We start from the raw sequence: 114,720 nt of genomic DNA, 5'->3' as shown, positions 1-114,720 counted from the left end.
GCTTCGGAGTGGCCCACTCCCAGCATGGTCAAGACTGCCATACTCTGGTCCTTTTCAGTTTAGAGGCGGCTCACCCCGGTGAGCACCTTGAACAGCGATCCTATTACATGCAAGCCTTGACGATCAAAGACCTATAGTATCATCTCCAGACACCGGCAAGCCGGGGTACAGTCGGCAACTCACACCGCGAAAAGGGCTTATACAACCATGCCAACGCAGACACCGGAAGCGATCCGCGCCATTTTAACCAGTATTCGCACCATTGCCCTTGTGGGCGCCAGCGACAAAACCCACCGCCCCAGTCACGAGGTGATGGCCTTTATGCAGGGCCGGGGTTACCGCGTCATCCCGGTCAACCCGAAGCTGGCTGGCCAGCAGCTCCTCGGGGAAACGGTTTACGCGGATCTCGACGCCTTGCCTGAACCGGTAGACATGGTGGAACTGTTTCTGGCACCGGAACGCACCGGACCGGTGATCAACGCCGCGATAAAGCTCAACATCCCTGTGGTTTGGATGCAGGTTGGCGTGATTAATGAAGAAGGTGCGAAGAAAGCGGAGGCCGCCGGCCTGACTGTGGTGATGGATCGCTGCCCCAAACAGGAAATTCCGCGTCTTGGCGTACCACCGGTAACCGGCGCCTCCCTGTCGTGACCCACGACCTGTTCGAACCCCCAGCCTTCTGCCATACTCGGATTAAACAATCCTGAAACTGGCAACGCCATGTGGTTCAGACGCAAAACCAACAGGGCACAGACGACACCCCGACCGATCGCCAACAAGGTGGCGGCGCCATCGGGGCGGTCAGCTACCTCCCTGCGTCGCGTCAAGCTGCCCGTCGATCTGCTCGAAATCGGCATGAAGGTCGTGAAACTGGACCGACCGTGGACGGAGGTCCCCGTTCTGTTCCAGGGATTTATCCTTACCGATCCAGGCCAGGCCCAGGTTCTGAGGCACTACTGTGAATGGGTTATGGTGGAAGATGAAGAGGTGCGCCTGGCTCCTGTCATCGACAAGCTCGCGCGGCAGCGAAAACGCACGACAGCGCCCATGGCAGAAACCCGTTCGCTGCTGGAAGAAATTCCCAGGGCCAAGGCAACGTGGCACAAAACCCGCACGTTTATCGAGCGGGTAATCCGTGATATTGAACAGGGCAACAACAACCTGCATTTTCAACATGCCCGCCCCATCATTCGACATTGTGTGGACAGCATCAAGGCCAACGCCAGTGCCATGTTCTGGATGAGCCGAATCAAGTCCCGGAACGCCTACACCGCCGAGCATTGTCTGAGGGTGGCCGTCTTCACCGTTGCTTTTGCCCGTTTTCTGGGCATGCCTGATGAGGATCTGGAGATTGCAGGACTGTGTGGCCTGCTCCACGACATCGGCAAACTCAAGGTACCGGCATCAATACTCAACAAACCAGGTGCCCTCAGCCCCAACGAATTCAGTGTTATGCAGAAACACACGACCCTGGGCTATGACCTGCTGAAGCAGGACCCGGATGTGGATACCATCATCAGTGACGTCAGCGTTCACCACCATGAGCGCATTGACGGGCTTGGCTACCCCCATCAACTGGAAGAACCACAGATCAGTCGCTTTGCGCGGCTGGTTTCCATCGTCGACGCATTCGATGCCATTACCAGCGACCGATGTTATCGCGATGGCCTGCCAACCTCCGATGCCATGCGCATCCTGTACAGCAACCGGGGGCAGCAATTCGACACGGAGATGGTCGAGGCCTTTATTCGAATGATCGGTATTTATCCGCCGGGAAGTTTGGTAGAACTGTCGTCGGGGGAAGTCGCGCTGATTGTCGCCACTCATCCCGGCAAGAAACTGAAACCCCGAATCGAGGTACTGCTGGATACTGACAAGAATCCGGTCACGCCCAGGGTTCTGGATCTGTCGCAGCGTCCGGACGACACACAATCTGTTATTTTACGCCCCCTGCCCGACGGTGCTTTCGGCATCTCGTTACAGGGACGCATACAACAATTAGTGGCCGGTGACCGCCCGTAACCCCCATAATTGAGCACAACCTGCCGATAGATACTGTTGTTGGTGCACCAGACCGGAGTGATGTGTGGAAAAACGAGAATCAGAGACAAACAAAGTCGTCAAAGGACTTCTGCACCCTGTTTTTCCAGTACTGATTCTTGTCCTCTTTCTCGGAATCGCTTCCGTTCTGAAATTCGGCATCGACAGGCAGGACCGGCACCAGCTTGAGAACAATCTGGCCAATGAGGCCCAGGCCGTGGCCGTTAACCTGGAGCGGGAATTCCTGGCTCATGTGCAGGCCATTCGCCGCATGGCAAAACGCCTTGAAGCCAACCCGGACATGACGGAAGAGCTTTGGAGCCAGGACGCCAGAAACTACCTGGACGACTTCGGCGTTTACCAGGCCCTTGAGTGGATTGACCCTCAGTTCGTGATTCGCTGGCTGGAGCCCGTATCAGGCAACGAAGAGGTTATTGGTTACAACGTGGCATTTTCCCCGGAGCGCCGCAAAGCGCTGGAGGCCGCGCAAGCCAACGGCACCATCGATGTTTCCGGTGTGGTCGATCTTCGACAGGGCGGCACGGGCCTGGTTATCTATGTGCCGGTCCACTCTGGTGATGAAAACAAAGGGTTCATTGCCGGTGTCTTCCTGATGGAAACCCTGGCCCGCCAGTTACTGACCAGCAGGGTTCTGGACGATTTCCATATCAGTATTTTTGAAGGCGGCGCCCTTGCCTATGAGCTCAACGCCGGCAGGGAATTCGCTACTGACTACTCCCACACTGTCGAGGTCGACCTGCCGACAGTGGACTGGTCGCTGAGCATTACTCCGTCGACCACCTGGGTCAACGACCGGAAAAGCATCTGGCCCTGGGTCACGTTTATCTCCATTCTGTTCATGGGGATTATGATCAGCCTGACCACCCTGCTGGTTCAGATCGTACTCAAACGCAATCGCGCGCTGCTGAAGACCCGCAAAGAGCTGGAACTGGAAATAGACCAGCGCAAGGCAGTGCAGCAGGATCTGGTCCGGCTGGAATCCACTGACGCCCTGACTGGTCTCGCGAACCGCCGGTTCTTCATGGAAGACCTTACCCATACCCTCAGTATCGCCGACCGCCAGATGCGGCAGGTGGCCCTGGTGATGATGGATCTCGACCGCTTCCAGGTACTTAACGACACCCTTGGCCATCAGTTCGGGGACGAGCTGCTGATCAAGGTTTCAGAGCGCCTGAACAGCCTGAGCAACGAGAAGATCCTGGTGGCGTACTCCGGCGGAGATGAGTTCATGATCTGCCAGCAGCATGTCGACAGTCTGGACGACGTCATTTATCTGTTGGGTCAGATCAAGCAATGTTTCGCAGAGCCTTTCGAGGTGCAGAACCAGGCCCACGGCATCACCGCCACCATGGGCATTGCCCTCTACCCGCAGAGCGGCCTGGATACCGACACCCTGCTCCGTAACGCGGATATTGCCCTGTATCGCGCCAAGGACCAGGGACGCAATACCTACCAGTTCTACACCGAGGGCATGCAGGAGCGGGAAGTCATGCGCCTGGAGCTGGACAAGGACCTTAGCCAGGCCCTTGCCAACAACGAATTCGTACTTCACTTCCAGCCGCAGGTCGACCTGGAAAGCGCCGAGATCCATAGCGCGGAGGCGCTGATACGATGGCAACACCCGCAACGGGGATTACTGCCACCCATCGATTTTATTCCGTTGGCGGAAGAAAGTGGCCGCATCACCGAGATCGGGCGCTGGGTTGTGATGGCTGCCTGCGAGCAACTTGCCCGCTGGCGTGGCACCGCTTTCGAACAGCTGCGCATTGCCGTCAACCTCTCGGGGCGTGAGCTGGATGATGAGGGTCTGGTGGACCATATTCAGGAAGCACTGGAAGCCCACAATGTGCCACCGGGACAATTGGAAGTGGAGCTGACCGAGGAAATTTTTATCCAGAACATCGAACACAACCTCAACCAGTTGTCCCGGTTACACAAACTTGGTGTGCACCTTGCCATTGATGACTTCGGGGTTGGCTATTCATCACTGGGCTATTTGCGGGACTTCCCCGTAGATCTGCTTAAGATTGACCGTTCGTTCATTACCGAGGTCACCGAGCGACACGACGATGCAGTGATCACCCGGGCGGTGATCAATCTGGCCCACAATCTCGGTATCCGTGTTGTGGCGGAAGGGGTTGAGACCATGGAGCAGCTGGCGTTCCTCAAGGATCATCATTGCGACCTGGCCCAAGGCTACCTGATCAGCCGGCCCGTTCCCGCGGCCTCTCTGGAAAAAGCCCTGCGCGAAGGTACCATGGTTACCGATATTCCGGCGGATTCCCGCATCTGACCAGCTACCTTTAACCATCGACTTCGGACAATTCCCAGCAAGGTAAGACTCCATGACAAGCCGCTACCTGACGCCTGAACAAGACCGGAAAATCCGCCAGTGGGAACGCTGGAATCGGAATTATTTTGTTTTTGCCTTCGTGGCCCTGACGATCATTCTGGTGTTCAGCAGCCAGTTGGGCCTGTCCAGCGATGAAAGCTGGGGCCCGCTCGGAGTTCTGATCGCGGTGCTGATCACGCCAATTATTGTACTTCAGCTGCGGTTGGCGTGTCCGGCCTGTGGTCGCAAGATTGGCTGGCAGGCAAAGCTGATGGCGCCGGACCAGTGCAAGGCCTGCGGTACGTTCCTTCGCGCCAAGAGCCAGTAATCCTCTCCTCTTAAAAAACCTTTGACCTGTGAGTTACTCACAGGTTTTAGGCTATCCTCAAGTTATTGGAGTTTGCCGTGTCAAGGCAGTAACGACTTCCGAAAACCGCTGTGAATACGTCCCTGTACGCTTGCTCTCCGCCATCCATGGCTACGAGCATTTTCGAAAGTCGTTACTGCCTTGACACTCCGCTTACTTCAGTCGTGGATTTCTTTGACCATTATTCACTTCGGGGTGGGAAACAGGCTATGAAAGTCAAAGACATTGCAGAAGCCGCCGGCGTGAATCCGGATACCGTGCGGTTCTATACCCGGGAAAATCTGTTGAAGCCGACCCGCAATCCGGACAACAACTATCAGCAGTTCAATGCCGAGGATCTTCGGCGGCTGCGGTTTGCCCGCAAGGCCCGTCAGCTGGGCTTTTCGCTGCCGGAGATCCGGCAGATTCTGGAGCAGGCGGATGATCATCATTCGCCCTGTCCGATGGTACGGGATGTCTTTCAGCAGCGGCTGGCGGAGGTGGAACGGGAAATTCGTGAGCTGCAGGAGCTGCGCCAGCGGATGACGGCGGCTATGGCGGCCTGGCAGAACATGCCGGATGGTTCGCCCGATGGACACACCATTTGCCGGTTGATCGAACACTGGGAAGACCCTGCGCCCTCTGCCGGGGCAGCCAACGAGGTTGAGGAGTAACCGCCCATGACAGACGCACCAGTACTACAGACCACACTCAGTATTTCCGGGGCCTCGTGCCAGGGCTGTGTAAAGAAGATCCGAGCTGCTCTGGAACCGCTGACCGGCGATTCAGACCTGGTGGAAGTGGATCTCGAACAGCAGACCGTGGCCCTGCCAGAGGGCGTGGATGCCGCTGAAGCGGCGCGGATTGTGACCGAGACGGGTTATCCGGCGGAGCCATTCGAAGATACTCCGGAGCCCGCCAGTTGCTGTGCCGCCAAAGCTGAACATAGCAAAAACGACGATGATCACTCGGATCATCCCTTCGACGATGCGGCCGAGACGGTCTCTGATAGCGCTCAGGCTGAGCCTTCCGCTGCTGGAAATGGGCAGGTTCATCTGTCGGTAACCGGTGCTACCTGCGCCTCCTGCGTGAATACTATTGAGAAGGCGCTGATGTCGGTGGGTGGTATCAGCCATGCCCATATGAATCTGGCGGACAACACCGCGACGGCCACGGGTGACGCAGACCCCCAGGCGCTGGTGAAGGCCGTGGAAAGCGCCGGCTATGGCGCCCGTGTGATTGAAGATGAGGACGAGGCGGACGATCGGAAGCAGGAAGCAGACCGAAAGCAGTACAAAACCCTGCTGATCAAGATGGCGATCAGCCTGAGTCTGGGCCTGGGCCTGATGGTCTGGGGCATGGGCTTTGGCACCATGATGGTGACCGATGCCAATCAGGGCATCTGGCTCGGGCTGGGGGTGCTGACTCTGGTGGTCATGGCCGCCACCGGCGGGCACTTCTATACCGGGGCCTGGAAGGCGTTTCGGCATCATAACGCCAACATGGATACGCTGATTGCCCTGGGCACCGGCACCGCCTGGCTCTACTCGATTGTGGTAGCCAGTATACCCGGCGCCCTGCCGGAGATGGCGCGGCATGTGTACTTTGAAGCCTCAGCGATGATCATCGGCCTGATCAATCTGGGCCAGGCGCTGGAGTTGAGGGCCAAGGGTAAGACGTCGGAAGCGGTGCGCCGCTTACTGGATCTGCGGGCGAAAACCGCCCGGGTGATTCGTGATGGCGAAGAGCGGGATATTCCCGTCGAGGAGGTCCGCAAGGGCGATCACATCCGGGTCCGGCCCGGGGAGAAACTGCCGGTGGACGGGGTGATTGCCGAAGGCTCGACCCGCATTGATGAGAGCATGCTGACCGGTGAGCCCATGCCGGTAAGCAAATCAGAGGGCGACGAGGTCTCCGCCGGCACACTGAACACCCACGGTTCAATCATTTACGAAGCCACCCGGGTCGGCAGCGAAACCGCGCTGGCCCAGATCATCAAGCTGGTAAAAAAAGCCCAGGGTTCCAAACCCGCCATTGGCCGACTGGCTGACAAGATCTCATCGGTGTTCGTGCCCACGGTCATGCTGATTGCCGTGGTGGCGGCACTGGTCTGGTACAACGTCGGGCCGGAACCTGCGGTGGTCCACATGATGGTAGCGGCTACCACAGTGCTAATTATCGCCTGCCCCTGTGCTCTGGGTCTGGCCACACCCATGTCGGTGATGGTCGGGGTTGGCAAAGCCGCAGAATACGGGGCATTGATCCGTCAGGGTGACGCCCTGCAGACCGCCGGCAAGCTGGATCTGGTGATTCTGGACAAGACCGGCACCATTACCGAAGGTCATCCGGCGGTGACCCGGGTGCATGCCAGCGATGGTGATGAACAGCGCCTGTTGGCTCTGGCGGCCGGGCTGGAACAGCACTCGGAACACCCGCTCGCGGAAGCGATTCTGGCGAAGGCGAAGGAGGAAGGCGTCGAGGCTGAAAAAGTGTCCGGCTTTGAAGCACTGAACGGCAAAGGCGTCAAAGGCGAGTTCAATGGCAACCCCCTGCGCCTGGGCAACCGGCGCTGGCTGGAAAATGAAGGCCTGGCTCTGGATGAGCTGACCGCTGCCGCCGGTTCCATTGCCGAAGAGGCGGGCACCCCGCTGTTCCTGGCATTGGGCGACGAGGTCCTCGGTGTCATTGGTGTTGCCGACGCCATCAAACCGGATTCTCAGGCCGCGATACAGCGCCTGCACGATGCCGGCATCCGGGTGATGATGGTCACCGGCGATGTCGACGCCACCGCCAGAGCCATCGCTAACAAGGCTGGGATCGACGATTACCGGGCGGAGGTATTGCCGGAAGACAAGGCCGAGGTGGTGAGTGAAATGCGGGGCAAGGGCTATACCGTCGCCATGGTCGGCGACGGCATCAACGATGCGCCGGCCCTGGCGGCCGCTGATGTTGGCTTCGCCATTGGTACCGGCACGGACGTGGCCATCGAAAGTGCAGGCATTACGCTGATGCGCGGCTCCCTGCACGGCGTGCCCGATGCCATCGAGATCTCCCGCGCAACAGTGAAAAACATTCACCAGAACCTGTTTGGGGCGTTTGTATACAACACAATGGGTATTCCGGTGGCCGCCGGCCTGCTTTACCCTGTCTGGGGAATACTGATGAGCCCGATCCTCGCCGGCGCCGCCATGTCCCTGTCATCGGTCACTGTGGTCTCCAACGCCAACCGCCTGCGGTTGTTCCGGAGCAGTCACAAAAACATCGACAATCAGCAAGAGGAGCGGAACTGATGGGCACACTTCTGGTCAATTCCGGAGGACTGTTACTGATGGCTGCCATCGTCTGGTGGTTCTGGCTGTCGCCATCATCCACCGGCGCCTCTAACAACGATCACAGCCATCATCACTGAGGAAAAAGACATGACCCTGCGCAAAAAAGCTTTCGGCCTTGCTGCGGCCTTCGGCCTCAGCACCATGATCAGCACCCCGTTGCTGGCAGAAGGCGACGCTGAAAACATCCACGTCTACAAATCCCCTTCCTGCGGCTGCTGCAGCGACTGGGTCGATCACCTGGAAGAAAACGGCTTTGACGTCGACGTTACAGAGACCACCGACCTCAACCAAATCAAAATCGACGCCGGCCTGACCCCGGCGCTGGCCAGTTGCCACACGGCTTTCGTGGGTGACTACGTCATCGAAGGTCATGTGCCCGCCAGCGATATCCAGCGCCTCATCACGGAAGCGCCGCAAGCCACAGGGCTAAGCGTGCCCGGCATGCCCCTTGGCTCACCGGGTATGGAAGTGGGCGACCGGAAAGACCACTACAAGGTCATCCTGTTCAACGAAACCGGTCAGACTCGGGTATTTTCGCAATATAATTAACTGAAACCCCGGGCCGGGACCTATAGGCCCCGGCCCCGTATCAGGATCAGTAGAGGTAAGGAGCCAACGCAAGCTCCAGCCTCGCCTGGGCAGAGTACAGATCAGCGACCGGAATCACTGGCTGCTCCGGTGGGACCGCTGTCGGCCAGGCCTTCTGCAATTCATCCAGGGCTTTGCCTACGTCACGCCAGGCTTCCTTATTCTGTTTCTTCAGAACAGCCTTATGGCGATCCAGATAATCACGGGCTGAAAGCACGAAGCCACGGCCGTCCTGGTATTCGTGAACCGCTACAAACTGCTCACCGTCGAGTGCCTCGTCATACTCCAGCACCGCCTGCTTGGTGAGCGACAACGCAACCTTTGAGACGGTTGCAGCGCTCGGCTCACCACCACCGACTGAGTTCAATGCTTCCTCGGCCGCGACCCAGGCCGCCTGAAACTCCTGGTTGATGTCGCCCCAGTTCTCAACCTGCCCCGCTTTTTCCGCCAGGGTCTGCAGGCGACCGCCCAGCTCTTTCTGGCCGCGGTGTTTCAGTCCCGCTTCGGCCATGGGGTAAACCTCAATCCAGGGATGGGTCAGATGCGGCCGGCCCTCGGCGACCTCGCCTGACTTGATCAACTCCCGCGCCGCCATCAGATGCCCCTGCATCATCTTAAGCATCGCGACATAGGCGCCGTCGGACTCAACCGCTGACACGGAACCACCCGCTTCGCCGCCTTCGCCGCCTTCTCCGCCTTCTCCGCCTTCACCACCTTCGCCGCCAGCAGCGAAGTAACTAAAAGCGGCGCCAGCCTCTCCTCCATGCTGCTCACCGCCTTCGCCGCCATGGTGTTCACCACCTTCACCACCGTGCTGTTCGCCGCCTTCACCACCGTGATTTTCTCCGCCTTCGCCTCCGTGGTGCTCACCGCCCTCTCCACCGTGGCGTTCTCCACCTTCACCACCATGGTGTTCTCCTCCCTCTCCGCCATGGGAGCCGGACGTCATCATGTCGTCGTGATGGCCGCTTTTATGATCATCGGCCACGGCGCCGGAACTGGCCAGCAACGTTGCCATACCGATACCAGTCCACAGCTTCAGTTTCTGATTGTTCATCGAGCTCTCCTTAAACAACAAAAGACCACCGGCTGGAACACATCCATGCCGGGAAGATTGATGGTTATTCCATGGTGATGCATGATGTTCCAATTAAGACTGTAATTGCAAATTAGTCGTATTACCGATTGGAGACACCATGATTCTTTGCATTGGTGAGGTATTGAACCGAAACCAGCTGGAGCGCGTCCGCTCCGCACTGGATAGCGGCCAGTTTGAGGACGGGCGCAGCACTGCAGGCTGGCATGCCCGCCTGGTAAAGAACAATGAACAGATGCAGGTCACTGACAAAGCCGGCCAATCGATTCGCACCGAGGTGGAAAATGCCCTGACCGGGCATCCCGTCTTCCAGATGGCGGTGAGACCCGCGAAGATGACCTCCATCCTGTTCAGTCGCTATCGGGATGGCATGACCTACGGTAACCATGTCGACGATCCGGTGATGGGCCGTGGGCCAGGACGGCTACGGACCGATATCTCCTTTACCCTGTTTCTGGACGATCCCGACAGCTACGATGGCGGCGAACTGGTGACCGACACCACTGCCGGCGAACAGTCCTACAAACTGCCCGCGGGCTCAGTAGTGATTTACCCTTCCTCGACCCTGCATCGGGTTGAGCCGGTAACCCGAGGTCAGCGCCGCGTCGCCATTGGCTGGATTCAGAGCACCATTCGGGATCCTGCCCAGAGGGAAGTGCTGTTTGACCTTGATACCGCCCGGCGCCAGCTTTTCGAGCGCGAGGGCAAGTCCACAGAATTCGACCTGCTCACCAAGTCACTTGCCAACCTTCAGCGATTCTGGGCAGAGATCTAGTATCGGAAGTCTGCTATCTGACGCGTGGACCGAGAACCGTTATACTCCGCCCCATCATTCATTTTTACCAGCCAGGTCCCGTTCATGCTCAATGCCGACGCTCTCAGCCAGTTGCGCCAGCTGAAAACTGACATCGAAGAAAACAAGGTGGTCTTCCCCGGCACCGTCAAAGCCACTAACGGTCGTTTCGGGTTCGTCGCGCTTGACGAGGGCCGGGATGTCTTCCTGCCACCGGAGGAAATGCAGAAGGTGCTGCCCGGTGACCGCGTCAATATCACCGAACAGGAAGGGGACAAGGGCAAACTCCAGGGTGTGGTGGATGAGTTGCTGGAAAGCAACCTGACCACGTTCGTCGGGCGCTATCTGATCAAGGGCAAAGGGCACTTTGTGGTGCCGGAAACCCCGGGCATCAACCGCTGGATTTTCATTCCACCGAAAGAGCGGATGAATGCCGAGCAGGATGACTTCATCTACTGCCGCATCCACAAACACCCGTTCAAGGATGGCAAGGGTCAGGCCAAAATCCTGAAGGTCCTTGGCAAGGCCGGGGAACCGGGCATTGAACGGTCCTTTACCCTGGCCACTTTTGACCTGCTGGACACCTGGCCGGAAGCGGTAAAAAAACAGGCTGACGCCCTGGACGAAGGCACCGTGGAAGCTCAGTCCGGTGATCGTGAGGATCGCACCTCACAGCCGTATGTCACCATTGACAGCCCGGGTACCCAGGATATGGATGACTCGCTGCTGGCCGAGCCCAATGCCACCGGCTGGAAACTGTCCATCGCCATTGCCGATCCCACCGCGGTGATCGAACCGGGCAGTGCTGCCGAAGCCGAAGCGTTCAACCGGGCCACGGCGATCTATTTCCCCGGTGAGCCCCTGCCGATGTTGCCGGACAGCCTCAGCACCCGGCTGTGTTCACTGATGCCCGACGTCAAGCGCCTGGCGCTGGTCTGCGACCTGCAGGTTAACAACGATGGCAGCCTGGGCGACTACAGTTTCCACAAGGCGGTGATCCAGTCCAAGGGCAAGCTCAGCTACGAGCTGGTATCCAACCTGATCGAAGGCCGCGAGGACGACGACATCAAAGCTCTGCCCGACGCGGTTGCCAACAGCCTCGATCAGCTACACCAGACTGCTACCGCCCTGCGCAAATGGCGCGGCGAGCACGCGCTGCTGAGTGCGGACCGCCCCGAATTCCGCCTGCGCCTGGACGAGAACAAACGGGTACGACTGATCGAACCCTCGGTACAGAACGAAGCCCATCGGCTGGTGGAAGAATGCATGGTGGCCGCCAACCGCTGTGCCGCGGATTTCCTCAGCCAGCAGTCCAGGGGCCTGTTTATCCAGCACCCCGGCCTGCGTGGCGACCGAGCAGACAATATCCGGTCCCTGCTCGAAAGCTATGCTCCGGAGCTGGCCAGTGTCGATGCGGCCTCCGCCGAGGGCTTCCGTGATCTGATGAAACGCTCGGAACAACTGGACGCCGAGGTCCCGGTCAAGGCCATCATCTCTCGCCAGCTGGCACGGGCGGAACTGGCGTTCGAAGCAGCGGCTCACCAGGGCATGGGGCTGCCGGCTTACACCACGTTCACCTCACCCCTTCGTAAGTACAGCGACTTCCATGTGCATCGACTGATCAAGTCGATTCTGTGGCAGGAGCCCATGAGTGACCTGACCGAAGAACAATTGGCGGAGCTGCAGGCCACCCAGATCCGGGCACGTCAGGCCGCGAACAGTCTGGAAAGCTGGCTCAAGAGCGATTTCGCCAAGACGCTCGGGGCTGACCCCATGCCCGGCGTCATCAGCCGCACCGTGCCCGCCGGATTCTTTGTCCGCCTGGACGCCAACGGCCTGGAAGGCTTTGTCAGCTGCCGCACGCTTGAAGGCAAGTTCAGCTTTGATCCGGTCACCCTGCGCCTTATCCACAACAAGAACGGCCGCATTTTCCAGCTGGAGCAGCCGGTCACCGTGACTTTCGCGGACGTGGACGAGGAACGAAAGCAGATCAATTTCAGGCTGGTGGACGCCGAAGAAATCATCAAGCCAGACGAACCACAGAAGGGTTGAAAAACCAAAGGCACAGGCGCACCGTATTAACTAGGCAATACCTTAAAAAGGAGGTGCGCCATGCCCATCAGTCCTGACGAGTTCCTCAAGAAATACGGTTTCGACACGGACGAAGAGGAGCGGGACCACAGCTTGCGCCATAACGCTATGGAGCACGCAAAACACCTGAAGCGCCCCCACGCTGGCACGCCCCACGACTGGGAAGAGTGGGAGCGTTACAAACAGGAGCACCCCGACGAGGTCGAAGAAGACGATCAGGACTGATCACTTCGGCCCCACCTATCCCATTTCCTCGCGACAAACATCAGCCACACCCAGATTTTACAAAGCTTGACACTTAAGCACACACTTTTCCCTTTTCGCCAATTCAGAAAACTCCATCAAATTCAGAAAGTAAACCTCCTGCCCTCTAAGGCCAAGCCGGTCATATACCCTATTTAGGGGATTCGGTAACCGCTATTCATACGTATCTGTAATGCCACAAGAGAACCTCGTCATGAAATTTGACGCGCTCGGAATAAACAGCAGCACAGCGGACGGAACGATGACCAAGAAGAATTCACTACTCGGTATTTTCATACTTTCAACCACTCTCACTGGCTGTCTGGCGACTAATCCGGCTTATTTGGGCGGGACCATGGCAACCGTCAGTCAGGCGGAACTGCAGTCGTCACCTCAGTTCACCGATGAGGAACTGCAGCAACGACACAGCGAACTGCGCACCAGCTTTCAGCAGTTCCGGGCGTCTCCGGACAGTTACTTTGATACTACTGGCGCCATTGATTGCGAACTGAGCACCGCCGGGCAATGGATGGTGACACATGGTAAATCCGAGGCCGAAATCAAAGCCATACAGGCCCGCCACGGCGTCCAGTTTGAGATGGAACAAGACACCCGTATTGAGTCTGTAAAACTTCTCGAGGGCGAGTGCGTCAATGGCATGCCTGAGGGACCGTTCGTTGGCGTTGGCAGTTACACCCAGACCGTCACCACCGATGCCAGCAGTTCGACAAGCAAAGCAAAGGTGCGTACTGAAGCCACTGCCAACAGCGGAGAACTTGAGGGTGAAGCGCGTTTCCTGACTCGCCAGAATTCGGCCAATTCCTATAACGGTCAGACGGTGAACATCCAGACCCTGACAGCAACCTCCGGCGTCTTTAAGGAAGGCGTCGAATCCGATACCCACCTTATCCTGACCGCCAACCCGGCAGCCAACACCACGACGACCCTGGTTCGCAGGAACCAGCAAACCGCCATGGGACCGCAAGCCCGGGTCGACAGCTACATGGGCAGCCGGCTCACAAGCTCAACAAGCATGCTAAATGATGTCACTCACGGCTGGATGACCAACTACCTGCTCCCCGAGGGCCAACGCAGAACCTGTTTCCAGTATGGCGAAATGGTGGATGACGGCGCCTGCTCCGGCATGACCATGCCCGCTATCGCCGCTAAACCAATGCCCGATGACCTGCTGACCAAAATGGTGCGCCGCGACAATCAGGGTGAATATATGAGCCCGTACACCTCCGATGGGGTTCTGGCTGAATGGGTGAATATCGGCACCAACGCCAGCATGGGCAGTACCGTTGGCTCCGGTGTTGGTGCGGCTGCCGGCAGCATGGTCGCTAATCAGGTACTGGACTCGGTCCCGTTTGCCGGGCTGATAGGCGGCATGATCGGCTCCCAGATGGGTAAGGACGCCGGTCGCGAAGCTGCCATTTCCGCTTCCGGCGGCTGGGAAACCATCCGCGAGTCTTCTGACATGAGTTTTGACTCCCTGCGGGACATGGCCGTGTACCTGACGCAGAAATACGGTCGGGAGCCGACTTATGGCGACGCCATGCAAGTGACCCTGCAGGTATACCCGGAACTCGAGGGCGCCCTGGCAACTGCCTACTGATTAACACCGGCGGAGCTCCTGCTCCGCCGGTTCCCTGATTCATCTGACCGGAGTTAATTTATGCGATCCATCTCCCCATTTGCCAAGGCAGCGGGCCTGGCATTGTCGGTTTCCCTGACGGCGGGTTGCGCCAGCAATATAGATAACACCCGTGGCGAGGCGACGGTGTATGAAGATGCCTCCACCACCGGCAAGGTCGGCGGCGTTGGTATTGAAAGCCAGGACATTGTCGCCGTTACCGACGAGATGATGCGGGACATGCTGGCCAACCCCATGCTGGCGGGTCGTGATGTCCCGCCGCGCATCATCATCGACAACGAATACCTGCGTAATGAAAGCTCATCGGTGGTCAACACCAACATGCTGACTGACCGCCTGCGAATTGAACTGAACCGCGCCGCCAACGGCCGCATGGTGTTTGTAGGCCGAGAATACGCGGGCATGGTCCAGAAGGAACGTGACCTGAAACGTGACGGCGCCGTCGATGGCGGCACCATTCGCGAAACCGCGGCCCAGGCCGGCGCCGACTACCGTATGGCGGGCCGCATCACCTCCCTGGACGCGGCGGACCGCAGCGATGGCACCCAGTCCCGCTACAGCCAGATCACCTTTGAAATGGTGGACCTGGAGCTGGGCACTATCGTCTGGAGCGGACTCTACGAAATGCGCAAGGCGGCCCGTGACGATGTGGTTTACCGTTAATCACCGCCCGGCTCTGCTGACCAGCGCGGTGCTCGCCGCAACGCTGGCCGGCTGTGCAACCGGGCCCAAAACTTACGACCGCGCCACCCTGTCCGACGGACAGCAACAGGTTGTGGCCAGCAAACCCGCCGTGGTGCAGGAGGATTTTCGCAATCTTTACCAGGAAGGCCGTCGCAACGAGGTTCTTAACCTGATGGAGATTGGCCTCAAAGCTTACCGGGCAGGCTACAGAGACGAGGCAAAAAAAGCGCTGAACCAGGCCAGAGTCGGCATCGAAAGCATCTACGCCGACGATGAAGCCGCCCGCAAGGCTCGCAGCGTCTGGTACGAGGAAGCCGAGAAGGACTTCAAAGGCGAACCCTACGAACGCTCAATGGTGTACCTGTACCTGGGCCTGATCTTTCTGGAAGAGGGCGACTATGGCAACGCGCGGGCCAGCTTTATCAGTGGCCTGTTGCAGGATGCCTTCGCCGAGGAGGAACAGAACAGCGCGGATTTCGCGGCACTGATCTATCTCGCCGGCTGGGCGGCTACCCAGATGGAAAGCAACAAACTCGCTGAACAGCATTTTGAGGAACTGAAGGCCTTCCGGCCTGACGCCCCCATTCCGTCGGAAGAGCACAACGCACTGCTGATCGTCGAAACCGGCAACTCCCCCCGCAAGCTGGGCGATGGCGTTGGCCACTACCAGCTGGTTTACCGCCGGGGCAAAAACTTCCGGGATGTGGGCGCGGAGCTGAAAACAGACAAAGGCTGGGAAACGGTTTACCCCATGGAAGACGTCTTTTTTCAAGCCTCAACCCGGGGCGGTCGCGCCATTGATCGCATTGTTGAAGGCCAGGTCCAGTACAAATCAACCACCCGTGATGTCGGCACCACTCTCAGCTCGGTGAGCCAGAACAACATGCTCGCCGGTGTCAGTGCCGCAACCGGGGGCGTGCTTGGAGCTGGCTTTGCGGCCATCAGCCTGGTCAGCGTTGCCGCCCAGGGTATGTCGGCGTCCGCCAATGTGCGCGCGGACATCCGTTACTGGGAAGCGTTGCCGGACACGCTCCACATCATGCCCATCACGGCCGAACCCGGCGAAAAAGTCACCGTACGTTTTCTGGACAAGAACGGCAATCCGATTCCCGGCATGACTCATACCACTGAATTCAACTTTGACGGCCGCGGCCGCGGACTGGCACTGGCCACGTCCCGCCGCCCCCTAGACTGGAAAGGAGACCTTTGAAATGAGAACACTGATCGCTATGACCGCAGCGGCAGGGCTGTTGGTTGCAGGATGCTCCTCGATACCCAGTGACTCCACCAAACTGACGGAACGTACCGCACCGGTTGAATACAACACAGTGGTCTTTACCGACTACGACCTGAGCCGGACCTGGGGAGGCGGCATTATGGGCAGCGGCAAGACCTATCGCCTGTCCGTTATCAATCACGGACGCCGTCGCACCGAAACCGGAACCACGGAAGTCTACGCGGTGCTGCGTAACCACACCGACCACGACTACCAGATCGAAGCCCGCACCCAGTTTTTCGATCAGGATGGCGTGCCGGTGGACGCCAGACCCACCTGGCAGCGTTCCACCATCCCGGCCAACAGCGTCAGCTCCTACAAAGAACTTTCAACCGGAACACAGCCACTACAGTACCGGGTAGAAGTCAGGGGGCTTGAATGATGAAACGATTTTTTGTCGCCGCCGCCTGTGTAGCCAGCCTGTACCCGCTTTCAGTGCATTCTGCTAACGATCACGCGGCCGCACCCATGAAAGCAGAACCCCAGAAGCCTCTGACGGAAGACGACCTGGTCAACGAGGCTAACGCATCGCAGCGTTCTGAATCGGCCCAGGCCATTCTGGACCGGTTCTCGAAGGGCATGGGGCAAACCGATCCCCGGATCGCGATTTTCTGGAATCGGACGTTCAATGATCAGGTCAGCGACTGGGCCAGCCGTCGCCGAGTGGTGGTTTCCAGCACCGGCAGCCTGCGCGGCGAGGTTCCCGAAGGCGATGTGAATCTGGACGGCGACTCCCGCTCTGCCGTGCAAAGCGAAACCCGCTCGGGCCGAAGCTCTGGCCCGGCGGCACCGGCCTTTGACCTGCAAAGCGGTTTTGTCTCCCAGCTGAACCGCGCCGGGGTCAAAGTTGTCGACCGCGATGCCATCATGCGCATTACCGACAACGCCCTGGAGGATGGCACCTTCGAACGCCTGTCACCGGACCAGGCGCGGCTGGAAATGCGCGCCCTGGACCAGCACGCGGATTACCTGCTGGTACTCAGCGAAGTGGCCTCCGATGACTTCCAGATCCGCGTTCTGAACGTCAAGGACGGCTCGGTCCGCACCATGGTCAGCTCCAACGGCATGCCGCCGGAGACCGAGGAAGACCGCCGCTGGATTGCCACGGATAACGGTTTCGAGAAACGCGAGAAGCGCGTGTCCATGCGGGATGTGGGGCAGGAATTGGCGCTGCAGACTCTGGCGGAATTATAAAATCCAAGTGCTTTCGAGAACAGCTATTATGTTTAACCGCTACATAAAGACCGCGGCATGTTTCTGTCTTACATTTACAATGATTTGGCTCTCTGGCTGCGCCACGCCAAATACAAAACTGCAAAATGCATTTATTGGCGAACAGGATATTGGGTTGGCAAGGCAAGCGCTTGCGGAAGGCGCTGACCCCAACATGGTTTTGTACGACGGCGTTCGTCCTCTACACAAAGCTTTCATCCCAGACAAAAAAGCCTTCATCCGGGGTACTGATAACGACGGCTTTAATAAAGACCTCTTCGAACTTCTCACCTCATACAATGCAAATTTATCCATTAGTCTCGTAGAAAAAGGCGACTTACCCGCGATTTTCTTCGCCAAAACCCTCGAATCCGTGGAGGCCCTCGTCTCCGCCGGCGCCGACGTCAAACAGCGAACCTCCAGTGGTGAGACGGTTCTTCACCATTCGGCATCAATGACGCCCGCTGCCGTGGAACGACTGATGGAATTGGGCGCTGATCCTCACCTTAAAGATAAGCGTGGCGTCTCCGCGATTGACGTCGTCATTTTCGTCCGTGACTCGTCAAAAGAGCGTCTGGGCCATCTCATCGAAAAAAATTCAGTCACCTTCGCGCAAAGCCAACGCAGACGTGCAATTCGTCTGGAGAGGATTCTGGCACTCATGGAATCGCGAGATTTCGACGAGACTCTTATAGCCAGAGAATACCCTCCTATCGATGACAATAGGCTGGAGCTGGCAAGCAAAAATATTATTCCGGACAGTTCAGGGAAGTTTCTGTCCCCCTATACCAGCGACGGAGTCACTGCAGAATGGGTCAATCAGGCAATTAACGCAGGAATAGGGGCCCAGATTGGCTCAACGACTGGTGCAGCTACCGCCGGATCCATCGCAAGAGAACTGGGGGAAAGCTTTGCAGTCGTGGCTGTCGTGAGCATGGCTGGCTCCGCGATTGGCGAGGCTATTGGACGCAGTGCCGCAATAGAAACCTCTGGGGGCTGGGAGCACATCAGAGAAACGTCCGACATGAGCTTTAACTCAATTGAGGATATGCGGCGCTATCTTGAATTGAGGCATGGTAATGACGAGAACTATGAAGATGTTTTTAATGCAACTTCAAAGATATATCCCGAACTCGCTGATTAATTCGTTACTCCGGAACTTCCCTACTTCCTTTCAGGTCAGAGGACAAATTGCTCATGGTACTCTCTTTTAAACATATTGATCAGCGAATCCTGCTGGCACTGCTGGTTGTCTCGGTTTTATTAACTTCCGGGTGTGCCACCCGCACTAACAATAAACTCCACAACGTTCTGATTGATGCGATTGTTTCGGATCCAGATCTCAATGCTGCGGAGCAGGCATTGAAAGAAGGTGCCGATCCTAACTCAACGAATTACAAAGGAGACCGGCCACTTTATGCAGCCTTTGGAAGCTCGGTCCTCTACAACGATTTCAACCAGAAGCTATTTGACTTGTTAGTATCCTATGGCGCCGACGTATCTTTGAGCCTCAAGGAAGGTGAGGACATGCCGGCCTTGTTCGCAGCAACTTCCTACCCGGCAGTCAAAGCCGTCCTTGATGCGGGTGGGGACATCAGCCAAAGAAACGCCAAGGGTGACACAGCACTCCATCATCCCGTTTTCTTTAAATCGCCCGCGGCCATCAGGTTATTAATAAACCGCGGAGCGGATCCAACCTTAATGAATGATAAAGGTCTGTCAGCGATAAAGGCTGTCACTATCAGACGGGATTCTAACAAACAGGCGTTAGCAGCTTCTGAGGGACATTCATTCCAGCAAGTAAACCATTATCGAAATGTTTCGATTCGGATGGAGAAGGTTCTTGCAGCCATGGAACGGCGCGATTTTGATGAGGAGCTCATCGCCAGGCAATATCCCCCAATTGACGACAACCGGTTGGAACAGGCCAGCGAGGCCGTCATCAATAACAATTCAGGGGAATATCTGTCGCCCTACACCAGTGACGGTGTCACCGCCGAGTGGGTTAACCAGGCCATCAACGCAGGGATCGGAGCCCAGGTGGGCACCGTCGCCGGGGCTGCCACGGCCAGTGTTGTTGCAGAACAATTTTCCGATAGTTTCGCGGCTATTGCACTGGTGGGTATGGCAGGCTCTGCAATCGGCGAGGCTATTGGCCGCCGGGCTGCGATAGAAGCTTCTGGCGGCTGGGAGCACATCAGAGCCACATCCGACATGAGCTTCAACTCACTTGCAGACATGGCCCGATACCTCAGGCTGAAGCACGGCAACGACAAGAATTTCAACGAGGTCTTCACCGCGACCAAGCAAGTGTATCCCGACCTCGTTAACTGATTAAACTTTGACGGATTCACCCAGCATCGCAGAAAGGCGCTCATCCTTGGCCCGCCACTGATCCGCCAGCCACTCCTTGACGTTTCTGCGATGCTCCGCATCCGTTGAGTAATCCCGCCCCTTCAGATGCTCCGGGATAGCAACGGTGTGAATCTCCATTTTCACTTCACTCACCCGACCGCAGATAAAATCCCAGAAGGTGGGCGCGCCACCCGGGTAGGCAATGGTGACGTCCACCAGGGTCTGGATAGAGTCACCCATGGCGTCCAGTACAAAGGCGACACCGCCAGCTTTGGGGGTGAGCAAATGAGTGTAGGGTGATTTTTGCTTGTCGTGCTTGGCCGGGGTAAAGCGCGTGCCTTCCACGAAGTTCATCACACTGACCGGAGTGTAGCGGAACTTTTCGCAGGCCCTGCGGGTAGCCTTGAGATCTTCACCACGCTTCTCCGGATGTTTGATCAGGTATTCCCGCGTGTAGCGTTTCATAAACGGGAAATCCAGCCCCCACCACGCCAGGCCGATGACCGGCACCCAGATCAGCTGTTGCTTCAGGAAGAACTTCAGGAACGGTGCCCTACGGTTGAAGACCCGCTGCATGGCGAAGATATCAACCCAGCTCTGATGATTGCTCAGCACCAGGTACCAGCTTTCCCGCTGCAGGTTCTCCGCGCCTTTCACATCCCAACGGGTACCATGGGTGAGTTTCATCCAGCCGGTGTTACAGGCCACCCAGGATTCTGAGATCCAGATGATGGCTCGGGTGCAGAGCACGCGGAAGCCCTGGTGGGGAACGATGAGTTTCAATAGCGCCGGAATGTAGAGCAGCAGGCACCAGAACAGTGTGTTGATTCCCAGCAGGATGGAATTGAGTACACCGATAACGGGAGCGGGCAGGAAGCTGAGCATGGTTGTCCTGTTTTGGTTGTTGTTTCCAAATGGGGAGCAATCATATCAATCAGAGACCGGATTGGGCAGTGGCCCGAAGTGACCGGTGTGCCCCATTTTTGTGACGGTGGTGCCATAGCTCAATTCAGAATGCGGCGGTAGCCTTCACGCAAACGCCAAGCATCAAAGTGAGTTTCGAATCCCACTATGGACATTCCCATGCCAAACCTCTTCAAATCCGCGGCTGACAAAGCGTCGGGACTCACCCGGCAAACGGCTCTTTATGCGGGCAATGCCTTTGACCGGGTATTCCGCGCCGCCAGCCTGGTGCAGGCGGGACAAACGCCGTTTGAAACACTGCACACCGATGGCCTGGTCAGTCTGCGGTATTATCCGCCGCTGGCGGAGGATTTTATCGAGCTGGATGGCGAAACCATCACGGTGGAACGCACCGCACACAAAACACCGATTGTCATAGTGCCGCCGCTGGCGGTGAATATGCTGATCTATGACCTGTTTCCCCAGCGCAGTCTGGTGCGTTTCCTGCGAGCGAAGGGATTTGAGGTGTACCTGATCGACTGGGGTATCCCGACCCGCGAGCACAGTCACTACAATCTGCACACCTACGTGGCGGAGTTGCTGCCAGCGTATCTGAACCGGGTGCGGGAACACAGCGGAGAGCAGGAATTGTCGCTGCATGGCTGGAGCATGGGCGGCATGTTTACGCTGTTCTACTCGGCTCTGAGCAAGGATCAGCACATCCGCAACGCCGTGGTTCTGGGTTTGCCCATCGATAGTCATGCGTCCGGTCTGATGGGTCTGATGTACCAGCGTGTCGCGGATGTGGCGGACTTTGTGCGAAAACGCACCGGTTTTCGCATCCACAATGTCAAACCCCACTGGTTCCACACACCGGGCTGGGCCAATACGATTGGTTTCAAGCTGACCAATCCGATTGGCAGCGTGATGGGTTACTGGGAGTTGATTGTACGACTGGGTGACCGGGAGTTCGTCAGTAACCACGCTACAACGTCGGCGTTTCTGGACCGGATGGTGGCTTACCCCGGCGGCATTATTCAGGACACCGTGGTGCGGATCTGGATCGACAATCAGCTGTCGAAGGGCGAGATTCAGATCGGTGAAGATGTTGCCCGCCTGGAGAATGTGAACGCCAACTTACTGGCCATCGCTGGTCAGGAGGACACTTTGGCCACACCCGGTGCGGCGAAGCGGGTGATGGATCACGTCAGCTCAGCCGACAGAACATTCCGGGTAGTGCCGGGGGGGCATATGGGCATTCTGGCCGGTAGCAAGGCACCTCGGGAAAGCTGGCTGGAATTGGCGGAATGGTTGGCCGAGCGATCTGACTGAGTTTTCATCAACCGGGCTGGCCGGCAGGGTGCTACTATTAAGGAAGGAAAAGCCGAAAGCACCCTGACCGAAAAGGAAGGAATCTATGCCCCCGAAGTCAGAGGAAACAAACACCGACGCTAGCCCTCAGGCCCAACGTAAACAACTCGTTGCCATTGCCCGCGACATTGTCCGTAATGACGGGATGGCCGCACTCAGTCTGGAGACTCTGGCGAAAAAGAGCAATACGCCACGGCCCACCGTCGAATACCTGTTCAAAGACAAACCCGGCCTGATCCGCGCGCTCTTCGAGGCCTGGGTGGAGGAGTGGCAACGACGGCTGATGGCCGCCCTGCCAGAGACACCGCCAGAGGCTATGCTGCGACAGGCCGCCCACATCTACCGTGAACTGGCCTGCTCTGATCGTGCCCTGTTCCTGGCCGCCAGCACCCCTATGGCCATTGAGGCCGACCTGTTCGGGGTCTTGTCCAGGTCGACCGCCTTCGAACTGTTTGCCAACTTCCTCAAGACGGGCATGGCGGAGCGCCGGTTCCGTGTCACCGCCGACCCCGATGCCACTGTCCGGACCCTCTGGGGAGCGGTGCATGGCGCCGTTCTGCTGGAAATTTGCAGCGGATACGACGAGCTGAGGGGCAAACGGATGCTGGATGAGAGTATCAGCCTGATGACGCGGGGGCTGCAGCGCTCAGGATGAAAAACTGCTGCGGGATAACAAAGAAATCAATTCGCCTTGGCGACGGGTATCCGTTTTACGGAAAAGGGCGTTCAAATGTGTTTTTACCGTTTCCCGGGAGCGACTGAGAGTATCTGCTATTTCCACCAGACTGTTACCACAGAGTAACGCTTCAGCAACTCGCAGTTCCGCTTCGGTTAACCCAAACAGAGTCTTAACCAGTTGGGTATTGAGCGCCGGCTGATGGTTCCAGTCATAAATGCTGATGAGCACCCCACCCCGCTCTGCGACACTGTCGTCTGCCCCTTGCAGGGCCGAGATAACCACCGTCAGGTTAATGTTGCGCCGTCGAACGTGGAAAACCCCATCTTCAATATCCCTGCCTTCAAGTGACGCGTTAACCGCCCGGGTCAGGAAACAGGAGAACTGATTGGCACCGGCCGGATCCTGATACGACACCACGCCACTTTTTTCATTGAGTTTAAACCCTACAGATTTTTCCAGTATTTCATCCGCCAGGGCATTCTTGAAGACCACCCGGTAGGTGGTATCAACTACCAGAAGGCCACGATCCACATGATTAAGAGCAAGCTGTTCGGCAGTTGGCTGCACCCCACCCCGTAGCATGCGGGTATACAGATCTACGGATCGAATAACGTGGGGTAAAAACCGGTTGAACAGACTCAACTCTTCCCGTGTAAAAGCCGGCTGGGCAGCAGACCGCTGCATACCAAAGAAGTTCATATAGTGACCGTCGAGAAAAGCGATCGCTCCGGCTGCCTCATCAGCACCGTAGCTTTCCAGCCACTCCTCGACCCGGGTTTCCTTGCGAATTCGTTTTATGTCCGGACCAAGATCCAGGTTACTGGCGACAAACCGCAGCTGCCCCTGTTTGCGCACTTCCAATGCCTTCTGAACCAGCACATCCCGATGAGATACATGCTCAGCGTAGAACTCAAAAGCCTCGTCGGGGATATTGAGAGTCCAGGCCCCCAAAAGAGAGTTTTCAAGGGTATCGTAAATGGAAAAACTCGCACTGTGCCCTTCAAACACCTCCACAAATTTTCGCAAAAAGGGAAAGAACCCCTGCTTATTGGTGATCCCATCATATAGCAGGCTGATCAGTTCATGATGATCCGATTCAAAGAAACACTCGCCCGCGTTTATGTCCAAAGGTCCACCTCTCCCGAATCAACCAAATGTCATCGACTCAGGTAATATAACGGTTATTGAACATACCAATTCCGGGATGGCCTGAACTGACTGGCATATTTAACAATGTTTTTCACTCTCTGGTCCCATATGGTCACTGCCCGGAACACGACCTGCAAGAAACGCAATGCCCCTCTCCCCCATACGGGGGAAGAATTCAGGTATCACTGTTTGCTACTTATCTAGGCTCCTGATCGCTATTCGGTCATTGATCGTAACGAGGAGCTCCCATGCACAATCTAAAAACACTGGCATTAATCGGTGCGCTGACTTCCACTGTGGCTATAACCGGTTGCAGTGGCGGTAGTGGCGGATCATCCGATTCGCAGACAGATGACACATCCGGTACCACGATAAGTGGATCCGCTTCAGCACCTGCAGGTGCGGTCGCTTATCTGGAACCTGCAAGTCCCTTTGACATCGCATTAAGTTTCATCATCTCACCCGTTGCCGCGGCGATTACTGGCCTCGAACCGGTAGGGGGAGCAACCGTTGAGCTGATCCGTGTGGATGATGATGGCAACCAGATCGGTGACGTTCTGGCCGAATCCGTCACCTCAACAACCGGGGACTACGAGTTGATACTGCCCCAGGGCGTCAATCTGGCGGGCAACCTGATTGTACGGATCACCGGAACCAACAACGCCCAAATGCGGGCCCAGGTGGTCGAGCAGGCCGTTGACATCAGCCCGGTATCCGAATTCGTGCTGCGCAAGTTTATTGAGCAAGGCACCGACCTGGACCAGCTTGTTGCCACCGACGTCGTTAAGCTGGGCGGCAAGGTCGAAGAGTTTGATCTCACCGCCGGGGCCAATCTGGACGAAATGCTCGCAGTTCTGGAAGCGGAAGTGGGCGAACTGGTGGAAAGCGAAATTGCGGTTATTTCTGCCGACCCGGGGGATATTTCCACAATTGCAGGAGCCTACGCCAACTCCGCGTTCGGCATCAGCATGGATGACAGCAATAGTAGCGGCTTTGGCACCCTGTTCGGCGAGATATGGGCCGCGCAAATTGAACTCTCCGATGGCGGGGATGGAACCGTCAGTATTACATTGGGAACCGAAGACTTGGCTGACGCGGGGCTGAACGGCTCCACTGTGGATTCCAGCGGTCTCTGGTACTTCGTTGGCAGTGAAACATTGAACGAGACGTTCCCCGCAACTTTTACAAACAGTGGCATCCTGTCTATTGAAGGCGAATTCGAAGAAGAAATTTACGACGACCACCCCGACCTGGGGCAGCGGCGACCGCCCCTGACCTTCAATTTCCAACAAGTCAGCGACAAAGGCCTGTTTTTCCTGCTTTCGCAGGAAGCAGCTGTTGAATATGGCACTGTCGACACGGATGGTGATGGCAATAAGGACGCATTGGACCCCAACGACCCCCGCGGCGATGAAGTCAATCGCGCCCTGGAAGTGCTGGCCCGCAAACCCAGCAACATGACTGCGGCGGACCTCAATGGCAACTTCGGCCGCGTCTATATCAGCAGCAATCTTGAAATGCTTGGCCCGGTCACACTCGCTACCGAAACCAACACCCTGTCGTTCAACGGCGACGGCACGTTTGAATATAACGCAGGCAGCGGCCACGAACTTTTACTGAGCGACACTGGTACCGCATACAGCGCACCGGAAGTCATTGCCGAGTCAAACCTCAGCATCACTGTCAGTTCTGATGGCGACATCACAGCAGCCGGAGGCTCTGCGTCGGACGGTTTCGTGAACGACACCTTCGACTTTATCGCCTTCGCGGAATCTGACGGCCAGAGCGACAATTTTGCCGACTTCGAAAAGACCCTGATGGTCAAGCTACCGACCAATGGCGTGAGCGTCAGCGGAAAGACCTACCGGGTCATGCTGATGTCCATGTACATGGACGGTGCCAGCAATGGCACCAGCGAATTTGAGCTGTTCGCCACCCAGTTCAACAGCTTCATTACCATGGACTCTGAAACCGCGGGCTCGTTTGGCGGCAAGATCTCGGCAGTTGCCAAGCAGGGGCTGGGCGGTAATCTGGAAGGCACCCGTGAGGAGGTGACCGGAGACATCACCGCCGCAATCGCCAACAATGGAGCCGCCACCATCGAACTTAACGACGGTAGCGGAGACGGCGTCAATGTGCTCGAAGGCTTCTTTAACGAAGACGCGAGTCTGGGCGTATTCACCGAGCACTGGCAGCCTAGTGACAGCAGTGATCCGGACGAACTGGGTATCGCCGTTCTTATCGAAGTGACCCGCTAATTTAGTAACCAAGGGATATTCACTGTCCCCTCTCAGCCCTACCGCGAACTGATGTCGCGGTAGGGCAAACTCCCACAATTGCCTCTCAAATTCCATCCATTAGGTAGCATTCATCCACTGGCGTTAGAGATGCTTTAGGGCCTCGCGTAACTCGGAGAGACTGTGTATTACCGCAGACGGTTCTATGCCCCAGTCTTCAAAGACTTTGCTGATATCTCTCTGCACCCAAACCGCTTTTAAACCGGCGGCTCGTGCGCCAATCACGTCCCAGGCATTACTCGATACCAGACACAACGGCTCGTCCCAGGCTCCCGTTGCCCTTCTGGCATAGGCATACACGGCAGGGTCGGGTTTGAAACTCTTGATATCATCAACGGAAACCAGGCCTTCGAACTGGTCCAGCAAATTGTTATAACCCAGCACTTTTTCCAGGGCGGGGTAGCTTCCGTTAGAGAATGCGAACAGCGGATAACGGCCTTTCAGTGCTTTCAGGGCAGGCAACGCATCATCAAACGCCGGCAGGGACAGATACGCGGCCATCAACTCATCCTCACGATCCCCGGCCAGCGGCAGTTGGTGAGTGGCCATGGCATACCGCAGGGCCTGACGAGTACAAACACCGAAGTCCTCATAGACCCGCATCAGGCCTTTGCGAAAGGAGAACTCCAGCTGCTTCTCCCGCCACAGGGCACTAACAGCCTGTGCGCTTTCGCCGGCGTCCTGCGCCAACAGCTCCGCCATGCCCATCGGGTCGACCAGTGTGCCGTATACGTCGAATGCGAGTCTGAGCGTCATGGTGCCTCCTGAAATTATTGAGCGATCACTCACCACACACTAGTTCAGGGATCCTACTTTGTGTATGCGACCAGGGTGTAAGTGGATTACACTGCGATCCATGAACGGCATCGATACATTAAACCTCGACACTCGCTCCCTGAGCACCTTTCTGACGGTGCTTGATGAGGGCAGTGTGTCCCGCGCGGCCATTCGTCTAGGGGTCAGCCAGTCGGCGGTGAGCCACACCCTGGACCGGTTACGCCAGGCACTCGGGGATCCGTTGTTTGTGAAATCCGGGCGCGGCATCACACCCACACAGTATGCACTGCGGGCGGGACCTCATATCCGGCAGATTCTGGATGACCTGCAGTCGCTGTCCAGCGGACCGCCGTTAACGCCCGCGACCGCGGAATTCACCTTCACCATCGCCGCCAACGATTATCAGCGTGATCTCCTGTTACCCGGGTTGGTCAGCACACTGCGGCGGGAGGCGCCAGGCATTCGGCTGCAGGTGATCCCTTCCGGTATTCCCACCGCCGATATGCTCCGCAAGGACGTCTGCGACCTGATCATCTCGCCCCACGCACCAGAGGCGACGGATATCATGCAACGGGGATTGATGGCGGACCGGATGGTGGTGTTCTACGATTCCGTCTATCGCGAGCCGCCCCAAGATATGGCGGAGTACCTCAAGGCCGATCATATCGCGCTACTTTTCGCCACCGGAGAGAAGCCCACCCTTGAAACCTCGCTGAACGCCCGCGGGCTGACCCGACGCAATGTGGTTACGGTGTCCAATTTCTCCGGTTTGCCGGAATTTCTGCGCGGTACCGATATGCTGGCCACCGCCCCGGAGCGCATGAGTAATCACTTACTCAGGGGCTTCGCCTGGGTTCCCCTGCCCTTTGACTTCAAACCTTTCACCCTGCTGATGCTGTGGCACCGCCGCAACCAGAACGACCCCGCCCACCGCTGGCTTCGCAACCAGGTGAATGCCGTGGCGGCGACGATGAACGGTCTTAACGATTAATCAATCGATTTTGTTCATACATCGTATGAAGTGTTGGGTCGTTATTCCCTAACGACTGGGGGCGTAAACTCTGTTGACTCTCAGTGAGCCGCAGGGAGCGGGGTGGGGTAAGGGGTCACAAACAGGAACCGTGGCTTCCTTGAACGTTTGTGACCCCTTACCCCACGCCACCCTCTGTTTGCTCATCCTCCGATTAGACCGGGAAACAGTATGCTTGCGCTTACCAGCGTCTGGACGACCATATTACTTGCCGCCGCCGTGGCCCTGGGGCCTTTGGCCACCGATATGTATCTGCCGGCATTGCCGCAGATTGGCAGCGATTTCAGTACCGGAACCGATCAGGTCCAGTTAACCCTTAGCCTGTACATGCTGGGCTTTGCTCTGGCGCAATTGGTTTGCGGACCGCTGGCCGACCGCTTTGGCCGCAAACCCCTTATGATCGGCGGCTTCTTGCTGTTTGCCCTCGCCAGCATCGGCTGTGCCCTGGCCACCAATATCGAAACCCTGATGCTCTGCCGTTTCCTGCAGGCCCTCGGCGGCTCTGCTGGCCCCGTATTGGGTCGCGCCGCGATCCGTGACATCTACACGCCACGTGAGGCTGCCCGCATCATGGCCATCCTCGCCAGCATCATGGCCCTGGCGCCAGCAATTGCACCAACCATCGGCGGTTTTCTGGTGACCGGCCTGGGTTGGGCCTCTATTTTCATCGTACTGGCCGGCTATGCTCTGATCATGTCCGTGGTGGTGGCCTTCGGTATTCCCGAGCCCATGCGTCCGGAATACCGCCAGCCCCTACAATTGTGCAGCTTGTTGCGGAACTACCGCACCATCGCAACGGACATCAGCTTTCTCGGTTACACCCTGACCAACGCGCTGATCTTCTCCGGCCTGTTCGCTTTCCTGTCCGGATCGTCCTTCGTTCTGATCGATTTCCTCGGCGTTGAACCTGAGCATTTCGGACTTTTCTTCGCCTGCATCGTGGTGGGCTACGTCACCGGCAACCTGACCGCGGTCCGCCTTGGCAGCCGGCTGGTACCGGATCAGATTCTGGTGCGAGGCCTGACCGTGGCTGTGGTTGGTGGCTCAATCATGGCTGGACTGGCCATAGCCGAAATCTACACCGTTTGGGCAGTCATCCTTCCCCAGGCCCTGTTCATGGTCGGTGTCGGCATGGTGCTGCCCCAGACCATGGCCGGCGCCATGGCCAACTTCCCCCACATGGCCGGCTCCGCCTCGGCGCTGTTCGGCTTTAGCCAAATGGCCGTGGCAGCCATTGCCGGCATGCTTGTTGGCCACCTCCACGACGGCACCTCTCTGGTCATGGCAACCATCATCGCCGCCAGCGCCGCAGCTGCCCTGGCCAGTTATCTGGTTCTGGTTCAGCGACACCCGGCGGCGGGATTCGAATCACAACCGGCATCTACCCGATAGGCAAAGGAAAAAAAGAACCGGAGGGCAACTCCATAGTTCTGAATCGGCCAGAGTGGCACTCCCCAAAACTGTGCGGAGCCAGGGATGGCGGAGCCCAAGCGCCACATGGGCGAAGCAAACGTTTATGAAGCGTAGCTTCATGTGCAGCTGAGCGACAGCAATCTGCGATTGCTGGCCGGACCCGCTTGCGGGAGCTTGAGCGTGTTTTGGGGAGTGCCACTCTGGCCGATCGCCCCAAGCTTGAAGCCTGTTATAGACGGTGCCACCCTGACCGCATGCACCAAGGTCGGGGATGCAAAGTCATCCAATCTAAGCTAAACAGAGTAAGCTGTTCTATCAGAATCCAGACAACAGGAGCATCGCAATGAGCAACGTAACCCTCGATGGCAACCCCATAGAAGTCAGCGGAAAATTCCCCACCCCCGGCGACAACGCCGCACCCTTCACATTGACCAACAGCGGCCTGGAAGAAGTCAAACTCGAAAACTGGGCCGGCAAGCGCAAGATCCTCAACATCATCCCCAGCATCGACACCGGTGTCTGTGCCGCCTCCACCCGCAAATTCAACGAAAAAGCCGGCGGGCTGGACAACACCGTCGTACTCGTTATCTCCGCTGACCTTCCCTTCGCAGCGGGACGTTTCTGTGGAGCCGAAGGCATCAAAGACGTGGAAACCCTCTCCACCTTCCGCAACTACAGCTTCCAGCAGGATTACGGCGTTGCCATCCAGAGCGGCCCACTGGCCGGCCTTTGCTCCCGTGCGGTCATCGTGCTGGATGAAAGCAACAAAGTCCTGCACAGCGAGCTGGTCAGCGAAATCAAGAACGAACCGGATTATGACGCGGCCCTGAAGGTACTTTGATCCTGTCCAGTGTCGGGTTACGCTTCGCTAACCCGACCTACCATCACTTCAAAGTCCTGATCCGAGCACCCGTCATTCCGTGAGTACAGCACCCGACAACACCACCCTGGCCCGCCAGCTCTTCTCCATGACCTGGCCCATGCTGTTCGGGGTGCTCTCACTGATGACCTTCCACCTTGCCGACAGTGCCTTTGTGGGTCAGTTGGGACGTGACCCACTGGCCGCCCTTGGCTTTACCGTTCCCATGCAACAGCTGGTCAGCGGCATGTACGTTGGCCTGGGCATTGCCACCACGGCGATCATTTCCCGCACCCTCGGCCAGAACGACGAGCTCAGGGCGCAACGACTGGGTGGGCTGGTGATCACGGTGGGCGCATCCCTGGCCTTGCTGCTGTGTGCTTCCGTCTGGCTGCTACAAACTCACATCCTTACTCTGCTGGGCGCGGAACCGACCCTGCTGCCTGTCATCAGCGAATTCTGGGCGCCCTGGCTGGTATCCGCCTGGACCGGGGCCATGCTCTATTTCGGATACAGCATCTGCCGTTCCCATGGCGACACCAAGTTGCCAGGCTACCTGATGATCGCCACCAGTCTGCTCAACATCGCACTGGACCCTCTGTACATTTTCGTCTTTGGCTGGGGTCTTCCGGGGGCAGCCTGGGCCACCATTACCGCCTTTGGCATAGGCACCCTGGTGATCTACCCGACCCTGTTTCGGCGCCAGTGGATCAGCTTCCAGTTGCGACAACTCAGCCTGGGCAAGGCACTGAAACAGCTCAACGGCATCATGGCACCGGCCATGGTCAGCCAGCTGATGCCACCGGCCTCGGCTATGCTGGCCACAGCCCTGGTGGCGGGATTCGGCTCTGCAGCGGTTGCCGCGTGGGGACTGGGAACCCGACTGGAGTTTTTCTCGATCGTCGTGGTGCTGGCGCTGACCATGTCGATGCCGCCAATGATCGGACGCATGCTGGGGGCAGGTGATATTGACCAGATCCGCAAACTGGTACGGCTGGCAGTACGCTTTGTGGTGGGCTGGCAGCTGGCCATCGGCCTGATCTGGGTATTGGCCTCGGGCCTGGTCGCTCAGCTGTTTACCAGCGACGCCGAAGTGCAGCAGGTACTGGGCAACTATCTGGTGCGGGTGCCGCTCAGTTACAGCGGGTTGGGCGTCTGCATGCTGATGGTGTCGATATGCAATGCTCTTGGGCTGTCACTGAGAGCGCTACTGGTCTCCACGTTGCGACTGTTCGTCTGCTTCCTGCCGTTGCTGTGGATTGGCTCGCAGATCAGCGGCCTTACCGGCCTGATGAGCGGTGCACTGGTGGGGAACCTGATGGCCGGCGCGATGGCCTACACCTTCTACCGCGCCGGCATGACAAGACTGCGGCAATCAGGCGAAGCGTGAGCGGAAGTCTTCCGGCATCGGCACGACAGCCTTGCGCTGATAATTGAAGAACACGAAGCCGTACTTGGCCAGTGCTACCGGTTGGCCGCTCTCGGCTTTGCTGACACGGAACACGAAATCGCCCCCGTACTTGTTGAAGTCCATCAGCCCGACTTCGAACCGCAGCATTTCCGGGAAGAAGGATTCAGACTGGTACATGGTGGCCAGGTCGGTAACGATAATGCCCACACCGTTCTGATCGGCTTCCTGAATGCCGTATTTCACCAGGAACTGGGCCCGAGCTTCCGAGAGCATGGAGATCAGGGCGTCGTTGCCCAAGTGATTGGCTCCGTTGATGTCGGTGATTCTGACGGGCATTCTGGTTTCAAAGCAGAAGACATCATCCGGGAAAGAGAGCTTTATACGGGCCAAGTTCAAGATCCTGCTGGGAGAAAGTTTCGGGGAGACGCCATGATACTTGGTTGCAGCCTCCCTATCACCCCAAGACAGCGAGTCGAACATTGGTTATCTTGGATTTGTTACTGGCGGCCCGCACCAACGCTGGATGAAAGAGGTTGGGAGGCTGCTGTCAAAACTGTGCGGAGCCATGGATGGCGGAGCCCAAGCGCCACATGGATGTGCCGAAGGAGCGTGTTTTGACAGCAGCCTCCCAACCTCTTTCCCGCACCCGGGCCTGACAAACGGAACACAAACGGAAATGCTATGGATATTCGCCCTGCTGCCACACTGGTTCTGACACGCGACACTTCTGAAGGCCTTCAGGTTCTGCTTTTACAGCGCACCTGGGAGGCGGTTTTCATGCCCGGTTACTTTGTGTTCCCCGGCGGCGCTGTGGATGAACAGGAGCCGCTCGGGCGCGAACACGCCCTTGGCCCTGCTGATACCGAGATCAGTCAGACCATGAGCGTCGACGAAGGCGGTGCCGATTATATGCTGGCGGCGGTTCGGGAATGTTTTGAGGAGGCCGGTGTTCTGCTTGCTCTCGATGAGCATGGGCAGCCACTCGGCAACAACCATCCGGCCCATGGCGATCGTGAGGCCGTGTTTCGGGGCGATATGTCGCTGGCGGATCTTTGCCAGAAACACCGTTTATCAATTCCGCTGGATCGACTGGCCTATCTGGGTCATTGGGTTACGCCTCCGGGACCACCGCGGCGGTTTGATACCCGGTTTTTCGTTACCGTGGCGCCGGAAGGGCAGATAGCGAGTCACGATGGGGTAGAGACGATCGATCACCTGTGGATCAGTCCCGCCACGGCTTTGGAGGAACACCGTAACGGTCAGCGTTTACTGGGGCTGCCCACCATTCGGACCCTGCGGGTGTTAAGCAGCTTTAACACCGCCGAGGCGCTGATGCGCTATGCTCATGCCAACCCACCGGAGAGCTACCCTGATCAGCCCTGGCCGGCGCTAAAGAAAAACGAGCCGGTTATGCTGGAGCCGGGCGCTCCGGCCTATGATGAGGCCGCCAAGCTGGATCCGGAGGGTGAAGGCACCACCCGGGCAGAGATTATCCCCGGAGAACCGGTGGAGGTGGCCGCAGGTGTGGTCCGGCTGACTGCACCGAATCCAGGCATGATGACGGGACCGGGCACCAATACCTATATTCTGGGCCATGAACGGTTCACGGTACTGGACCCGGGGCCGGACGATGACGTCCACATTGAGCGTATTCTGGAGTTCACAGGTGGGGAGATCGAGCAAGTGGTGGTCACCCACACCCACCGGGACCATTCACCGGCCACTGCGGCCCTGAAAGCCCGGACCGGTTGCCGGGTTTATGGGCTGACAGCCCCCGCCGGTGTTTCCCAGGATCAGACCTTCGCCCCGGATAGCGAACCGGCACACGGCGATCGGATTCATTGCGAGGCCGGTACCCTGAAGGTGCTTCACACTCCCGGCCACGCCTCGAACCACATATGCTATCTGCTGACCGAGCAGCAACTGCTGTTTTCGGGTGATCACATCATGCAGGGCTCAACGGTGGTGATTAACCCGCCAGATGGCGATATGAAGGCGTATCTGGAGGCATTGTACGATTTGCTGGCCGAGCCCATTCGCTACATTGCGCCGGCGCATGGTTTCCTGATGGGGCACCCGGAGGCGGTGATTGATTACCTGATCACCCATCGGCTGGCGCGGGAACACAAGGTGGCCAAGGCGCTGAAAGGGCTTGCCCCGGTGACGCTCGCCGATCTGACTGCGAAGGCTTACGACGATGTGCCTGCTGCTATTCATGGAGTCGCAGCGCGCTCGGCACTGGCTCATCTATTAAAGCTGGAAGCGGACGGCAGGGCCATCCAGCAAGGCGAATACTGGTCTACAACCGACAGGATATGATCAGAAAGCCCGGATACTCCGGGCTTATCGCCGGGGGCTATTTCTTGGCGATGATGTAAACCGCATGAACAATACCCGGAATGTAGCCCAGAAGGGTCAACAGGATGTTGATCCAGAAGTGCTTGCCAATGCCTACCTGTAAGAAAACGCCCAAAGGCGGTAACAAAATTGCAATCAGAATTCGCAAAAGATCCATACAGTTTACTCCCTTCGCTGCGTATAACTGTCACATATACATGAAACTATAGCTCTAAACCTGCTTTCCAGGTCCGTTTTAAAAATACACAAAGATATTATGAAGGTGGCATTAAACCTTTGTCACAGCCGTATTCACAGGCCCAGTGGCGCTTTATCCTAGACTCCGTTTTCGCCGCCGGAACCGGGTGATTCGCTCCGACCGGCTGACGACTTGTGAGGAACTATGCTATTGAAATGGCTGAAAAATCCAGCCCTTCTAACAGGGTTGACGCTCAGTGCTTTGATCACTGTCCATCCCGCTCTTGCAGATCAGGCCAAAAAAACCTCGGAAGTTCTGATCGCCGAGCTGGCTGAGGATGAGAGCGTTGAAGACGTAGAGAATTCCGAACCCCGCAAGAGTGCACAGGTAAAGCCTGCGGGCAAAGCGAGCAAAGACAGTGCTCAAAAGGAAGAGTCGCCCACCACTGACCAGCCGGATTCGGCAACGGTGGAAAGTAAAAAGACGCAAAAAGTCGCACCCAATATCGACCTCAAGGAAGTCGCTCCGGTTGCCGAATCTCCGGACCAGGATGAAACCCAGGCAGAAACTTCTGAGCCCGAAAAAGCCACAAACTTCTCGTTGCTAGGTTCCGAAGTGCGTCCCGGTACGTCCACGCGTCTGGCCTGGTCTCCCAATATCCAGATCGCGGGACTGTCGCAGCCCACCCCCGTTCTGGTGGTGAATGGTGTCAACCAGGGGCCGACACTGTGCCTGACCGGTGCCGTTCATGGCGATGAGCTGAACGGGATCGAAATCGTCCGGCGTACCATGTACGACCTCAACCCCGAGAAAGTCTCCGGGCGGGTCGTCGGTATTCCCATCGTCAACCTGCCGGGCTTCCAGCAAGGCAGCCGCTACCTTCCCGACCGCAGGGACCTGAACCGTCACTTCCCGGGCAGTCCGAACGGCAGTCTGGCTGATCGTATTGCCCATTCGCTGTTTGAGAACGTGATCCGCAAATGCGACATGCTGGTCGATATCCACACCGGCTCCCAGAAACGTACCAACCTGCCCCAGCTGCGGGCCGACATGAACAATCCGGATGTCGCCGCGCTGACACGGGGCTTCGACCGCATGGCAGTCGTTCACAGTTCGGGCTCCCCGGGCATGCTTCGTACTGCAGCGGTGGAGGCTGGTATTCGTACGGTGACCATGGAGGCAGGTGAGTCCCACCGCATTCAGGAGCAGCAGATAGACGCCGGGGTAAACAGCCTGACCAGTCTGATGGAAAAGGAAGGGATGATCTCGCGGATGTTCGTCTGGGGCGATCCCGAACCGGTTTACTACGATTCCAACTGGATTCGCGTGGACCACGGCGGCATCCTGTTCAGCGAAGTGGACCTGGGCGCCCGGGTGTCGGAAGGGGAAGTGTTGGGCTACGTGGCGGATCCCATTACTAACGCCCAGCACCCGATCCGCGCGAGCAGCAAGGGCCGGATTATCGGCATGGCCGTGGACCAGGTGGTGATGGCCGGCTTTGCCGCCTACCACGTTGGTACGGAGGCAGAAGTGCCCGGCGAATAGTATGCTACCGGCTCCCGATGTTTATGGACGATCACAGGAGCCGGCATGTCTTTTCACTCCCCGAAACCATTATGGCTGGCCTATGTCGGGCTGGTACTCACGCCGCTGTTCTGGGCCGGTAATGCGGTTGTTGCCAAGGGTTCGATTGAGAGCATCCCGCCCCTGTCCATGTCATTCTGGCGTTGGGTGATTGCCCTGGCGGTCATCCTGCCGTTTGGGCTGCCGGGCATCCTGCGCCACCGCCAAGTCATTCGACAGTACCTGGGCTCGATGCTGGCACTGGCCACCTTCAGCGTTGCGGCGTTCAATTCCCTGCTCTACTACGCGGCCATTACCACCACTGCCACCAACATTGCCCTGATCAACGCCACTATCCCCATCTTTGTGGCCTTGCTGGCCTGGCTCCTGCTGGGCGACCGCACCCGTCCGCTCCAGATACTGGGTATTCTGTTGGCCGTGCTGGGTATCCTGATCGTCATTGCCCGGGGACGTCTGGCAGTGCTCACGCAACTCGAGGCACAACCCGGAGACCTGATCATGGTGACTGCGGTATTCAGTTGGGGGCTGTTTTCAGTGCTGCTCAGAAGACAGGCAGTGCCCTTGCCGGCCCTGACCTTCCTGACCACCCAGATAGCCCTTGGCGCGCTGGTGATTTTGCCGTTCTACCTGATCGAACTGATGTTCTTCAAGGGTGGTTTTGAGGTCGGTCGCGCCACCATCATGCCGTTACTCTATTTCGCATTGTTCCCCGGCATTCTGGCCTACGGGTTCTGGAACCACGGCGTCCATCAGGTAGGACCAGCGCGAGCTGCCATGTTCATGTACCTGACACCGGTGTTTGCATCAATACTGGCTGGCTTTTTCCTTGGCGAACGCCTTGGAATATTCCACATTGTTGGGGGGGTGTTGATACTGGCGGGGCTGTTCCTGGCAACGCGCAGAGCGCCGGCCAGGCATTAACACATGAAAAGACGGAACCCAGGAGCTCCCTCTCCTGGGTTCCGACAGAACATCTGGAAGATGCTTTCGCTCAACTGTTGCGGCGACGGGTACGCAGAGCCAGGCCAAGCAGACCCAGACCAAGCAGTGCCAGGGTACCCGGCTCGGGAACCTGGGAAGCATCGGAGATCAGCTCGATTTTCGCCTTGACCTTGTCTCCGTAGTACTCACCATCGTGCAGACCAAAGAGATAACCCTTATTGAACACAGCATCAAACAGGGTCACCCGCAAAAGCCCATCCCCAAGGGCGCCAAAGACCAGGTCCAGAGGACCATCCCAGGTCAGCTCACCGGCGTGGTAGAGACCCAACAGGTCATCTTTCACACCGACAGTCTCGCCATTCACCGTACCGGCGATCACCTCTGGCAAGGTAAAGCTGAAGTCGACGGAGATCGGCTTCGACACCTGATCATCTTCATTGACTGTGCTTTCCTCGGTCCAGATCTTGAAGAGCGTGAAGTATTCACTATCACCCTCGTTCAGATCGAACGTGAACGGGTTATCGGCAACGTCCGAAAAATTTACTACCAGCCCTGGATCCGATGAATTGAGGTTCACCTGATAGCTCGCAGAAATCTGCCCCGAACTCGCCAGTGTTGGGAAAAACAATACGGCGGCCAACAACGTGACCAGTGTATATCGCGGCATACTTGCCTCCCTGGGTTTCCCCATAATCCATTTATGAGTAATGCCCTGAGATAAAAGCATCCGCAGTGCCAGAACCAGTATTTCACTGTAAAAGCAGATACCTGGATACTTCCCTGAAATGGGTTCCGGTTAGGTCCGTAAAAAAAGCTGACACGCCATTAGAAGCCACCGGATAAGCGTTAGCGGAAACGCCGGACAACCGCCGCCTCAATTTTCTCCAGCGCCTGCTCGAGAGTCGCCCGGGGGCAGCCAATATTCATCCGCATAAACCCGCTGCCACAGTCGCCGAACGTGAGGCCCGGATTCATCCCGATGCCGGCGTCCCGCACAAAAAACTGTTTCAGATCCTTATCACCCAGTGTCAGTTCCCGACAATCCAACCACAAAAGATAAGTGCCTTCAGGTATCGACACGGTGATCTCCGGCAAACGCTGCTTCAGGTAATCGGCGACATAGTCCCGGTTCTGCTGAAGATAGGCCATTAGTTCATCAAGCCAGGGGCCACCGTGTCGATATCCCGCCTCGAATCCGGCGATACTGAACGGGTTACACTGCCCCATGTGAAGGGAATCGAAGACGGTTTTCATCGCCTGGCGGCGGGCTGCATCTGAAATCACCAGCGCCGACAGACCCAGGCCCGGCATATTGAAGGTCTTGCTTGGCGCGACAGCGGTGACCAATGCATCCTCAGGCCCCGCCAGTCGGGCGAGCACCCGATGCACCGGTTTATCCGGGTACACCAGGTCGCAGTGAATTTCATCGGACAACACCACCAGACCGTGCCTGCGGGCAATGTCCAGAACTCCACGCAGTTCCTCATCGGTCCATACGCGGCCAACGGGATTATGGGGAGAGCAGAGCACCAGCAGGCGGGCATTGTCGCGGGCGGCACACTCCTCCAGGTGATCCAGATTCATCTGGTAATGGCCGTCCACACAGACCAGCGGGTTCTCGATCACCGTCCGGCCAGTCTGTTTGACGGAGCTGAAGAACGGCGGATACACCGGCGACTGGATGATGACCCCCTCGCCAGGTTCCGCAAACGCAAGGCATGCTGCGTGCAGCGACGGCACCACCCCGGGCGCCATCAGTATCCAGTCGCGCTCAATGGACCAGCCGTGACGCTCCCGGAACCAGTCGATCATGGACTGATACAGAGACTCCGGGAACAGCGTATAGCCGTACACAGGGTGACGTGCGCGGACTTCCAGTGCCCGGGTAACGGCTTCCGGTGCCGGGAAGTCCATATCCGCAACCCATAACGGAATGACGTCCTCTTTACCAAACACCGCCCGGCGGGCGTCAAACTTTACCGAACAGGTCTGTTCGCGGATAACGGGCTTGTCGAAATCTATGGGCACGTGGCGCTCCGGTCGGTGATGTACAAGGATTGATGGCCCTCATTCTGTGGCAGGAACATCGAAAGCCGCAACCCGGCATGCCCTTGCGCCAGCTCTGTTAGGGCTTTGGTCGAAGATTCTCAGGTTTTCCTTGCCGAACACGGCCAACGCTTGCGAACCTAACGGTTTATTGTCCTTCAGCTGACCCATGAACCCGTCGGAGCCTTCGAATGATTGGTCAGATTCTGTCCACGATGTTGCCGGTTTTCCTGATTGCCGGGTGTGGCGCACTGTATGGCCGGTATCGCACACCCGATATCCAGGGTTTGAACACTCTGAACATGGAGCTGTTCGTCCCCATGCTGGTGTTTGCGGTACTGGCAGACCAGCAGGCACCGCTGCAGGAATACACCAGCCTGGCCTTTGCGGCAACGGTCGTGGTGCTGGGCTCCGGCGTTGTCCTCTACCCCCTCGCCCGGGTTCTGAAGCTGGACCTGAAAACCTTCCTGCCGCCGATGATGTTCAACAATTCCGGCAACATGGGCATCCCGGTGCTGGTGTTCGCCTTCGGTGAGGCGGCCCTGCCCGCCGCCATCGTGCTGTTTGTCGTTGAAATGCTGCTGCACTTTACTGTCGGCCTCTACATGCTGGATCCGCACACCTCGATCATCAGGCGGCTGCGGCTGCCGGTGGTTTTTGCCAGCATTGCCGGTCTGACCGTCAATATCGGCGGGGTCCCGATGCCGGAATGGCTACTGGAGACCCTGAACATGCTGGGCGGTGTGTGTATCCCGCTGATGCTCTTTACCCTCGGCGTGCGCATGCTGGACGTGGACTTCAGCGACTGGAAGCTGGGCATGCTGGGCGCCGTTGCCTGTCCGGTCTCGGGGCTGATTCTCGCCTGGCCGATGATCGCCATACTGGACCTTCCGGGCCTGCAGGTGGCCGCCCTGTGGGTGTTCGCGGCCCTTCCGCCAGCGGTTCTCAATTACATGGTGGCAGAGCAGTACCAGCAGGAGCCCCACAAAGTGGCGTCACTGGTCCTGCTCAGCAACCTTGGCAGTCTGGTGGTGATGCCCATTGTACTGGGGCTGGTTTTTGCGGCCGGCTACGTATGATCTTCAGGCCATAATCCGTGTTTGTTGCTTGCAACTGCCCAGTCTTTGATCGATGGTAAAGGAAGCTTCGTAATAACTTCTCAAATCTGTTTGATTTCATTCGTGATACGGAGGTCTGCCCATGAGCGTCCTGCTCCTTCTGATCAGTGCACTGGTCCTGATTTATCTTGGCATTGGCGGCCAAACCGCCGCGACAGTGATGATCATTGCCACTGTCGTCGGTTTATTTCAGGATGGCTGGCACCTGCTCAGCATTCTGTTTGGCGGCGGTTTGCTCGCCCTGGCCCTGCTGCTGGTCTTCCCCGGTGATCTACGCCTCGACAAGCTGAGCCGCCCCCTGCTGGGCTGGGTTCGCAACCGCCTGCCCCAGCTCTCGGAGACCGAAGCCGAGGCACTCAAATCCGGTTCCGTGGATTGGGACGGCGAACTGTTCTCCGGTCAGCCGGAATGGTCAAAGCTGCTGGACGCCAAACCCGCTCACCTCACCAGTGAGGAGCAGGCTTTCCTGGATGGCCCAGTGGAAAAACTCTGCGCCATGCTGGACGACTGGAAAATCACTCACGAAAACTATGACTTACCGGATAAGGTGTGGAAGTTCATTCGCGAGAAAGGTTTCTTTGGGCTGGTGATTCCGAAAGAAGATGGGGGGCTGGGCTTTTCCAATACCGCCCACTCCGAAATCGTGATGAAGATTTCGACCCGCAGCGTATCCACTGCCGTCACAGTGATGGTGCCCAACTCGCTGGGCCCCGGCGAACTGCTGATGCATTACGGCACTGACGAGCAGAAACACCATTACCTGCCACGACTGGCCGGTGGCGAGGAAATTCCCTGTTTCGCACTGACCTCTCCCGTGGCAGGCTCGGACGCCGGCGCTATTCCCGACAAGGGCATCGTCTGCAAGGGACAGTGGAAGGGCAAGGAAGTAGTGGGACTGAAAGTTACCTGGAACAAGCGTTACATAACCCTGGCACCGGTGGCGACACTGATCGGCCTGGCCATCAAGGTCTATGACCCGGACAAACTGCTGGGTGGCCAGGACGACATCGGTGTCACCTGCGTGCTGGTGCCCCGGGAGACTGAGGGCGTCAACGCCGGCGCCCGCCACCTGCCGATGAATACAGTGTTCATGAACGGGCCCACCTGGGGCCACGAGGTATTCATTCCCATGGAACAGGTTATCGGCGGCCAGGACATGCTCGGCAAGGGCTGGACCATGCTGCTGGAATGCCTGTCCATCGGTCGCTCGATTTCCCTGCCGGCCCTGGGCACCGGCGCCGGCAAGGTCGCCAGCCTTGCGACCGGCTCCTACGCACTGACGCGGGAACAGTTTGGCCGTTCCATCAGCCAGTTTGAGGGGGTACAGGAGGCCCTGGAACCCATTGCAGGCTACACCTACATGATGGACGCGGCACGGCTGCTCACCTCAGGCATGCTGGACCGGGGTGTACGCCCATCCGTGCCATCGGCTGTGCTGAAATACCGCAACACCGATCTGATGCGGGAAGTGATCAACCACGCCATGGACGTGGTTGCCGGCCGTGGTGTGATTACCGGACCCCGCAACTTCCTGGCGCGGGCCTACCAGGCCGTGCCCATTGGTATCACGGTGGAAGGCGCCAATATCCTTACCCGCAGCCTGATGATCTTCGGCCAGGGCTCAATACGCTGTCATCCCTTCATCGTGGAGGAGATTGAAGCCGCCGGCATGGAGGACGAAGACAAGGCCGCGAAGAAGTTCGATGGTATCTTCTACCGCCACATCGCCCACACCACCCGCAATGCCCTGCGGGCGCTTGTACTGGGATTGACCCGCGGCTGGTTGGAGCCGGTGCCGCGCCAGGGCGATATCAAGCCCTGCTACCGCCAGCTGGCCCGTTTCTCCGCTGCCTTTGCCCTGATGACCGACGTCACCCTGCTGACCGTCGGTGGCGGCCTGAAAGCCCGTCAACGCCTGTCCGGACGCATGGCGGATTGCCTGGTGCACCTGTATTACGCCACCGCGGTGATCAAACAATGGCACGAAGAAGGCTACCCGGACGACCAGCGACCACTGGTGGAATGGGGTCTGAAAACCTCCCTGCGTGACCTGCAGGACTCCATGCGCGAAGCTATCATCAACTTCCCGGTGCCGGCACTGCGCTGGCCACTGCGACTGCTAGTCTTCCCGCTCGGCGCCACCGGCCTGAACGGCCCCGATGACAAGCTCGGCGCCACAGTCGCCAACACCATCGTGGAGGATACTCCGGTGCGCAAGCGTGTCAGCCGCGGCGCCTACATCAACACCGATCCGGAAGATCCACTGGGACGGGTACTGAACGCTTATCGCCTGGCCAACGAAACCGCCGACATGCGCCATCGGCTGCACCAGGCCATTCGCAACCGGGACGAAGATGAAGTCGATGGTATTGCTCTGTTGATGGGCCACGAACGCAAGGAGCTGGTGGACTGGGCCTGTGAGCAGGGCGTTGTCAAAGAGGAAGAGTGTGACAAGCTGCTTGAGGCACTTGAGGCACTGTACGACGTAATCCGGGTGGATGCCTTTGAGGGCGAGGGCCTGAAAGCCCTGGCACGCTGCGCCAAAGGCAAACGCAAGGTCGTCGAGCGGCCACCCAAGGAAGAGGACTGATCAGGAAACCATTCTGACATGCGGATCCGTCGCCACCTGGGAAATTTCCCATTCTTCCCCAGGTGGCGCCCTGTAAGATCAGGTGTCTTCATCCTCGCTTCTTAAACCACCTTGAATGGCCTCACCCACCAGCCAACGCCGCAACAACTGAATCCCCTTTTCGCGGCGGCGGCTGGTTTTCCAGGCGAAATAGAACTTGTCACCGGTCATCACCGGGTGGCAGGGCAACCGAACAAAATCCCCCGAATCCTTCCGTGTACTCAGCATGTAATCGTTGGTCAACGCGATGCCCTGATGGAAACGTGCCGCCTCCAGGGCCAACAACATATGACTGAAATGTTGGAGACGAGCCGTGCCCGGAATTCTCTGAGACACCGCCCGGTACCATGCTTCCCAGTCACCGGCAGCTTTGTCAAAAATGCTGTGGGTGGAAAGGAGCGGAAATCGGGACACCTCCTCCGGTGACAAAGCCGGCTCATCACGCCCCTCAATCTCCGAATCCCGCCCCAATTCCCGGCGGATACGCTGCCAATAATCCTGGCTACAAACCGGAAACAGCCGCTCGGTGTACAACAGCTCATAGCTGAAAGCCGCTGAGCTCGGCTTGATGGTAATGAAACAATCCGCCACCCGGTCGGACAACACCGGGTTTTCGCTGCTCATCTCCAGCGACAGATCCAGTTGTGGATGTTCCCGCTGCAGATCCGGCAACCGCGGCACCAGCCAGCGCACGGCAAACGAACTGAACACCGACAGCCTCAACCGCGATTCCTCGTGACCCAGTAACTGCTCACTTACCCGCTCAATCTGCAACAAGGCCGAACTGATGCCATCCAGATACTGGCGGCCTTCGTCGGTCAGCGTCAGCGTGCGGCCACTGCGCCAGAACAGCTTTTCACCAAGGTAGGTTTCCAGCTGTTTGATCTGGTGACTGATCGCACTCTGGCTGACCGCCAACTCGTCCGCCGCCAGCGAAAAACTGTTCAGACGGGCAACCGCTTCAAAGACGGGCAGGGATTTCAGCGGTGGCAGCTTCATTATCTATTTTTCTAATACCCATTGATTAAAGATCATTTTATCGGATATTAGCACACGCATAGAATGCCAACACAAGATTCAGGGAGCCGGGCGGGTAGGCCTCTCCGAAACCGTGCGGAGCCAGGGATGGCGGAGCCCGAGCCGAACAGGGACGTCTTGAGGCGTGTTTCGGAGAGGCCTACCCGCCCGGCGAATGCACCGAAGTTGGATATCAAAGAATTCAAGGGGAGTCGTATGTCAGGCAAAACCGTAAACAGCGCAATCCTGTTGCTGGTGATCGGCAACGCCATGGCCATCATATCCGACGTCTTCATCAAACTGATGGAACCCGGCGCCCCCATCTTCCAGTTTGCCTTCCTGCGCTGCGTAATCACCCTGCTGCTGTTGCTGCCACTGACCGGCCAGCTGAACCGAAAAGCCCTGTTCGCCGGCGTCGGGGTTCACGCCATGCGGGCCCATATCCACCTGTTCGGCATCCTGTGCATGGTCGTTGCACTGGGCAACCTTCCGCTGGCCACCGCCAATGCCATTTTCTATGCAGCGCCGATCCTGGTGATGGTACTGTCCGTCTTCCTGTTCAGGGAAAAGCTGACGCCGCTGAGCGTATTCGCCGTCTTCAGCGGGTTTACCGGCATTGTGGTAATCCTGCGGCCCGTTGAATTCAACTGGGCGGCCATTGCGGCGCTGGGGTCGGCGTTCGCACTGGCCATCAACGCCGTCATGGTCCGCCAGTTGCCAAAACAACAGTCCACCGTCCACAAGCTGTTCCTGAACTACCTGCTGATTGTGCCAGCCGCAGGGGGCCTGGCACTGTGGGAGGGCGCCAGCTGGGACAGCTCGATTCTCGCCAGCGCCCTGGGGTCATCCCTGTTCATACTGGGCTACAACATCACCGTGTTGCTGGCCTACCGGCAGGTGGACGCCAACCAGGTCACCAGTGCCGAATACACCGGACTGATCTGGGCCGTGGGCATCGGCTGGATCTGGTTTGGTGAAGTGCCAGACCTTTGGTTCCTGGCCGGCAGCTCCATGATTGTGGTGCCGCTGATACTGATCGGCCTGAAGCACCGGCGCAAGACGCCGGCCAGGGGATTCAATCCGGCCACTCAGCGGCGGTTGGAATCGATCAGCACCTGAGCATCACGGATGATACGGACCACCCGATGCTCGGTCGGAATGTGGTCATCGTATCCCTGATAACTATCCCGGTACCCGGAACGGTACCTGTCGTGGTAGCCCCCGCGATAATCCCGGCGATCACGGTACTTGTAACGGTCCCTGTAATCGTGGTCTTTGTGGTGGTGTTTTCTGTGCTCCCGGTAGTTGGCAGACAGGAACTTCTTCTGCAGACCCGGCGGCATCGCCTTGCCCCGCTCCATCTGCTTCTGGATACCCGGCGGAAGGCCATGTCCATGGTCGGCCATGGCGGGTGAGGTGGCCATCAGCAAGCCAACGATACAGGTACTTATCAGCCATCGTTTCATGGTTCTTCTCCCGATCTTGTCAGTTCCTGGATAACGCGCTTCTCTAATCGTCGGAAGCACACCCTGAGTTCAGGATATCGATTGGGAGTTGGATGTCAGTGGGTGAGAGACAGCTTTGCATAACCTTTACGAAAAACCGCCCCTGATTGACGTTTTAACCGCCCTTCGTGTCCACGTTATGGGCAGATTGCATGTGCGATTCAATGGCGAAGGTATGTGGGCACTCCTCGCCCAGCACTCTCAGCGACTCCGCCAGCCGCAACAAATACTCGGAATTGGGCCCGCTTGGTCCGCTGGCAGAAGTAATCTGTCGGGCGATGGCTTCCTCGGATGCGTGGCCCAGAAAGGCCTCATTGTCTTCCGTGGCAATGTAAACCAGACCCTCGGCGTGACTTCCATCTTCAAAGGTGAGCTGGATGGTCAGCCGCAGGTAACCGTTCTTTTCCCGCACATCCAGATGCTCGAACACACTGGGCGACACCCGGTAGGCTATGCCCTTGCAACGGGCTTCCCGGTTCTCGATCAGAGTCACCACCCGTCCCGGGGCTTCCGGGGTACCACGGTGGTCATGGGAGCCTTGCCAGAATCGTCTCTCCCAACCGCGAATGGTCGCGGGCCGCTTCTCCAGGAAAGGAAAGTCCACCTTGTAGATGAGCGATCCGTAGCCAAACAGCCAGACGGAATCCACACCTTCAAAATTCTGCCGGGTACGATTGTACTCAATGGTATTTACGCTCATTCGTTGAATCTACCACTCCGCTCTGGTTTAAACGATGAGCCTTCAGCCCATGGACACCATAAACCCGGCAATCCCCGTGAGTACAATTTCGGCCGCCATGGCGGACAGGATCAGGCCGCTGATTTTTGACAGGATGTTCAGGCCGGTTTTGCCCAGCACCCGCTCCAGATAACCGGACAGGCGCAACAGGATCGCCAGGATCAGCAACCCTGACACCAGTCCCAACAAGCCACCCGCAAGCTCCGGCACGGCCTTCAGTTCCGCGCCATACACCATGATCGCACCAATGGTAGCCGGTCCGATCATCACCGGAATCGCCAGCGGCACCACTGCGATATCATCGCGGTCTTCCTCCGGCAAACCGGTGGCGTGATTACGGGTACCACTGGTAACCAGGCTGATCGCGGTCAGGAACAGCAGGCTGCCGGCGCCGATGCGAAACGAGTTGAGGGTGATGCCAATGGCGTTGAACAACAGCGGCCCTGCAAAGAACAGGATCAGCCCCAGAATCAGCGCCGACATCGTGGAGCGACGGATGATGGAGCTCTTTTCCGCCACCGGCAGGCCCCGCGTCAGCGCCAGGAACATGGTGACCACAAAGAACGGCGCCAGCAGGAACAGAAAACGAATGGTACTGCTGATGTAGGTGGAGAAAAACGTCTCAAGCATTCCGGGTATTCCAAGGGTTCATGAAAGGCCGGTAAGCATAGCTTGTCAAAGGGTTTTCTGCCGTACGGAAGTGAACGTATGAACGCTTAGAAACTCCGACCGATTACACTGCCATCGGTGTGACGTAGCTGAAGCGCTTTCGATACTGCTCCATGGTGCAACCCACGGTCCGCTTGAACAGTCGCCGGAAAGAACTGGCGTCTTCATAACCCACACCCCAGATAATCCGCGCGGTCTGCTCGCGGCTCGACTCCAGCTTGTGTTTGGCCGCTTCAATGCGCAGGTGCTGGAGATAGCCAATGGGTGTCTCTCCAGTCGCCTCCTTGAACCGGCGCTTGAAGGTTCGCGTGCCTAAACCGGCAACCTCGGCGACTTCATCGATGGTGACCGGCTCGGAGTAATGCTGCTCCAGCCAGGTTTGCGCCTTGCGGATAGCGTCATCCTGATGGGCCTTGCGGCTGTAGAACGCCATGTAGGGCGTCTGTTCCACCCGACGACCGTCCAGCACCAGCATCTTGCTGCAGGCCAGTGCCACTGACGGTGACGCAAAGCGTTCCACCAGGTAGACGCACAGATCCATGAACGCCGTCGCCCCACCGGCACAGATAATCTGGCCGTTATCCACCAGCAGGTGCTCTTCCTCCAGCCGTATGCGTGGATAGCGGCTGCGAAACAACGGCCCGGCGCGCCAGTGAGTGGTGGCAACCTGATCGTCCAGCAAACCCGCCTCCGCCAGCACAAAACTGCCGGTGCACACACTCGCCAGCACAACGCCCTGCTCAAAAGCCTGTTGCAGCCAACCGTGCAGAGGTATGGCCGGCGCCAGGGCGCGCTCCAATCGATCTGTGCTGACCGCAGCCTCCACAGAGGAACCCACCACGATGAGATCCGGCCGGAAGTCTTCGCGACGAACCGTTGGCGTCACCATGGCACCGCTGTAAGCACGCACCGGCTCGTTATCCACCGTCACCACCTGACAGTCAAACAGGGGTTCACGGTCACCGGCGGGCACGCGACCGCAGTAGTTGGCCACGGTAAAGAAATCCATTACCCCATGCACACCAGAGGCATGGCAGTTAGGCAAGGCAACGATCGCAATGTTCATTTTGATAATGGCCCTTTCCGCATTTTATATGTCAAATATGACACTCCTACTAGCAACCCGCAAGCCCTAACCTGAAGCTGTCATCCACCAGAGCACGAAGAAGGAATTTCTCCATGACCTCACAACTGAATACACAGCCAGAGATCTTTCGCCCCTCCGCCACTCCTGCGAAAGCGCCGACCAATGTCGGGCTCTCCGCCACGCGGCTGGCACTGCAACTGTATGCACGGGTATCCCCCCGGAATGCCGGGCAGCTGTTTAACCGCATGGCATTCAGGCCATCCCGACTGCCGATGCCCACCCGCTACGAACACCTGCTGGACAACACCGACAGCTATACCCAGCTCCAGCATGGATCACGCACCATCCCGGTGTATTCCTGGGGCCAGGGCCCGGTGATTCTTGGTGTTCATGGTTGGGCCGGTGCCGGCATCCAGTTCGGCGCCTGGGTCGACCCGCTGGTGGAAGCCGGCTACCGGGTCGTCCTGTTCGACGCACCGGCCCATGGTCGCGCCCAGGGCGAAAGTACCGATCTGTTCGAAATGGCGGACGTCACCACCCACGTGGCCGCCAGCGTTGGCCAGATTCACGGTGTGCTGGCGCACTCCCTCGGCTGCATCGCCGTGGCCAGATCTATCGCAGACGGGCTCCAGGCCAACTACCTGGCCATGCTGGCCCCCCCCGTCAGCCTGGCTGCCACAATGAAGAGCCTGGGCAGACAATTCGGGCTGAGTCCGGAGGCGCTCTCCGTGCACCTGCAACTGATGGAAGAGCAGTTTGGATCATCGGTTTGGGACAAGCTGGATCTGGAAGCGCTGTCTCTGTCGCTCACCCAGCAGGGTCTGATTGTCATCGATGACGACGATACGTCCGTTTCACCGGAAGAAAGCCAGCGAGTGGCCGGCAACTGGGCCCGGTCGGAGGTGTTGCGCACCAGCGGTCTGGGTCACAACCGTCTGTTGTGGAGCCCGATGGTTGTGGACACCGTACTCAGGGAGCTGGGTCGGCCCGTGGGCACCAACTGATTGCGCCATCGCGACGGGCCGTTTATGGTTTCGTGCCAGAACCGTTAACTGACATGGAGTGCCGCAATGCAACTGTCCGACGCGAAACAGCAACAGACACCCCGTGGCCGATTCGCCTGGCGGGAGGGCGGCAACCCGGACGGCCAGCCACTGGTGATGATCCACGGCTGGCCGGAAAGCTCCTACTGCTGGGAGCACGTGGCCGCGCACCTGAAACCGGGCTTTCGGATCATTGCTCCGGACCTGCGGGGGTTGGGCGACAGTGAACGGTCCCCGGAAGTGGAGCGTTATCGCAAACAGGAAATGGCGCAGGATGTGATCAGCCTGCTGGACAGCCTGGGCATAGGAGACTTTCAACTTGTGGGCCATGACTGGGGTGGCATTGTCGCCCAGGAAGTGGCCCTGGCCATCCCCGACCGGGTGCGGCGGATGGTGATCATGAACATTGCCATCATCAACAACCTGAAGGGCAATCAGGAAGTCATCGAGAAGGTCCGTTCCGGCAGTGGCGCCGCCTACTGGTACCAGCACTTCATGCAAACACCGGGACTGCCGGAGGCGATGATCCCCGGCGCCGAGGAAACCTGGCTGGGGCATTTCCTGCGCACCTGGAACGGGGAACCCTTTCCACGGGACGCGTTCGACGAATACCTGCGCACCTTCCGGATTCCGGGCACCCCCGGCACCAGTTCCAACTTCTACCGCACCTTTCGCGATGACGCCAAACGCTGGGCCACCACGGTAGGGCATCGCTGGCCGATGCCAGCCATGTACGTCTACGGCAACAAGGACAAGGTGATCATCCCGGAATACCTCAATCACATTGAGACGTGTTTTGAGTCCCTGCGGGTGGAGCAGGTGGAGGCGGGGCACTTCCTGCAGGAGGAACAGCCGGCCGCGGTGGCAGGCTACCTTAACGATTTCCTGCAAACCGACTGAAACCCTAGCGGGACGGGCTGACAAACACCCAGTTGGTGCCCACGTTATCGCACACAATGATGTCGCGGTTAATCACCATGCACAGGGAAAGATCACCCGGCAGCTCATCGTGATAACGGGTATCTACCGCGAGGTTTTTCTTGTCCTGTTTGAGCAGGGAAAAGGTTTGCTCCATGCGCCGGGCAAAATCGACACCACCGTCTTCCATGGTGTGGAATGCGTTATGGAAGGCGGTGAAACTCATGGTGCTGGCGCCCAGGCCGATGTCCACCATTTTGGGGATATAGCGATCGTAGGCATCTGACAGATAGCGCCGCACTGCCTCCTCGTCATTCCGGTCGCCGTTGAACGGACCAAGCCCGAGGCGGTTGTCCGGCGCCAGAACACCGTCGGTCAGTTCGCTGTTGTGCTGGTTTGTCACCAGATCGAAACGGCGTTGCGGGCAGGTAATGCGTTGGCCCTGAAGTTGGCACTCAGACAAATATCCCCGGGGTTGCGATGCATCTTCAGGCTCTGAACCGGCGGTTTCGGGATCAGCCTGCGAAGGTGGTGGCTCTGGCGCTGCCGCAGCACCGACCTCTGGCACCTCCAGCCCCAGACGCCCGGCGGGGCGGCGCAACAGCAACGCCTGAATCTGCGGATCGTTGCGCTTGAAATCCGCTGGGGAGGGCAAGCCGGCACCTCCACCTTCGCGGACAACCTGGCAGTAAAGCCGCTCCAGCTCCGTTTCCGCCCCGTCCATGCAAGCACTGTCGGCTGCCGGGGCGGCCTGAACAAAGCCAATGCAGGCGCCAAGCATCAGCAGGGCCAGCCATCTAGTCGTCATCACGCTGCCCCAGCGCCAGGCGTGCCATCAGGTCTTCCACCCGGCGGATGGTTTCGGCATCCCCCTTCTTGCCCGTCAGCACCACCTGGGATCCTATGGTGGCCACGTACATCAGCAGTGACAGGTCGCGGATTCGCTGGGGATCACTGCTCAGACGCTCATACAGTTCACAGTTCTGATTGATCCGTGCTTCGTCCACCTCCGTCACCACATCCGCGGCATAGTCGTTGCGGCGGGCAAAATCCCGCACCGCCAGCTCTACCTGCAGGCGGCGAATGTTACGGGAGGCATCGGTGAGCAGAAGTTCCAGAATCTGCTTCAGTTCAGTTTCCACATCCCCGCCTTTCGGCTTCCAGTACTGAAGTTCGTGAAGCCGCCGGTCCCGCCAGCGGTCGAGAAAGCTGACCACCAGATCCTCATGGTCCTTGAAGTGCCAATAGAAACTGCCCCGGGTAACACCCAGTTTTTTCGACAGTGTCAGCACCCGCAAATGACTGAAACCGCCCGCGGCCACTTCGCCAGCGGCGGCATCCAGCCAGTCGTCGCGGGTCAGTTGCGCTTTTTCCGGCGTCTTGCGGCTGGTGCGTCGGGGCTGTCGGGTGTCAGTCATTCGGTAGTCAGATCCTGCTGCTGGCGATGTCGGGTGCATTCTACATTAACGGAGCCCACAAATTTGAAACCGTTGACCCCACCAAAAACATACATTAGTGTATGGAACAACAATACACCAGTGTATGGAGATTTCAACGCGCGTCTTCATACCAACGATCAACCCGATTCCAGTATCAGGGAGCTGCCCAAATGAGTACCGCCCATTACGATCTCAACGGCGCCATTGCCGTTATCCGACTCGACAACCCGCCCGTCAACGGCCTGGGCCTGGCCCTGCGCCAGGGCATTGTGAACGGCATCCGCCAGGCGGAAGCCGATGACGCGGTGAAGGCTGTTGTGCTGATCGGCTCCGACCGCGCTTTCTCCGGCGGCGCCGACATCAGCGAGTTCGGCACCTCCAAAGCCACCGCCGAACCCAACCTGAACACCGTCATCAACTATGTGGAAAGCAGCCGCAAGCCGGTCATTGCCGCCATCAGCGGGGCCTGCATGGGTGGCGGTCTGGAACTCGCCCTGGGTTGCCATTACCGCATCGCCAAACCCGATGCCCAGATTGCCCTGCCGGAAGTGAAACTGGGCCTGCTGCCGGGCGCCGGCGGCACCCAGCGTCTGCCCCGGGTGATCGGCGCCGAACACGCCCTGAACATGATTGTGTCCGGCAGCGCCGTGCCCGCCAAACAGTTCAAGGGCAGCGTCCTGTTTGATGAGCTGGTGGAGGGTGAGCTGCAGGATGCCGCCATTGCCTACGCCACCAAGGTCGCCAATGAAAACCTGCCACTGAAGAAAGTGCGGGACCTGAAGGCCAAGCACCCCAATCCGGAAGGCTTCTTCATGTTCACCCGTAACACCGTAGGTGCCATGGCAAAGAACTACCCGGCCCCGCTGAAGTGCGTGGACGCGGTAAAGGCCGCTGTGACCATGCCTTTTGACAAGGGTATGGAGGTCGAACGCGAAGCCTTTGTGAACCTGATGCAGACCCCGGAATCCCGCGCCCTGCGCCACGCGTTTTTCTCCGAGCGCCTGACCAGCAAGATTGCCGATGTGCCCTCCGATACTCCGGTGCGTGACATCAAGTCCGTCGGTGTGATCGGCGGTGGCACCATGGGTACCGGTATCAGCATCAACTTCCTCAACGCCGGCATCCCGGTAACACTGGTAGAGATGAAGCAGGAAGGTCTGGACCGCGGCGTGGCAGCCATCCAGAAAGTCTACGAAGGCCGGGTCAAGAAAGGCCGCATGAGTGAGGACGACGCCAAGGCCAAGATGGCGCTGCTCACCCCGTCCCTCACCTATGACGACCTGAGCGACGTCGACCTGGTGATCGAAGCGGTATTTGAAGAAATGGGCGTGAAGCAGTCCGTGTTCGAGAAGCTGGACGAAGTCTGCAAACAGGGCGCCATCCTGGCCTCCAACACCTCCACCCTCGATCTGAACAAGATCGCCAGCTTCACCAAGCGCCCGGAAGACGTCATCGGCCTGCACTTCTTCAGCCCCGCCAACATCATGAAGCTGCTGGAAGTGGTGCGCGGCGAGAAGACCGCCAAGGACGTACTGGCCACCGCCATGAAGCTGGCCAAGGCGATCAAAAAGACCGCCGTGGTGTCCGGCGTGTGTGACGGTTTTATTGGCAACCGCATGATCAACCAGTATCAGCGCGAAGCTCTGCTGATGCTGGAAGAAGGCGCCAGCGTTCAGCAGATCGACAAGGCCATCGAGAAGTTCGGCTTTGCCATGGGCCCGCTGCGCATGGCCGACCTGGCCGGCGGCGACATCGGCTGGGCCATCCGCAAGCGCCAGTATGAAGAAAACCCGGACATGGTGAAGATGGTCGTCGCTGACCGCCTGTGCGAAATGGGCCGTTACGGCCAGAAGACCGGCGCTGGTTTCTACCGCTACGAGCCAGGCAACCGCAACGCCCTGCACGATCCAGAAGTGGACAAGGTGGTGGACGACGTGCGTGCCGAACTGGGCATCACCCCCCGCAAGATCAGCAACCAGGAAATCGTTGAGCGCTGTGTCTACGCCCTGGTCAACGAAGGCGCCCAGATTCTGGACGAAGGCATCGCCCAGCGCGCCTCCGACATCGACATGGTGTACCTGACCGGTTACGGCTTCCCGGTATTCCGTGGCGGCCCCATGCATTACGCGGAAGAGGTTGGCCTGCCCAACGTGGTTCGCGCCATGCAGGCCTTCACCGAAGACCGCCACACCCAGCCAGGCTTCTGGAAGCCGGCGGCGCTGCTGGCCAAGCGCGCTGAAGAAGGCAAGGGTTTCGACGCTAAATAACCGGTCCACGAATTGATCCGGGGCTGCCTATCCCTTATCGAAGGCCCGCAGCCCCGACCTGAGGAGAATTGTTATGTCCAATGATGTTGTCATCGTATCCACCGCCCGCACGCCCCTGGCCAAATCTTGGCGCGGCGGCCTGAACATGACCCACGGCGCCACCTTGGCCGGTCACGCCATCCAGCACGCGGTCGAGCGCTCGAAAGTCGACCCCAACGAAATCGAAGACGTGCTGATGGGCTGCGCCCTGCCCGAAGGCTCCACCGGTAACGACGTGGCCCGCATGGGCGCCATCCGTGCCGGTCTGCCAGTGTCCGTGGCCGGCGCCACCATCAACCGCTTCTGCTCGTCCGGCCTGCAGGCGATTGCCATGGCGGCCCACCACATTGCCGTGGACCGAGTGCCGGTGATGGTCGCAGGTGGTGTTGAATCCATCTCCACCGTGCAAGCCAACGTCAACCAGAACTACTTCATGGAACCCTGGCTGGCCAAGAACAAGCCGGAACTCTACTGGTCGATGCTGGATACCGCTGAGACGGTCGCCAAGCGTTACGACATCAAGAAAGAAGACATGGACGAGTACGGCGTTCGCAGTCAGACCCTGGCCGCCAAAGCCCGGGAAGACGGCAAGTTCGACGACGAAATCGTGCCCATCACCACCACCATGGGCGTCGCCGACAAGGCCACCGGCCAGCTCAGCAGCCAGGAAGTCACCGTCAGCCAGGACGAAGGCATCCGCCCGGGCACCAACCTGGAAGGCGTCACCAAGATCCGCTCGGCAATGGAAGGCGGCGTGGTCACCGCCGGCAACGCCAGCCAGTTCTCCGACGGTGCTTCGGCCTGTGTGCTGATGGACAGCAAGGTGGCCGAACAGCGCGGCGCTACCCCGCTGGGTATCTTCCGTGGTTTCGCGGTTGCCGGTTGTGAGCCCGACGAAATGGGCATCGGCCCGGTCTTCGCCGTTCCCAAACTGCTCAAGCGCGCCGGCCTGACCGTCGACGACATCGGCCTGTGGGAACTCAACGAAGCCTTCGCCGTTCAGGTGCTCTACTGCCAGCGCAAACTCGGCATCCCGATGGACCGCCTCAACGTCAACGGCGGCGCCATCGCAGTCGGCCACCCCTACGGCACTACCGGCTCACGCCTCGTTGGCCACGCCCTGATCGAAGGCAAGCGCCGTGGCGTTAAATACGTCGTCGTGACTATGTGCGTAGGCACTGGTATGGGTGCTGCGGGATTGTTCGAAGTTGCCTAAAGCTGTGATTGCCTGAAACCTGGGTGGAGGGCACCTGTCAGGTATAGGTGTCCAAAACACGCTCCTTACGGCACATCCCTGTGACGCTCGGGCTCCGCCATCCATGGCTCCGCACGGTTTTGGACACCTATACCTGACAGGCGCCCCGAGCTTTGTGCAATGGCCAACAGGTGCAGTGTTAGAACGCTGGGCTGGGCCCGAAAAAGTCAATTTATTAGAGCAGGCACGCACAGGCTCGAAGCGTCGGATGGGTATCCCCTTTCAAAACTGTGCGGAGCCATGGATGGCGGAGCCCAAGCGCCCCATGGATGGGCCGAAGGAGCGTGTTTTGAAAGGGGATACCCGTCCGGTGCAAACACCCAATTCCGAAGGCGCGGCATTAAGAACCAACAGGCAGCTCCAAAAGCCAAAAACCATTTACCTGAGCCACCAGACAAGAGGTGCAACATGGACCTGAATTATACCCCGGAGCAAGAGGCGTTCCGCGCTGAAGTTCGCCAGTTTCTTGACGACAACCTGCCGGACGACATCCGCGAACGGGTGCAAAAACGGCTTCGCCCGGATAAGGCGATGACCGAGCGCTGGCAGAAGATTCTGTTTGATAAGGGCTGGGGTGCATCCACCTGGCCGGAAGAATTTGGCGGAACCGGGTGGGATCCGATTCAGCAGATTATCTTCGAGGAAGAGTGTGCCCTTGCCGGTGCGCCCCGCCAGCTGGATTTCGGGCTGCGTATGGTTGCACCCGTGATCATGACCTTTGGCAATGACGTGCAGAAACAACGCTTTCTGCCGGGCATTCTCAGCGGTGAAGACTGGTGGTGCCAGGGTTACTCCGAGCCGGGCGCCGGTTCTGATCTGGCGTCGCTGCGTACTTCCGCAAAACGCGAGGGCGACCACTATGTCGTCAACGGCCAGAAAACCTGGACCACTCTGGGCCAGCATGCGGACTGGATTTTCTGTCTGGTGCGGACCAGCACCGAGGGCAAACCGCAGCAGGGCATTTCATTCCTGCTGATCGACATGAACACCCCGGGCATCGAGGTTCGGCCCATCATCATGCTGGACGGCGAGCATGAGATTAACGAGGTCTACTTCGACAACGTGAAGGTGCCGGCCGAGAACCTGATCGGCGAGGAAAACCAGGGCTGGACCTACGCCAAGTTCCTGCTGGGCCATGAGCGCACCGGCCTCGCCAACGTGGGGCAGTGGAAGGCCATGATGAAGCGCCTGAAAGAGGTGGCGTACCAGGAACAGGACGGCCAGCGACCGCTGATTGAGAACACCCGTTTCCGTGACCGGCTGGCGCAGCTGGATGCCGAGCTGCGTGCTCTTGAGCTGACAGTTTTGCGGGTGCTCACCGACAAGCGTGGCCCCGGTCCCCAGGCGTCGATCCTTAAAATCCGCGGTACCGAAATCGGTCAGCAGCTGTTCGAGATGTTGATGGAAGCGGGCGGCCAGGACGCCATTGCCCATATTCCGGAAGCGCTGGAGCTGGATTACAACGGGCCACGTGCGGGTTCTATCGATGCCACGCCGTCTGCCGGCGACTACTTCAACATGCGCAAGCTGTCGATCTTCGGCGGGTCCAACGAGATCCAGCGCAATATCATTGCCCAGCTCGTGCTTGGTCTGTAACCCATTCGGCAGCCTGGAAGTTTGGAGAGAAACGTTATGAATTTTGATCTGACCGAAGAACAGCAAATGCTGAACGATTCCCTGCGCCGCTTCGTGACCAACGAATACGGCTTTGAAAAGCGTGGGGAGATTATCAGCTCCGGAGCGGGTATCGACAAAGCCACCTGGGCGAACTTCGCCGAGATGGGCCTGCTCGGGTTCACCTTCCCCGAAGACTATGACGGCCTGGGTGGCAACGCCATCGACACCATGGTGGTGATGGAAAACTTTGGCCGCGGCCTGGTAGTGGAACCCTACCTCGCCACGGTAGTGCTGGCCGGCGGGCTGATCCGCGATGCCGGTAACGAGGCCCAGAAAGCCGATATCCTGCCGGGCATCGCCAGTGGTGAGCGGCTGCTGGCCCTGGCCCACAATGAGCCGGGCGCACGCTACAACCTCAGCCAAGTAAAGACCACCGCCTGCAAGGACGGCGCCGATTTCCTGATCAGCGGCCAGAAAACCGCCGTACTCCATGGCGGTCAGGCGAACCAGCTGATCGTCTCCGCACGCACCAGCGGTAACGTGAACGACGAATCCGGATTGTCCCTGTTTCTGGTGGATCGCAACGCCAAAGGCATCACCGTTGATGACTTCGCCACTCACGATGGCCACCGCACCGCCGAGATCAGTCTCAGCAACGTCACCGTCAGCGCTGACAACCTGATTGGCACCGTCGATGAGGCCTTCCCGGCCATCGAAAAAGCCGTGGATCTGGGCATTGCCGCGCTGTGTGCCGAAGCTGTCGGCGCCATGGAGGCGATGAACGCCGCCACCCTCGAATACATCAAAACCCGCAAGCAGTTCGGCACACCCATCGGCAAGTTCCAGGTGCTGCAGCACCGTATGGCGGACATGTTCATCCAGACCGAACAGGCCAAAACCATGGCGATCCTGGCCGCCAGCGAAGCGGATTCCGATGACCGCGCCCGCCGCCGGGAGGCCATCTCCATGGCCAAGACCCTGGTGGGCCAAGCCGCCCGTTATGTGGGCCAGCAAGGTGTGCAACTGCATGGCGGCATGGGCGTGACCGACGAGATGTTCGCCGCCCACCTGTTCAAACGCCTGACCCTGATCAACCTGCTGTTCGGCGATGCCGATCACCATCTGGCACAGGTCAGCGACGGCCTGCTGGCGAAGACCGCCTGAACCATCTAGGAGATAACCATGAGTGTAAAACAACTACTGGACCTGACCGGCAAGGTCGCCTTCATCACCGGCGGCTCCCGCGGCCTGGGCCTGCAGATGGCCGAAGCCCTGGGGGAACTGGGCGCAAAAATTGCCATCAGCGCCCGCAAACAGCATGAGCTGGACGATGCCAAGGCGCATCTCGAAACTCAGGGCGTTGAAGTGGTGACTATTGCCGCGGATCTCTCCGACCTGGAGGGCATTCCCGCCGTGGTGGATCAGGTGGTCAGCCAGCTTGGCGATATCGATATCCTGGTCAACAACGCCGGTGCCACCTGGGGTGCACCAGCAGAAGACTACCCGGCGGAAGGCTGGATGAAGGTGATGAACCTGAACGTGAACGCTGCGTTCTTCCTTACCCAGACCGTGGGCAAGCGTTGCATGATTCCCCGCAACACCGGCAAGGTGATCAACATCGCCTCCATCGCGGGCCTGTCCGGCAACCCGGAAGGCATGAAGACCATTGCCTACAACACCAGCAAGGGCGCCATGGTGAATTTCACCCGCGCACTGGCGTCCGAGTGGGGCCATCACAATATCAACGTGAATGCCCTGTGCCCGGGCTTCTTCCCGTCGAAAATGTCCCAGGGGTTGCTGGATGCCCAGGGTGAAAAAATGCTGGAGCGCATTCCGCTGAATCGCTTTGGTGGCGAGGAAGACCTGAAAGGCGCCGCAGTACTGCTGGCCTCCAAGGCCGGGCGGCATATTACCGGGCAATACCTGGCCGTGGATGGCGGCACGCTGGTCAGTTAAGCGTGTTCCAATAATTGGTCACAGGCACTGACTGACCTGCTCCGGATCCAGGTTACCGCCGGTAATGATCAGAACCGTGGTCTTTTCTGGCTCAGGCGGAACCCGGTTTTCCACTAGCGCTGCCAGGCCTACGCTGGCGCCGGGCTCGACATAGAGCCTGGCCTCGGTCAGCAGGCGCCGCGTGGCCTCCCGAATACCTGCCTCGGTAACCGTCACAATGCGGTCCACCACCTGGCGGGAGGCGGCATAAGTGCGATCCCCGACTACTGCCGGTGCCAGGCTGGCGGCCCAGGTATTCACCGAATCGAGGCTGGCACTGGCATCCTGCTTTTGCCAGGCATTGAACATGGTGGCCGCGCCTTCCGGCTCCACACCGATCAGTTCCACCTCCGGCCGCTGCGCCTTGATGGCTAGCCCCAGTCCGGAAATCAGCCCACCCCCGCCAATGGGGCACAGCACCCGATCCACATCCGGTAGCTGGCGCAGCAATTCCAGGCCAACGGTACCCTGCCCGGCCATGATGCGGATATCGTTATAAGGGTGGACCAGGCTCAGCCCCTTCTCATCCCGCAATTCATGGCACAGGGCCACCGCCTGCTGGATAGTGCCCTGAACAATCACCTCGGCACCCAGCGCCCGGGTACGACGAATCTTCAACGGGCTGGAACCCTCGGGCATCACCACCGTGAGCGGCACATCCTGCATGGCCGCCGCCCAGGCGAGGCCAACGGCGTGGTTGCCCGCAGAGACCGTCACCAGGCCGGCCTTGAGTTCGTCTTCGCTGGCGGTCAGCAGCCAGTTCAACGCACCACGGACCTTGAAGCTGCCAGTACGCTGAAGGCTCTCGCACTTCAGCCCAAGCGACTGGCCCATGGCGGCATCCAGATCAGGCACAGTCAGAAGCGGCGTTTCGCCCAGGTGTGGTCGAATACGCCGCTCCGCCTCGAGAATTTGGGATTGGTCAGGAAGGGTTGGTTTGGTCATGTCGCGCGCTCCTGTTGCTCCACAACCAAACCATGGCTCCATGGGGGCCGTCTATCAAGTCGCTGCGACGGCCTCGCCTACTTCAACAGCCTCAGGCTCACATACATACTGCGCCGCATCAAACCGCTTGGTCTGCTGGCGGAACTGCCAGGTGAAGCCGGGCCACAGGGTGGTGTTCTTGCCGTTTTCATTCACGTACCAGCTCTTACAGCCGGTCTGCCAGACGGAGTCGCCGAGCTTGGCGTGGATGGAGGCGTTGTATTGGCTCAGGGCGTCTTCCTTCACTTCCACGCTCTTCCAGCCGTGCTTGTCCATCTTCTTCAGGGCATCCAGCACGTACTGGATCTGGCTCTCGATCATGTAGACCATGGAGCTGTGGCCGAGGCCGGTGTTGGGGCCCATCAGCATGAAGAAGTTGGGGAAGCCGTTGATGGTACTGCCCTTGTAGGCCTCGGCGCCTTCTTTCCAGGCGTCCAGCAGGTCCTGGCCGTTACGACCGGAGACCATGCCGGCAGGAACCGGGTCCTGGGCCTTGAAGCCGGTGCCGTAGATGATGCAGTCCACTTCCCGCTCGTTGCCGTTGTTATCAACAATGACATTGCCGCGCACTTCACGGATGCCGTCGGTGAGCACGTCCACGTTGTCCTGGGCCAGTGCCGGGTAGTAGTTGTTGGAGATCAGTACCCGCTTGCAGCCGAAGTGGAAATCCGGGGTCACTTTCTTGCGCAGTTCCTTGTCCTTGATCTGGTTGCGGATGTGGCGACGGGCCTGCAACTCACCGATCTTGAGGATGCGCGGGTTGCCCACGAAGCCCAGTACCCGTGCTTCCAGGGTCCAGTAGATACTCTGGCGGAAGGCGTTCAGGGTCTGCGGGAACTTGCGGAACATCAGCTTTTCCAGCGGACGGATCTCGCGGTCCGGCTTGGGTACAATCCACGGCGGCGTACGCTGGTACAGGTCCAGATGACCGGCATCTTTGGCCACTTCCGGTACAAACTGGATGGCGGAGGCGCCGGTACCAATCACCGCCACACGCTTGCCTTTGAAGTCGTAGCTGTGGTCCCAGTCCTGGGAGTGGAAGCTCTTGCCGGTAAAGGTTTCGATACCCTTGATATTCGGGTAGGCCGGGGTGCTCAGGCCGCCCATGCCGGACACGACGACGTCGGCTTTCAGGGTGCTGAATGCCGGCAGATCCTCGTCGGACCGATCCAGCTTATCACCGGGGTTGAGACCTTTTTCCTGCATGTAAGCCCACAATTTGGGGCTGTCGCAGGTTTCGACGGTCCAGCTCTGGGTCTTTTCATCAAACTTGGCGCCCGCCACGTGGGTGTTCAGGCGCACGTGCTTCATCAGGTCGTATTTTTCAGCACACTTGCGCAGGTAGGCCTGGATTTCTTTCTGCTGCGCGAACATGCGGCTCCAGTTCGGGTTCTGTTCGAACGAGAAGGAGTACAGGGCAGACTGCACGTCGCAGGCGCAACCCGGGTAGTGGTTTTCGTGCCAGGTGCCACCGACATCGTCGCTTTGCTCGAGAATCACGAAGTTGTCATAACCGGCTTCTTTGAGCTTGATGCCCATGCCCAGGCCGGAGAATCCGGTGCCGATAATGGCAATTTGTGCTGACTGACTCATAACTCTACCTCGTTGTTCGCTGGCCATCTGGCCTTGCCTGTTGTTGTCTGTTTCGCCATGATGATTGACGGTATACACATGTATACACAACGAAGTAGACAGCTGTATACTCCGTTTTACTGAAAAACAGCCCGTTGACCTCAAGTGACAACTGATTGGCCTGTGATCCGGGTTTGGCGGGCAGGTCATGTTGGGCCGTTGGCGCTTCCGAAAACCGCTGCGAGTACGTCCGTGTACGCTTGCTCTCCGCCATCCCTGGCTACGAGCATTTTCGGAAGCGCCAACGGCCCAACACGACCATCAACTTTGGGTGGAACTTCATGAATGTTTTGACTGGCGGGAAATTAAAGCTGGTACAGGCCGGCCTTCGGCTGATTACTGAAACCCGTAGCCTGACATCGCTGGGACTGCGGGAGCTGGCTCGTGAAGCTGGACTGAACCCGAATACCTTTTACCGTCACTTCAAGAACCTGGACGAGTTCGGGCTACAGGTATTGGGGTACATCGCTGCCGACATGAAGTCCGGCGTGCGGGAACTCCGGCAAATGGCAGAATCCTCGGAGCAGGCTTCCCACGATACCGTGGCCTATGTGTATCACTACTTCCTCGCCAACCCCGCAGCAACCACCGTCGCGGTGCGGGAGCTCCACGGTCCTTCTCCGCTGTTACGCAAGGCCCTGGAAGCCCAGCTCAATGCCAGCGCCCGGGAAATGGCGGAGGACATTATCGAGCGGCGACTGGTCAGAGCCGTGCCGCCGGAGACCATCCATGAAATTTCCCGTATGACCATTCGCTACATTCTGTTCCGGGCCATGGATTACATCGAAAAGCCGGAGCAGCGGGAGACCATTCAGCGGGAAACCGAGCGCTTTATTAACCGGCAGTTCCGGGGCGCGATGCTGGATAATCTGTCCCAGGGGGACATCGATATCCTTATAAAAAGGTCCTCCTGACGAGTGGGGTAACTTGCCGTTTTTTTGGAGTATTCCGGGCAATGTCGCCAGCTTGAACTAGTATGTGGATATCCAGACAACTGGTTCATCGGGCAAACCGGAGGACACATTCACAATGAAAATCGGTATTCCCAGGGAAATCTTCAAAGATGAGCGGCGAGTCGCGGCCACGCCGCCTTCCGTTCACAAACTTATCGGGCTTGGTTACGAGGTAGTGGTTGAAGGCGGCGCTGGCGAGGCCGCCAACTACTCGGATGAGGCCTACGAAAAAGTGGGCGCAGCCATAGCGTCCGATACCACGCTACTATGGGAGGAAGCGGACTTTATCCTGAAGGTCCGCGCTCCCATGAAAAACCCCGCCCTGAATAAACACGAAGCGGACCTGATGAAGGAGGGGGCGTTTCTGGTCAGTTATATCTGGCCGGCACAGAACCCGGAGCTGCTGGAGAAGCTGGCGGCCAGGAAGATTACTTCGTTCGCAATCGACAGCCTGCCCCGCATCAGTCGCGCCCAGAAAATGGATGCCCTCAGCGCCATGGCCAATATTGCCGGCTATCGCGCGGTGATTGAGGCGGCCAATAACTTCGGGCGTTTCTTTACCGGGCAGGTGACGGCGGCCGGCAAGGTACCGCCGGCGAAGATCATGGTGATCGGTGCCGGTGTGGCCGGCCTCGCGGCAATTGGCGCCGCCAACAGCATGGGCGCCATTGTGCGGGCGTTTGATACCCGGCTGGAGGTGAAGGAACAGGTCGAAAGCATGGGCGCCGAGTTCCTGGAGCTGGATTTCGGGGATGAGGAAGGCAGCGGTAGTGGCGGCTACGCCAAGCAGATGAGCGATGAGTTCATCAAGGCGGAGATGGCGCTGTTCGCAGAGCAGGCTAAAGAGGTGGACATCATCATCACCACCGCGCTGATTCCCGGCAAGCCTGCGCCGAAACTGATCACCGCCGACATGGTGAAATCCATGAAACCTGGCAGCGTGATTGTCGATCTGGCTTCGGAACGTGGCGGCAACTGCGAGCTGACAGAACCCGGCAAGGTCGCCCATCAGCACGGCGTGACGCTGATCGGCTACACCGACCTGCCCAGCCGCATGGCCAAGGTGGCCAGCGATCTCTACGCCACCAACCTGGTGCATCTGCTCACCGAACTGACCCCGGAGAAAGACGGCCAGCCAGTGGTCAACATGGAGGACGATGTGATCCGGGGCCTGACCGTGGTGAAGGAAAACGACATTACCTGGCCGCCGCCCCAACCGGAGGCTCCGGTCAGTCCCGCACCGCCGCCGGGCACGGAGGAACCGTCGGCTGCTGACATGGCGGCAGCCAAAAAAGACGCCGACCGTCGCAGCCTGATTGGCAAGGGGGCCCTGCTGATCGTGACTGTCCTGGCGCTTTACGGGGTTGGTGCCCACGCGCCGGAAAGCTTCCTGCAACACTTTACGGTGTTCGTACTGGCCTGCTTTATCGGCTGGCAGGTGATCTGGAACGTGACTCCGTCCCTGCACACCCCCTTGATGAGTGTGACCAACGCCATCAGTGGCATCATCGTCATCGGTGCCATTCTGCACCTGGCCCAGGCGGCGAACATTGCCGTCGGTATCATGGCCTTTATCGCGGTGCTGATTGCCAGCATCAACGTAGGGGGCGGCTTCCGGGTCACCCATCGCATGCTCAAAATGTTCCGCAAGTAGGAGACGCCCGATATGAGCACAGGATTGGTGAGCGTGGCCTACGTGGTCGCGAGTATCTGTTTTATTCTCAGTCTGGGTGGCCTCAGCCACCAGGAATCGGCACGGCGCGGTAACCTCTATGGCGTCGCCGGTATCATCATCGCGGTGGGAGCCACCCTTGCCAGCGTGGGTGATGGCGGCATCATCGCCATTGTGATTGCAGTGCTGATAGGTGCCGGCATTGGTATCCCCATCGCCAACAAGGTGGAAATGACCCAGATGCCGCAACTGGTGGCCCTGCTCCACAGTTTCGTGGGCCTTGCAGCGGTGCTGGTTGGCTTCTCCGGCTATATCGAGCCATTGATCGCCACTACCGGCGCGGAACATACCATCAAGCTGGTGGAGGTGTTCGTCGGTATCTTCATCGGTGCGGTGACCTTCACCGGGTCGCTGGTGGCCTGCGGCAAGCTGGACGGGCGTATCGACAGCAAGGCCCTCACCCTACCCGGCCGCCACCTGATGAATCTGGTGGCGGTCATCGCCTGCGTGTTGTTGGGCGCCTGGTTCCTCGGCACCAACAGCATGGCGTTCGGGCTGATCTCTCTGGTGCTGATGACCGCTATTGCCTCGGTACTTGGTATTCACCTGATCATGGCCATCGGCGGTGCTGATATGCCGGTGGTGGTGTCGATGCTCAACAGCTATTCCGGGTGGGCTGCAGCCTCCATCGGCTTCATGCTGGGCAACGACCTGCTGATCGTCACCGGTGCGCTGGTAGGTAGCAGTGGTGCCATCCTCAGTTACATCATGTGCAAGGCCATGAACCGGTCGTTTATCAGTGTGATTCTCGGCGGGTTTGGCCAGACCAGCAGCAGCTCTGCCACCGCCGATGCCGACCAGACGGTTCATGAGTCCAGTGTCGATGACGTCTGCGATGAGCTTCGCACCGCCGACTCGGTCATCATTGTGCCCGGCTACGGCATGGCGGTGGCTCAGGCCCAGAATGGGGTCAGCGACATGACCCGGATATTGCGGGAGCGGGGTGTGGACGTACGTTTCGGCATCCACCCCGTGGCCGGCCGGCTGCCTGGACACATGAACGTGCTGCTGGCGGAAGCCCATGTACCCTATGACATCGTACTTGAAATGGACGAAATCAACGCCGACTTTCCGGAAACCGATGTGGTGCTGGTGATCGGTGCCAACGACACGGTGAACCCGGCCGCGGCCGAGGACCCGGGCAGCCCGATTGCCGGCATGCCGGTGCTCGAGGTATGGAAAGCGCGACAGGTGGTTGTTCTCAAGCGGGGTATGGCCACTGGCTATTCCGGTGTCGAGAACCCACTGTTCTTCAAGGACAATACCCGCATGCTGTTCGGTGACGCCAAGGAAAGTATCGATAAGTTGGTGAGTAGTTTGCGCTCCTGATCGGTCAGGACTCGGTCGCGAAGAACCAGTCAATCTGCCGGGCATGGCTATGGCCATCCCGGTAGCCCAGCCTGCGACTTATCCACCCAGATTGCGAACAAGCATGATGGGGCCGGTCAGGGCGATCCCCCAGGCGAACAGGGCCAGCAGGCCATCCTTCGAAATCATGGTCAGGCCGAATAGCACAAGGGCTACGCCGGCAATACTGGAACTGAACGGTACCACTTCCGTGGCCGGCATCACCACGGCAATCACCATACAGCCCAGCGCCATCACATAAAGCCCGGGTCCTTTAACCAACAGGGCAAGCCGTGGGCGGATCAGGCGATCAATCTTTCCTGCGCCTGGGCGCAACAGTTTCAGGCCCTGCAGAAGCTTCCGTTGCGACACCTTCCGCTTCACCAGCCACGCCGGTAACCAGAAACGTTTGCGCCCGAGCAGAACCTGCCCCAGGGTCAGCAGGGTGAGCAACCCCATCAGCGTTGGTATCCCTGGCACACCACTGAGGGGGGTCACCAGGATGAGCCCCACCAGAAGCACCACCGGCCCGAACGTCCTGCGCCCTATCGCATCCATCATCTCGCCAATGGATACGTGGGAACGGTTGGCCGCCACAGCCTCCAGCCGGTCCAGCAACTGCGCTATATTAGCCGGATCACTCTGGTCATCCATAAGCCCAGCCTCCGGAGGCCCTGGCACCTATTCGGTGGTGTTGTACACGTAGGAAGATACCGTTCCATCCTGATTGAAACGCACCACCAGATCTGTTGTTTCCGCATCACCAAAGGCAGACCAACGATACTTGCCATACGTCCAGGTTCGCTTGCCATCCTCAATACCGGTGCGCCAGGGCTCACCAAACAGCTCCTGAACTTCTGCCCGGGTGGTTTCCCCGATCTCTATCTGGTCGACGTTATGGGTGGGAAAGTCCTGGCCGACGGTGGCACAGCCAGCAATGATTAACGACAAGGCAACCAGAATAATGGCAGGAAAAGAGGTGATTCGCCCCATGGTGTATCCCTTCTGTTGATGATCGATACATCAATCATACGGGTTTTAAAACAAGCTTAAATTACAGCAAAGACAGACGCAAAAAAGCCCCGGTGTTTAGCCGGGGCTGATCGTCAACGCATCTTGGTCTCAGTAAAGCTTTGCCAGCGACTTCTTCGCAAAAGCTTCCACTTCATTCAACCGACCTTCCTTAACCTTGACCAGCCATTCCGGGTCCTGCAGCAGGGCACGACCAACGGCGATCAGTTCGAACTCGTGGTTGTTCATGCGTTCCACCAGTTCGTCGATGCCGGCCTGCTCCACCGCTTCCTTCTTGCTGGCAAAGGTACCGCTGATGAAATCTTCGGTCAGACCTACGCTGCCCACCGACATGGTCGGCTTACCAGACAGCTTCTGCGTCCATCCAGCCAGATTGAGGTCGGAGCCTTCAAACTCCGGCTCCCAGAACCGACGGGTAGACGCATGAAAAATATCCACACCGGCGTCCACCAGTGGATTGAGGAATTGCTCCAGCTCTTGCGGACTGTTCACCAGTTTCGCTTCGTAATCCTGCTGCTTCCATTGGGAGAAACGCAGCATGATCGGGAAGTCCGACCCCACACGGAAGCGAACGGCTTCGACAATCTCGACCACGAAACGCAAGCGGTTTTCCATGCTGCCACCATACTCATCGTCCCGCTGGTTAGTGCCTTCCCACAGGAACTGATCAAGCAGGTAACCATGGGCGCCATGAATCTCTACGCCGTCGAAACCCAGTGCCTTGGCATCCTGTGCGGCATCGGCAAATGCGGTGATGACATCATCGATATCACCCTTGCTCATGGCCTTGCCGTTGGGCTTGCCCGGCGCAAACAATCCGGAGGGACTGAAACCAGGTACAGAGGGATCCGGTTCCGTGCCTTCCTTACGAACCGCACCCACATGCCACAGCTGCGGGAAGATCGCACCGCCAGCTTCATGAACTGCATCGACAACATTCTTCCAGCCGGCAAGGGCTTCATCGCCGTGGAAAAACGGCACGTTCGGGTAACCGTTGGCGCCGGCGTGGTTCACCGTGGTGCCTTCAGTAATCAGCAGCCCCACACCACCTTCGGCGCGACGGCGATAATAGTCCACCACCTCCTGGCTCGGCGCATTGCCTGGCGAGAAATTGCGGGTCATCGGGGCCATGGCAACGCGGTTGCGCAGCTTCAGGTTGTGGATCTCAAAGGGGTTAAACAGGGGGCCAAGATTCATGCTCATAGTAGATCGCAACCTCATTAATCTGGTTTCTTTAAGCAACCTTATTTAATCTGGTTTTAAAATGCAACCCTATTAGGTAGACTTCCCACTATGGCCAGAAAACGTTTTGATGACTCCAGTTGCTCTGTCGCCCGTGCCCTGAATGAAGTGGGGGACTGGTGGTCCCTGCTTGTGGTGCTGCACGCCATGTATGGCACCCGTCGTTTTGTGGACTTCCAGCAGGAACTGGGCATTGCCCGCAACATTCTCTGTGACCGCCTCGCCCGACTGGTGGATAACGAAGTCCTGAAAAAGGTCGATGTGGGCGAACACGGCTCGCGCTTCGAATACCGTCTGACCGAAAAAGGCCGCGACCTGTTCCCGATCGTCATTGCCCTGCGCCAGTGGGGAGACAAGTGGAATCCGGCACCCGACCAGCCGGCCCTGGACTTGCGGGACCGCGCCACCGGACGTCCCATCCGTCAGGTCGCCGTTCAGAATGCAGACGGAGACTCGCTGACCGTTCGGGATGTGTTCGTTCGGGATGACGAGGTGTCCGACACTCCCAAGGACAAGAAACAGGTTGGCTGACAAGCCACAATCACGCGTTAACCACTCTTTTTCTTGAGCCAGATCAATCCGGCGACCAACGCCACCCCCGCCCTCCGGTATTCTTGCGCTATATCAAGTTTTCATTCTCCGCGGACATTACGCTGACGTCATTCCAAACTTCAGGTCCAAGGAGATTTCCATGTCCCGTATTATCCACCTCAGTGTTCTCGCCGCCGGACTTCTGGCTGCCGCTCCGGTTACCCAGGCCTACGAAGCAGGCGATTTCATGGTGCGTGCCGGTGCCGCTCATGTGAATCCGAATGACTCCAGTTCTGATCTGACTCTGGAGGGGGTAGGATCTCTGCCCGGCGCCAGGGTAGGCGTGGACTCCAATACCCAGCTTGGCATCACGGCAACCTACATGTTGACATCTAATATCGGTGTGGGCGTTCTGGGCGCAACCCCTTTCCAACACGACATCGATGGTGCCGGGACCCTGGACGGAGCCGGTAAACTGGCCGAAACCAAGCACCTGCCACCGACGCTGACACTACAGTATTTTCCACTGGACAGTGGCTCACGGATTCAGCCCTACGCGGGCATCGGCGTGAACTACACCCATTTCTTTGAGGAGAAAACCACTGCCACACTGACAACCGCTGTCGACGGGGTTGCACAGGATGTGCTGGGAACGGCGCCGGGCACCATCAATGGCACCGATCTGGACCTTGATGCAAGTGTTGGCGTAGCACTGGAACTGGGCGTTGACTGGATGGTGAGCGAGCATTTCGGTCTGAACGCCGCGCTCTGGTATGCGGACATCAGTACCGATGCAACGATTACTGCCCTGGCGGATGGGGCGGAAGCAGCCAAAATCACCACAGAAGTCGATATCGACCCCATGGTTTACATGGTTGGCGTTATGTACAAGTTTTGATCCCCGTGCCCGCCGGAAGCCCTGCTATTCAGGGGCTTCCCTAAGGTGCGTTCTCCTGTGAGGGGCCCGAGGGCCCCGCTTTTTTGGAGCAGGCAGAATCAGGCGCTTTCACGCTGAGGTGAACGTCTGGCCTGACCAGCGTTACCCTGGCTCCGGCCCCCACTGCGACCACCGGGTTTAGCACCGAAGCTGCGGGGCTTGCCTCCCGGTCTGCCGTTACCACCACCGTTACCATTGCGGTTACGGGCGCGGCTCGGGTCAGCCTTGGCCTTCGGTTTGAGCGGCAGGTTGTTGGTCGGCTCGAAGCCTTCCACGCTCTTGCGCGGCAGTTGCTTCTTGATCAGCCTTTCGATACCCGCCAGCATTTTACCTTCATCGGCACTCACCAGGGACAGGGCATGGCCACTCTCGCCGGCACGACCAGTACGGCCGATACGGTGCACATAATCTTCGGGCACATTCGGCAGTTCAAAGTTCACCACCTGAGGCAGCTGCTTGATGTCCAGGCCGCGAGCCGCGATATCGGTGGCTACCAGAACACGCACCTCACCCTGTTTGAAATCCGCCAGCGCACGGGTGCGGGCACCCTGTGACTTGTTGCCATGGATCGCAGCGGCGGTAATGCCGTCACGCTCCAGCTTCTGGGTCAGGCGGTTGGCGCCATGCTTGGTTCGGGTGAACACCAGCACCTGTTCCCAGGCATTGTCACGCACCAACTTGCTTAGCAGGGCAGTCTTCTGGCTCTGGTCTACCGGGTAAACCGACTGCTTGATGCTTTCCGCAGCGGTATTACGGGCGGCGACTTCCACCTGAACCGGATTCTCCAGCAGGCCCTGGGCCAGGGTGCGAATCTCGTTGGAGAAGGTGGCGGAGAACAGCAGGTTCTGACGCTTGGCCGGCAACAGCGCAAGGATCTTGCGGATGTCGCGGATGAAGCCCATGTCCAGCATGCGGTCGGCTTCGTCCAGCACCAGGATCTCCACTTCGTTGAAGCGAACGGCGTTCTGCTGGTACAGGTCCATCAGACGGCCTGGCGTGGCCACCAGCACGTCTACTCCCTTGCGCAGCTTCATCATCTGCGGATTGATTTTCACACCACCGAAGACCACGGCGGCCTTGGTTGGAATGTATTTGCTGTACAGATTCACGCTGTCGTGAACCTGTGCGGCCAGTTCCCGGGTCGGTGCCAGAATCAGCGCGCGGGGGCCCTTACCGGTGCGAGGGTTTTCAGCCAGGCGTTGCAACAATGGCAGGGTAAAGCCGGCGGTTTTGCCGGTACCGGTCTGGGCTGCAGCCATCACGTCCTTGCCGGAAAGAACCGCAGGAATGGCCTGGGCCTGGATGGGGGACGGGGTTTCATAACCCTGATCGGATGTGGCACGAACCAGCTGCTCGGACAAACCGAGTGAAGAAAAACTCATATTGGATCAACTCTTGATTATTCTGCCTCCACGACCACCGTTTCTCGGCGAATGCGGGCAGATGCCATGAAAATTCATGGAATAAAAGACGACTACAGTCACGCGCCGTTAACGGGGTGACGTCCTCTGAAAGGTCGTATCGGATGGGTCGCAAAGCGGCACAAGGCCGGAAACTGCGGAAATCCTTAGAGGCAGGATGCAGGCACGGTAACAGAGCGCCCGGGAAATAGCCATAGATGCTTTTCATTAGCAGGCTTTATTCCCCGGGGTAATCAAGCATTCGTTATTCGGTGGCCGCTTTGGCAAAGCCCGCCAACGCGGCCTTCACTTTTTCGATGACTGCATCACAGCCTTCAATACCGTGACGGGATTTCAGGTATTCCGGGTCGTTGTAGCCCAGCCAGGTGTCGCCATCGCTATCTTCCCAGATCAGTGCCTTCTGTGGCAGATCAATCGCCACGCTCCGGGCACACTGCATCAGCGGGGTACCGACTTTGGGGTTGCCGAATATCACCACTTCCGTGGGCGGTAGTTCAAGCCCCGCCTTCTCTGCACCCTGCTGGTGGTTAATGCGGGCCATGACCGTCATGCCCTTGTCCTTCAGCACCGCCTCCAGCCTGTCTGCTGTTGCTTCTACTCCGTGCTCGCTTTTGACCGTCACCATGCCGTCGGCTGCCTGTACCGACAGGGAAAAGCCCAGCAATACCAGAGCAAACACTCGTCCGAGTAACAAACGCATCTTCGTCCCCTCTAATCAGGCCAAACATGGACCAAGCATAGGTTAGCTAGCCACAGATTGCCCGTCTCAAGGAAATCAGAGTGATACAGTCTGGTTAAGGATTCGTAACACGACGAACAATGCACAATAAAGAGGCCTTCGATGAATCCAACTCTGAAATACGCTTTGTCAGCCTGCATCCTTACCACCCTCGCAGGCTGTGGTCAGACCGACAGCGACAGTGTAAAGCCGGCGAAACAGCTGGCACCACCGGAAGAAACCGGTGTGCTTGAAGTCGCCACCCGCAATGGCTCTACCACCTATTATCTGGATCGCCACGAAAATCCCATCGGCCCGGAGCACAGTCTGATCACCCGCTTTGCCGAGAGCAAAGGCTGGCAGGTGCAATGGACCATGCATGATTCCACCGCTGAGGTGCTCAAAGCGCTGGAATCCGGCGCCACTCATCTTGCCGCCGCTGGCCTGACACACCTGCCCTCGAGAACAGAGCGCTTCACCCAGGGCCCTGCCCACACCGAAATTACCGAACAGCTGGTGTGTCACCGGGAGATGCGCCCACTGCCCCGCAAGCCGGAAACCATCGCTGAGGTGGGCATAACGGTAACGGCAGATTCAAGCTATGTGGAAACGCTGAACGGCCTGGCAACGGAACATGAGGGCATCAAGTTCGAAGAGGATGACAGCCGCACCACGGAAATATTGCTCGCCGCCGTGGCAGAGCGATCCCTCGACTGCACCGTGGCCGATTCCAACATCGTCCAGGTTATGCGCCGCCACTTCCCTCACCTTGAAGTAGCGATGAACCTGACCGCCGGCAAAAATCTGGGTTGGTACCTTCCAGCCGGTGCCGAGGACCTGGCAGGCAGCGCCCGTGAATGGATGAACAGTACTGCCGGCGATGAAGCCATCGGTTACATGGAAAACCGCTACTACGCCTACATTGGCGAGTTTGATTTTGTCGATCTGAGAGCGTTGAACCGCCGCCTGGAAGAACGGCTCCCGAAGTTTGCCAACCACTTCGCTGAAGCGGAAGCCACCACCGGCATGCCGGCTGATCTGCTGGCCGCGTTATCGTACCAGGAGTCTCACTGGGATCCGGCTGCGGTGTCTCCGACCGGGGTTCGCGGCATCATGATGCTGACCCAGAACACGGCGCAATCCCTGGGCGTCACCGACCGTCTCGATCCGGTAGCTGCCATTGACGGCGGTGCCCGTTACCTGGCCGATCGTCACCGCCGGTTGCCGGATACCATTCCCGAGCCTGACCGCACCTTCCTGGCCCTGGCCAGCTACAACATCGGCCGCGGCCATCTGCTGGATGCCCGTCAACTGGCGCGGGACCTGGGCAAGAATCCCGACTCCTGGGACGACATGAAAGAGGTGCTGCCCCTGAAAGCGGACAAGCGTTATTACCCACAAACCCGTTACGGCTATGCCCGGGGTTATGAGCCTGTCCACTACGTGCAAAGAATCCGTAACTACCGCGATGTCATCAGCTCGCAGTTCGAATAACTCGCGATCGAATGGAGAGTGTGATGAAAACGTGGAATCGTCTTTTTGCCCTCGTTGTGCTGTTGTTGACCGCCAACCAACTTCCAGCACAAACAGAACCGCTAAAAGTGGGGCTGACCCCGGTCCCACCGTTCGTGGTCGAGGCAGAAACCGGTGAATGGGAAGGCATCAGTGTTGAGCTGTGGCGCCAGGTGGCGGACGGTATAGGCCGTGACTACACACTGGTTCCACTCTCCTTCAAGGAGATGCTCGCCAAAGTGGAGAGTGGCGACATTGATGTAGCCATTGGCGCCCTGACCATGACCGCCGAACGGGAGGCTAAATTCGACTTTACCCACCCGTTCTTCCAGACGGGCCTGTCGATCGCGGTACCGCCAGCCCCCGAGCAGGGGTTATGGGCAAGCCTGCGCGCTTTACTGAGCTGGCAGTTCGTCAGCGTCATTATCGCGCTGGGCGCCCTGTTGCTGGGGGTGGGCTTTGTCTTGTGGCTGTTCGAGCGAAAGCGCAATCCGGAGCAGTTCGGTGGCGATGCGATCAAGGGTATCGGCGCCAGTTTCTGGTGGGCCGCAGTGACCATGACCACAGTTGGCTACGGCGACAAGGCGCCGGTTTCCTTTGCCGGGCGCGCAATCGCCCTGGCGTGGATGTTCGCCGGGCTGATTATGGTGGCGAGCTTCACCGCTGCCATTACGTCGTCACTGACAGTCAGCAACCTCCAGCATCAGATACAGGGACCGGAAGACCTGGTCAGTGCCAATGTCGCAACGATTGCCGGTACGGCCAGCGAAGACTACCTGCGTGATGAACGTATAAGACACCAGCAGTATCCTGACCTGACAACGGCCATGCTATCGGTCGCCAACGGTGAAACCGACGCTGTGGTTTATGACCGGGCCCTGCTGCAGTATCGCAATCAGCAACTGGGCAAAAAGAGACTGACGCTTCTCCCGGACATTTTCCAGCAGCAGCTTTATGGCTTTGCGCTGCCATCCGGCAGCAAGATACGGGGACAGGTGTCGGAACAAATGCTGGCGGTCACCGAAGCCGCAAGTTGGCAGGATACCCTTCGGCGTTACCTGGGCCGAAAATAGAATCTCAGCGGACGAACGTTTCCAGGATTTTTTCCCAGCGCTCGTAAATGAAGAAGTGGCCGCCGTCGGGTAACAGGGTCAGTTCGCTGTTGGTGAGCCATTCGTCGAGGCGAATGGCCTGCTGCACGTCTACCTGGCCATCCAGGTGGCCATGCCAGAGATAGACGGGCAAGTTCAGCTGATCTGGTGACAGATCCGGCGTGCGGGCCACCGCCTTCAGATCCTCAACGAATCCGCCGGAGCCGCGACTGCAGGATTCCGCCATGGCCCGCACATACTGGTCCCGGGTTTCCGGGTTTTCCAGCAGGCGCCGGTCGGCATCCGACCCCAGGTGCTTGTTTGGATTCCTCAGGATACTCCTGGCCATCTGGTTAAGGATTTTCTCCGCCAACGATGGTGCCTTGTCCGCCAACGTCACGGCCAGGCGAAACATCCCCTTCAGCGGACGTCCTTGCGGATCGGTCTGGGGCGGAGCCAGTGCGGACACCAGTCCCAGTCGTTCAACACGCTCCCCCAGGTGAGCGGCGCAGTGCAAGGCCAGAAAACCGCCCAGCGAATATCCCAACAGTATGAAACGGTCCAGCGCCAGATGATCTGCCAGGGCGGCCACGTCCTCAGCCAGATGCTGGGGTGTGCGATCTTCCAGGGCATCGGATCGGCCATATCCCGGTCGATCCGGCACGATCAGCCGCAAGTTCAGGCGGTGAAGGACTTCCAGGGAACCGGGCACTTCCAGCCGCGACCCTCGCACACTGTGGAAAAAGATAATCGGGCGTCCACCAGGCTCGCCATACTGGCAGTAGGACAATGATCGTCCGTCGGATGTCACGAAACTACATGTCCCGGATTCATCCTCTTGCGAGCCGGTACCGGTGCGCTCGGCGAGTTCCGGGAGGCTGTTGCCGATTGGGGCAAGCCCCGACAGGATCAGAGACACCAGTTCCGCCTGGCGGTTGGTGTCCGTCTTGCGGAAAATCGACTTGAACTGGGTGCGCACCGTATGTTCGGACACGCTACGGTGTTCCGCCATTTCACTCATCGACAGCCCCTCAATCAGGTGCCGCGTGAGGGATGCCTCCGCCTCACTCAATCCATAGAGTTCAGCCACGGTGCTTTCATTCACCAGATTGTTGATATCAGGGTTGGAAATGAACAGCGTAACAGCCGCAGCATTCTGTTGATCCGTCTCCCGCACTACATCCGCCGGACACACCATCAGCGATACCGAGCGTGCTGCACCATGGTCGTTAAGCATCAGCGTATGACTGGTACCCGCCTGCAACGATTGCTGGATGAACTGATGCAAAGTGCGGTGGTGCTCGCGGTTGTTAATGCGAACCCGGCCACCGTGATTACCAAGAATGCCGCTCTCCCGCAGACTGATGTCCGCCTGGCGATTCATAGTCAGGATATTGAGGCTGTCATCCACCAAAGCAATGCCTACCGGTAGCATTTCCAGGGTCTGCCCCAGCAGGTCCTGGGCCGCCTCGCCCTCGCGCATCGCCTGCTCCATTACCAGTGCCTGACTGATATGGGGTAACAACTCATCCATGATCCGGCCACGGGCATCGTGGTTCTGATAGATCGGGTCCTCGTCAAACGGATTGGCGGTTTCCTTCAGGGCACTGACCAACTCCGGCCAGCGTTCCCGGTCCTGTGCGGCCTGGTAAACGAGCAGGGCCAGTTCTGATGTGGTAAACGGCTGTGAAGACATGGCTCTCTAATAAATCCTCGCGGCACCCTCTGGACGGCTCTTGAACCGTTTATGTAACCAGAGGTACTGATCCGGGAACTCTCTGATTGTAGACTCTATAAAGTGGTTCCAGGTTTTGGCATCGCGGGTTTTATCCTGCCCGAAATTCTCCTGAATGGGTGAAAACTCCACGCGGTAACGGCCGTCGGCCAGTCGCAAGTGACTGACACAGATTACAGCGGCACCGGATTCCCGTGCGATATAACTCGGGGAGGTGATACAACCGGCATCCACACCAAAGAATGGAACAAACAGCTCGGTCTTGCCGCCGAAATCCTGGTCACAGGCAAACCACACCTGGCCGCCCTCCTTCAGGAAATTCATCATCCGCGGCAACTGGCGCTTGGAAAACGGGCGAATATTGAAGTGACGGCGCCGGCCTTTTTCGATCATACGATCGATGACAGGGTTGTTGTTGGGGCGGTACATATACCCCGGCTTGTCCAGTTTGCAGGCAATCAACGGCAGCGCAAAATCAAAGATGCTGTAGTGAGCACCAATCAGCAGCACACCTCGATTTTTTGCCTTCGCTTCCTCCAAATACTCCAACCCGACCATTTCGGTCGTGTCGTAGTAGCCGGACATATCCCGCCACCAGGCGTGGGTACTTTCCAGGAAGCCTCGGGTACAGGCGATAAAGTTATCCTGCACCAATTGTTCCCGGTCATTTTCAGCCAACTCGGGCAGGCAGGCGGCGAGGTTGGTGTGTGCCACCCTGGAGCGGGATTTCAGTTTGCGCTCCAGGAAACACCCCAGCCGACGGCCAACACGCTGTTTGGCCGACATTGGCAGGAGCGACAACAGGTACAGCGTGAAGACCATCAGCCAGGAGGGCCAGAAAACCGGATGCCATAATGGACTGCGCTGCTTCTTGGCCGCTTTCGACATACATCATGAGCCTTTACTGCAAGAAATAGGGCCAGAGAGACTGACACATTCTCGCACGCACTAATAGATGCATTAAGTAACCGGGCCCGCAGGCCCGGTGGGCCTTTATGAGCCGAACAGCGCCGAACGCAGCGGCTTGAGGAACCCGGCAGAACCCTCTGCCGCCTCACGGGAACGCTTGCCATCGAACTCCAGGTAACCGTCCTCAATGGGCTCGAAACGCAGAATCTTCACGTCCTCCAGATAATTCTGTGACCCCTTCCACGGGCCATGAGTACCCTGCTTCGGCAAGCGGTCCTCTGCACGCTTGATGTAGCCGGAACTGAGTGCCCCCAGAATGGTATCTTCACCCAGGCTGTTCTCGGTATCCCGCGGAACCACCACGCGACTGCCCTTCTTGTCCATGTGGTTGATCAGGCGGCACAGGTATTCGCTGGCAATGTCCGCCTTCAGGGTCCAGGAGATGTTGGTGTAGCCAAAGATCATGGCGGCGTTGGGCACACCTTCCACCAGTACGTTCTTGTAGATGATCTTGTCCTTCATCACCACTGGCTCGCCGTCCACCGCCGGCTCAATACCACCCAGCATCTGAATGTCCAGGCCCGTGGCCGGAATGATGATGTCGGCTTCAAGCTCTTCGCCGGATTTCAGGCGGATGCCGGTTTCGGTGAAACGCTCAATGTGATCGGTGGCAATGGAGGCCTTGCCCGACTTCAGCGATTTGAACAGATCGCCATCCTTGACCACACACAGGCGCTGATCCCACGGGTTGTAGTCCGGGGTGAAGTGGCGCATATCCGCCTTGCCATTGACCTGCTGTTTGATGATGCTCAGGAACAGCCGGCGCATGGCCTTCGGGCTCTTGCGTGAACGCTCGTACAACAGGCGTGCAATGGAGATATTGCGGGCGCGGGTAATCTTGTAGGCAAGCTTGGCCGGCAGTACTTTCTGCAGGCCCAGGGTGACCTTGTCCGTTGACGGCAACGGCATCAGGTAAGTCGGCGAACGCTGCAGCATAGTGACGTGCGCCGCCTTCTCCGCCATGGTCGGCACCAGGGTAATGGCGGTCGCGCCACTGCCAATCACCACGACTTTCTTGCCGGCATAGTCCAGGTTCTCGGGCCAGTGCTGAGGATGAACCACCTGCCCCTTGAAATCCTCCTCGCCTGGGAAGTCGGGTTTGTAACCCTTGTCGTAGTTGTAATAACCGGTACAACCCACCAGGAAACTGGCAGTAAGCGTTTCGGTCTCGCCACTCTCTTCGCGCTCGGCGGTCACGGTCCAGCACTCGTCGGCACTGGACCAGTCTGCGGTTTTGACCGCCAGGCCATACTGAATATGCTTGTCGACGCCGTTTTCCTCGGCCGTCTCCTTGACGTAATTCTTGATGGAGGCGCCATCCGCCAGTACCTTGCCGCCCGTCCACGGGCGGAAGTTGTAGCCGAAGGTGAACATGTCGGAGTCGGAGCGGATGCCCGGATAGCGGAACAGGTCCCAGGTACCACCGAGGGATTGCCGACGCTCCAGGATAGCGAACGACTTACCCGGGCATTCGCGCTTGAGGTGGCATGCCATACCAATGCCGGAAACGCCGGCGCCGATAATCAGTACATCAAAATGTTGTTGGCTCATGGTAGCGGTCTCGCTCCTGATAAAATCTTCCTGGCCCTCTTCCGTAAACTATGGGGTCGGGCCAACCATGATCCAACGTTAGCGATTTCCGGCAACCGGTGAATTGGCCAATCTCCCGGTTGCCGAGTGTTCAGCGGGCCAGTCAATCCTTGGGCGGCAGATCCCGCACCGGCCGAACTTCAATACTGCCCAGGCGTGCCGGCGGTATATGGCTCGCCAGCTGCAACGCTTCATTGAGATCCCGGGCTTCCAACAGATAGAAACCCGCCAGCTGCTCTTTGGTTTCAGCAAAGGGACCATCCGACATCAGAACCTCGCCATCCCTGACTCTCAGGGTGGTGGCACTGTCCACCGGCTGGAGCGCCTGTCCAGCAAGGAACTTGCCCTTGTCCGCCAGATTCTCCACACAACGGATGCATTCCTGATTCAGGTCATGCCACTGCTGTTCGGTCATGTCATTGATGATCTGTTCCCGGTAGTAAACCAATGCCACGTATTTCATGGGTGATCTCCTTTGTCATGTCCCGTGCCCTAGTCGTCCACCGGTCGATGATTTCGACACCGAACGGCACTTTTTATTGGCAGCCGCCCCCATCCAGCTGGAATAACCGCTTCTGGAGAAAACGCTTTTCCTGGGCCTGGCTCGCCAATGACAGTGCACGTTCATAGGCAACACGGGCTCGTTCCTGATGCCCGGCGCGTCGGTGCAGATCGGCCAGGGCGGCATGAAACAGGTGATAGTTCTGGATGGCTTTGTCGGAAGACAGCCCCTCCAACAGCGCCACGCCAGCTTGCGGTCCCTCCACCATCGCCACCGCCACGGCCCGGTTCAGTGCAATGACCGGTGTCGGTGAGCGTTGGTAGAGCAAATCATAGAGACCCACGATGTCGTGCCAGTCCGTCTCCTCAAAACTCGGGGCATCGGCGTGGGCGGCGGCAATCGCAGCCTGAAGTGTGTACGGGCCGGCCGGTGCCTGCCCCAGTGCCCGCATAAGCCAGCTCTTGCCCAGGCGGATTTCGTCCCTGTCCCACAGGGTCCGGTCCTGCTCTTCCAGGGTCACCAGTTCGCCCTGTTCATCTACCCTGGCCGCCTTGCGGGCATCCTGTAGCCCCATCAGGGCCAGCAAACCGAATACCTCACCGTTCGGCAGCAACGTTGCAAGCAGTTCCGCAAGGCGAATGGCTTCGGCAGTCAGGCTGGCGTCGATCAACCCCTCACCGTCGGTACGGGCGTAGCCTTCGTTGAACATCAGGTAGACGACGTGGAGTACTGCTCCGAGGCGCTCAGCAAGGTGTTTGTCATCGGGGACTTCGTAGGGAATGCCCGCCTCACGGATCTTGCGCTTGGCGCGGACAATTTTCTGGGCCAGCGTGGTGGGTTTCTGCAGTAAGGCCCGCGCCACCTGCTCCGTGGTGAGTCCGCACACTTCCCGCAGCGTCAGCGCCAGTTGCGCGTCCACCGCCAGCGCGGGGTGACAACAGGTGAAAATTAACCGTAACTGGTCGTCCTGCAGGGAGGATTCCGCCAGGTCCGGGGTGTCGGATTCCTCCAGGGTCCGGGCCAGCTCGTCGGCGTGGAAGCGCACGGTCTGTCGTCGCCGGATCTGGTCAATGCCCCGGTTCTGGCCACAGCGAATCAACCAGGCCAGAGGATTATCCGGCACTCCCTGTTCCGGCCATTGCTGGGCGGCGGCTGCAAACGCGTCCTGCAACGCCTCCTCTGCCAGATCGAACTCCCCCAACAAACGGATCAGTGTCGCCAGCACCTGCCTTGAGTGCTGACGGTAAACCGTTTCCAGATCCAGAGTATCCATCTCATTGATCCAATAGCTGACGATAAAACTATCGAATAGTGTGGTACATCTTTGGGCAGACTGTCGTGCGCGGATTCATTAAATCGACATTACGGACGACGATCTGACTCACCACCCAGCAGCGGCTCTATGACATCCGGATACTTTTTCTTAAGGCGGTAAAGGCGAATAATTGTAATGATGTTGGTTACCAGCACCATGCCTTCGGCCAGGGTGCCACCCACCGAGCCAATCACGATGTTATTAAGCATCCATGACAGTGCCGCCAGCCCGAGCACAATCCGCAGTGGTATGCCCCGCAACATGAACATACCCACTGTGCCCAGAACGGCGGCCGTCAGTGGAAAAACATCCGTCGGCACCCGCCAGGTAACAACCGCCACCACCAGATTGACAGCCAGCATCACCGCCATGATCCGCCAGCTGCCCTGGAACTTTCGCGCCAGCGCTATCCGCAGAATCACCAGCACCGTCAGCGCCGCCGCCGTCCAGCTTTCGAAAAACGCAAACATCAGGGCAAACGCGACGTTGGCAGAAATCAGCAGCACCATCAGCCGGTCGTCATTCTTGTTGGCAAACCCGGCGATGCAGAAGCCCAGGGCAATCAGGCCGCAGATCTGCCCCAATACGACGGCCAGGGACATGTCGGCAACAAGCCCGGTCATAGTCCCTCAGTCAATTGGCGAACCAGATCGGTGGCTGGCACTTCCCGGCAACCGGAGGCATTTTGCCCGGACCACAAAGGAGAAAAATCACCGGAGCCATTTGCCTCCGCCTTTGCTCGCAAGGGCGCAATTGCTGATGTTGCCAGGGGAAACTCAGGGGCAACCCCGGACATCGGACCAAGCTCTCGCATCACACGGTTCATGATGCCCCGGGCAGGACCGCCGGAGAAGAGATTGGTCAGGGCGGTGTGACGGGCTTGCGGGCTTTTCAGCGCCTCCCGATGGATCGGACGCGTGGTAGCTTCCGGGCACAACAGAAAAGCGGTGCCCAACTGGACACCGGCGGCCCCGAGATCCATGGCTGCGCGGATGCCCCCCGCATCGGCAATCCCGCCGGCGGCAATGACCGGGCAGCGGACCGCCTGGATCACCTGAGGCAGTAGCGCAAACGTACCCATCTGTGTGGACAAGTCCCGGGTCAGGAAGATCCCCCGGTGACCGCCTGCCTCCAGCCCCTGGGCAATGATCGCATCCACCCCACGCTCATCCAGCCAAACCGCTTCTTCAACTGTGGTAGCGGTGGAAATGACCTTGGCACCGGTAGCTTTTACCCTGTTCAGCAAGGTGTCATCCGGTAGTCCGAAATGAAAGCTGACCACTGCCGGCGTATAGGTTTCCACCAGTTGGGCAGCTTCTTCGTTAAACGGGGTGCGACCACCCCCAGCGGGCACGCTCTCCGGATCGATACCGTACTCCAGGTAATATGGGGTCAGGGCTTCCCGCCAGGCTAATTGTCGGGCATCGTCCGGATCGGGCGGCTGGTGGGCGAAAAAGTTCACATTGAAGGGTTTGTTGGTGCCTGCCGCCAGCGTTTCCAGTTCGGCTCGCAAGTCATCGGCACTCAGCATGGCGCAGGGCAGCGAACCCAGGCCACCGGCATTGGACACCGTCAGCGCCAGCTCACTGCCCTGAACTCCCGCCATCGGCGCCTGAATGATGGGTACGTCAATACCCAGAAGTGTTTGCAGTGTCATATCCCTTATTCCCTCTCCCTGCCTGAAACTTTCCCAGACTGCCACAATGCCCGAAATTGAGCCACGGCATTGCTTGTGCCAAAGTGACCAGAGTTCATTAGCGCGGAAACTGCCCAACCATGAAAACCGTGTTTTCTCCCCTCCATGCCCGCCGTACTGTCAAAACCGAACTGGATGGCGGGCTGCTGATCGAACCCCATGAGAAACCCTCACGGGCAGAAACCATCCTGGCACGAGTCCGGAATCAGGCACTGGGGGAGGTTCTGGAGCCGGAAGAGTTTGGCCTTGAGCCCATCAAAAGGGTACACACGGCGGATTACGTGTCCTTTCTGGAAACCTGCTGGGACGACTGGGTCGCCGCCGGCAAACCCGGCGAAGCCATTCCCGCCGTGTGGGCCGGTCGCGGCATGCGCCATCGTCTGCCCAAGGACATTGACGGTCGCCTGGGCTATTACAGCTTCGCGGCGGAAACCTCCATTACAGAGGGCACCTGGGACGCTGCACGGGCCTCCGCCAATGTGGCCCTGACCGCCCAGAAACTGGTAGCCGGGGGCGAGCGCGCGGCTTTTGCCCTCTGCCGCCCACCCGGTCATCATGCTCACGCGGACCTGTTCGGTGGTTACTGTTTTTTCAATAACGCAGCCATCACAGCGCAAGCCTTCCGGGATCAGGGCTACCAGCGAGTCGCCATCCTTGATGTGGATTTCCATCACGGCAACGGTACCCAGGCCATTTTCTACCATCGCAGTGACGTGCTGACCATTAGCCTGCACGGCGACCCGGATCTGGTATTTCCCCACTTCCTCGGCTTTGAGGACGAGATCGGCAAGGGTGACGGAGAAGGCTATAACCTGAACCTTGTCTATCCGCCCAATACCCCTTACAGCACCTGGAGCCAGGGCCTGGAAACCGCCTGCCGGCACATCGAAGCTTTCCGGCCAAAGGCCCTGGTGGTCGCCCTGGGCGTGGACACCTTCGAAGAAGACCCAATCTCCTTTTTCAAGCTCACCTCGGATGATTACCTCACCCTCGGCAAGCGCCTTGAAAAGCTTGGGCTGCCCACGGTTTTCACCATGGAAGGCGGCTACGACGTGGAAGCTATCGGAGTGAATGCGGTGAATGTGCTGCAGGGTTTCGAGGGTAAAAACTGAATTCACGTTAAGATTGCTAGCGTATCTGATTTGTATCTATTTGTTCCCCAATTGAAAATTTACCGCAAATTAACTCCCCGCTGTGCTATTGGTTACGCCGTTGAGCAACATCAAAAAAGGAAAATGGAGAAAATTACCAATGGAACTAAGTAAAAAGATCGGATTGATCGCTCTGGGCTGCGCTATCACATTTAATGCTCATGCGGCCTCACCCTGGGAGAACAAGCTTTTTTTAAGTGGGGGTGTTGGGTACAGCACACTTGATGTTGATGGTGGTCCGGAATTCGACACCTACGGTTTAGCAGGTAAATTTGGGGTAAGGTTCACCCCATATTTTGGGCTGGAAACACGACTGGCTATTGGAGTCACAGAAGATAGCTGGACCATCCCCAGTAACACTGTTGCATCTGACGATTACAAAGACGTTGATATGACCCATGAATACTCAATTGGACAATATGTTGTACTGGGTTATGCCAACAGTTCCAGCTTCTATCCATATGTTTCTCTTGGTTATGCTGCGACCGGCGGCAAACTCGAACTAAACCCGAAAACCAAAGAAAATCGAAATGAGGAAGCTCGGAAAGTGAGCGAGTCCCTGGATGACTCCGACTTTTCGTATGCATTCGGTTTTAATCTGGTCGTGCAAAAAGATATAGCAGTTACTGCCGAATACATTTCTTATCTGGACACTCATGATGCAGATTTCAGCAGCTTTTACGTTGGATTGACTCACCAATTCTGATCAATCTGTTTCTAATCTGCCTGACAATCCCTATGCTCAACGGCGAACATTGTCAGGCAAAAAATCCAGTCAAATAAAGACATTTCTGCCATTCGGTTTGGCGGAATTCATCATTGATGATTAAGTAACCAATAAGCCATGCTTGGTGTGATGCCATCGACGGATATCTATAATGGACCAATACCTGAAGACCACCGAGTATTTCGACTTCGATGAGCCCAACCTCGGCTTATGGATCCAACACCAACTACAAGGTGTCCCGGATGATCCTGTCGAACAGGCAAAGGCACTTTATCTCGCGGTACGTGACACCGTAAGCTACAACCCCTACGTGTTCCAGACGAACCCGAAGACTTTCAGCGCCAGTTACGCCCTGGAGAGCGGCGAGACCTACTGCATTCCCAAGGCAGTGCTGCTGGGTGCGGCGGCCCGTTCCGTTGGTATTCCCAGCCGGCTGGGTCTGGCGGACGTGCGTAATCATCTATCCAGTCAGAAGCTGATCGATTATCTGCAGTCGGATATTTTCCGCATGCACGGCTTCATCGAGCTCTACCTGAACGGGAAGTGGGTGAAGGCAACGCCGGCCTTCAACGCCCGGCTGTGCGAGCTAATGAACGTGGAACCACTGGAATTCGATGGCATCCACGACTCCATCTTTCAGGAATACACCGAATCCGGCGAGGCTCACATGGAATACGTCAACGATCACGGGGTGTTCGACGATGTCCCCCACGATTTTATCGTCGATGGCATCAAAGCAGCCTACGGTCACCTCTTTTCAGCGAATGAAGTTGGAAAAGGCTTCCAGGGCAGCCTGGAAGCAGATGTCAGTTCACCAACGTCCGCAGACTAGGAATCGGGATAGACACCCGGCTCATCGTCATCAAATTCCACATAGAGCGGCCCGGCAATGTCCCGGTAAAAACCGTCGCGCTTGAGCTTTTTCAACTCCCGCGACAGCTCGGTTAAAAAAGCCCGGTTGCTCTCGGTATTGTGGCAGGTCAAGCGATCGAAGCTTTCCAGCAGGGGGCGATCCGGCAAATAACTGAGCTTGTCCAGATACGGCCTGATATCGGGAATCGCACCGATGATAGCCTCAAAACGCCCGTACTCCAGCATTGACACATTCAGGGCGTCATTTCTGGACCAGACAACATCCAAATGATGATTCTCTAGAAAGGGATGAAGAAAGTGTTCCTGGCCGCTGACCACTCCGACCTGTTTATTCTGAAGGGCACTTACGCTGGCAATAGGCGGGTTGTTCTTCAGGGTAAACAGAAAGAAACTGAATTTCCCCAGAGGGAAGCTGAAGATAAGCTCATCCTTCCTGAAATTCTTCTCTAGCGCTTCGGTCGACGAATAAATACAGTCCGCCTCTCCCTGCTCAAAAACCAGTAGCGCCCGCCTGATTGGATAGAACGTTGCGTTCAGTTCAACATCCAGGTTCGCAACGGCCCGGGCCATAATTTTCTGGTATATCCCATCGCCTGCTTCGGTCGTCAGGTGAGAGAAACCAGGGACAGCTAAACGAATACGGTCCCTTTCCGAAGCACCAGCACTGGCGCATAACACGAACAATATCGAGAGCAGAAAACCCCTCATAGACTTGCCTCTGATCAAATCCGGTTCCCCATAACGATAACAGGCATCGGCTGAATCCGATGCCTGTTTTGTTCAAGCCAGAAGATCAGACCTTTGAGTTCAGGCAGCCTGATCGTCCTCAACCGAGTTGCGAATCAGGAAGTCAAACGCGCTCAGCGCCGCCTTGGAGCCTTCACCCATCGAGATCACGATCTGCTTGTAAGGCACAGTGGTGGCATCGCCAGCCGCAAACACACCGGGAATGGACGTTTCGTTGCGGTCGTTGACGATGAGTTCTCCGTGCTGACTCAACTCGATATCGCCTTTCAGCCACTCCGTATTCGGTACAAGACCAATCTGGACGAAGACGCCTTCCAGTGCAACGTGGTGGCTGTCACCGGTGTTACGGTCAGTGTACTGCAGACCGTTCACCTTGCCGTTCTCACCGGTAATTTCGGTGGTCTGGCCCGAGGTGATGATTTCCACATTCTTCAGGCTGCGCAGTTTCTTCTGCAACACGTCATCCGCCCGCATTTCGGCGCCAAACTCGATCAGGGTGACATGGCCGACAATGCCTGCCAGGTCGATGGCAGCTTCCACACCGGAGTTACCGCCACCAATGACTGCCACACGCTTGCCCTTGAACAGCGGGCCGTCGCAGTGCGGACAGTAAGCCACGCCCTTGTTGCGATACTCTTCCTCACCGGGGACACCCAGTTGGCGCCAGCGGGCACCGGTGGAGAGAATCACTGTGCGGGATTTCAGCGATGCCCCATTAGCCAGGCGTACCTCATGCAGACCACCTTTCTGGCTGGCCGGAATCAGCTTCTCGGCGCGCTGCATGTTCATGATATCCACATCGTACTCAGTGACGTGCTGCTCCATGGCGCTGACCAGTTTCGGGCCTTCGGTATAAGTCACGGAAATCAGGTTCTCAATGCCCATGGTATCGGCGACCTGGCCACCAAAACGCTCGGCGGCGATGCCGGTGGAAATACCCTTGCGGGCAGCGTAGATGGCCGCAGACGAGCCAGCCGGGCCACCACCGATGATCAGAACTTCGAAGGCGTCTTTACCGTTGATCTTCTCCGCTTCACGGGCATCCGAATTGGTGTCCAGTTTGGCCACGATTTCTTCCAGCGTCATACGGCCCTGACCAAAGGTCTCACCATTCAGGTAAACGCTCGGCACCGCCATGACTTCACGCTTCTCGACTTCGTCCTGGAACAGGGCGCCATCGATGGAGGTGTGCTTGATCTTCGGGTTCAGCACACTCATCAGGTTGATCGCCTGAACCACATCCGGACAGTTCTGACAGGACAGGGAAAAATAGGTCTCGAACTCAAACTCACCGTCCAGGGCCTGGATCTGCTCGATCACGTCCTGAGAGGCCTTGGACGGATGGCCGCCTACCTGCAACAGTGCCAGCACCAGCGAGGTGAACTCATGGCCCATGGGAATGCCGGCGAAACGAACACCAATATCCGTACCCACACGATTGATGGCAAAGGAAGGGCGACGCACATCCGGATCTTCCTCGGTGCGCAGGCTGATCTTCGCTGACATCGGCTCCAGATCTTCGAGGAGCTCACGCAGCTCCTGGGACTTGGGGCCGTCGTCGTATGCAGCAACCAGCTCAATCGGCTGCTGCAGTTTGTCCATGTAGGCTTTCAGCTGTTCCTTGATATTGGCATCCAACATGTAACGCGTCCTCTTTTTTAACTTCGTGAGACTGAATGTACGAACTCGGAATGAAGTACGAATCGAATATGTGTGAAAGATACGGACTGACTATATAAAGCTCAAATTAATTGATCCAAACCTTTCAATAGGACAGACCTATGCGCAATATCTGGATCGCTGGACGCCGCCCACAAAAACCTGCCGATCAGGTCCGAATCCTGTCCCTATCAGGCAACTCACCGTCCTGTTGGCCCCCTGCCTACTTCGCTTCCGGCTTGCTACTTTAAAAGGCTGAATACAGGGAGGTTTGCCCGCCGGTTTATCTCCCAACCCCGTAGCCGGAGAACAAGAATGAAGGCAGAATCACGTCATAACATACAGCCACGACACGTTCAGTTTGATTTCAGTGACACGCCCCTGTATTGGCTCAGGGATGATGCGTTTTCCACCCACATGATCAACGGTATTCATTTGTTACTGCCAGAGGGCGAGCTCTGGTTCTGCCGTGTCTACAACAAGGCTTTGCCCCTGGTCACAGACGACGACCTGCGAGCCGACGTGCAAGGGTTTATTCGCCAGGAGGCGATCCATTCCCGCGCCCACAGCAAGGCTCAGGACTATCTGAAAGCACACGGGTTAAGCTTTGACGAATACCACCAGCGGATAAGCTGGCTATTCCAGTCCCTGCTGGGCGAACATCCCCTCGGCCTCAAGAGCCTGGACCGCAAGGAATGGCGCAAACAATGGCTGGTCCTGCGGGTTGGTATCATCGCCGCCATCGAGCATTTCACCGGCGTGCTCGGGCAATGGGCGATGGACAACACCAGTTGGGAACAAAGCGGCGATCCCGCCATGGTGGACCTGTTCAAATGGCATCTCGCTGAGGAAGTGGAGCATCGCACGGTTGCCTTCGACCTGTTTGAGCACCTCTGCAAGACGCAGCTGGGTTTTTATGTCAGCCGACAGGCATTAATGGCCCTGGTGTTTCCACTCTTCCTGTATTTCATTGCCGAAGGTGGACGCACACTGTACCGCCAGGATCCCTCCCCCAAGGTAAAACGCTTTGGTCGTATGAGCATGCTCAATATTTTCAGGGAGCTTGAGCGCGTAGGAAAGGATACCGGCAATGTGCCCACGTTCTCGTTTCTGATCAGGGCCACACTTCGCTGGCTTGCACCTGATTTCCACCCCGTTCATGAAGGGGATACCCAGCAGGCACTGGATTACCTTGCCCGTTCCCCGGCAGCAAATCACGTCAGCTGAAATGAAACCCCCCGGAAAACCGGGGCTTGACCAATAGCGAATACCCAACAGCAGCTTGTCAGCGTATCGTGTGCCAAGGACACCGAAACACCACTCTCTGGCACTCAGAATAGGCAACGCATGTTTCTAGATCGTTTCCACTCCGTCCAGGACGGGCACGTACATATCTCTGCGCCGCAGGCCAGTCAGTTCGCCAAAGAGATCGCGGGGGACTTCAACCCCATTCATGATCCGGATGCCCGCCGCTTCTGTGTTCCCGGGGACCTGCTCTTCGCAATCATTCTGGCCCGTTTCGGACTTTCGCAAAACATGACCTTCCGATTCCGAAGCCTGCTGGGCGCAGACGTGCCATTACGGTTTGTGGAGACCGAGAGCGGCATTGACGTCTGCGATGACGCCGGCAAGGTCTATATCGAGGTGACCAGCAGTGGTGCCCGTACCGAGGACCAGCAGCTGATCGAGGATATTACCCGCGCCTACGTGGCCGCCTCCGGCAAGAACTTCCCCCACACCCTGAAACCGTTGATGGAGTCGAACGGGGTGATGTTCAATCCCGATCGCCCGATGGTCATGTACGAGAGCATGAGCCTGGCCCTGAACAACCTGGATCTGCCGTCGCCAGACCTCGAACTGAGCAACGCAACGCTGGATGCGGCCGGAAAGCGGGGCAACGTTCTACTGGAGTATCAGCTGACCGCCGACGGCAAGGCCGTGGGTGAAGTCACCAAGCGCCTTGTGCTGAGCGGCCTGCGGCCTTACCACCCGGATGCCATGGCCAGCGTCATCGAGGAGTTCTATCGCCTCAAGGCCCGTGGCACTGCGGTTCCCCCAGACACAAAAAACCCCGGATAATCCGGGGTTTTTTGCTCTTGAGCTACTCTCGGGGAGGAGCTTAGATCTTGCCAACCAGGTCTAGGGAAGGAGCCAGAGTCGCTTCACCTTCTTTCCACTTGGCTGGGCAAACTTCGCCCGGGTTGTTGCGAACGTACTGGGCAGCTTTAACCTTGCGCAGCAGATCGTCGGCGTCACGGCCAATACCTTCAGCAGTGATTTCCACCGCCTGGATAATGCCATCCGGATCGATCAGGAAAGTAGCGCGGTCTGCCAGGCCCTGACCTTCACGCATCACACCGAAGTTGTTGGTGATGGTGCCAGTCTGGTCGCCAACCATGAAGTAGTTGATCTTACCAATGGTCTCGGAAGCGTCGTGCCATGCCTTGTGGGTGAAGTGGGTGTCAGTGGACACAGAGAACACTTCCACGCCCAGCTTCTGCAGCTCTTCGTACTTGTCTGCAACGTCACCCAGCTCGGTCGGGCAAACAAAGGTGAAGTCGGCCGGATAGAAGAAAAAGACAGACCACTTACCTTTTACGTCAGCTTCGGAGATTTCAACAAACTCGCCCTGTTTGAAGGCGGTGGCGTTGAACGGTTTGATCTCACTGTTAACAATACCCATATGAAGTAACTCCCGTTTTATGGATTCAAGGGTTGATGAATGAACGGCGCCTAAGTTAAAGAACTCAGGCGCCAAGATAAAATTGATAATTCCCAAACCAAAGATAGGCGCAGTCTATCTTCAAATGAGAGCGAGGCAAAACCCCGTGTACCGCCCTTTATGGAGACGGAACTGGGAAATTCAATCGTTCAGAGCGCCACGGATGGACTATTATTAGGGGTCTGAAGGGAGGACAGGGCCATGCAACGATGTCTTCTGCTACTCATCTGCCTGATGGCCACCGCCTGCGGCGGGGGCTCGGGAAGCAGCTCCGGGGGGGAGACCATCGGTCTCTCCGAGCGTCCGAGTAACACTGAATGTCTGGCCTTTGAGGGTTCGAGCGAGGTTGAACTGACCCCTGTAGCATCTTCCTTCAGCTTCAACTCCCCCTTGCTGATGCTGCCCCATCCCAGCCAGACCGGAATTTTCTATGTCGTTGAGCAGGGCGGAGTCATCTATCGCCTTGACCTGACCACCGACACCCGGACCCAGCTGGCAGACCTGTCCGAAGCCTACGCACTCAGTACCTGCGGCGAGTGTGGGCTGCTGGGCATGGCGTTTGATCCGGCATTTTCCACCAACGGCTTTCTGTATCTGTCGTTCACTGAAGACACCAGTGCCGGCATGACCTCGTTCGTCGCCCGCTTCGAGTCCGCCGACAATGGCCAGAGCCTGCGCCAGGATACCAACGGTGCCCTGCTTCGCAACAACCTGCTGGAACAGCCACAGCCCTTCAGTAACCACAATGGCGGCCATATCACTTTCGGCCCTGACGGTCTGCTGTATGTGGGGCTGGGCGACGGTGGCAGCGCCAACGATCCCGGCAACCGGGCCCAGGACCTGTCCACGCGGCTGGGCAAGATCCTCAGACTCAACCCCGATGGCAGCCCGGCCAGCAACGACATTCCGGGCGCGCTACCGGAGATCTATGCCTATGGTCTGCGCAACCCCTGGCGATACAGCTTCGATCGCGAGACCGGCGATCTGTGGGCCGGCGATGTCGGCCAGAACCGGTTCGAGGAAATCAGCCGGATCACCCGCGGTGGCAACTATGGCTGGCGCTGCTACGAAGGCTTTGAACGCACCAGCAACAGCTGCGGTGACTCCCCCTCCGGCCCGTTTATCGATCCGATAGCGGCCTATGGCCATAATGAAGGCGTTTCCGTCACCGGTGGCTACGTCTACCGCGGCGACAACATTCCTGCGATGCAGGGGGACTACCTGTTCTCCGATTTCGGTTCAGGCACCCTCTGGGCACTCAACGAACAGCCGGACGGCAGCTTCGAGCGTCGCATCCTGCTGGAAACCGGCCGCAACGTCGCTTCCTTCGCGGAGGATAGCGCCGGCGAATTGTACCTGGTGACCTTCTCCGGCCTGTTCCGCATTGACCCGGTCGCTGTCGAGACCGAACTGCCACAGCAGTTGTCCGACACCGGCTGCGTCCAGGCCAACGCGCCCTGGCAGCCAGCAGACGGGCTGATTCCCTACACCATTATTGAGCCCTTCTGGTCCGACGGTGCCGATAAAACCCGCTATCTGGCACTGCCGAACGGCACGAATATTAAGGTCGATGACAGTGGGGATTTCAACCTGCCCAGGGGCTCCGTACTGGTGAAAAACTTCCTGCTGGACCAGAGCCTGATCGAGACCCGCCTGTTCCTGCACAACGCCGATGGCAGCTGGTCCGGGTACAGCTATCAATGGGACGAGGCCGGCACCGACGCCGAGCTGGTGGACGGCAGCCAGGAGGTGGATGTGGGTGGCCAGATCTGGCATTACCCATCGGCCGGCGAGTGCAGTCTGTGCCATACCGCCGCTGCGGGCTTCAGTCTCGGCCTGGAAACCGCGCAACTGAACAGGGACTTCACCTACCCGCAAACCGGCATCACCGCCAATCAGCTGGAGACCCTGGCCGGCATTGGCGTACTGAGCGATTCACCGACACCGGAACAGCTTAGCCAGAGCCTGAGCCGGAGCACCGATGACACCAGGCCGGTCACCCCTCGGGCGCGCAGCTATCTGCACAGCAACTGCAGTCATTGTCACCGCCCCGGCGGCACCACCCAGAGCTCCCTGGATCTGCGGCTCACCACCCCGCTGAGTGACACCGGCGCCTGCGGAGAGCCCCCCGAAAACGACGACCTGGGCCGGACCGGCGCGCAGCTGCTCACGCCCGGAGACGCGGAGAACTCACTGCTGTACCTGAGAATGGTCGCTGAGCAGGAATTCCGCATGCCACCGATCAGCATCCTCCAGCCGGACACCGAGGGTGCCCAGCTGATCGCGGACTGGATCAATCAGCTGGCCAGCTGCAACTGACCCACACCAGCCCCGCAGACCGGGTTAACTGGCCAGTTCAATCTTGCGGAAGTCGAGAATATTCTCTTTCGGTGATGCTTCAATGGCCATTACATCCGCCCGCTTCTTCGCCAGGATGAAGGCAAAGCAGGCGAAATACAGGGTAATGACCAGCGCGCCCACCCACTGAATCCTCAGGAAGTCCAGTTGGAACAGCATGGTCAGGCCCACCATCGCCAGGAAGTTGAACACCACATAGTTCGCCCTGCCGAGGCGCTGGGCGGTCATATTCAGGTTATCGGTGTAAAGCCGGATCAACGAATCCAGCGAGTTCACCACCATCAGCACACCCACGGTAATCATCGCCAGATTGGTGAAGGCCGCAATCTGCAGCCCCTCGGCATGATAATGGTAGAGCACCGAGAACCACACACCGATGGCGATGGACGGCACCACCAGCATGGCAATCAACAGCTGCCAGGTCCGGATTCCGCTGACAAAACGGGCGGTGAACTGGCCGATCATGATGCTCCAGGCGAACCACCAGAACAGGTAAAACTCGTGGTAGTCATTAATCGGCAACGCAAACTGGTGGATGTTGGTGAAGTACTCACCCAGCAGCCCGGCTGTGCCAAGGAAATCCGCCGGCGAACCTTCACCCAGCACAAACGCCCGGAACCACATACCGACGATGAGGGCGATGAACAACAGGCTGGAACCCAGGCTGAGAATTCGTACGTACTTGATCTTCGAGCTGGAATAGACCGCCAGGCCGATAGCGGCAAACACAATGAAGTAGAACGCCGGCACCACGGACTCACCGTCCCCGAGTTGGGGCAGGTACCAGGGCAGGTTCACCAGCAGCAGGTAGGCTGTGAAGGCACAGGTGCCGATGATCACCACGTTGTTGACGACCTTGACCAGCGGTATCTCGAAAAACTGCACCCGCGGTTCAATGATCGCGAAGTAGAAGCAGGTCAGGAAATAGAAGCCCCAGATCAGGAAGGCCCAGAAGCCAAATTCAATCGCCAGGGGATTGGCAAAGCCGTACTCCGGACTCGCCGAGAGATCGCCGTAACCACTGAATTCGGTCAGCGGGAACATGATCAGCCCCACGTCTAGCCCTGACGTGAACAGAATGGCGATAAAGGTGAACGTGCGAACCGGCGTGACGCCGATGCACTTGATATCCCACCACTTGTACAGAATCAGGGCAATGGCGGCGAAGGTAAAAATCAGGCCTGAGGATAACCAGAGTGTCATAGGCTCCTCCGGTTATTCATCATTATAGTGAACAGCATGGGTGTTCCTCCTCTACTTTGTAAGCGCTGCTTCTTTCGAATCGGACACAAACCCAGGACTTGCCTATCCGGCGCCCAGGAACGGCGGGATGCCGTTGCGCTGATAGGGAAATCCTGAGGGCTTGCAAATCCCCGGGCGCATTGCACGCCCGGGTGGGATGACGACGCGCTAACTTAGCGCGCGCTTTGCCTGTCCCGGTCGCTGCCGCCCCTGCCACTGGTCATCCATCACCACAGGCGCGTCAGAAGGTTGCAGGGGCTCCTTGCCCCGGATCAGATCGGCTGCCCGCTCGGCCACCATGATGGTGGGCGCGTTCAGGTTGCCGTTGGGTATGGTCGGGAAGATGGAAGAATCCACCACCCGCAGGTTGTTTATGCCGCGAACCCGGGTGTGCGGGTCCACCACTGCCAGTTCGTCGGTGCCCATCTTGCAGGAGCAGGACGGGTGATAGGCGCTTTCCACGGCCTGACGGACAAAGGCGTCGATTTCCTCGTCGCTCTGAACATCGATCCCGGGCTGGATCTCGGCGCCGCGGTATTCGTCCATCGCCGGCTGGCTGATGATTTCCCGGGTCAGGCGCACGCAGTCGCGGAAGCCTTCACGGTCGGCTTCATGCTCCAGATAATTGAAGCGAATGGTCGGTGCCTGCTTCGGGTCCGCGGACTGCACATGCACAAAACCACGGCTTTTCGGCTTGTTATGACCGATGTGAAGCTGGAAACCGTCTCCATCAAACGCTTCCTTGCCGTCGTAGCGCATGGCCGCCGGCAGGAAATGGTATTGCAGGTCCGGCCACTCAACCCCCGCCTTGGAACGGATAAAGCCGCAGGATTCAAAGTGGTTGGTGGCGCCCAGACCGTCCTTGCGCAGAATCCAGCGCACGCCGATCTTCAGCTTGTTCCACCAGTCCAGCTTGCCGTTGAGGGAGACCGGCTTTTTGCAGCGAAACTGGAAGTAGAACTCCAGGTGATCCTGCAGGTTCTCACCCACGCCCGGCAGTTCGTGTTGCACCTCAATGTCTGCGTTTTCCAGCACCTCACGCTTACCGATACCAGAGAGCTGCAGCAGATGGGGCGAGCCGATGGAGCCGGCGGACAGAATCACTTCCTCGGCGGCTTTGGCTTCATGAATCTTGCCGCCCTGCTCATAACGCACGCCGGTAGCGGTCTTGCCGTCCAGCAACACCTTGTGCACCAGCGCATGAGTCACTACCGTCAGATTCGGGCGTTCCATGGCCGGGCGCAGATACGCGTTGGCGGTGGACCAGCGGCGACCGTTCTTGACAGTCATGTGCATGGCACCGAACCCTTCCTGCTGGGCGCCGTTGTAATCCCCGGTCTCGAAATAGCCGGCATCCGAGCCTGCCTTGATGAAGGCCTCGTAGAGCGGGTTCTGCATGTTGTTGCCGTTGTTCACCCCCAGCGGGCCTTTGTCGCCCCGGTAGTCATTGCCACCGAAGGCCCAGGTTTCCGCTTTCTTGAAGTACGGCAGTACCTGGCGGTAATTCCAGCCTTCCGCGCCTTCGGATTCCCACTCGTCGAAATCCCGGGCGTGGCCACGGACATAAACCATGCCGTTGATGGAAGACGAACCGCCCAGTACCTTGCCCCGTGGGCAGTGCATGCGGCGATTATCCAGGAACGACTCCGGCTCGGATTCAAACTGCCAGGCGTACTTTTTGGTGTTCATAGGAATGGACAGGGCCGTGGGCATCTGGATAAAGATGCTCTTGTCGCTGCCGCCGGTTTCCAGCAGCAGCACCCTGTGGCGCGCGTCCTCGGTAAGACGGTTGGCCAGTACGCAACCGGCGGAACCGGCGCCCACAATGATGTAGTCGTATCGGTTTTCTGTCATATGCGTTCTCCTCTGTGGCCTGCGGGCTTAAAACGGCGCGTCGATGTCTTCCATCCCCACGTACACCGACTTGATCTGGGTGTAGTGAGAAATGGTCTCGCGCCCGTTTTCGCGGCCGATGCCGGAGAGTTTGTAGCCACCGACCGGCATTTCCGCCGGGGAGGCACCGTAGCTGTTGATCCAGCAGATGCCGGCCTGGATCTGGTGAATCACCCGGTGGGCACGGCGGATGTCGCTGGTGAACACACCGGCGGCCAGACCGGTATCGGTATTGTTGGCCCGGGCAATTACCTCGTCTTCCCCGGAGAACGTGAGTACTGACATCACCGGCCCGAAGATCTCTTCCTTCACGATGGTCATGTCATCGGTGCATTCGGTGAAGATGGTCGGCTCCACGAAGTAGCCGCCTGTGGAGTCCTCCGGATCAAACGCCCGGCCGCCGTGACTCAGGGTGGCGCCTTCGGCCAGCCCGGTGGCGATGTAACCCAGCACCAGATCCCGGTGTTTGGCGGAAATCAGGGCGCCGAAGTTGGTGTCCGGATTCATCGGGTCACCGGGCTTGATGTTCTTGCGGGTGCGTTCCAGCAGGCGGTCCATAAAGCGCGGGTAGATGTCTTCATGGACAAACACCCGGGTACCGTTGGTGCAGATCTCGCCCTGGGTGTAAAAGTTGCCCACCATCGCGGCGGAGACGGCGTTCTCAAGGTCTGCGTCGTCAAAAATGATCAACGGGGACTTGCCGCCCAGCTCCATGGTCACGTCCTTGAGGGACGATGCCGCAGCCGCCATCACCTTCTTGCCGGTCGCCACTTCGCCGGTGAAGGACACCTTGGCGATCTCGGGATGATGGGTCAGCCACTGGCCGACGTCCGCCGCACCCTGTACGACGTTGAACACGCCCGCGGGCACGCCCGCTTCGATAAGGATTTCCGCCAGTTTCACAGCCCCCATCGGGGTTTCTTCCGACGGCTTGAAGATCATTGCGTTACCGCAGGCCAACGCCGGTGCGGACTTCCAGCAGGCGATCTGGATCGGGTAGTTCCAGGCGCCAATGCCGGCGCAGATACCCAACGGCTCGCGGCGGGTGTAATAGAAATCACCGCCCAGATCCTGCTGGTTGCCTTCGATGGAGGGCGCCAGCCCAGCGAAGAACTCGATGGCGTCGGCACCGGTAACCACATCCACGGCTTCCGCTTCCTGCCAGGGCTTGCCGGTGTCCTTCACTTCCACCGCCGCCAGCTCGTCGTTGCGCGCACGGAGCAGGGCCACGGCTCTGAGCAGAATCCGGCTACGCTCAATGGCGGTCATGGTCGACCATTGCGAAAAACCGGCGCGGGCACTTTCAATGGCAGCCTGCTGAACCGACTCATCGGCCACTTCCACCTCGTAAATCACCTGCCCGGTAGCCGGGTTCACGACCGGAAAGGTTTCACCGGTGCTGTTGGCCAGAAAACGCCCATGCACGAAATTTTGAACAACGGGAAGAGATGCGGATGCAGACATAGTCAGTGGGTAACCTCGGTTCAGTGTCTTCAGGCCTTGTGGGCCGTTTGAATAAAGTGACGCTCAGGCCTTTGCCTGGGCCAGTGTCTCGTGGACGAATTTCTTACAGAGCCGCTCACCGGCCTCAAAGCTCTCGACCGGCTCCAGGCTCAGGGCGCTGCGCAGCCAGAAGCCGTCGATCAGCGCTGCGGTTTGCCGCGCGGCTTCTGTCGCTGCTTCGGGCGCGAGCACTTGCGCAAAGGAATAACGCAGGTTGCTGTACAGCCGCGCGTTATTGATCTGCTGCAGGCGTTGCAGGCCGGGCTCATGCATCGAGCGCGCCCAGAAGCTGAGCCAGGTTTTGGCCGCCAGCGCCGAGCGCTGGAACTCGGAAAAGTTCGATTCGACGATGCAATTCAGCCGCTGCTCGGGGGAGCCATCGGTCTTTGCCATGCGCTCCCGCAATTCCTTACCCAGCTGATCCAGCAGATATCGCAGGGCGGCTTCGATCAAACCCTGTTTGCCACCGAAATAATGACTGATGATGCCCGAGGACATCCCCGCCCGTTTGCTGATGCTCACAATGGTGGTGTTCTGCATTCCCAGCTCGGCGATGGACTCCATGGTGGCGTCGATCAACTGCTGCTTTCGTGTGTCTTTAACTCCAACAATCGGCATGGCGACTTCGCTGTTTCCGGGCCCAAATTTAATTAATTGAACGTTCAATTAAAATAAAGGCTACAGAAAAGGTGATGGGGTTTCAACTTTTGGCGGTTAAAAAGTAAACAGGGGTAGTCGGATTAGATGTGTCACTTCTTCAGCCGGTAATTCGGATCGGTCCAGCATTTCGGCAAGGCTTCGCCGGAGGGAAAACCCAGCTCCGACTTTTCATAGAACTCCGGGTCCTGGGCTTCCTCGCCATATTGCATACTGCCCTTGATGCGGGTTCTGTGGGGGTCGAACAGGGCCTGGGTATCCAGCACTTCGATTAAATGGCCGGTGTACTTTTCTGCCACAAACATAGCGCCCTCCTGTCTCTAACAAAAGCCTAAGCAGACCTAACCCGTATCTTCGTCGTTAAAGGCCCCACGATGAAACTCTGCGGCCCGGTCTACCTCCTCCATGCCACAAACCTTCGGATCCGGCACCGAGCCGCCTGCCAGTACCTTCAGCACTGCATGGACTCCGTGGGACAGGGATTCCGTGTTGTATCCCCCTTCCAGAACGCACACCAGCCGACCATCACAATGCCGCTTGGCCAGGGACTGCACTACACTGGCCATGGCGGCAAAGCCTTCGTAGCTGACGTTCATCGCCAGATCGAACCAGTGGGCATCAAAGCCCGCCGACACCAGAATCAGATCCGGTTTGAAGTACTCCGTAGCCGGCACAACGATTTCCTGCATGGCGTGGAAATAGGCCATATCGCCTGCCCCACCGGGCAAAGGCACATTCACAGTGGTACCTTCCCCACGACCGGCACCGATGTCATCCAAGGCGCCCGTGCCCGGGTAAAATGGTGCCGCCCGGTGCAGATCAATGAACATCACGTCGGGATCGGCCCAGAAAATGTCCTGGGTGCCGTTGCCATGATGAACATCCCAGTCCAGGATCAAAACCCGCTTGCAGCCCAGCACGGCCTTGGCATGGGCCGCCGCCACCGCAACGTTGTTGAACAGGCAGAACCCCCTCGCCCGGGCCGGTTCGGCATGATGTCCCGGCGGACGAACCACAGCGAATGCACTTTCTGTCTTACCCGCCATCACCGCTTCCACCGCTGCGATAGCCGTGCCCGCAGCGACTTCTGCCGCTTCAACACTGCCGGGCGACACTGCGGTGGTGTCAACATCCAGCCAGGCACTGTCATCTCTGAGGGAAAAAATATCGTCCAGGAAAGACATGGTGTGAACCCGGGCCAGTTCCTCGCGAGTTGCGGCCTGCCCAGGCGCAAAAGCCACATCCGGAATGGGCTCCCGATTGAGGAGTTCCATGACGGCTTGCAGGCGCCCGGGATGTTCCGGGTACTTCCATTGCACGGCGAGGCCGGACAGGATGGTACGAATGCGCTTGTCCAGTCGCCCTGGCAGAAAAGCGGTATTCACATCGGGGAAGTGCTTGAGAACCCGCTCATCATAAAACACGGTGACCACATTCCGATCCGTCACAAGGCCCTCCGTATTTCCGGTTCATGGAGCGGCCCCGCATCCAAAGCAGGGCCCTGAGGAAAGCATAGTCGCTAATCCCGAAAACACACCTCTCACGCAATGAACTTTCCAGCAATTCACCGGGAAGCAACAAAACCCGAACAAGCATTCGTATTTTTGCCCCTGCAGACCCATCGAAGGGGAAAGCCTGCCGCTATCAAAGCCCCTTGCGCCCTAACGGGTTCCGAATTGAACCCGAACAATTAGTCGCTTTAATCTCATACCATGACAAATGCTTTAGCCACGCGGCTCACAACAGTGACCACGGCACCCAAGGAAACCATCATGACCACAGCAACCGCCGAAAAACTCGACTCCGTGACGACATCACCGGAGACGTCAAAGGCCGATGTACCCATCCGGCACATGAAGTTCGACTTCAATGCCAGGGATGCCGACCCCAACTTTTACATGAACACGGAACTGGCGTCCGCCTACTTCGAGGCCTTGTCGATCTTTCTGACCTATGGCGAGGACCTGGTGATCGAGACCGCCCGCCACCACCGCGAATTCCTCAAGGATCCGGTGTTGAAACAACGGGTAACCTCGCTGATCGGCCAGGAGGCGCTGCATTCCAAGGTGCACGAGGAGTGGAACGAAGTACTGAAGGAACACCGGTTTCCGGTGACTTTCTACCGTTTTCTCGCCGAGAACGTCTTCAATTATGGCTTCCGACGGTTTCCACAACCGCTACAGCTGTCGCTGATGGCCGGCATCGAGCATTTCACCGCCGTCCTGGCGGAATTCATGATGAAGCACGAAGACAACTTCTTTCACAGTGAGGACGAGAAGCAGCGTGGCCTGTGGATGTGGCACATGGTGGAGGAGTCCGAGCACAAGGACATCGCCTACGATGTCTTCCAGGAGCTGTCAGGCAACTATGCGTTGCGCGTCAGCGGGTTTGCGCTGGCCCTGATTACCATCTGGTTCCTGGTCCCGCTGGGCGGCGTGCTGATTCCGTTCATCCGACGGCCGCGCAACCTGATCAGCCTCCGTTTCTGGAAGGACGCCAAGCGCAGCCTTGATCTGCTGATCGGTCGCGGGGACGGTGTCTATGGCAGCACTCTTGGCCATGTGTTCGATTACCTGCGCCCGGGTTTTCACCCCAACGACCACGATACCTCCGAGTATCTCGCCTACTACAAAGAGCGCCTGCTCAACCCGGAGACCGGTCTGCTGGCACCCTACCTGCTCAAGGAAATAGTCCCGCCGGTGCGGGCGTAAATCCTGACGGACAGCAGCTTCAAACAACGGAATTCAACGACGGTTACAACACATGGCACATGCAAGCACCAACTCCTCCGCCGCAGACAATGTCTACGATACCTTTATTGTCGGCGCGGGTATTTCCGGGCTGGCCACGGCGATCAAGCTGAAGAAAACCGGCTACCACAACTTCAAGATCATTGAGAAAGCCAGCCGGGTCGGTGGCACCTGGCGGGAAAACACCTACCCGGGCTGTGGCTGTGATGTGCCGTCATCGCTCTATTCCTATTCCTTTGCCCCGAGCAGCAAGTGGAGCAACCTGTTTGCCAAGCAGCCGGAAATTCTGGATTACCTCGAGAACGTCAGCGACGACTTCGGCATCACCCCGCTGATCGAGTTCAACAACGAACTGAACCGCGCCGCCTGGGATGACGAACTCCACCTCTGGCGACTGGACACCAGCAACGGCCAGTACCTCTCGAAAACCGTTGTCTTTGCCACCGGCCCGATCACCGAATCAAAGATCCCACCGATTCCGGGTCTGGATTCCTTCAAGGGCGAGATGTTCCACTCCGCCCGCTGGAATCACGATTACGACCTGACCGGCAAGCGTATCGCCGTCATCGGCACCGGCGCGTCCGCCATCCAGTTTGTGCCCCGTATCCAGCCGCAAGCGGCGGAACTCCATGTCTTCCAGCGCACGGCGCCCTGGGTGCTGCCCAAGCCCGACATGCAGCTGGGCGACACCGGCAAACAGGTAATCGACCGGTTCCCGGTGATCCAGAGCACCTGGCGCAAGGCTGTTGCCGGCTCGCTGAATGTGATCAATTTCGGCCTGCGCAACCCGACCTTCCTGAAGCCGGTCAATGTCGCCGCCAGGCAACTGCTGAAGCTGCAGATTCAGGACCCGGAACTACGTAAGGCAGTCACCCCGAACTTCGACATTGGCTGCAAGCGCATCCTGTTTGCCAACGACTACTACGCCGCCCTGCAGGCGGACAACACTTCGCTGATCCCCAGTGGGCTGGTGAAAGTGGAAGGCAATACGGTCATCGCCGCCAACGGCGAACGCCGTGAAGTGGACGTGATTATCTGGGGTACCGGGTTCGACGTCTCCCACCCACCCATCGGCAACAAGGTGTTCAACGCCAACGGACAGCGCTGGGCGGATCTGTGGAAGAACAGTTCACCGGAGGCGTACCTGGGCACCACCCTGGAAAATTCCCCGAACGCGTTCCTGATCCTCGGGCCCAACGTACTGGTGTATGACTCGTTTATCCGGCTGGCAGAGGCACAGCTCGACTACATCATTGACGGTCTGTGGAAGATCAAGGAGAAGCGCATCAGCAAACTGAGCATCAAACGCTCGGTGCTGAAGCAGCACAACCAACGGGTCCAGAAGAACCTGCAAACCACCGTCTTCAACGCCGGCGGCTGCAGCAGCTATTACCTGGACCAGAACGGCCGCAACTTCGCCGCCTGGCCCTGGTCACTGAGCGCGCTGAAGCGCCGGCTGAACGTGTTCAAGCTGAAAGATTACGACGTTGAATTCGCCGGCAAGGCCAAAGTCCACGCCCTATCTGACCAGCCGGTGACACAGGCAGCCGCTCAGGAAGAAGCCTCCAGCTTGTCCTGAGTGCGGAGCTCGAAATCGCTGGCGTCGTGCCGCTCATGGAGCTGGCTCGACGGTTCGCCCCAGGCCCGGTTGACCTTGCGGCCACGCTGCACAGCCGGGCGTTTGGCGATCTCATCCGTCCAGCGGATCACGTTGGTGTAAGTGTGGGCTTCGAGGAATTCCGCCGCCTCGTAGACCTTATTCTTGACCAGTGCCCCGTACCAGGGCCAGATCGCCATATCGGCGATGGTGTATTCATCACCGGCGATGTAGGGGCGATCCGCCAGCTGGCGATCCAACACATCCAGTTGCCGCTTCACCTCCATGGTGTAGCGGTTGATCGGGTATTCGTACTTCTCGGGTGCGTAGGCATAGAAGTGACCAAAACCGCCACCCAGCATCGGCGCACTGCCCATTTGCCAGAACAGCCAATTCATACACTCGGCGCGACCGGCAACGTCTTCGGGCACGAAGACACCAAACTTCTCGGCGAGATACAACAGAATCGACCCTGATTCGAACAACCGCACCGGCGGATTGGTGCTGTAATCCATCATCGCCGGAATCTTGGAGTTTGGATTCACCCCGACAAACCCGCTGCCGAATTGCTCCCCCTCGGTAATGCGGATCAGGTAGGCGTCGTACTCCGCCCCTTCAAAGCCCAGGGCCAGTAGCTCTTCCAGCATCACCGTCACTTTCACGCCGTTGGGCGTCGCCAGGGAATACAGCTGCAACGGATGCTTGCCCACCGGCAGCTCTTTCTCATGGGTCGGGCCGGCAATGGGGCGATTGATGTTGGCAAACGCGCCGCCGCTGGCGGAGTCCCACTTCCAGACTTTCGGTGGGGTGTACGTGTTATCAGTCATACAACGGGCCTCGTCGCAGGGTATGGATGAGTAGTGATCACTGTACCGAAAACACTGGAGTATTACCCAACCCAGCCTTAAGACTCAACCGGTCAGACGCCTTGCAGTTTTGTAAGTGACCCAAGACGCGAGGCGATAAAAACTGGATAATGGCACCCGGCTTCCCATAGCCCGCTCAATTCTGCAAACGCGGTACCCTGTTCATGGAAATCAAAGTTAACTTTCTGGAAAATCTTCGACTTGAAGCCAAGTTTGATGATTTCACCGTCACTACCGACCAGCCCATTCGCTACAAGGGCGATGGCTCGGCGCCCAGCCCGTTCGACTATTTCCTGGCGTCATCGGCACTCTGTGCGGCTTACTTTGTGCGGGTTTACTGCAAGGCACGGGATATCCCGACGGAAAACATCCGCCTGTCGCAAAACAACATTGTCGACCCGGAAAACCGCTACAACCAGATATTCAGAATTGAGGTGGAGCTACCGGAAGACATTTCCGAAAAGGACCGTCAGGGCATTCTGCGCTCGATCGATCGCTGCACCGTAAAAAAAGTGGTGCAGACCGGGCCCGAATTCCAGATTGAAGTCGTCGAGAATCTCGACGAGGACGCCCAGGCCCTGCTGATGGCGCCGCCGGAAGGTGAAGCGAGTACTTACATTGTCGGTAAGGATCTGCCGCTGGAGCAGACCATCGCCAACATGACCGGCATCCTTGAAGACCTGGGCATGAAAATCGAAATCGCCTCCTGGCGCAATATCGTGCCCCATGTGTGGTCGCTGCACATCCGCGATGCCGCCTCGCCCATGTGCTTTACCAACGGCAAAGGCGCCACCAAGGAAAGCGCACTGTGTTCGGCACTGGGCGAATTCATTGAGCGCCTGAACTGCAACTTCTTCTACAACGACCAGTTCTTCGGCGAAGAGATCGCCAACAGCGAGTTTGTGCATTATCCCAACGAGCAATGGTTCAAGCCCGGGCCGGACGACGAGCTGCCCGAAGGCATTCTGGATGACCACTGCCTCGCGATCTACAACCCCGAGGAGGAGCTGTGTGGCTCCAACCTGATCGACACCAACTCCGGCCGGAGTGACCGTGGTATCTGCTCCCTGCCCTTCGTGCGCCAGTCCGACGGCGAGGTGGTCTACTTCCCCTCCAACCTGATCGAGAACCTGTATCTCAGCAACGGCATGAGCGCCGGCAACACGTTGCACGAAGCGCAGGTACAGTGCCTGTCGGAAATCTTCGAGCGGGCAGTGAAGAAGCAGATCATCGAAGAAGAAGTGGCGCTACCGGATGTGCCCCGGGAAGTACTGGAGAAGTATCCGGACATTCTCGAGGGTATCGAAGCCCTGGAAGCCCAGGGCTTTCCGACCCTGGTGAAAGACGCCTCCCTGGGCGGTCAGTTCCCGGTGATGTGCGTGACGCTGATGAACCCGAGAACCGGCGGCGTGTTTGCCTCCTTTGGCGCCCACCCGAGCTTTGAAGTGGCGCTGGAACGCAGCCTGACGGAATTGCTCCAGGGCCGCAGCTTCGAGGGCCTGAACGACGTGCCAGCCCCCACCTTCAACAGCCTGGCGGTCACCGAGCCCAACAACTTCGTCGAGCACTTTATCGATTCCACCGGCGTGGTGTCCTGGCGCTTCTTCAGCGCCCGATCCAACTACGATTTCTGCGAGTGGGATTTCTCCGGCACCAACGCGGAAGAGGCCGACGGCCTGTTCAGCATCCTCGCGGACCTGGGCAAGGAAGTCTATGTGGCTGTTTATGAGGAGTTGGGCGCGCCGGTCTGCCGCATACTGGTGCCGGGTTATTCCGAGGTGTATCCGGTCGAGGATCTGATCATGGATAACACCAACATGGCGCTGGACTACCGGGAAGATATCCTCAACCTGCACCGCCTGAGTGACGAGCAGTTGGCCGATCTGGTGGAGCGCCTGGAAGCCAGCCAGCTCGACAACTACATGACGATCATCACCCTGATCGGCGTGGAGTTTGACGAGAACACCGTGTGGGGTCAGCTCACCATCCTCGAGCTGAAAATCCTGATCTGCCTGGCCCTGCAGTGGCACGAGGAAGCACTCGAGTTTGTCGACATGTTCCTGCAATTCAACGACAACACCGTCGAACGCGGGCTGTTTTACCAAGCGGTACAGGCAGTGCTGGAAGTCACCCTTGATGACGAGATGACGCTGGACGACTACCTGACCAACTTCCGGCGCATGTTCGGGGATGAGACCATGAACGCCGTGGTGGGCTCAGTCAGCGGTGAGGTTCGATTCCACGGCCTGACCCCGACCAACATGCAACTGGAAGGCCTGGACAAACACCTGCGGCTGATCGACAGCTACAAGAAGCTGCACGCGGCCCGGGCAGCCAAAGCGGGTATCACCTCACAATGAAAAACCGATTATTAACCGGCCTGGTCCTGGCTACCCTCCTGGCCTCTCCGATGGCCGTCATGCCTGCCCTCGCGGCGCCGGCATGCTCCGAGTCGGAAAACAGTTGGGTACCAACCCGCTATTATGCCCGTGGCGCAGTCACATTCTATCGCGGCGACTGGTACCGCTCTCAGGAACGTCATGAAGGCCGCGAACCGGGACAGGGAGCGTTCGCCTGGCAACGCCTTGAAGAGCCTCCCGCGTGTGCCGCAGGCCCGGACCAGTCAGAACGACGCCCGGAAGCCACCACCCCACCGGACCGGCGGCCCCAGGAAACAACCCGGGCCGAAGACAAACAACCGCAAACGTCGGACACTGCCGAGGCCAGTTGCCCGGAACTCCCGGCGTGGTCCTTTGCCGGAAGCTACAGTGTCGGTGATCAGGTCCTTCACGAGGGGCAAGTCTACCGTGCTATCCGCCAGAGCAATGGCACCCTGCCAGGGTCCGGACACCCACCGCGTTGGCAGCCGATGTCGAAGCCCTGCCGCAACATGCCGTGACCGCGTTGACTGTTTGTTATCTCAATGAAGCACGCCAGTTACCATCCTTGAACGTCTCAAGTAACTTTTTAGCTCTGCCCGGATCCAGCTCCGTGAAACACTTCCCGGCATAGAAGAAGTCATTCAGCCCCTCTATTTCCTTTAAGTCCTGCCGGGTGACACCTGCGTACCCCATCGTCCACTCGGAGAAGTTTCTGGCCTCAATGGGCTCCCTGATAATCTTAGTGATCCGGCGATGCCTCTTATCCCTGAAGATCTTTTCGTACAGCGCATCAACGCTCTCAGCCGGGCCTTCCAACACCTGAAAGAACGATCCTGCCTCGTATAAAAGCATTCCGGTAACGCCCAACGCAGCATTCGCTTCCCTGGCTTTTTCGAGGAGGGACACCATATCCGTATCACTGAACCTAACGGTGCCGGCACTGCAGTAAATGCAATGTATCAAATCGTTTTCCACTACTTCGTCACTCATGCCCAGAAGCACTCCTTGAGATAATCGGCCCGGCCTGACCCTGCCCGACTAACACCAGCCGCGCATGTGCATCGCTTCTTCAATCCGTTTTAGTGCATTAATCCATGCCCCCAGACGGATTGATTTTAATTGGTATTCAGCTGCCGTATTCACCGCTTCCCGGTAGCTTCTGGTCAACCGATCCTGTCGCATGCTGTTGACCGTATCAATATCCCAGTAATAGTCGGAGAGCCCCTGGCTACGTTCCATTTGGCATAAATGCACGCTGCCGGCGTTGGCCAGGACATCCGGTACGACGGTCACCCCTTTTTCCAGCAATATATCATCGGCGGCGACCGTGATCGGGGCATTGGCTGCCTCCACCACCATCCGAGCCTTGATCCTGTCTGCATTGTCCGCAGTAATGACGCCCTGAACTGACGCAGGCACCAGTACATCGCAGTCACATTCCAGCATCTCTGAACTGGTTAAGGGCTGGCTGCCGGCAAAGTCTGCGACTTTCCCCTTGGTCTGCTTATGCGCCAACAGACCGGGAATATCGAGCCCGTTGTTTGCATAAATGCCGCCACGGCTATCACTCACCGCCACCACATCACAACCGGCTTCGTAGAACAGACTTGCCGCTACCGATCCGACCTGGCCAAACCCCTGGATAGCGACACGGGCATCTTCAACATCAAAGCCATCCTGCTCCGCAGCCTCCCGAAATACGTCAAAAACACCACTGCCGGTCGCTTCATACCCCCCCAGCGATCCGCCAAGGATAGGTGGTTTGTCATTGACCGCTGTCGGCTCATGGTATCCGGTGACTGATTCATATTCGTCCAGCATCCAGCTCATGGATTGCAGCCCCGTGCCGATATCCGCACCAGGCACATCGTAAGCCGGACCACGGGGGCGCAGATTGCGAATGTAGGCCCGGCAAAGCGACTGCAATTCCCGATCGCTCAGTTCATGCGGGTCGGCCACGATGCCACCCTTGCCCCCACCGGCGGGAATCCGGCCAGCCGCATGTTTGATCGCCATAATCAGTGCCAGCGATTTCACCTCATCAAGGTCGAGATGAGGTGAAATACGTGTCCCATCACGACTCGGACCTAGAGCATCGTTATAACGGACACGATGGGCGTCGAAGACGCGAAAGCTGCCGTCGTCCATCTTCAGTGGGATGCGAAACGACACCAGGCGTCCGGGTGCGGCAAGATATTCCATCACATTGGGGTCAATCTGACCGAGACGTCCGGCCTCACGAAGAATCTGCCCGCTTTCATCCAGAAGATCGTATGTCATGGCATGCCCCTCTTACAGGTTATGGGCGGCCCCGGATCAGGAACCACGCCCTGACCCTAAACATAGCAGCCAGAGTCACCGTGGTGGCGAGCTCGCTTATCTTCCGGGATGTCAGGCGACACCGCTTACACTCCACCAGGGCCACTTTTCATCTTCAGCACGTCCTCCATACGCTCCAGGTATGCGAGAATCGACTCACGCTCCGAAGCAGCATGCTTGAGCGGTGTCTCCAGTGGTGCCCGAACGATGTTGAAAAGGAATGCGTAGACAGTCGCATCCAATGAGGTCACCTCGTTCCCTGCCGCGTACTTATGCTGGCCCAGCTGCCAAGCAATCGCGGAAAGATCCGCAGTGCCGGCGGCATACACCTCAGCCAGGGGATAGCGACCATAACCCTGCCCGACAAGGCTTTTCCTGATGCCTTTTCGCGCTGCACCCGCCACCAGGTGGCGGGCTACGGGGGGCACCATGCCAAAAAACGCTTCCCTGGTCTTCGGCCAGTATCTGTCGTCCACCCAACGTGAAAAGACGATAGCGAAGTAAAGGCTCTCCTCACAGGTACGGCGCAACATATGACCGGTGGCTAACTGAGCTTCGGAGAGCTGTCCGTCTAGCGGGTCACCGTATGTCTTCTTCAGGTAGGTGAGGATATTGCCACTGTCGGGAACACGGTGCGACTGATCAACAATGAACGGAAGCTTGCCCCTCGGGCCCTTGAAAGGAAGGGTGCTCCTGGTCTGGTAGGGCAGTTCTGCCAGACGACAGTAAACCTCCACCTTGAGGCAGAACGGGCTTGCATTCAAACCCCACCCCGGCGCAAATTGATGTAACTCGATCACGGCATCTCTCCGAGTCTGGGCTGCGCGAGGACAGTCCCCGGTTAAATCCTGCCCACAGCAAGCTGAACCGCCTGTTCGGCATGTATTTCCGTAGTGTCATAGAGTTGAACATCTGTATCTGAGCCCTGGATCAAAAGACCTATCTCCGTACACCCCAAAATGACACCTTGAGCACCGCGCTCAGCCAACGATGCGACTACGTCCAAATACATCTTTTTTGAATCAGACCTGACCACACCACGGCACAATTCATTGTAAATCACAGAATGAACCTGCGCTCTTTGGGACTCATCAGGCACGACGACCCGGATACCATGATCCTGGAGACGACCCAGATAAAACGTCTGCTCCATCGTAAATCTTGTCCCCAGCAACCCTACACAGGTTATTCCATCCTTTTTAAGCACGTTGGCGGTGGCGTCCGCAATGTGAAGAAGGGGAATGCTTACTGCTTGCTCAATTTGGCAGGCGACTTTATGCATTGTGTTCGTACACAGAACGAGAAAATCCGCCCCTGCCAATTCAACCGACCGGCCGACTGATCCCAGTATTTCCGCTGTTGCCTGCCAATCACCCTGGTGCTGCAACGCCTCAATCTCGGCAAAATCCACGCTATAGAGAACGAGCTTTGCCGAATGGAGCCCGCCGAGTTCGTCTCTTACTTTCTGGTTGATCAGACGGTAATAAGTCTGGGTCGACTCCCAGCTCATTCCGCCTATCAGGCCTATTGTTTTCAAGGGGAACCTCCGTGTTGTTGCTTCGGGCCCCGAAGCGTGTGTAGTGCAGGCACAGCCACAACGAAAACAGCGTCGACGTCCGTGCCTGGCTTCGTTAAGTGCTCACTTTCCCGACAGTGCCTATCGTAAATAGTTTGTCAGCTCTCGGCCGTGAATGCCTCATGGAATGTGACAGAACCAACGGGAAACGTAGAGCCGAACTTAAGCGCCTGAAAGTATTCGGGCGGCACGTCAGGAAGGGTCAGATCGGGAACGGGGTTGAACCCGAATCTTTCATAGTAGGCCGGGTCGCCAACCAGGACACACCCCTGTGCCCCTCCACTTCTTAAAGCATCAAGAGCGCTGCGTACTAGACGGTTACCAATACCTTGACGTTGGTACTCCGGCAACACCGAAACTGGACCAAACCCGAACCAACCCTTCGACCCATCAGAAATTTGGACCGGTGATACCGCGACGTGCCCAACGACCTCACCATGGCACTCCGCAACAAGTGAAATGGTCAGTACACCTGCGGCTCGAAGAGCTTCAACAATTTGTGCTTCGGTTCCCGAAGCATGTTGAGCGCTAGCGAACGCCGCCTCGGTGACACGACGAATCGAGGAAACGTCCTTTTCTTGCTCTGTCCTGATCGTAATGTTCATTCGCGAGTCACCATCTGAAGAGATAACGCCCAGCATCAGCGGCGGCGCGCAGCGCTGTCCGCTGCATGCGGTTGTTCGGTGGCCGTTGCGCTACACAACTGAATTGCCGCCTGGCAGCGCTCTTCCACCGCCCGGCGGTCCTCTTTTTCGGGCAGCTCCTCCATAGCCCCTCGGGCGATCATTTCAGCATGCCGCAGGAGAGTGGCGCGGTCCTCTGGTCGATGTGCGAATCCCGCGACCACGGCGATCGTTTCCAGCAGGCGGATAGTGACCGCAACACTGGAGCGGCTATATTGCCGGACTTGGTTAAAAGCCGCGTCCGTGATCTCAGGGAACGTATTGGCAGGCGCAATCACGCGAAGCTGATTCTGGTAATCATGGCGATAACGCGACGGCATAGCTCGTGTTGCCAAACGACACAGAACGGAGCCCAAGTGGTCTACACACGTTATCGCCGTAAACGGGTCGTTCAGAGAGGGTGAGAGGGCCCGGACCGCGATTTCTACCAGCTGGTTCATCCCGAACTCGATATCCTGGTCGGAACTCCGCTGATTGCCCAGGACGAACAGGGAACGGACCTGATCCGTAAGCCGGTCGCTCGCTCGACTCGCTGGCCAGATCAGCGCAAGAGGACAACTGGCAACGACGTAGGCTCCAGGTTTTCGCTCCAGTCGAATTACCAAGTCCTCCTCCACCGACAGCGCCAGCAAGGCCGCACCGTCGATGAACTGGAGATAGCCGTCTCCGCCCGCGCCGACTGGCCGAGCGTGCTTTTCGAACGCCTCTAAAAAGCCCTCGTCGGGTGCCTCCGTTGGGATCATTGGCGCTCCGCGTCCGAGGTGTTCCGGGAAAAGTTGGTCGATTCTCCCGAGCAATTCCTTGCTGATCCGCGCGACGGTCTCGTTGGCCTGGATGGAAACAGACACGTGATGAATGAAGTAGATCAATACTCCCACGCTCGCCACCGCGAGTAGAACGCCGAGGGTGACCGACAGGTGCGGAACGAAAGCGACCTCCTCCGCTCGGCGGATCGTGCGGAGGACGAGCAAGCAGTACAGAAAGGTGGCGATGAACGTGCCGAGGACCACCTGTGTGGTGGAATCGCGCATGAAACTGCGCAGTAGACGAGGGCCCAGTTGAGAGGAAGCCAGCGACAGGGCGACTAACGTCATCGAGAAGACCACACCGGCGATGGTAATCATCGACCCGGCGACGATGCCCAGCACTGCGCTCGCCCCTTCCGCTCCACCGGTGAACGTCCAGCCCAGGTTGAGCGACAACCACTCCGTCAGCGGTTTGTCCACGGTGACGCTCACGAGTGCCAGCGCCACGGCTAAGCCGGCCATACCTGCCGGAATGAACCAGAAACTGGAACGAACGCGATTCCAGTACTTGAAGAATTGCCCTCTCACGACAACGGCACCTCATTCGCTTGCATGTCAGCCAAGGCCGAACGCCAGCCATAAGCGGCGTCCGCTGGAGGGTCAAAGGCCCGGAATAAGCTCAATGGCCCTGTTATGTATGAGCTTGATCATCCAAGAACTCAACCAGTTTTTGACCGGTTTCTATTACCCTCAAGTGTAGTTCGGCAATTTCGGTTTCTGAGGCGCCTGAATCTATTGCCCGTTTCAGTTCTGCACTAGCCTGATCGGCTCGATCTGCAAGCATCTTGTGCTCCTTGGCGGGGACTCCTCGGTCTGTTTCAAACTCCCAAACCTGGAAATCCGATTGACTCCTTACCCATTCGGGATAGCAGGGGGAGTCCATGTAGCTGAGCACATCGAGCGGCTAAGCTGGCGCGTGTTTTGCGGCTCTTTGCAAAACCCGCGACTGGTTATGTGTTTAGTTTGACCATTTTATTTGAAATTCGATTTCTTCCTCAGAGCCTTCTCTCTCATGCTCGATATTGTAAATAGCACGAACTGGAACACTTGGTTAGGAGCCATACCTGCCAAAGCCACTTGCCATAACAAGAAACACCACAAAGACACAGACATAGATTAGACCAGCCAGCGAAGCCCCAAAAGCAGTCTGCGCCGACTTAAGCGCGGCATCACTCCGGGCAGTTCCAGATGTTTCAAATACGGCGATGCATCGGCGGGCTGTCAATAGAGCAGGTAAACAGCACGCCGTGGCTAGAATAGCTGCCGGAATCCACCCTGCTTGGTGAGGCAGTAAGAGCAACACGACTGGGGCAAGAGGTAACAGAAGTACGAACCAGAGAAGGCTCTTAGGGCTTTCGAACTCCTCAAAAATCAACGACTCCCGACGCACTGACAATGCAACTCGAATCGCAACAACAAGAAATACTATGAAGAGGATTATGTCCAACATTCCCTTGCTCCTAACGCCTCGGCTTTGCGGCGAGCCGGAGCGACAGCGAAGGTGCGTCCGCCAACAGCCGCTGGTTATGTGTGATCTTAGCTTACTCTGGCAGGCCCTCGAACTCTGGCACGTCCCCTATCGCCCCGTCCCAAACCGCTCTGCTCGATGTGAAGATGTGAGCAGTTGGCAACAAAGAGACTTTAGTGTCCAAACACCCTGCGGGAACGACGAGCAGATTTGTAAGTTGAGTGCTTGGTAATGCTGAACCACACGACCTACAAAAGCTTTTGTTGTGGCGAGTACCTGGAAGCGTAAAGGAAGTCACAGCATCTACACCCGCCAGCCAAGTCAGTTTAGCTGACTGCGAGAACAAATTTGCCGCATGAGCAGATCCCGTATCTTTTTGACAATACTGACAATGGCACAGGTAAAAGCTGTCGAAGTCTCCATGGACCTCAAATCTCACTGTGCCACAAAGGCAAGAACCAACATGCTTAGTCATAGGATTCCCTTCTATGGCCCGCAGGTGACGCACACATAACGCCGCCAGCATGCGCGGCTTAGTAGTGGAGGCGAAGCCGTGCCTGGCCTTGTTAAGGGCTGAGCTGATAGCTCCAGTCCCGATGCTTAGCCCTGTTGGGCTTGTTGTATTCAGGGCGATACCACAGAGCAAGGGACACCAAGATAACTGAGTTAATAAATAGCTGGCGTGCATTACCGTCGAATCTGGCCCCATCCGGCGTATTCGCGCGCAAATTATTGCAGAGGTCATTTACCTTGTTGTCTGCGAATGTCAGACCGTGAACCTGATGAGAAAACTCATTCCTGACGCGCCTGATAAGCTCACATTCTTTGAACTCAAGCTCCGTGATGAGACCAAGACAATACGCCATTTTGATGCGTGCGCTGAACGAACCAATCGGCGCATTACCGCCCTTCAGCAATTCTTTAGACTCCTTGCAAGCAACAAAATGTGACTCTAAAAGTCTATGTAACCGCTCATCGATCAAAGCCGCGCCGACCAAGGCCGCGCCCCGATCGGTCTCCCCTTGAAATTCACCGAGGAACTGCGAGAAATACTCTACATCCTCATCCCGCACTCGACTCTCCTTCTGCCCTTAACGCGGAGCACAGTGGCGGCCCGTCAGGGACGTCCGGTGGACGGCCGTCAGGCCGGGAACGTACTTAAGCGATTGGTTATGCATTTTTGCCCGCAGCACGAATCTTTCGGAATATCTTGGCGATAAAGCTGTTACCGAGAATCAGACCGACAGACAAGACCAAAACCACACACCAACCATAGTTTATCGACGCCTGAGAGCCCATTTGAGTCAGCAGCACACTTACAGAGCGAACGGACCAATAAACGCCAATTAGAAACACGCCAGCAGATACGACACCGCTCTCTGGGATGACAGGCCCGCTGGCTTCTGAAGAAAGAGCAGCCTTGGAGATTTTTGGTGCTCTGAGCCACAAAACCATGCCGATAACGATTGGCACAGAGAGGCCTGCAGCAAGGAACCAAATGTGTAGCGAATGTTGGCCACTAAATGCGTCTGGAACCAGAGCAAGCGGAATATAATTCCCCAAAGTGCTAAAGACCAGGTAGGCAGCAAAAACCTTGATAACGATCTCGATGAGTTCTCTCATAACTCTCTATGCATAACGCGGAGCACAGTGGCGGCCCGTCAGGGACGTCCGGCGGCCATCGGCCGCGTACTGATGCGGTTGGTTATATTTTGCTGGTTGCGGCATCGGTTTCGCGTCCACCACGCAGCACTATATACAATAGCGGCCCTGCTGATACAAACACCGCTGTAAGAACGAAAAATGGGATGAGATAGCCCAACCCTTTGCCACGGCTTTTGGCGTCTTGGTACATCCAAACACAAGCCAACGCGGCCAGAATGTAGAGATCAATGACGACCTGAGCGGTGTCTGGGCTGGACATAAGCTGGGCACCGAAAGCCAGAAGCGACTGTTCTGCACCTGCCATAACCCAAAAGGTGAAGCCCATGAATAGGCAGAGAACGATTAGGGGTAATGTCGATATTCTCATGATCTTCCTTGATTGAGGTTTAAGAAATATAACGCCCGGCTCACACGCCGGTTTGGAGCCGCGAAGCGGCGGAGAATCGGTCGCTGTGCAGCCGATTGTTAAAGCCTGCCCAGCCAGTACTGCGGACGCCGACGGTCATGGGCAACAGCCAGCACCTGAAAGCCGTCAGGCCTTTCTCGGTAAACGATAGACAGGGGAAATCGGTGAAGGGGCGCTCTACGAATATCTGGTGGCAACTCAACTTGCCAGGCTTTTGGTGACTCGCCAACTAAATTGGCCAGGGCCTCAAATTCCTCTATGAAGGCACCACCCAATCCCGGAACTTTTGATTCGTAATAACCAACTGATTCCAGGAACTCGGCTTCCGCTGCCGGGTGAAAAGAATAGTTCATTTGATCAGTGCTCTGGCCTTCCTCATGACATCCTCACCAGACACTGCCTGAACTGTGCCATTATCGAGCTCTTCGCCCCTGCGCCTCGCCTCAAGCAACCAATCGGACCTGAGCTCTTCTTCTGACGGGGACTCCAGACTCAATACCAGTCGCTGGATCAATTGAGCCCGCTCCTCTTTAGGAAGGTGGAGCGCCTCGTCTTCAATTTTCTGGAGATTCATGGACAAAACCTCTCGTTCACGTATCGACCAATTTTGACACGAATGGATACCAGGTGCCACGACTCGGTTTTCCGCTTTAACAGCTTATTAACTGGCCGATCACCGCTAGGCGCGGGACCAGTATGGAATGTAAACCGCCGCTAAAAATAGGAAAACCCCGAAGAGCTGCACGTAGAATGGGAACTTCGCAGCACCCCAATGCAGGACGATATAAACCAGCGATAGCGGCGAAAATATAAGACAGCCCAGGCCCCATAAAATGCTGGTTCTGAACGCTGCGACCAGAAGTGCAAGTCCGCCCAGAATAAACACAGCAACACCAGTGTAGCCTATAAAATCCCACATCCTTGTTTCCTCGATTTTGAAATTCTTCCATGATTACAGACAGCTAGTTAACGCCAGCCAGCATGCGCGGCTATGGAATGGAGGCGAAGCCGCAATGTAGTAGGCGTCGCCGTGACTGGCCTGGTTATGTGTGGCCAGGTACCTCTTCTAAGTTCCGAATCAAGTCCTGCCTTACCAGCCTTGTACTGCCGTCAGATCTCTCAACACGATATGACTTCGGCGTCTCTTTGATGCATTTAACGCGGTTTTCATACTCGATCTCATAGCGACCAGTTAAAAAGACTACGTTGTAGATCTGGCCCGGATGAATGCCCAGCTCTCGGGCAACGGAAGCGGCCGTGTTACCAGGTTGATCGGATCTGCGAACGGCTTCCCGACGAAACTCCTCGGTGTAGGCCTGGGTCTTCTTGCGG

The 114,720-nt window shown here is 57.9% G+C and carries 109 protein-coding genes (1 of these 109 only partly in view); 54 read left to right on the top strand and 55 right to left on the bottom strand.

The window, feature by feature from the left end; all coding sequences use genetic code 11:
* Positions 1-41: the 5' portion of an MBL fold metallo-hydrolase gene (locus Q0Y21_RS06335; protein ID WP_297792718.1), read on the bottom strand. 688 nt of this gene lie to the left of the window's left edge; 41 of the gene's 729 nt are visible here — the first part of the coding sequence; it begins with the start codon at positions 39-41; the stop codon falls past the left edge of the window.
* Between the two features lie 166 nt (positions 42-207).
* On the opposite strand from Q0Y21_RS06335, the gene Q0Y21_RS06330 reads away from it, so the two are divergent.
* From Q0Y21_RS06330 to Q0Y21_RS06300, 7 genes are all read left to right on the top strand, one after another.
* Entirely contained in the window at positions 208-651 is a 444-nt protein-coding gene (locus tag Q0Y21_RS06330; RefSeq protein ID WP_297792716.1) for a CoA-binding protein, read from the top strand.
* 69 nt (positions 652-720) lie between these two features.
* Positions 721-2,022, top strand: coding sequence for an HD-GYP domain-containing protein (locus tag Q0Y21_RS06325; RefSeq protein ID WP_297792712.1), 1,302 nt, complete (start codon positions 721-723; stop codon positions 2,020-2,022).
* A 64-nt stretch (positions 2,023-2,086) separates the two neighbouring features.
* Positions 2,087-4,354, top strand: a complete 2,268-nt coding sequence (locus tag Q0Y21_RS06320; RefSeq protein WP_297792709.1) for an EAL domain-containing protein — start codon at positions 2,087-2,089, stop codon at positions 4,352-4,354.
* 52 nt (positions 4,355-4,406) lie between these two features.
* A complete protein-coding gene (locus Q0Y21_RS06315) occupies positions 4,407-4,721 on the top strand; it encodes a hypothetical protein (protein WP_297792707.1) in 315 nt (104 codons plus the stop codon).
* Between the two features lie 248 nt (positions 4,722-4,969).
* The gene (locus tag Q0Y21_RS06310) at positions 4,970-5,413 is read left to right on the top strand and encodes a MerR family DNA-binding protein (RefSeq protein ID WP_297792704.1); all 444 of its coding nucleotides are present in this window, start codon (positions 4,970-4,972) and stop codon (positions 5,411-5,413) included.
* A gap of 6 nt (positions 5,414-5,419) precedes the next feature.
* Positions 5,420-8,029, top strand: a complete 2,610-nt coding sequence (locus tag Q0Y21_RS06305) for a heavy metal translocating P-type ATPase (protein WP_297792701.1) — start codon at positions 5,420-5,422, stop codon at positions 8,027-8,029.
* Between the two features lie 183 nt (positions 8,030-8,212).
* Positions 8,213-8,620 carry a DUF411 domain-containing protein gene (locus tag Q0Y21_RS06300; RefSeq protein WP_297792930.1) on the top strand — a complete coding sequence of 136 codons (408 nt, stop codon included), beginning with the start codon at positions 8,213-8,215 and terminating at the stop codon, positions 8,618-8,620.
* Positions 8,621-8,666: 46 nt separating this feature from the next.
* Here Q0Y21_RS06300 and Q0Y21_RS06295 read toward each other — a convergent pair whose 3' ends face one another.
* The gene (locus tag Q0Y21_RS06295; protein WP_297792698.1) at positions 8,667-9,716 is read right to left on the bottom strand and encodes a hypothetical protein; all 1,050 of its coding nucleotides are present in this window, start codon (positions 9,714-9,716) and stop codon (positions 8,667-8,669) included.
* Between the two features lie 139 nt (positions 9,717-9,855).
* Between Q0Y21_RS06295 and Q0Y21_RS06290 the strand changes: the two genes are divergently transcribed.
* The 10 genes from Q0Y21_RS06290 to Q0Y21_RS06245 all read left to right on the top strand — a co-directional run bounded on the left by Q0Y21_RS06290 (position 9,856) and on the right by Q0Y21_RS06245 (position 20,045).
* Positions 9,856-10,530 (top strand): Fe2+-dependent dioxygenase, encoded by a 675-nt coding sequence (locus Q0Y21_RS06290; protein WP_297792695.1) that lies wholly within the window; start codon positions 9,856-9,858, stop codon positions 10,528-10,530.
* 84 nt (positions 10,531-10,614) lie between these two features.
* Complete coding sequence (locus Q0Y21_RS06285) at positions 10,615-12,600, top strand: VacB/RNase II family 3'-5' exoribonuclease (protein ID WP_297792692.1); 1,986 nt, start codon at positions 10,615-10,617, stop codon at positions 12,598-12,600.
* Positions 12,601-12,660: 60 nt separating this feature from the next.
* Positions 12,661-12,864: a hypothetical protein gene (locus tag Q0Y21_RS06280; RefSeq protein WP_297792689.1), complete on the top strand. Its 204-nt coding sequence runs from the start codon at positions 12,661-12,663 to the stop codon at positions 12,862-12,864.
* A 280-nt stretch (positions 12,865-13,144) separates the two neighbouring features.
* Positions 13,145-14,500, top strand: a complete 1,356-nt coding sequence (locus Q0Y21_RS06275) for a hypothetical protein (RefSeq protein WP_297792686.1) — start codon at positions 13,145-13,147, stop codon at positions 14,498-14,500.
* A gap of 60 nt (positions 14,501-14,560) precedes the next feature.
* Complete coding sequence (locus Q0Y21_RS06270; RefSeq protein WP_297792682.1) at positions 14,561-15,202, top strand: CsgG/HfaB family protein; 642 nt, start codon at positions 14,561-14,563, stop codon at positions 15,200-15,202.
* Positions 15,186-16,433 (top strand): hypothetical protein, encoded by a 1,248-nt coding sequence (locus tag Q0Y21_RS06265; RefSeq protein WP_297792679.1) that lies wholly within the window; start codon positions 15,186-15,188, stop codon positions 16,431-16,433. The genes Q0Y21_RS06270 and Q0Y21_RS06265 overlap by 17 nt, the downstream gene beginning before the upstream one ends.
* 1 nt (position 16,434) lies before the next feature.
* Entirely contained in the window at positions 16,435-16,881 is a 447-nt protein-coding gene (locus tag Q0Y21_RS06260) for a YcfL family protein (protein WP_297792677.1), read from the top strand.
* Complete coding sequence (locus Q0Y21_RS06255; RefSeq protein WP_297792674.1) at positions 16,878-17,693, top strand: hypothetical protein; 816 nt, start codon at positions 16,878-16,880, stop codon at positions 17,691-17,693. Before Q0Y21_RS06260 ends, Q0Y21_RS06255 begins: the two co-directional genes overlap by 4 nt.
* Positions 17,694-17,721: 28 nt before the next feature.
* Positions 17,722-18,855 (top strand): hypothetical protein, encoded by a 1,134-nt coding sequence (locus Q0Y21_RS06250; protein ID WP_297792672.1) that lies wholly within the window; start codon positions 17,722-17,724, stop codon positions 18,853-18,855.
* Between the two features lie 53 nt (positions 18,856-18,908).
* Positions 18,909-20,045: an ankyrin repeat domain-containing protein gene (locus tag Q0Y21_RS06245; protein WP_297792670.1), complete on the top strand. Its 1,137-nt coding sequence runs from the start codon at positions 18,909-18,911 to the stop codon at positions 20,043-20,045.
* Here the strand turns inward: Q0Y21_RS06245 and Q0Y21_RS06240 are convergent, their stop codons facing one another.
* Entirely contained in the window at positions 20,046-20,951 is a 906-nt protein-coding gene (locus Q0Y21_RS06240) for an acyltransferase (RefSeq protein ID WP_297792669.1), read from the bottom strand.
* 198 nt (positions 20,952-21,149) lie between these two features.
* Here Q0Y21_RS06240 and Q0Y21_RS06235 point away from each other — a divergent pair, with 198 nt between their 5' ends.
* Both Q0Y21_RS06235 and Q0Y21_RS06230 read left to right on the top strand, forming a co-directional pair.
* Positions 21,150-22,301 (top strand): alpha/beta fold hydrolase, encoded by a 1,152-nt coding sequence (locus Q0Y21_RS06235; protein ID WP_297792668.1) that lies wholly within the window; start codon positions 21,150-21,152, stop codon positions 22,299-22,301.
* An 85-nt stretch (positions 22,302-22,386) separates the two neighbouring features.
* The gene (locus Q0Y21_RS06230) at positions 22,387-22,995 is read left to right on the top strand and encodes a WHG domain-containing protein (protein ID WP_297792667.1); all 609 of its coding nucleotides are present in this window, start codon (positions 22,387-22,389) and stop codon (positions 22,993-22,995) included.
* Here Q0Y21_RS06230 and Q0Y21_RS06225 read toward each other — a convergent pair.
* Positions 22,987-24,147 (bottom strand): helix-turn-helix transcriptional regulator, encoded by a 1,161-nt coding sequence (locus tag Q0Y21_RS06225; protein ID WP_297792666.1) that lies wholly within the window; start codon positions 24,145-24,147, stop codon positions 22,987-22,989. The two genes, Q0Y21_RS06230 and Q0Y21_RS06225, sit on opposite strands and share 9 nt — an antisense overlap.
* A 269-nt stretch (positions 24,148-24,416) precedes the next feature.
* Between Q0Y21_RS06225 and Q0Y21_RS06220 the strand changes: the two genes are divergently transcribed.
* On the top strand, positions 24,417-26,426 hold the full coding sequence (locus tag Q0Y21_RS06220; protein WP_297792665.1) for a hypothetical protein: 2,010 nt from the start codon (positions 24,417-24,419) through the stop codon (positions 26,424-26,426).
* Positions 26,427-26,549: 123 nt separating this feature from the next.
* Here the strand turns inward: Q0Y21_RS06220 and Q0Y21_RS06215 are convergent, their stop codons facing one another.
* Positions 26,550-27,221, bottom strand: coding sequence for a haloacid dehalogenase type II (locus Q0Y21_RS06215; RefSeq protein ID WP_297792664.1), 672 nt, complete (start codon positions 27,219-27,221; stop codon positions 26,550-26,552).
* Between the two features lie 100 nt (positions 27,222-27,321).
* Here Q0Y21_RS06215 and Q0Y21_RS06210 point away from each other — a divergent pair, with 100 nt between their 5' ends.
* From Q0Y21_RS06210 to Q0Y21_RS06195, 4 genes are all read left to right on the top strand, one after another.
* A complete protein-coding gene (locus Q0Y21_RS06210) occupies positions 27,322-28,233 on the top strand; it encodes a LysR family transcriptional regulator (RefSeq protein ID WP_297792663.1) in 912 nt (303 codons plus the stop codon).
* 210 nt (positions 28,234-28,443) lie between these two features.
* The gene (locus tag Q0Y21_RS06205; RefSeq protein ID WP_297792662.1) at positions 28,444-29,664 is read left to right on the top strand and encodes a Bcr/CflA family multidrug efflux MFS transporter; all 1,221 of its coding nucleotides are present in this window, start codon (positions 28,444-28,446) and stop codon (positions 29,662-29,664) included.
* 364 nt (positions 29,665-30,028) lie between these two features.
* Positions 30,029-30,526 carry a thiol peroxidase gene (tpx, locus tag Q0Y21_RS06200; RefSeq protein WP_297792661.1) on the top strand — a complete coding sequence of 166 codons (498 nt, stop codon included), beginning with the start codon at positions 30,029-30,031 and terminating at the stop codon, positions 30,524-30,526.
* Positions 30,527-30,653: 127 nt separating this feature from the next.
* On the top strand, positions 30,654-31,934 hold the full coding sequence (locus Q0Y21_RS06195; protein ID WP_297792927.1) for an MATE family efflux transporter: 1,281 nt from the start codon (positions 30,654-30,656) through the stop codon (positions 31,932-31,934).
* Here Q0Y21_RS06195 and Q0Y21_RS06190 read toward each other — a convergent pair.
* Complete coding sequence (locus tag Q0Y21_RS06190; protein ID WP_297792660.1) at positions 31,920-32,345, bottom strand: thioesterase family protein; 426 nt, start codon at positions 32,343-32,345, stop codon at positions 31,920-31,922. The genes Q0Y21_RS06195 and Q0Y21_RS06190 overlap by 15 nt on opposite strands.
* Positions 32,346-32,636: 291 nt before the next feature.
* On the opposite strand from Q0Y21_RS06190, the gene Q0Y21_RS06185 reads away from it, so the two are divergent.
* Positions 32,637-34,274, top strand: coding sequence for an MBL fold metallo-hydrolase (locus Q0Y21_RS06185; protein ID WP_297792659.1), 1,638 nt, complete (start codon positions 32,637-32,639; stop codon positions 34,272-34,274).
* A gap of 37 nt (positions 34,275-34,311) precedes the next feature.
* On the opposite strand, the gene Q0Y21_RS06180 is transcribed toward Q0Y21_RS06185, so the two are convergent.
* The gene (locus Q0Y21_RS06180) at positions 34,312-34,470 is read right to left on the bottom strand and encodes a YqaE/Pmp3 family membrane protein (RefSeq protein WP_144777495.1); all 159 of its coding nucleotides are present in this window, start codon (positions 34,468-34,470) and stop codon (positions 34,312-34,314) included.
* 225 nt (positions 34,471-34,695) lie between these two features.
* Between Q0Y21_RS06180 and Q0Y21_RS06175 the strand changes: the two genes are divergently transcribed.
* Both Q0Y21_RS06175 and Q0Y21_RS06170 read left to right on the top strand, forming a co-directional pair.
* Positions 34,696-36,036, top strand: coding sequence for a succinylglutamate desuccinylase/aspartoacylase family protein (locus Q0Y21_RS06175; protein ID WP_297792658.1), 1,341 nt, complete (start codon positions 34,696-34,698; stop codon positions 36,034-36,036).
* Between the two features lie 45 nt (positions 36,037-36,081).
* Entirely contained in the window at positions 36,082-36,996 is a 915-nt protein-coding gene (locus Q0Y21_RS06170) for a DMT family transporter (protein WP_297792652.1), read from the top strand.
* Between the two features lie 70 nt (positions 36,997-37,066).
* Here Q0Y21_RS06170 and Q0Y21_RS06165 read toward each other — a convergent pair whose 3' ends face one another.
* Complete coding sequence (locus Q0Y21_RS06165) at positions 37,067-37,684, bottom strand: PEP-CTERM sorting domain-containing protein (protein ID WP_297792649.1); 618 nt, start codon at positions 37,682-37,684, stop codon at positions 37,067-37,069.
* A 179-nt stretch (positions 37,685-37,863) separates the two neighbouring features.
* Positions 37,864-39,045, bottom strand: a complete 1,182-nt coding sequence (locus Q0Y21_RS06160; protein WP_297792647.1) for a PatB family C-S lyase — start codon at positions 39,043-39,045, stop codon at positions 37,864-37,866.
* Between the two features lie 209 nt (positions 39,046-39,254).
* Here Q0Y21_RS06160 and Q0Y21_RS06155 point away from each other — a divergent pair, with 209 nt between their 5' ends.
* A complete protein-coding gene (locus Q0Y21_RS06155; protein ID WP_297792645.1) occupies positions 39,255-40,142 on the top strand; it encodes an AEC family transporter in 888 nt (295 codons plus the stop codon).
* Positions 40,143-40,263: 121 nt separating this feature from the next.
* On the top strand, positions 40,264-42,771 hold the full coding sequence (locus Q0Y21_RS06150; protein ID WP_297792643.1) for an acyl-CoA dehydrogenase: 2,508 nt from the start codon (positions 40,264-40,266) through the stop codon (positions 42,769-42,771).
* A 78-nt stretch (positions 42,772-42,849) separates the two neighbouring features.
* On the opposite strand, the gene Q0Y21_RS06145 is transcribed toward Q0Y21_RS06150, so the two are convergent.
* Positions 42,850-43,809 (bottom strand): LysR family transcriptional regulator, encoded by a 960-nt coding sequence (locus Q0Y21_RS06145; RefSeq protein ID WP_297792641.1) that lies wholly within the window; start codon positions 43,807-43,809, stop codon positions 42,850-42,852.
* A gap of 234 nt (positions 43,810-44,043) precedes the next feature.
* Between Q0Y21_RS06145 and Q0Y21_RS06140 the strand changes: the two genes are divergently transcribed.
* On the top strand, positions 44,044-44,946 hold the full coding sequence (locus tag Q0Y21_RS06140) for a DMT family transporter (protein ID WP_297792639.1): 903 nt from the start codon (positions 44,044-44,046) through the stop codon (positions 44,944-44,946).
* On the opposite strand, the gene Q0Y21_RS06135 is transcribed toward Q0Y21_RS06140, so the two are convergent.
* From Q0Y21_RS06135 to Q0Y21_RS06120, 4 genes are all read right to left on the bottom strand, one after another.
* Complete coding sequence (locus Q0Y21_RS06135) at positions 44,916-45,293, bottom strand: hypothetical protein (RefSeq protein ID WP_297792637.1); 378 nt, start codon at positions 45,291-45,293, stop codon at positions 44,916-44,918. The genes Q0Y21_RS06140 and Q0Y21_RS06135 overlap by 31 nt on opposite strands.
* A gap of 154 nt (positions 45,294-45,447) precedes the next feature.
* Positions 45,448-46,032 (bottom strand): gamma-glutamylcyclotransferase, encoded by a 585-nt coding sequence (locus tag Q0Y21_RS06130; protein ID WP_297792635.1) that lies wholly within the window; start codon positions 46,030-46,032, stop codon positions 45,448-45,450.
* Positions 46,033-46,074: 42 nt separating this feature from the next.
* On the bottom strand, positions 46,075-46,701 hold the full coding sequence (locus Q0Y21_RS06125; RefSeq protein WP_297792633.1) for a MarC family protein: 627 nt from the start codon (positions 46,699-46,701) through the stop codon (positions 46,075-46,077).
* Between the two features lie 103 nt (positions 46,702-46,804).
* Positions 46,805-47,806: a helix-turn-helix domain-containing protein gene (locus Q0Y21_RS06120; protein ID WP_297792631.1), complete on the bottom strand. Its 1,002-nt coding sequence runs from the start codon at positions 47,804-47,806 to the stop codon at positions 46,805-46,807.
* A 113-nt stretch (positions 47,807-47,919) separates the two neighbouring features.
* Here Q0Y21_RS06120 and Q0Y21_RS06115 point away from each other — a divergent pair, with 113 nt between their 5' ends.
* On the top strand, positions 47,920-48,831 hold the full coding sequence (locus Q0Y21_RS06115; protein ID WP_297792629.1) for an alpha/beta fold hydrolase: 912 nt from the start codon (positions 47,920-47,922) through the stop codon (positions 48,829-48,831).
* 66 nt (positions 48,832-48,897) lie between these two features.
* On the top strand, positions 48,898-49,770 hold the full coding sequence (locus tag Q0Y21_RS06110; RefSeq protein ID WP_297792627.1) for an alpha/beta hydrolase: 873 nt from the start codon (positions 48,898-48,900) through the stop codon (positions 49,768-49,770).
* A 4-nt stretch (positions 49,771-49,774) separates the two neighbouring features.
* On the opposite strand, the gene Q0Y21_RS06105 is transcribed toward Q0Y21_RS06110, so the two are convergent.
* Positions 49,775-50,596: a hypothetical protein gene (locus Q0Y21_RS06105; protein ID WP_297792626.1), complete on the bottom strand. Its 822-nt coding sequence runs from the start codon at positions 50,594-50,596 to the stop codon at positions 49,775-49,777.
* The gene (locus tag Q0Y21_RS06100) at positions 50,586-51,206 is read right to left on the bottom strand and encodes a TetR/AcrR family transcriptional regulator (protein ID WP_297792625.1); all 621 of its coding nucleotides are present in this window, start codon (positions 51,204-51,206) and stop codon (positions 50,586-50,588) included. The genes Q0Y21_RS06105 and Q0Y21_RS06100 overlap by 11 nt, the downstream gene beginning before the upstream one ends.
* Positions 51,207-51,397: 191 nt before the next feature.
* On the opposite strand from Q0Y21_RS06100, the gene Q0Y21_RS06095 reads away from it, so the two are divergent.
* The 5 genes from Q0Y21_RS06095 (at position 51,398) to Q0Y21_RS06075 (ending at position 58,361) form a co-directional block, all read left to right on the top strand.
* Entirely contained in the window at positions 51,398-53,494 is a 2,097-nt protein-coding gene (locus tag Q0Y21_RS06095; RefSeq protein WP_297792624.1) for a 3-hydroxyacyl-CoA dehydrogenase NAD-binding domain-containing protein, read from the top strand.
* Between the two features lie 73 nt (positions 53,495-53,567).
* Entirely contained in the window at positions 53,568-54,749 is a 1,182-nt protein-coding gene (locus tag Q0Y21_RS06090) for an acetyl-CoA C-acyltransferase (protein ID WP_297792623.1), read from the top strand.
* A 447-nt stretch (positions 54,750-55,196) separates the two neighbouring features.
* Complete coding sequence (locus Q0Y21_RS06085; protein WP_297792622.1) at positions 55,197-56,384, top strand: acyl-CoA dehydrogenase family protein; 1,188 nt, start codon at positions 55,197-55,199, stop codon at positions 56,382-56,384.
* Positions 56,385-56,420: 36 nt separating this feature from the next.
* Positions 56,421-57,569: an acyl-CoA dehydrogenase gene (locus tag Q0Y21_RS06080; RefSeq protein WP_297792621.1), complete on the top strand. Its 1,149-nt coding sequence runs from the start codon at positions 56,421-56,423 to the stop codon at positions 57,567-57,569.
* Between the two features lie 18 nt (positions 57,570-57,587).
* Positions 57,588-58,361 (top strand): SDR family oxidoreductase, encoded by a 774-nt coding sequence (locus Q0Y21_RS06075; protein WP_297792620.1) that lies wholly within the window; start codon positions 57,588-57,590, stop codon positions 58,359-58,361.
* Between the two features lie 18 nt (positions 58,362-58,379).
* Here Q0Y21_RS06075 and Q0Y21_RS06070 read toward each other — a convergent pair whose 3' ends face one another.
* Both Q0Y21_RS06070 and Q0Y21_RS06065 read right to left on the bottom strand, forming a co-directional pair.
* Positions 58,380-59,345: a threonine/serine dehydratase gene (locus tag Q0Y21_RS06070; protein ID WP_297792619.1), complete on the bottom strand. Its 966-nt coding sequence runs from the start codon at positions 59,343-59,345 to the stop codon at positions 58,380-58,382.
* Between the two features lie 54 nt (positions 59,346-59,399).
* Complete coding sequence (locus Q0Y21_RS06065; protein WP_297792618.1) at positions 59,400-60,977, bottom strand: NAD(P)/FAD-dependent oxidoreductase; 1,578 nt, start codon at positions 60,975-60,977, stop codon at positions 59,400-59,402.
* 320 nt (positions 60,978-61,297) lie between these two features.
* Between Q0Y21_RS06065 and Q0Y21_RS06060 the strand changes: the two genes are divergently transcribed.
* The 3 genes from Q0Y21_RS06060 to pntB all read left to right on the top strand — a co-directional run bounded on the left by Q0Y21_RS06060 (position 61,298) and on the right by pntB (position 65,030).
* Positions 61,298-61,930 (top strand): TetR family transcriptional regulator, encoded by a 633-nt coding sequence (locus Q0Y21_RS06060; RefSeq protein WP_297792617.1) that lies wholly within the window; start codon positions 61,298-61,300, stop codon positions 61,928-61,930.
* A gap of 115 nt (positions 61,931-62,045) precedes the next feature.
* The gene (locus Q0Y21_RS06055) at positions 62,046-63,623 is read left to right on the top strand and encodes a Re/Si-specific NAD(P)(+) transhydrogenase subunit alpha (RefSeq protein ID WP_297792616.1); all 1,578 of its coding nucleotides are present in this window, start codon (positions 62,046-62,048) and stop codon (positions 63,621-63,623) included.
* Between the two features lie 12 nt (positions 63,624-63,635).
* Positions 63,636-65,030, top strand: coding sequence for a Re/Si-specific NAD(P)(+) transhydrogenase subunit beta (pntB, locus tag Q0Y21_RS06050; protein ID WP_297792615.1), 1,395 nt, complete (start codon positions 63,636-63,638; stop codon positions 65,028-65,030).
* Between the two features lie 78 nt (positions 65,031-65,108).
* Here the strand turns inward: pntB and Q0Y21_RS06045 are convergent, their stop codons facing one another.
* The 3 genes from Q0Y21_RS06045 to Q0Y21_RS06035 all read right to left on the bottom strand — a co-directional run bounded on the left by Q0Y21_RS06045 (position 65,109) and on the right by Q0Y21_RS06035 (position 67,283).
* Complete coding sequence (locus tag Q0Y21_RS06045) at positions 65,109-65,702, bottom strand: exopolysaccharide biosynthesis protein (RefSeq protein ID WP_297792614.1); 594 nt, start codon at positions 65,700-65,702, stop codon at positions 65,109-65,111.
* A 27-nt stretch (positions 65,703-65,729) separates the two neighbouring features.
* Complete coding sequence (gene bamE / locus Q0Y21_RS06040; protein ID WP_297792613.1) at positions 65,730-66,041, bottom strand: outer membrane protein assembly factor BamE; 312 nt, start codon at positions 66,039-66,041, stop codon at positions 65,730-65,732.
* Between the two features lie 129 nt (positions 66,042-66,170).
* A complete protein-coding gene (locus Q0Y21_RS06035) occupies positions 66,171-67,283 on the bottom strand; it encodes an NADH:flavin oxidoreductase (protein ID WP_297792612.1) in 1,113 nt (370 codons plus the stop codon).
* A gap of 90 nt (positions 67,284-67,373) precedes the next feature.
* On the opposite strand from Q0Y21_RS06035, the gene Q0Y21_RS06030 reads away from it, so the two are divergent.
* Entirely contained in the window at positions 67,374-67,853 is a 480-nt protein-coding gene (locus Q0Y21_RS06030) for a helix-turn-helix domain-containing protein (protein WP_297792611.1), read from the top strand.
* Between the two features lie 160 nt (positions 67,854-68,013).
* Positions 68,014-68,751, top strand: a complete 738-nt coding sequence (locus Q0Y21_RS06025) for an OmpW family outer membrane protein (RefSeq protein ID WP_297792610.1) — start codon at positions 68,014-68,016, stop codon at positions 68,749-68,751.
* A 98-nt stretch (positions 68,752-68,849) separates the two neighbouring features.
* On the opposite strand, the gene Q0Y21_RS06020 is transcribed toward Q0Y21_RS06025, so the two are convergent.
* Positions 68,850-70,172 (bottom strand): DEAD/DEAH box helicase, encoded by a 1,323-nt coding sequence (locus tag Q0Y21_RS06020; RefSeq protein WP_297792608.1) that lies wholly within the window; start codon positions 70,170-70,172, stop codon positions 68,850-68,852.
* Between the two features lie 283 nt (positions 70,173-70,455).
* On the bottom strand, positions 70,456-70,911 hold the full coding sequence (locus Q0Y21_RS06015) for a DUF302 domain-containing protein (protein WP_297792606.1): 456 nt from the start codon (positions 70,909-70,911) through the stop codon (positions 70,456-70,458).
* A gap of 141 nt (positions 70,912-71,052) precedes the next feature.
* Between Q0Y21_RS06015 and mltF the strand changes: the two genes are divergently transcribed.
* Both mltF and Q0Y21_RS06005 read left to right on the top strand, forming a co-directional pair.
* Complete coding sequence (gene mltF, locus Q0Y21_RS06010; RefSeq protein WP_297792604.1) at positions 71,053-72,423, top strand: membrane-bound lytic murein transglycosylase MltF; 1,371 nt, start codon at positions 71,053-71,055, stop codon at positions 72,421-72,423.
* Positions 72,424-72,446: 23 nt separating this feature from the next.
* Positions 72,447-73,514, top strand: coding sequence for a transporter substrate-binding domain-containing protein (locus tag Q0Y21_RS06005; protein WP_297792602.1), 1,068 nt, complete (start codon positions 72,447-72,449; stop codon positions 73,512-73,514).
* A gap of 4 nt (positions 73,515-73,518) precedes the next feature.
* On the opposite strand, the gene Q0Y21_RS06000 is transcribed toward Q0Y21_RS06005, so the two are convergent.
* The 7 genes from Q0Y21_RS06000 to Q0Y21_RS05970 form a co-directional block, all read right to left on the bottom strand.
* The gene (locus Q0Y21_RS06000) at positions 73,519-75,228 is read right to left on the bottom strand and encodes an alpha/beta fold hydrolase (protein ID WP_297792600.1); all 1,710 of its coding nucleotides are present in this window, start codon (positions 75,226-75,228) and stop codon (positions 73,519-73,521) included.
* A gap of 6 nt (positions 75,229-75,234) precedes the next feature.
* A complete protein-coding gene (locus Q0Y21_RS05995; protein WP_297792598.1) occupies positions 75,235-76,155 on the bottom strand; it encodes a lysophospholipid acyltransferase family protein in 921 nt (306 codons plus the stop codon).
* A gap of 105 nt (positions 76,156-76,260) precedes the next feature.
* Positions 76,261-77,787, bottom strand: a complete 1,527-nt coding sequence (locus Q0Y21_RS05990; protein ID WP_297792596.1) for an NAD(P)/FAD-dependent oxidoreductase — start codon at positions 77,785-77,787, stop codon at positions 76,261-76,263.
* 142 nt (positions 77,788-77,929) lie between these two features.
* Positions 77,930-78,289 (bottom strand): YciI family protein, encoded by a 360-nt coding sequence (locus tag Q0Y21_RS05985; RefSeq protein ID WP_297792594.1) that lies wholly within the window; start codon positions 78,287-78,289, stop codon positions 77,930-77,932.
* A gap of 73 nt (positions 78,290-78,362) precedes the next feature.
* The gene (locus Q0Y21_RS05980) at positions 78,363-79,601 is read right to left on the bottom strand and encodes an RNA polymerase sigma factor (protein WP_297792592.1); all 1,239 of its coding nucleotides are present in this window, start codon (positions 79,599-79,601) and stop codon (positions 78,363-78,365) included.
* A gap of 89 nt (positions 79,602-79,690) precedes the next feature.
* Positions 79,691-80,266 (bottom strand): YgjV family protein, encoded by a 576-nt coding sequence (locus Q0Y21_RS05975; protein WP_297792590.1) that lies wholly within the window; start codon positions 80,264-80,266, stop codon positions 79,691-79,693.
* On the bottom strand, positions 80,263-81,300 hold the full coding sequence (locus tag Q0Y21_RS05970) for a nitronate monooxygenase (RefSeq protein WP_297792588.1): 1,038 nt from the start codon (positions 81,298-81,300) through the stop codon (positions 80,263-80,265). Before Q0Y21_RS05970 ends, Q0Y21_RS05975 begins: the two co-directional genes overlap by 4 nt.
* 119 nt (positions 81,301-81,419) lie before the next feature.
* Between Q0Y21_RS05970 and Q0Y21_RS05965 the strand changes: the two genes are divergently transcribed.
* The 3 genes from Q0Y21_RS05965 to Q0Y21_RS05955 all read left to right on the top strand — a co-directional run bounded on the left by Q0Y21_RS05965 (position 81,420) and on the right by Q0Y21_RS05955 (position 84,049).
* Entirely contained in the window at positions 81,420-82,451 is a 1,032-nt protein-coding gene (locus tag Q0Y21_RS05965) for a histone deacetylase family protein (protein WP_297792586.1), read from the top strand.
* 100 nt (positions 82,452-82,551) lie between these two features.
* Entirely contained in the window at positions 82,552-83,196 is a 645-nt protein-coding gene (locus tag Q0Y21_RS05960; protein WP_297792584.1) for a porin family protein, read from the top strand.
* A 172-nt stretch (positions 83,197-83,368) separates the two neighbouring features.
* Positions 83,369-84,049, top strand: coding sequence for a transglutaminase-like domain-containing protein (locus Q0Y21_RS05955; RefSeq protein WP_297792582.1), 681 nt, complete (start codon positions 83,369-83,371; stop codon positions 84,047-84,049).
* Here Q0Y21_RS05955 and Q0Y21_RS05950 read toward each other — a convergent pair.
* Together Q0Y21_RS05950 and ahpF are read right to left on the bottom strand one after the other, a co-directional pair.
* Positions 84,046-84,816 (bottom strand): transporter substrate-binding domain-containing protein, encoded by a 771-nt coding sequence (locus Q0Y21_RS05950; RefSeq protein WP_297792581.1) that lies wholly within the window; start codon positions 84,814-84,816, stop codon positions 84,046-84,048. The two genes, Q0Y21_RS05955 and Q0Y21_RS05950, sit on opposite strands and share 4 nt — an antisense overlap.
* Before the next feature lie 81 nt (positions 84,817-84,897).
* The gene (gene ahpF / locus Q0Y21_RS05945; RefSeq protein ID WP_297792579.1) at positions 84,898-86,478 is read right to left on the bottom strand and encodes an alkyl hydroperoxide reductase subunit F; all 1,581 of its coding nucleotides are present in this window, start codon (positions 86,476-86,478) and stop codon (positions 84,898-84,900) included.
* 333 nt (positions 86,479-86,811) lie between these two features.
* Here ahpF and Q0Y21_RS05940 point away from each other — a divergent pair, with 333 nt between their 5' ends.
* A complete protein-coding gene (locus tag Q0Y21_RS05940) occupies positions 86,812-87,723 on the top strand; it encodes a metal-dependent hydrolase (RefSeq protein ID WP_297792577.1) in 912 nt (303 codons plus the stop codon).
* Positions 87,724-87,843: 120 nt separating this feature from the next.
* On the top strand, positions 87,844-88,575 hold the full coding sequence (locus Q0Y21_RS05935; RefSeq protein ID WP_297792575.1) for a DUF3581 family protein: 732 nt from the start codon (positions 87,844-87,846) through the stop codon (positions 88,573-88,575).
* 40 nt (positions 88,576-88,615) lie between these two features.
* Here the strand turns inward: Q0Y21_RS05935 and ahpC are convergent, their stop codons facing one another.
* A complete protein-coding gene (ahpC, locus tag Q0Y21_RS05930) occupies positions 88,616-89,179 on the bottom strand; it encodes an alkyl hydroperoxide reductase subunit C (protein WP_012138039.1) in 564 nt (187 codons plus the stop codon).
* A 240-nt stretch (positions 89,180-89,419) separates the two neighbouring features.
* Between ahpC and Q0Y21_RS05925 the strand changes: the two genes are divergently transcribed.
* A complete protein-coding gene (locus tag Q0Y21_RS05925) occupies positions 89,420-91,537 on the top strand; it encodes a PQQ-dependent sugar dehydrogenase (RefSeq protein ID WP_297792572.1) in 2,118 nt (705 codons plus the stop codon).
* Between the two features lie 24 nt (positions 91,538-91,561).
* Here Q0Y21_RS05925 and Q0Y21_RS05920 read toward each other — a convergent pair whose 3' ends face one another.
* The 6 genes from Q0Y21_RS05920 to Q0Y21_RS05895 form a co-directional block, all read right to left on the bottom strand.
* Positions 91,562-92,779, bottom strand: coding sequence for a BCCT family transporter (locus tag Q0Y21_RS05920; protein ID WP_297792570.1), 1,218 nt, complete (start codon positions 92,777-92,779; stop codon positions 91,562-91,564).
* A 207-nt stretch (positions 92,780-92,986) separates the two neighbouring features.
* Positions 92,987-94,672: a choline dehydrogenase gene (betA, locus tag Q0Y21_RS05915; RefSeq protein WP_297792569.1), complete on the bottom strand. Its 1,686-nt coding sequence runs from the start codon at positions 94,670-94,672 to the stop codon at positions 92,987-92,989.
* Between the two features lie 27 nt (positions 94,673-94,699).
* Positions 94,700-96,175 (bottom strand): betaine-aldehyde dehydrogenase, encoded by a 1,476-nt coding sequence (gene betB, locus Q0Y21_RS05910; protein ID WP_297792567.1) that lies wholly within the window; start codon positions 96,173-96,175, stop codon positions 94,700-94,702.
* Positions 96,176-96,238: 63 nt separating this feature from the next.
* Positions 96,239-96,832 (bottom strand): transcriptional regulator BetI, encoded by a 594-nt coding sequence (gene betI, locus Q0Y21_RS05905; RefSeq protein ID WP_297792565.1) that lies wholly within the window; start codon positions 96,830-96,832, stop codon positions 96,239-96,241.
* Between the two features lie 131 nt (positions 96,833-96,963).
* Positions 96,964-97,176: an acetyltransferase gene (locus Q0Y21_RS05900; RefSeq protein WP_297792563.1), complete on the bottom strand. Its 213-nt coding sequence runs from the start codon at positions 97,174-97,176 to the stop codon at positions 96,964-96,966.
* Between the two features lie 36 nt (positions 97,177-97,212).
* On the bottom strand, positions 97,213-98,319 hold the full coding sequence (locus Q0Y21_RS05895; RefSeq protein WP_297792561.1) for a histone deacetylase: 1,107 nt from the start codon (positions 98,317-98,319) through the stop codon (positions 97,213-97,215).
* A 324-nt stretch (positions 98,320-98,643) separates the two neighbouring features.
* Between Q0Y21_RS05895 and Q0Y21_RS05890 the strand changes: the two genes are divergently transcribed.
* Complete coding sequence (locus Q0Y21_RS05890) at positions 98,644-99,582, top strand: metal-dependent hydrolase (RefSeq protein WP_297792560.1); 939 nt, start codon at positions 98,644-98,646, stop codon at positions 99,580-99,582.
* 52 nt (positions 99,583-99,634) lie between these two features.
* Entirely contained in the window at positions 99,635-101,200 is a 1,566-nt protein-coding gene (locus Q0Y21_RS05885) for an NAD(P)/FAD-dependent oxidoreductase (RefSeq protein ID WP_297792558.1), read from the top strand.
* Here Q0Y21_RS05885 and yghU read toward each other — a convergent pair.
* Positions 101,173-102,045 carry a glutathione-dependent disulfide-bond oxidoreductase gene (gene yghU, locus Q0Y21_RS05880; RefSeq protein WP_297792556.1) on the bottom strand — a complete coding sequence of 291 codons (873 nt, stop codon included), beginning with the start codon at positions 102,043-102,045 and terminating at the stop codon, positions 101,173-101,175. The genes Q0Y21_RS05885 and yghU overlap by 28 nt on opposite strands.
* A gap of 203 nt (positions 102,046-102,248) precedes the next feature.
* Between yghU and Q0Y21_RS05875 the strand changes: the two genes are divergently transcribed.
* Together Q0Y21_RS05875 and Q0Y21_RS05870 are read left to right on the top strand one after the other, a co-directional pair.
* Positions 102,249-104,444: an OsmC domain/YcaO domain-containing protein gene (locus Q0Y21_RS05875; RefSeq protein WP_297792554.1), complete on the top strand. Its 2,196-nt coding sequence runs from the start codon at positions 102,249-102,251 to the stop codon at positions 104,442-104,444.
* Positions 104,441-104,983: a hypothetical protein gene (locus Q0Y21_RS05870; protein ID WP_297792553.1), complete on the top strand. Its 543-nt coding sequence runs from the start codon at positions 104,441-104,443 to the stop codon at positions 104,981-104,983. The genes Q0Y21_RS05875 and Q0Y21_RS05870 overlap by 4 nt, the downstream gene beginning before the upstream one ends.
* Positions 104,984-104,999: 16 nt before the next feature.
* On the opposite strand, the gene Q0Y21_RS05865 is transcribed toward Q0Y21_RS05870, so the two are convergent.
* From Q0Y21_RS05865 to Q0Y21_RS05795, 15 genes are all read right to left on the bottom strand, one after another.
* Complete coding sequence (locus Q0Y21_RS05865; RefSeq protein WP_297792552.1) at positions 105,000-105,455, bottom strand: BLUF domain-containing protein; 456 nt, start codon at positions 105,453-105,455, stop codon at positions 105,000-105,002.
* Positions 105,456-105,503: 48 nt separating this feature from the next.
* Entirely contained in the window at positions 105,504-106,745 is a 1,242-nt protein-coding gene (locus tag Q0Y21_RS05860) for a Glu/Leu/Phe/Val dehydrogenase (RefSeq protein WP_297792551.1), read from the bottom strand.
* Positions 106,746-106,870: 125 nt separating this feature from the next.
* Positions 106,871-107,584, bottom strand: coding sequence for a glutathione S-transferase family protein (locus Q0Y21_RS05855; protein ID WP_297792549.1), 714 nt, complete (start codon positions 107,582-107,584; stop codon positions 106,871-106,873).
* A 41-nt stretch (positions 107,585-107,625) separates the two neighbouring features.
* Positions 107,626-108,321: an aspartate/glutamate racemase family protein gene (locus Q0Y21_RS05850; protein WP_297792547.1), complete on the bottom strand. Its 696-nt coding sequence runs from the start codon at positions 108,319-108,321 to the stop codon at positions 107,626-107,628.
* A 137-nt stretch (positions 108,322-108,458) separates the two neighbouring features.
* On the bottom strand, positions 108,459-108,965 hold the full coding sequence (locus tag Q0Y21_RS05845) for an N-acetyltransferase (RefSeq protein ID WP_297792545.1): 507 nt from the start codon (positions 108,963-108,965) through the stop codon (positions 108,459-108,461).
* A gap of 35 nt (positions 108,966-109,000) precedes the next feature.
* Positions 109,001-110,377, bottom strand: a complete 1,377-nt coding sequence (locus Q0Y21_RS05840) for a DUF2254 domain-containing protein (protein WP_297792543.1) — start codon at positions 110,375-110,377, stop codon at positions 109,001-109,003.
* Between the two features lie 103 nt (positions 110,378-110,480).
* Positions 110,481-110,633: a hypothetical protein gene (locus Q0Y21_RS05835; protein WP_297792541.1), complete on the bottom strand. Its 153-nt coding sequence runs from the start codon at positions 110,631-110,633 to the stop codon at positions 110,481-110,483.
* Positions 110,634-111,390: 757 nt separating this feature from the next.
* Positions 111,391-111,792 (bottom strand): GFA family protein, encoded by a 402-nt coding sequence (locus Q0Y21_RS05830; RefSeq protein ID WP_135803335.1) that lies wholly within the window; start codon positions 111,790-111,792, stop codon positions 111,391-111,393.
* 91 nt (positions 111,793-111,883) lie between these two features.
* Positions 111,884-112,390, bottom strand: a complete 507-nt coding sequence (locus Q0Y21_RS05825) for an MltR family transcriptional regulator (RefSeq protein ID WP_297792537.1) — start codon at positions 112,388-112,390, stop codon at positions 111,884-111,886.
* Between the two features lie 97 nt (positions 112,391-112,487).
* Positions 112,488-112,940: a hypothetical protein gene (locus tag Q0Y21_RS05820; RefSeq protein ID WP_297792535.1), complete on the bottom strand. Its 453-nt coding sequence runs from the start codon at positions 112,938-112,940 to the stop codon at positions 112,488-112,490.
* 82 nt (positions 112,941-113,022) lie between these two features.
* The gene (locus Q0Y21_RS05815) at positions 113,023-113,349 is read right to left on the bottom strand and encodes a DUF2834 domain-containing protein (RefSeq protein ID WP_297792533.1); all 327 of its coding nucleotides are present in this window, start codon (positions 113,347-113,349) and stop codon (positions 113,023-113,025) included.
* A gap of 98 nt (positions 113,350-113,447) precedes the next feature.
* The gene (locus tag Q0Y21_RS05810) at positions 113,448-113,741 is read right to left on the bottom strand and encodes a type II toxin-antitoxin system RelE/ParE family toxin (protein WP_297792531.1); all 294 of its coding nucleotides are present in this window, start codon (positions 113,739-113,741) and stop codon (positions 113,448-113,450) included.
* Positions 113,738-113,962, bottom strand: coding sequence for an addiction module protein (locus Q0Y21_RS05805; protein ID WP_091853959.1), 225 nt, complete (start codon positions 113,960-113,962; stop codon positions 113,738-113,740). The genes Q0Y21_RS05810 and Q0Y21_RS05805 overlap by 4 nt, the downstream gene beginning before the upstream one ends.
* 105 nt (positions 113,963-114,067) lie before the next feature.
* Positions 114,068-114,307 carry a hypothetical protein gene (locus Q0Y21_RS05800; protein ID WP_297792527.1) on the bottom strand — a complete coding sequence of 80 codons (240 nt, stop codon included), beginning with the start codon at positions 114,305-114,307 and terminating at the stop codon, positions 114,068-114,070.
* A 124-nt stretch (positions 114,308-114,431) separates the two neighbouring features.
* A partial coding sequence (locus tag Q0Y21_RS05795) for a transposase (RefSeq protein ID WP_297792525.1) occupies positions 114,432-114,720 on the bottom strand: 289 nt, incomplete at its 5' end.

The organism is uncultured Marinobacter sp. (genome assembly GCF_947259545.1).
GTDB lineage: Bacteria > Pseudomonadota > Gammaproteobacteria > Pseudomonadales > Oleiphilaceae > Marinobacter.
Note: the sequence above shows the minus strand (reverse complement) of the source record. Positions and strands in the feature narration are given on the sequence as shown.

What these genes read in the sequence shown, in the direction of transcription:
- Q0Y21_RS06330 (WP_297792716.1), top strand. Translation starts at nt 208, where the DNA reads ATGCCAACGCAGACACCGGAAGCGATCCGCGCCATTTTAACCAGTATT.
- Q0Y21_RS06325 (WP_297792712.1), top strand. Translation starts at nt 721, where the DNA reads ATGTGGTTCAGACGCAAAACCAACAGGGCACAGACGACACCCCGACCG.
- Q0Y21_RS06315 (WP_297792707.1), top strand. Translation starts at nt 4,407, where the DNA reads ATGACAAGCCGCTACCTGACGCCTGAACAAGACCGGAAAATCCGCCAG.
- Q0Y21_RS06310 (WP_297792704.1), top strand. Translation starts at nt 4,970, where the DNA reads ATGAAAGTCAAAGACATTGCAGAAGCCGCCGGCGTGAATCCGGATACC.
- Q0Y21_RS06305 (WP_297792701.1), top strand. Translation starts at nt 5,420, where the DNA reads ATGACAGACGCACCAGTACTACAGACCACACTCAGTATTTCCGGGGCC.
- Q0Y21_RS06300 (WP_297792930.1), top strand. Translation starts at nt 8,213, where the DNA reads ATGATCAGCACCCCGTTGCTGGCAGAAGGCGACGCTGAAAACATCCAC.
- Q0Y21_RS06295 (WP_297792698.1), bottom strand. Translation starts at nt 9,716, where the DNA reads ATGAACAATCAGAAACTGAAGCTGTGGACTGGTATCGGTATGGCAACG.
- Q0Y21_RS06290 (WP_297792695.1), top strand. Translation starts at nt 9,856, where the DNA reads ATGATTCTTTGCATTGGTGAGGTATTGAACCGAAACCAGCTGGAGCGC.
- Q0Y21_RS06285 (WP_297792692.1), top strand. Translation starts at nt 10,615, where the DNA reads ATGCTCAATGCCGACGCTCTCAGCCAGTTGCGCCAGCTGAAAACTGAC.
- Q0Y21_RS06280 (WP_297792689.1), top strand. Translation starts at nt 12,661, where the DNA reads ATGCCCATCAGTCCTGACGAGTTCCTCAAGAAATACGGTTTCGACACG.
- Q0Y21_RS06275 (WP_297792686.1), top strand. Translation starts at nt 13,145, where the DNA reads ATGACCAAGAAGAATTCACTACTCGGTATTTTCATACTTTCAACCACT.
- Q0Y21_RS06270 (WP_297792682.1), top strand. Translation starts at nt 14,561, where the DNA reads ATGCGATCCATCTCCCCATTTGCCAAGGCAGCGGGCCTGGCATTGTCG.
- Q0Y21_RS06265 (WP_297792679.1), top strand. Translation starts at nt 15,186, where the DNA reads ATGTGGTTTACCGTTAATCACCGCCCGGCTCTGCTGACCAGCGCGGTG.
- Q0Y21_RS06260 (WP_297792677.1), top strand. Translation starts at nt 16,435, where the DNA reads ATGAGAACACTGATCGCTATGACCGCAGCGGCAGGGCTGTTGGTTGCA.
- Q0Y21_RS06255 (WP_297792674.1), top strand. Translation starts at nt 16,878, where the DNA reads ATGATGAAACGATTTTTTGTCGCCGCCGCCTGTGTAGCCAGCCTGTAC.
- Q0Y21_RS06250 (WP_297792672.1), top strand. Translation starts at nt 17,722, where the DNA reads ATGTTTAACCGCTACATAAAGACCGCGGCATGTTTCTGTCTTACATTT.
- Q0Y21_RS06245 (WP_297792670.1), top strand. Translation starts at nt 18,909, where the DNA reads ATGGTACTCTCTTTTAAACATATTGATCAGCGAATCCTGCTGGCACTG.
- Q0Y21_RS06240 (WP_297792669.1), bottom strand. Translation starts at nt 20,951, where the DNA reads ATGCTCAGCTTCCTGCCCGCTCCCGTTATCGGTGTACTCAATTCCATC.
- Q0Y21_RS06235 (WP_297792668.1), top strand. Translation starts at nt 21,150, where the DNA reads ATGCCAAACCTCTTCAAATCCGCGGCTGACAAAGCGTCGGGACTCACC.
- Q0Y21_RS06230 (WP_297792667.1), top strand. Translation starts at nt 22,387, where the DNA reads ATGCCCCCGAAGTCAGAGGAAACAAACACCGACGCTAGCCCTCAGGCC.
- Q0Y21_RS06220 (WP_297792665.1), top strand. Translation starts at nt 24,417, where the DNA reads ATGCACAATCTAAAAACACTGGCATTAATCGGTGCGCTGACTTCCACT.
- Q0Y21_RS06215 (WP_297792664.1), bottom strand. Translation starts at nt 27,221, where the DNA reads ATGACGCTCAGACTCGCATTCGACGTATACGGCACACTGGTCGACCCG.
- Q0Y21_RS06210 (WP_297792663.1), top strand. Translation starts at nt 27,322, where the DNA reads ATGAACGGCATCGATACATTAAACCTCGACACTCGCTCCCTGAGCACC.
- Q0Y21_RS06205 (WP_297792662.1), top strand. Translation starts at nt 28,444, where the DNA reads ATGCTTGCGCTTACCAGCGTCTGGACGACCATATTACTTGCCGCCGCC.
- tpx (WP_297792661.1), top strand. Translation starts at nt 30,029, where the DNA reads ATGAGCAACGTAACCCTCGATGGCAACCCCATAGAAGTCAGCGGAAAA.
- Q0Y21_RS06195 (WP_297792927.1), top strand. Translation starts at nt 30,654, where the DNA reads ATGACCTGGCCCATGCTGTTCGGGGTGCTCTCACTGATGACCTTCCAC.
- Q0Y21_RS06185 (WP_297792659.1), top strand. Translation starts at nt 32,637, where the DNA reads ATGGATATTCGCCCTGCTGCCACACTGGTTCTGACACGCGACACTTCT.
- Q0Y21_RS06180 (WP_144777495.1), bottom strand. Translation starts at nt 34,470, where the DNA reads ATGGATCTTTTGCGAATTCTGATTGCAATTTTGTTACCGCCTTTGGGC.
- Q0Y21_RS06175 (WP_297792658.1), top strand. Translation starts at nt 34,696, where the DNA reads ATGCTATTGAAATGGCTGAAAAATCCAGCCCTTCTAACAGGGTTGACG.
- Q0Y21_RS06170 (WP_297792652.1), top strand. Translation starts at nt 36,082, where the DNA reads ATGTCTTTTCACTCCCCGAAACCATTATGGCTGGCCTATGTCGGGCTG.
- Q0Y21_RS06165 (WP_297792649.1), bottom strand. Translation starts at nt 37,684, where the DNA reads ATGCCGCGATATACACTGGTCACGTTGTTGGCCGCCGTATTGTTTTTC.
- Q0Y21_RS06155 (WP_297792645.1), top strand. Translation starts at nt 39,255, where the DNA reads ATGATTGGTCAGATTCTGTCCACGATGTTGCCGGTTTTCCTGATTGCC.
- Q0Y21_RS06150 (WP_297792643.1), top strand. Translation starts at nt 40,264, where the DNA reads ATGAGCGTCCTGCTCCTTCTGATCAGTGCACTGGTCCTGATTTATCTT.
- Q0Y21_RS06145 (WP_297792641.1), bottom strand. Translation starts at nt 43,809, where the DNA reads ATGAAGCTGCCACCGCTGAAATCCCTGCCCGTCTTTGAAGCGGTTGCC.
- Q0Y21_RS06140 (WP_297792639.1), top strand. Translation starts at nt 44,044, where the DNA reads ATGTCAGGCAAAACCGTAAACAGCGCAATCCTGTTGCTGGTGATCGGC.
- Q0Y21_RS06135 (WP_297792637.1), bottom strand. Translation starts at nt 45,293, where the DNA reads ATGAAACGATGGCTGATAAGTACCTGTATCGTTGGCTTGCTGATGGCC.
- Q0Y21_RS06130 (WP_297792635.1), bottom strand. Translation starts at nt 46,032, where the DNA reads ATGAGCGTAAATACCATTGAGTACAATCGTACCCGGCAGAATTTTGAA.
- Q0Y21_RS06125 (WP_297792633.1), bottom strand. Translation starts at nt 46,701, where the DNA reads ATGCTTGAGACGTTTTTCTCCACCTACATCAGCAGTACCATTCGTTTT.
- Q0Y21_RS06120 (WP_297792631.1), bottom strand. Translation starts at nt 47,806, where the DNA reads ATGAACATTGCGATCGTTGCCTTGCCTAACTGCCATGCCTCTGGTGTG.
- Q0Y21_RS06115 (WP_297792629.1), top strand. Translation starts at nt 47,920, where the DNA reads ATGACCTCACAACTGAATACACAGCCAGAGATCTTTCGCCCCTCCGCC.
- Q0Y21_RS06110 (WP_297792627.1), top strand. Translation starts at nt 48,898, where the DNA reads ATGCAACTGTCCGACGCGAAACAGCAACAGACACCCCGTGGCCGATTC.
- Q0Y21_RS06105 (WP_297792626.1), bottom strand. Translation starts at nt 50,596, where the DNA reads ATGACGACTAGATGGCTGGCCCTGCTGATGCTTGGCGCCTGCATTGGC.
- Q0Y21_RS06100 (WP_297792625.1), bottom strand. Translation starts at nt 51,206, where the DNA reads ATGACTGACACCCGACAGCCCCGACGCACCAGCCGCAAGACGCCGGAA.
- Q0Y21_RS06095 (WP_297792624.1), top strand. Translation starts at nt 51,398, where the DNA reads ATGAGTACCGCCCATTACGATCTCAACGGCGCCATTGCCGTTATCCGA.
- Q0Y21_RS06090 (WP_297792623.1), top strand. Translation starts at nt 53,568, where the DNA reads ATGTCCAATGATGTTGTCATCGTATCCACCGCCCGCACGCCCCTGGCC.
- Q0Y21_RS06085 (WP_297792622.1), top strand. Translation starts at nt 55,197, where the DNA reads ATGGACCTGAATTATACCCCGGAGCAAGAGGCGTTCCGCGCTGAAGTT.
- Q0Y21_RS06080 (WP_297792621.1), top strand. Translation starts at nt 56,421, where the DNA reads ATGAATTTTGATCTGACCGAAGAACAGCAAATGCTGAACGATTCCCTG.
- Q0Y21_RS06075 (WP_297792620.1), top strand. Translation starts at nt 57,588, where the DNA reads ATGAGTGTAAAACAACTACTGGACCTGACCGGCAAGGTCGCCTTCATC.
- Q0Y21_RS06070 (WP_297792619.1), bottom strand. Translation starts at nt 59,345, where the DNA reads ATGACCAAACCAACCCTTCCTGACCAATCCCAAATTCTCGAGGCGGAG.
- Q0Y21_RS06065 (WP_297792618.1), bottom strand. Translation starts at nt 60,977, where the DNA reads ATGAGTCAGTCAGCACAAATTGCCATTATCGGCACCGGATTCTCCGGC.
- Q0Y21_RS06060 (WP_297792617.1), top strand. Translation starts at nt 61,298, where the DNA reads ATGAATGTTTTGACTGGCGGGAAATTAAAGCTGGTACAGGCCGGCCTT.
- Q0Y21_RS06055 (WP_297792616.1), top strand. Translation starts at nt 62,046, where the DNA reads ATGAAAATCGGTATTCCCAGGGAAATCTTCAAAGATGAGCGGCGAGTC.
- pntB (WP_297792615.1), top strand. Translation starts at nt 63,636, where the DNA reads ATGAGCACAGGATTGGTGAGCGTGGCCTACGTGGTCGCGAGTATCTGT.
- Q0Y21_RS06045 (WP_297792614.1), bottom strand. Translation starts at nt 65,702, where the DNA reads ATGGATGACCAGAGTGATCCGGCTAATATAGCGCAGTTGCTGGACCGG.
- bamE (WP_297792613.1), bottom strand. Translation starts at nt 66,041, where the DNA reads ATGGGGCGAATCACCTCTTTTCCTGCCATTATTCTGGTTGCCTTGTCG.
- Q0Y21_RS06035 (WP_297792612.1), bottom strand. Translation starts at nt 67,283, where the DNA reads ATGAGCATGAATCTTGGCCCCCTGTTTAACCCCTTTGAGATCCACAAC.
- Q0Y21_RS06030 (WP_297792611.1), top strand. Translation starts at nt 67,374, where the DNA reads ATGGCCAGAAAACGTTTTGATGACTCCAGTTGCTCTGTCGCCCGTGCC.
- Q0Y21_RS06025 (WP_297792610.1), top strand. Translation starts at nt 68,014, where the DNA reads ATGTCCCGTATTATCCACCTCAGTGTTCTCGCCGCCGGACTTCTGGCT.
- Q0Y21_RS06020 (WP_297792608.1), bottom strand. Translation starts at nt 70,172, where the DNA reads ATGAGTTTTTCTTCACTCGGTTTGTCCGAGCAGCTGGTTCGTGCCACA.
- Q0Y21_RS06015 (WP_297792606.1), bottom strand. Translation starts at nt 70,911, where the DNA reads ATGCGTTTGTTACTCGGACGAGTGTTTGCTCTGGTATTGCTGGGCTTT.
- mltF (WP_297792604.1), top strand. Translation starts at nt 71,053, where the DNA reads ATGAATCCAACTCTGAAATACGCTTTGTCAGCCTGCATCCTTACCACC.
- Q0Y21_RS06005 (WP_297792602.1), top strand. Translation starts at nt 72,447, where the DNA reads ATGAAAACGTGGAATCGTCTTTTTGCCCTCGTTGTGCTGTTGTTGACC.
- Q0Y21_RS06000 (WP_297792600.1), bottom strand. Translation starts at nt 75,228, where the DNA reads ATGTCTTCACAGCCGTTTACCACATCAGAACTGGCCCTGCTCGTTTAC.
- Q0Y21_RS05995 (WP_297792598.1), bottom strand. Translation starts at nt 76,155, where the DNA reads ATGTCGAAAGCGGCCAAGAAGCAGCGCAGTCCATTATGGCATCCGGTT.
- Q0Y21_RS05990 (WP_297792596.1), bottom strand. Translation starts at nt 77,787, where the DNA reads ATGAGCCAACAACATTTTGATGTACTGATTATCGGCGCCGGCGTTTCC.
- Q0Y21_RS05985 (WP_297792594.1), bottom strand. Translation starts at nt 78,289, where the DNA reads ATGAAATACGTGGCATTGGTTTACTACCGGGAACAGATCATCAATGAC.
- Q0Y21_RS05980 (WP_297792592.1), bottom strand. Translation starts at nt 79,601, where the DNA reads ATGGATACTCTGGATCTGGAAACGGTTTACCGTCAGCACTCAAGGCAG.
- Q0Y21_RS05975 (WP_297792590.1), bottom strand. Translation starts at nt 80,266, where the DNA reads ATGACCGGGCTTGTTGCCGACATGTCCCTGGCCGTCGTATTGGGGCAG.
- Q0Y21_RS05970 (WP_297792588.1), bottom strand. Translation starts at nt 81,300, where the DNA reads ATGACACTGCAAACACTTCTGGGTATTGACGTACCCATCATTCAGGCG.
- Q0Y21_RS05965 (WP_297792586.1), top strand. Translation starts at nt 81,420, where the DNA reads ATGAAAACCGTGTTTTCTCCCCTCCATGCCCGCCGTACTGTCAAAACC.
- Q0Y21_RS05955 (WP_297792582.1), top strand. Translation starts at nt 83,369, where the DNA reads ATGGACCAATACCTGAAGACCACCGAGTATTTCGACTTCGATGAGCCC.
- ahpF (WP_297792579.1), bottom strand. Translation starts at nt 86,478, where the DNA reads ATGTTGGATGCCAATATCAAGGAACAGCTGAAAGCCTACATGGACAAA.
- Q0Y21_RS05940 (WP_297792577.1), top strand. Translation starts at nt 86,812, where the DNA reads ATGAAGGCAGAATCACGTCATAACATACAGCCACGACACGTTCAGTTT.
- Q0Y21_RS05935 (WP_297792575.1), top strand. Translation starts at nt 87,844, where the DNA reads ATGTTTCTAGATCGTTTCCACTCCGTCCAGGACGGGCACGTACATATC.
- ahpC (WP_012138039.1), bottom strand. Translation starts at nt 89,179, where the DNA reads ATGGGTATTGTTAACAGTGAGATCAAACCGTTCAACGCCACCGCCTTC.
- Q0Y21_RS05925 (WP_297792572.1), top strand. Translation starts at nt 89,420, where the DNA reads ATGCAACGATGTCTTCTGCTACTCATCTGCCTGATGGCCACCGCCTGC.
- Q0Y21_RS05920 (WP_297792570.1), bottom strand. Translation starts at nt 92,779, where the DNA reads ATGACACTCTGGTTATCCTCAGGCCTGATTTTTACCTTCGCCGCCATT.
- betA (WP_297792569.1), bottom strand. Translation starts at nt 94,672, where the DNA reads ATGACAGAAAACCGATACGACTACATCATTGTGGGCGCCGGTTCCGCC.
- betB (WP_297792567.1), bottom strand. Translation starts at nt 96,175, where the DNA reads ATGTCTGCATCCGCATCTCTTCCCGTTGTTCAAAATTTCGTGCATGGG.
- betI (WP_297792565.1), bottom strand. Translation starts at nt 96,832, where the DNA reads ATGCCGATTGTTGGAGTTAAAGACACACGAAAGCAGCAGTTGATCGAC.
- Q0Y21_RS05900 (WP_297792563.1), bottom strand. Translation starts at nt 97,176, where the DNA reads ATGTTTGTGGCAGAAAAGTACACCGGCCATTTAATCGAAGTGCTGGAT.
- Q0Y21_RS05890 (WP_297792560.1), top strand. Translation starts at nt 98,644, where the DNA reads ATGACCACAGCAACCGCCGAAAAACTCGACTCCGTGACGACATCACCG.
- Q0Y21_RS05885 (WP_297792558.1), top strand. Translation starts at nt 99,635, where the DNA reads ATGGCACATGCAAGCACCAACTCCTCCGCCGCAGACAATGTCTACGAT.
- yghU (WP_297792556.1), bottom strand. Translation starts at nt 102,045, where the DNA reads ATGACTGATAACACGTACACCCCACCGAAAGTCTGGAAGTGGGACTCC.
- Q0Y21_RS05875 (WP_297792554.1), top strand. Translation starts at nt 102,249, where the DNA reads ATGGAAATCAAAGTTAACTTTCTGGAAAATCTTCGACTTGAAGCCAAG.
- Q0Y21_RS05870 (WP_297792553.1), top strand. Translation starts at nt 104,441, where the DNA reads ATGAAAAACCGATTATTAACCGGCCTGGTCCTGGCTACCCTCCTGGCC.
- Q0Y21_RS05865 (WP_297792552.1), bottom strand. Translation starts at nt 105,455, where the DNA reads ATGAGTGACGAAGTAGTGGAAAACGATTTGATACATTGCATTTACTGC.
- Q0Y21_RS05860 (WP_297792551.1), bottom strand. Translation starts at nt 106,745, where the DNA reads ATGACATACGATCTTCTGGATGAAAGCGGGCAGATTCTTCGTGAGGCC.
- Q0Y21_RS05845 (WP_297792545.1), bottom strand. Translation starts at nt 108,965, where the DNA reads ATGAACATTACGATCAGGACAGAGCAAGAAAAGGACGTTTCCTCGATT.
- Q0Y21_RS05835 (WP_297792541.1), bottom strand. Translation starts at nt 110,633, where the DNA reads ATGCTTGCAGATCGAGCCGATCAGGCTAGTGCAGAACTGAAACGGGCA.
- Q0Y21_RS05830 (WP_135803335.1), bottom strand. Translation starts at nt 111,792, where the DNA reads ATGACTAAGCATGTTGGTTCTTGCCTTTGTGGCACAGTGAGATTTGAG.
- Q0Y21_RS05820 (WP_297792535.1), bottom strand. Translation starts at nt 112,940, where the DNA reads ATGAGAGAACTCATCGAGATCGTTATCAAGGTTTTTGCTGCCTACCTG.
- Q0Y21_RS05815 (WP_297792533.1), bottom strand. Translation starts at nt 113,349, where the DNA reads ATGAGAATATCGACATTACCCCTAATCGTTCTCTGCCTATTCATGGGC.
- Q0Y21_RS05810 (WP_297792531.1), bottom strand. Translation starts at nt 113,741, where the DNA reads ATGAACTATTCTTTTCACCCGGCAGCGGAAGCCGAGTTCCTGGAATCA.
- Q0Y21_RS05805 (WP_091853959.1), bottom strand. Translation starts at nt 113,962, where the DNA reads ATGAATCTCCAGAAAATTGAAGACGAGGCGCTCCACCTTCCTAAAGAG.
- Q0Y21_RS05800 (WP_297792527.1), bottom strand. Translation starts at nt 114,307, where the DNA reads ATGTGGGATTTTATAGGCTACACTGGTGTTGCTGTGTTTATTCTGGGC.